The organism is Microbacterium sp. NC79 (assembly GCF_019061125.1).
In the GTDB taxonomy this organism is placed as follows: Bacteria; Actinomycetota; Actinomycetes; order Actinomycetales; family Microbacteriaceae; genus Microbacterium.
This window is the reverse complement of the sequence record NZ_JAHQYI010000002.1, coordinates 339868-454619: the sequence shown is the minus strand read 5'-3', so window position 1 is coordinate 454619 and position 114752 is coordinate 339868. Positions and strand designations below refer to the sequence as shown.

103 protein-coding genes (3 of these 103 cut by a window edge) are annotated in these 114752 nt (G+C 63.2%); 41 read left to right on the top strand and 62 right to left on the bottom strand.

The genetic code is table 11. The features are described 5' to 3' along the window. Window position 1 carries a 1-nt sliver of a radical SAM protein gene (locus KTJ77_RS12380; RefSeq protein WP_254367776.1) on the top strand. Its footprint begins 1898 nt before the window's first position, so just 1 of its 1899 coding nucleotides falls inside the window; its start codon lies off the left edge, out of view; its stop codon straddles the left edge of the window (only 1 of its three bases is visible, at window position 1). After that, window positions 1-308 carry the 3' portion of a hypothetical protein gene (locus tag KTJ77_RS12375; RefSeq protein ID WP_217338839.1) on the top strand. Its footprint begins 7 nt before the window's first position, so only the last 308 of its 315 coding nucleotides appear in the window; the start codon falls outside the window, past its left edge; it ends in the stop codon at window positions 306-308. Before KTJ77_RS12380 ends, KTJ77_RS12375 begins: the two co-directional genes overlap by 8 nt. Window position 309: 1 nt before the next feature. Beyond that, the gene (locus KTJ77_RS12370) at window positions 310-1128 is read left to right on the top strand and encodes a prolipoprotein diacylglyceryl transferase (RefSeq protein ID WP_217338838.1); all 819 of its coding nucleotides are present in this window, start codon (window positions 310-312) and stop codon (window positions 1126-1128) included. Between the two features lie 81 nt (window positions 1129-1209). Continuing rightward, window positions 1210-1827 carry a hypothetical protein gene (locus tag KTJ77_RS12365; RefSeq protein WP_217338837.1) on the top strand — a complete coding sequence of 206 codons (618 nt, stop codon included), beginning with the start codon at window positions 1210-1212 and terminating at the stop codon, window positions 1825-1827. A gap of 168 nt (window positions 1828-1995) precedes the next feature. Continuing rightward, on the top strand, window positions 1996-2205 hold the full coding sequence (locus KTJ77_RS12360; RefSeq protein WP_147826681.1) for a cold-shock protein: 210 nt from the start codon (window positions 1996-1998) through the stop codon (window positions 2203-2205). Between the two features lie 260 nt (window positions 2206-2465). On the opposite strand, the gene KTJ77_RS12355 is transcribed toward KTJ77_RS12360, so the two are convergent. The 4 genes from KTJ77_RS12355 to KTJ77_RS12340 form a co-directional block, all read right to left on the bottom strand. Further along, window positions 2466-3701 carry a hypothetical protein gene (locus KTJ77_RS12355; protein ID WP_217338836.1) on the bottom strand — a complete coding sequence of 412 codons (1236 nt, stop codon included), beginning with the start codon at window positions 3699-3701 and terminating at the stop codon, window positions 2466-2468. A gap of 2 nt (window positions 3702-3703) precedes the next feature. Next, entirely contained in the window at window positions 3704-4375 is a 672-nt protein-coding gene (locus tag KTJ77_RS12350; RefSeq protein WP_217338835.1) for an HAD hydrolase-like protein, read from the bottom strand. A gap of 43 nt (window positions 4376-4418) precedes the next feature. Beyond that, on the bottom strand, window positions 4419-5114 hold the full coding sequence (gene nucS, locus KTJ77_RS12345) for an endonuclease NucS (RefSeq protein ID WP_217338834.1): 696 nt from the start codon (window positions 5112-5114) through the stop codon (window positions 4419-4421). A 110-nt stretch (window positions 5115-5224) separates the two neighbouring features. After that, window positions 5225-6448: an MFS transporter gene (locus KTJ77_RS12340; protein ID WP_217338833.1), complete on the bottom strand. Its 1224-nt coding sequence runs from the start codon at window positions 6446-6448 to the stop codon at window positions 5225-5227. A gap of 58 nt (window positions 6449-6506) precedes the next feature. On the opposite strand from KTJ77_RS12340, the gene KTJ77_RS12335 reads away from it, so the two are divergent. The 8 genes from KTJ77_RS12335 to KTJ77_RS12300 all read left to right on the top strand — a co-directional run bounded on the left by KTJ77_RS12335 (window position 6507) and on the right by KTJ77_RS12300 (window position 14610). Then, a complete protein-coding gene (locus tag KTJ77_RS12335) occupies window positions 6507-7547 on the top strand; it encodes a LacI family DNA-binding transcriptional regulator (RefSeq protein WP_217338832.1) in 1041 nt (346 codons plus the stop codon). Between the two features lie 53 nt (window positions 7548-7600). Continuing rightward, complete coding sequence (locus KTJ77_RS12330) at window positions 7601-10534, top strand: Na+/H+ antiporter subunit A (RefSeq protein WP_217338831.1); 2934 nt, start codon at window positions 7601-7603, stop codon at window positions 10532-10534. After that, window positions 10531-11070: a Na(+)/H(+) antiporter subunit C gene (locus KTJ77_RS12325; RefSeq protein ID WP_217338830.1), complete on the top strand. Its 540-nt coding sequence runs from the start codon at window positions 10531-10533 to the stop codon at window positions 11068-11070. Before KTJ77_RS12330 ends, KTJ77_RS12325 begins: the two co-directional genes overlap by 4 nt. 5 nt (window positions 11071-11075) lie before the next feature. After that, window positions 11076-12626 carry a Na+/H+ antiporter subunit D gene (locus KTJ77_RS12320; protein ID WP_217338882.1) on the top strand — a complete coding sequence of 517 codons (1551 nt, stop codon included), beginning with the start codon at window positions 11076-11078 and terminating at the stop codon, window positions 12624-12626. Further along, a complete protein-coding gene (locus KTJ77_RS12315) occupies window positions 12619-13191 on the top strand; it encodes a Na+/H+ antiporter subunit E (protein ID WP_217338829.1) in 573 nt (190 codons plus the stop codon). Before KTJ77_RS12320 ends, KTJ77_RS12315 begins: the two co-directional genes overlap by 8 nt. Beyond that, window positions 13188-13457: a monovalent cation/H+ antiporter complex subunit F gene (locus KTJ77_RS12310; protein WP_217338828.1), complete on the top strand. Its 270-nt coding sequence runs from the start codon at window positions 13188-13190 to the stop codon at window positions 13455-13457. Before KTJ77_RS12315 ends, KTJ77_RS12310 begins: the two co-directional genes overlap by 4 nt. Further along, window positions 13454-13807, top strand: a complete 354-nt coding sequence (mnhG, locus tag KTJ77_RS12305) for a monovalent cation/H(+) antiporter subunit G (RefSeq protein ID WP_217338827.1) — start codon at window positions 13454-13456, stop codon at window positions 13805-13807. The genes KTJ77_RS12310 and mnhG overlap by 4 nt, the downstream gene beginning before the upstream one ends. 89 nt (window positions 13808-13896) lie before the next feature. Next, window positions 13897-14610: a DUF2510 domain-containing protein gene (locus tag KTJ77_RS12300; protein WP_217338826.1), complete on the top strand. Its 714-nt coding sequence runs from the start codon at window positions 13897-13899 to the stop codon at window positions 14608-14610. 51 nt (window positions 14611-14661) lie between these two features. Here KTJ77_RS12300 and KTJ77_RS12295 read toward each other — a convergent pair whose 3' ends face one another. The 4 genes from KTJ77_RS12295 to argG all read right to left on the bottom strand — a co-directional run bounded on the left by KTJ77_RS12295 (window position 14662) and on the right by argG (window position 20640). After that, on the bottom strand, window positions 14662-17271 hold the full coding sequence (locus KTJ77_RS12295; RefSeq protein WP_217338825.1) for a penicillin acylase family protein: 2610 nt from the start codon (window positions 17269-17271) through the stop codon (window positions 14662-14664). 91 nt (window positions 17272-17362) lie between these two features. After that, on the bottom strand, window positions 17363-18160 hold the full coding sequence (locus tag KTJ77_RS12290; RefSeq protein ID WP_217338824.1) for an ABC transporter permease: 798 nt from the start codon (window positions 18158-18160) through the stop codon (window positions 17363-17365). 1 nt (window position 18161) lies between these two features. After that, window positions 18162-19046 (bottom strand): ABC transporter ATP-binding protein, encoded by an 885-nt coding sequence (locus KTJ77_RS12285; protein ID WP_217338823.1) that lies wholly within the window; start codon window positions 19044-19046, stop codon window positions 18162-18164. Between the two features lie 163 nt (window positions 19047-19209). Then, window positions 19210-20640, bottom strand: a complete 1431-nt coding sequence (argG, locus tag KTJ77_RS12280) for an argininosuccinate synthase (protein ID WP_217338822.1) — start codon at window positions 20638-20640, stop codon at window positions 19210-19212. Between the two features lie 176 nt (window positions 20641-20816). On the opposite strand from argG, the gene KTJ77_RS12275 reads away from it, so the two are divergent. Beyond that, complete coding sequence (locus KTJ77_RS12275) at window positions 20817-21086, top strand: GlsB/YeaQ/YmgE family stress response membrane protein (RefSeq protein ID WP_217338821.1); 270 nt, start codon at window positions 20817-20819, stop codon at window positions 21084-21086. 57 nt (window positions 21087-21143) lie between these two features. Here KTJ77_RS12275 and KTJ77_RS12270 read toward each other — a convergent pair whose 3' ends face one another. The 11 genes from KTJ77_RS12270 to KTJ77_RS12220 form a co-directional block, all read right to left on the bottom strand. Then, on the bottom strand, window positions 21144-21737 hold the full coding sequence (locus KTJ77_RS12270; RefSeq protein WP_217338820.1) for a histidine phosphatase family protein: 594 nt from the start codon (window positions 21735-21737) through the stop codon (window positions 21144-21146). Continuing rightward, window positions 21737-22810 carry an ABC transporter ATP-binding protein gene (locus KTJ77_RS12265; protein ID WP_217338819.1) on the bottom strand — a complete coding sequence of 358 codons (1074 nt, stop codon included), beginning with the start codon at window positions 22808-22810 and terminating at the stop codon, window positions 21737-21739. The genes KTJ77_RS12270 and KTJ77_RS12265 overlap by 1 nt, the downstream gene beginning before the upstream one ends. 16 nt (window positions 22811-22826) lie before the next feature. Further along, window positions 22827-24503, bottom strand: coding sequence for an ABC transporter permease (locus tag KTJ77_RS12260; protein ID WP_367948918.1), 1677 nt, complete (start codon window positions 24501-24503; stop codon window positions 22827-22829). Further along, a complete protein-coding gene (locus KTJ77_RS12255) occupies window positions 24500-25558 on the bottom strand; it encodes an ABC transporter substrate-binding protein (RefSeq protein WP_254367775.1) in 1059 nt (352 codons plus the stop codon). The genes KTJ77_RS12260 and KTJ77_RS12255 overlap by 4 nt, the downstream gene beginning before the upstream one ends. Window positions 25559-25566: 8 nt before the next feature. Continuing rightward, entirely contained in the window at window positions 25567-26364 is a 798-nt protein-coding gene (locus KTJ77_RS12250; protein WP_217338818.1) for a metallophosphoesterase, read from the bottom strand. After that, window positions 26361-27026 carry a tyrosine-protein phosphatase gene (locus tag KTJ77_RS12245; protein ID WP_217338817.1) on the bottom strand — a complete coding sequence of 222 codons (666 nt, stop codon included), beginning with the start codon at window positions 27024-27026 and terminating at the stop codon, window positions 26361-26363. The genes KTJ77_RS12250 and KTJ77_RS12245 overlap by 4 nt, the downstream gene beginning before the upstream one ends. A gap of 166 nt (window positions 27027-27192) precedes the next feature. After that, on the bottom strand, window positions 27193-28008 hold the full coding sequence (locus KTJ77_RS12240) for a MurR/RpiR family transcriptional regulator (protein WP_217338816.1): 816 nt from the start codon (window positions 28006-28008) through the stop codon (window positions 27193-27195). A 90-nt stretch (window positions 28009-28098) separates the two neighbouring features. After that, the gene (locus tag KTJ77_RS12235; RefSeq protein WP_217338815.1) at window positions 28099-28902 is read right to left on the bottom strand and encodes a Pr6Pr family membrane protein; all 804 of its coding nucleotides are present in this window, start codon (window positions 28900-28902) and stop codon (window positions 28099-28101) included. Between the two features lie 78 nt (window positions 28903-28980). After that, the gene (locus tag KTJ77_RS12230; protein ID WP_217338814.1) at window positions 28981-30906 is read right to left on the bottom strand and encodes a M3 family metallopeptidase; all 1926 of its coding nucleotides are present in this window, start codon (window positions 30904-30906) and stop codon (window positions 28981-28983) included. A 47-nt stretch (window positions 30907-30953) separates the two neighbouring features. After that, complete coding sequence (locus KTJ77_RS12225) at window positions 30954-31631, bottom strand: peptidylprolyl isomerase (RefSeq protein WP_217338813.1); 678 nt, start codon at window positions 31629-31631, stop codon at window positions 30954-30956. A 59-nt stretch (window positions 31632-31690) separates the two neighbouring features. Then, a complete protein-coding gene (locus tag KTJ77_RS12220) occupies window positions 31691-32248 on the bottom strand; it encodes a DUF4132 domain-containing protein (protein ID WP_217338812.1) in 558 nt (185 codons plus the stop codon). 125 nt (window positions 32249-32373) lie between these two features. Here KTJ77_RS12220 and KTJ77_RS12215 point away from each other — a divergent pair, with 125 nt between their 5' ends. The 3 genes from KTJ77_RS12215 to KTJ77_RS12205 all read left to right on the top strand — a co-directional run bounded on the left by KTJ77_RS12215 (window position 32374) and on the right by KTJ77_RS12205 (window position 35139). Beyond that, entirely contained in the window at window positions 32374-33660 is a 1287-nt protein-coding gene (locus tag KTJ77_RS12215) for an adenylosuccinate synthase (protein ID WP_217338811.1), read from the top strand. After that, entirely contained in the window at window positions 33660-34853 is a 1194-nt protein-coding gene (locus tag KTJ77_RS12210) for a beta-propeller fold lactonase family protein (RefSeq protein WP_217338810.1), read from the top strand. Before KTJ77_RS12215 ends, KTJ77_RS12210 begins: the two co-directional genes overlap by 1 nt. 130 nt (window positions 34854-34983) lie before the next feature. Next, entirely contained in the window at window positions 34984-35139 is a 156-nt protein-coding gene (locus KTJ77_RS12205) for a hypothetical protein (protein ID WP_217338809.1), read from the top strand. Window positions 35140-35170: 31 nt separating this feature from the next. Here the strand turns inward: KTJ77_RS12205 and KTJ77_RS12200 are convergent, their stop codons facing one another. After that, window positions 35171-35476: a hypothetical protein gene (locus KTJ77_RS12200; protein WP_217338808.1), complete on the bottom strand. Its 306-nt coding sequence runs from the start codon at window positions 35474-35476 to the stop codon at window positions 35171-35173. Between the two features lie 161 nt (window positions 35477-35637). Here KTJ77_RS12200 and KTJ77_RS12195 point away from each other — a divergent pair, with 161 nt between their 5' ends. After that, on the top strand, window positions 35638-35937 hold the full coding sequence (locus KTJ77_RS12195) for a chorismate mutase (RefSeq protein ID WP_217338807.1): 300 nt from the start codon (window positions 35638-35640) through the stop codon (window positions 35935-35937). 156 nt (window positions 35938-36093) lie between these two features. Here KTJ77_RS12195 and KTJ77_RS12190 read toward each other — a convergent pair whose 3' ends face one another. The 6 genes from KTJ77_RS12190 to KTJ77_RS12165 are packed head-to-tail and all read right to left on the bottom strand — an operon-like array spanning window position 36094 to window position 41796. Then, the gene (locus KTJ77_RS12190; protein WP_217338806.1) at window positions 36094-36822 is read right to left on the bottom strand and encodes a tyrosine-protein phosphatase; all 729 of its coding nucleotides are present in this window, start codon (window positions 36820-36822) and stop codon (window positions 36094-36096) included. After that, the gene (locus tag KTJ77_RS12185; RefSeq protein ID WP_254367773.1) at window positions 36809-37597 is read right to left on the bottom strand and encodes an ABC transporter ATP-binding protein; all 789 of its coding nucleotides are present in this window, start codon (window positions 37595-37597) and stop codon (window positions 36809-36811) included. The genes KTJ77_RS12190 and KTJ77_RS12185 overlap by 14 nt, the downstream gene beginning before the upstream one ends. Further along, on the bottom strand, window positions 37594-38400 hold the full coding sequence (locus tag KTJ77_RS12180) for an ABC transporter ATP-binding protein (RefSeq protein WP_217338805.1): 807 nt from the start codon (window positions 38398-38400) through the stop codon (window positions 37594-37596). Before KTJ77_RS12180 ends, KTJ77_RS12185 begins: the two co-directional genes overlap by 4 nt. Beyond that, window positions 38397-39269 carry an ABC transporter permease gene (locus tag KTJ77_RS12175; RefSeq protein ID WP_217338804.1) on the bottom strand — a complete coding sequence of 291 codons (873 nt, stop codon included), beginning with the start codon at window positions 39267-39269 and terminating at the stop codon, window positions 38397-38399. Before KTJ77_RS12175 ends, KTJ77_RS12180 begins: the two co-directional genes overlap by 4 nt. Then, window positions 39266-40276 carry an ABC transporter permease gene (locus KTJ77_RS12170; RefSeq protein WP_254367829.1) on the bottom strand — a complete coding sequence of 337 codons (1011 nt, stop codon included), beginning with the start codon at window positions 40274-40276 and terminating at the stop codon, window positions 39266-39268. Before KTJ77_RS12170 ends, KTJ77_RS12175 begins: the two co-directional genes overlap by 4 nt. Then, window positions 40276-41796 carry an ABC transporter substrate-binding protein gene (locus KTJ77_RS12165; protein WP_217338802.1) on the bottom strand — a complete coding sequence of 507 codons (1521 nt, stop codon included), beginning with the start codon at window positions 41794-41796 and terminating at the stop codon, window positions 40276-40278. Before KTJ77_RS12165 ends, KTJ77_RS12170 begins: the two co-directional genes overlap by 1 nt. A gap of 101 nt (window positions 41797-41897) precedes the next feature. Between KTJ77_RS12165 and KTJ77_RS12160 the strand changes: the two genes are divergently transcribed. Then, window positions 41898-42716: a GntR family transcriptional regulator gene (locus tag KTJ77_RS12160; protein ID WP_217338801.1), complete on the top strand. Its 819-nt coding sequence runs from the start codon at window positions 41898-41900 to the stop codon at window positions 42714-42716. 47 nt (window positions 42717-42763) lie between these two features. Here the strand turns inward: KTJ77_RS12160 and KTJ77_RS12155 are convergent, their stop codons facing one another. The 8 genes from KTJ77_RS12155 to KTJ77_RS12120 form a co-directional block, all read right to left on the bottom strand. Continuing rightward, window positions 42764-43648 carry a metallophosphoesterase gene (locus KTJ77_RS12155; protein WP_217338800.1) on the bottom strand — a complete coding sequence of 295 codons (885 nt, stop codon included), beginning with the start codon at window positions 43646-43648 and terminating at the stop codon, window positions 42764-42766. 112 nt (window positions 43649-43760) lie between these two features. Continuing rightward, entirely contained in the window at window positions 43761-45077 is a 1317-nt protein-coding gene (locus KTJ77_RS12150; RefSeq protein ID WP_217338799.1) for an acyltransferase, read from the bottom strand. Between the two features lie 227 nt (window positions 45078-45304). Further along, a complete protein-coding gene (locus tag KTJ77_RS12145) occupies window positions 45305-45976 on the bottom strand; it encodes a response regulator transcription factor (RefSeq protein WP_217338798.1) in 672 nt (223 codons plus the stop codon). After that, window positions 45973-47229 carry a sensor histidine kinase gene (locus KTJ77_RS12140; protein ID WP_217338797.1) on the bottom strand — a complete coding sequence of 419 codons (1257 nt, stop codon included), beginning with the start codon at window positions 47227-47229 and terminating at the stop codon, window positions 45973-45975. The genes KTJ77_RS12145 and KTJ77_RS12140 overlap by 4 nt, the downstream gene beginning before the upstream one ends. A 124-nt stretch (window positions 47230-47353) precedes the next feature. Next, window positions 47354-48040 carry a hypothetical protein gene (locus tag KTJ77_RS12135; protein WP_217338796.1) on the bottom strand — a complete coding sequence of 229 codons (687 nt, stop codon included), beginning with the start codon at window positions 48038-48040 and terminating at the stop codon, window positions 47354-47356. Beyond that, window positions 48037-48930 carry an ABC transporter ATP-binding protein gene (locus KTJ77_RS12130; RefSeq protein ID WP_217338795.1) on the bottom strand — a complete coding sequence of 298 codons (894 nt, stop codon included), beginning with the start codon at window positions 48928-48930 and terminating at the stop codon, window positions 48037-48039. Before KTJ77_RS12130 ends, KTJ77_RS12135 begins: the two co-directional genes overlap by 4 nt. Continuing rightward, window positions 48930-49304: a GntR family transcriptional regulator gene (locus KTJ77_RS12125; protein WP_217338794.1), complete on the bottom strand. Its 375-nt coding sequence runs from the start codon at window positions 49302-49304 to the stop codon at window positions 48930-48932. The genes KTJ77_RS12130 and KTJ77_RS12125 overlap by 1 nt, the downstream gene beginning before the upstream one ends. Before the next feature lie 121 nt (window positions 49305-49425). Continuing rightward, window positions 49426-50655, bottom strand: coding sequence for an MFS transporter (locus KTJ77_RS12120; protein ID WP_217338793.1), 1230 nt, complete (start codon window positions 50653-50655; stop codon window positions 49426-49428). A 194-nt stretch (window positions 50656-50849) separates the two neighbouring features. Between KTJ77_RS12120 and KTJ77_RS12115 the strand changes: the two genes are divergently transcribed. The 5 genes from KTJ77_RS12115 to KTJ77_RS12095 all read left to right on the top strand — a co-directional run bounded on the left by KTJ77_RS12115 (window position 50850) and on the right by KTJ77_RS12095 (window position 56834). Then, window positions 50850-52676 carry a GAF domain-containing protein gene (locus tag KTJ77_RS12115; RefSeq protein WP_217338792.1) on the top strand — a complete coding sequence of 609 codons (1827 nt, stop codon included), beginning with the start codon at window positions 50850-50852 and terminating at the stop codon, window positions 52674-52676. Between the two features lie 100 nt (window positions 52677-52776). Next, the gene (locus KTJ77_RS12110; RefSeq protein WP_217338791.1) at window positions 52777-54045 is read left to right on the top strand and encodes a hydroxymethylglutaryl-CoA reductase, degradative; all 1269 of its coding nucleotides are present in this window, start codon (window positions 52777-52779) and stop codon (window positions 54043-54045) included. Next, a complete protein-coding gene (locus KTJ77_RS12105) occupies window positions 54042-55004 on the top strand; it encodes a hydroxymethylglutaryl-CoA lyase (protein WP_217338790.1) in 963 nt (320 codons plus the stop codon). Before KTJ77_RS12110 ends, KTJ77_RS12105 begins: the two co-directional genes overlap by 4 nt. A gap of 13 nt (window positions 55005-55017) precedes the next feature. Further along, window positions 55018-55449 carry a hypothetical protein gene (locus tag KTJ77_RS12100; RefSeq protein WP_217338789.1) on the top strand — a complete coding sequence of 144 codons (432 nt, stop codon included), beginning with the start codon at window positions 55018-55020 and terminating at the stop codon, window positions 55447-55449. Beyond that, window positions 55446-56834: a tripartite tricarboxylate transporter permease gene (locus KTJ77_RS12095; RefSeq protein WP_254367772.1), complete on the top strand. Its 1389-nt coding sequence runs from the start codon at window positions 55446-55448 to the stop codon at window positions 56832-56834. The genes KTJ77_RS12100 and KTJ77_RS12095 overlap by 4 nt, the downstream gene beginning before the upstream one ends. Window positions 56835-57063: 229 nt before the next feature. Here the strand turns inward: KTJ77_RS12095 and xylB are convergent, their stop codons facing one another. Genes xylB through KTJ77_RS12075 form a run of 4 tightly spaced genes read right to left on the bottom strand, consistent with a single transcriptional unit; the run spans window position 57064 to window position 62256 of the window. Beyond that, the gene (gene xylB, locus KTJ77_RS12090) at window positions 57064-58500 is read right to left on the bottom strand and encodes a xylulokinase (protein ID WP_217338788.1); all 1437 of its coding nucleotides are present in this window, start codon (window positions 58498-58500) and stop codon (window positions 57064-57066) included. After that, complete coding sequence (gene xylA, locus KTJ77_RS12085; RefSeq protein WP_217338787.1) at window positions 58497-59687, bottom strand: xylose isomerase; 1191 nt, start codon at window positions 59685-59687, stop codon at window positions 58497-58499. The genes xylB and xylA overlap by 4 nt, the downstream gene beginning before the upstream one ends. Before the next feature lie 35 nt (window positions 59688-59722). After that, a complete protein-coding gene (locus tag KTJ77_RS12080; protein WP_217338786.1) occupies window positions 59723-60742 on the bottom strand; it encodes an ABC transporter permease in 1020 nt (339 codons plus the stop codon). Beyond that, complete coding sequence (locus KTJ77_RS12075) at window positions 60739-62256, bottom strand: sugar ABC transporter ATP-binding protein (RefSeq protein WP_217338785.1); 1518 nt, start codon at window positions 62254-62256, stop codon at window positions 60739-60741. The genes KTJ77_RS12080 and KTJ77_RS12075 overlap by 4 nt, the downstream gene beginning before the upstream one ends. Window positions 62257-62459: 203 nt before the next feature. On the opposite strand from KTJ77_RS12075, the gene KTJ77_RS12070 reads away from it, so the two are divergent. The 4 genes from KTJ77_RS12070 to KTJ77_RS12055 all read left to right on the top strand — a co-directional run bounded on the left by KTJ77_RS12070 (window position 62460) and on the right by KTJ77_RS12055 (window position 67150). After that, complete coding sequence (locus KTJ77_RS12070; RefSeq protein ID WP_217338784.1) at window positions 62460-63509, top strand: substrate-binding domain-containing protein; 1050 nt, start codon at window positions 62460-62462, stop codon at window positions 63507-63509. 147 nt (window positions 63510-63656) lie between these two features. Next, window positions 63657-64808, top strand: coding sequence for a Gfo/Idh/MocA family protein (locus KTJ77_RS12065; RefSeq protein WP_217338877.1), 1152 nt, complete (start codon window positions 63657-63659; stop codon window positions 64806-64808). A 40-nt stretch (window positions 64809-64848) separates the two neighbouring features. Further along, entirely contained in the window at window positions 64849-65853 is a 1005-nt protein-coding gene (locus KTJ77_RS12060) for a sugar phosphate isomerase/epimerase (protein WP_217338783.1), read from the top strand. A 73-nt stretch (window positions 65854-65926) separates the two neighbouring features. Then, window positions 65927-67150 (top strand): ROK family transcriptional regulator, encoded by a 1224-nt coding sequence (locus KTJ77_RS12055; RefSeq protein ID WP_217338782.1) that lies wholly within the window; start codon window positions 65927-65929, stop codon window positions 67148-67150. Between the two features lie 181 nt (window positions 67151-67331). Here the strand turns inward: KTJ77_RS12055 and KTJ77_RS12050 are convergent, their stop codons facing one another. The 5 genes from KTJ77_RS12050 to KTJ77_RS12030 form a co-directional block, all read right to left on the bottom strand. After that, a complete protein-coding gene (locus KTJ77_RS12050) occupies window positions 67332-68114 on the bottom strand; it encodes a hypothetical protein (protein WP_217338781.1) in 783 nt (260 codons plus the stop codon). 185 nt (window positions 68115-68299) lie between these two features. After that, the gene (locus KTJ77_RS12045; protein WP_217338780.1) at window positions 68300-68437 is read right to left on the bottom strand and encodes a hypothetical protein; all 138 of its coding nucleotides are present in this window, start codon (window positions 68435-68437) and stop codon (window positions 68300-68302) included. Beyond that, on the bottom strand, window positions 68437-70770 hold the full coding sequence (gene purL, locus KTJ77_RS12040) for a phosphoribosylformylglycinamidine synthase subunit PurL (protein ID WP_217338779.1): 2334 nt from the start codon (window positions 70768-70770) through the stop codon (window positions 68437-68439). The genes KTJ77_RS12045 and purL overlap by 1 nt, the downstream gene beginning before the upstream one ends. A 200-nt stretch (window positions 70771-70970) precedes the next feature. Next, window positions 70971-71444 (bottom strand): hypothetical protein, encoded by a 474-nt coding sequence (locus KTJ77_RS12035; RefSeq protein ID WP_147826643.1) that lies wholly within the window; start codon window positions 71442-71444, stop codon window positions 70971-70973. 58 nt (window positions 71445-71502) lie between these two features. Continuing rightward, window positions 71503-72465: a hypothetical protein gene (locus KTJ77_RS12030; protein WP_217338778.1), complete on the bottom strand. Its 963-nt coding sequence runs from the start codon at window positions 72463-72465 to the stop codon at window positions 71503-71505. 524 nt (window positions 72466-72989) lie between these two features. Between KTJ77_RS12030 and KTJ77_RS12025 the strand changes: the two genes are divergently transcribed. Further along, a complete protein-coding gene (locus KTJ77_RS12025; RefSeq protein ID WP_217338777.1) occupies window positions 72990-73379 on the top strand; it encodes a hypothetical protein in 390 nt (129 codons plus the stop codon). Window positions 73380-73489: 110 nt separating this feature from the next. Here the strand turns inward: KTJ77_RS12025 and KTJ77_RS12020 are convergent, their stop codons facing one another. The 4 genes from KTJ77_RS12020 to KTJ77_RS12005 form a co-directional block, all read right to left on the bottom strand. Continuing rightward, entirely contained in the window at window positions 73490-74278 is a 789-nt protein-coding gene (locus KTJ77_RS12020; protein ID WP_217338776.1) for an alpha/beta fold hydrolase, read from the bottom strand. A gap of 81 nt (window positions 74279-74359) precedes the next feature. Next, a complete protein-coding gene (locus KTJ77_RS12015) occupies window positions 74360-75034 on the bottom strand; it encodes a DUF6766 family protein (RefSeq protein WP_217338775.1) in 675 nt (224 codons plus the stop codon). Between the two features lie 2 nt (window positions 75035-75036). Next, window positions 75037-75183 carry a hypothetical protein gene (locus KTJ77_RS12010; RefSeq protein WP_217338774.1) on the bottom strand — a complete coding sequence of 49 codons (147 nt, stop codon included), beginning with the start codon at window positions 75181-75183 and terminating at the stop codon, window positions 75037-75039. Window positions 75184-75259: 76 nt separating this feature from the next. Further along, the gene (locus KTJ77_RS12005; protein WP_217338773.1) at window positions 75260-75739 is read right to left on the bottom strand and encodes a ferritin-like domain-containing protein; all 480 of its coding nucleotides are present in this window, start codon (window positions 75737-75739) and stop codon (window positions 75260-75262) included. 160 nt (window positions 75740-75899) lie between these two features. On the opposite strand from KTJ77_RS12005, the gene KTJ77_RS12000 reads away from it, so the two are divergent. Further along, a complete protein-coding gene (locus tag KTJ77_RS12000; RefSeq protein ID WP_217338772.1) occupies window positions 75900-76364 on the top strand; it encodes a CinA family protein in 465 nt (154 codons plus the stop codon). A gap of 60 nt (window positions 76365-76424) precedes the next feature. Here KTJ77_RS12000 and KTJ77_RS11995 read toward each other — a convergent pair whose 3' ends face one another. Genes KTJ77_RS11995 through KTJ77_RS11985 form a run of 3 tightly spaced genes read right to left on the bottom strand, consistent with a single transcriptional unit; the run spans window position 76425 to window position 80741 of the window. Further along, entirely contained in the window at window positions 76425-77039 is a 615-nt protein-coding gene (locus KTJ77_RS11995) for a response regulator transcription factor (protein WP_217338771.1), read from the bottom strand. Continuing rightward, a complete protein-coding gene (locus KTJ77_RS11990; RefSeq protein WP_217338770.1) occupies window positions 77036-78421 on the bottom strand; it encodes a sensor histidine kinase in 1386 nt (461 codons plus the stop codon). The genes KTJ77_RS11995 and KTJ77_RS11990 overlap by 4 nt, the downstream gene beginning before the upstream one ends. A gap of 4 nt (window positions 78422-78425) precedes the next feature. Next, window positions 78426-80741 carry an MMPL family transporter gene (locus KTJ77_RS11985; RefSeq protein WP_217338769.1) on the bottom strand — a complete coding sequence of 772 codons (2316 nt, stop codon included), beginning with the start codon at window positions 80739-80741 and terminating at the stop codon, window positions 78426-78428. Window positions 80742-81126: 385 nt separating this feature from the next. Between KTJ77_RS11985 and KTJ77_RS11980 the strand changes: the two genes are divergently transcribed. Both KTJ77_RS11980 and KTJ77_RS11975 read left to right on the top strand, forming a co-directional pair. After that, window positions 81127-81342, top strand: coding sequence for a DUF2945 domain-containing protein (locus tag KTJ77_RS11980; protein WP_217338768.1), 216 nt, complete (start codon window positions 81127-81129; stop codon window positions 81340-81342). Continuing rightward, window positions 81335-81865: a DUF488 family protein gene (locus KTJ77_RS11975; protein ID WP_217338767.1), complete on the top strand. Its 531-nt coding sequence runs from the start codon at window positions 81335-81337 to the stop codon at window positions 81863-81865. Before KTJ77_RS11980 ends, KTJ77_RS11975 begins: the two co-directional genes overlap by 8 nt. A 64-nt stretch (window positions 81866-81929) precedes the next feature. Here KTJ77_RS11975 and KTJ77_RS11970 read toward each other — a convergent pair whose 3' ends face one another. The 4 genes from KTJ77_RS11970 to KTJ77_RS11955 form a co-directional block, all read right to left on the bottom strand. After that, complete coding sequence (locus tag KTJ77_RS11970) at window positions 81930-84794, bottom strand: hypothetical protein (protein ID WP_217338766.1); 2865 nt, start codon at window positions 84792-84794, stop codon at window positions 81930-81932. A gap of 210 nt (window positions 84795-85004) precedes the next feature. Then, complete coding sequence (locus KTJ77_RS11965; RefSeq protein WP_217338765.1) at window positions 85005-85559, bottom strand: NAD(P)H-dependent oxidoreductase; 555 nt, start codon at window positions 85557-85559, stop codon at window positions 85005-85007. A gap of 133 nt (window positions 85560-85692) precedes the next feature. After that, the gene (locus KTJ77_RS11960) at window positions 85693-87336 is read right to left on the bottom strand and encodes a SulP family inorganic anion transporter (protein ID WP_217338764.1); all 1644 of its coding nucleotides are present in this window, start codon (window positions 87334-87336) and stop codon (window positions 85693-85695) included. Continuing rightward, window positions 87333-87671: a metalloregulator ArsR/SmtB family transcription factor gene (locus KTJ77_RS11955; RefSeq protein ID WP_217338763.1), complete on the bottom strand. Its 339-nt coding sequence runs from the start codon at window positions 87669-87671 to the stop codon at window positions 87333-87335. Before KTJ77_RS11955 ends, KTJ77_RS11960 begins: the two co-directional genes overlap by 4 nt. A 76-nt stretch (window positions 87672-87747) precedes the next feature. Here KTJ77_RS11955 and KTJ77_RS11950 point away from each other — a divergent pair, with 76 nt between their 5' ends. Continuing rightward, on the top strand, window positions 87748-88104 hold the full coding sequence (locus KTJ77_RS11950) for a zinc ribbon domain-containing protein YjdM (RefSeq protein ID WP_217338762.1): 357 nt from the start codon (window positions 87748-87750) through the stop codon (window positions 88102-88104). Window positions 88105-88190: 86 nt separating this feature from the next. On the opposite strand, the gene KTJ77_RS11945 is transcribed toward KTJ77_RS11950, so the two are convergent. Further along, window positions 88191-90311 carry a DUF262 domain-containing protein gene (locus tag KTJ77_RS11945; RefSeq protein WP_217338761.1) on the bottom strand — a complete coding sequence of 707 codons (2121 nt, stop codon included), beginning with the start codon at window positions 90309-90311 and terminating at the stop codon, window positions 88191-88193. A gap of 211 nt (window positions 90312-90522) precedes the next feature. Next, window positions 90523-91566 (bottom strand): NAD(P)-dependent alcohol dehydrogenase, encoded by a 1044-nt coding sequence (locus KTJ77_RS11940; RefSeq protein WP_217338760.1) that lies wholly within the window; start codon window positions 91564-91566, stop codon window positions 90523-90525. 263 nt (window positions 91567-91829) lie between these two features. On the opposite strand from KTJ77_RS11940, the gene hrpB reads away from it, so the two are divergent. Further along, a complete protein-coding gene (gene hrpB, locus KTJ77_RS11935) occupies window positions 91830-94364 on the top strand; it encodes an ATP-dependent helicase HrpB (protein WP_217338759.1) in 2535 nt (844 codons plus the stop codon). A 93-nt stretch (window positions 94365-94457) separates the two neighbouring features. On the opposite strand, the gene KTJ77_RS11930 is transcribed toward hrpB, so the two are convergent. Together KTJ77_RS11930 and KTJ77_RS11925 are read right to left on the bottom strand one after the other, a co-directional pair. Next, the gene (locus KTJ77_RS11930; RefSeq protein WP_217338758.1) at window positions 94458-94763 is read right to left on the bottom strand and encodes a helix-turn-helix domain-containing protein; all 306 of its coding nucleotides are present in this window, start codon (window positions 94761-94763) and stop codon (window positions 94458-94460) included. A 215-nt stretch (window positions 94764-94978) separates the two neighbouring features. After that, window positions 94979-97189, bottom strand: coding sequence for an NADP-dependent isocitrate dehydrogenase (locus KTJ77_RS11925; protein ID WP_217338757.1), 2211 nt, complete (start codon window positions 97187-97189; stop codon window positions 94979-94981). 363 nt (window positions 97190-97552) lie between these two features. Between KTJ77_RS11925 and KTJ77_RS11920 the strand changes: the two genes are divergently transcribed. The 6 genes from KTJ77_RS11920 to KTJ77_RS11895 all read left to right on the top strand — a co-directional run bounded on the left by KTJ77_RS11920 (window position 97553) and on the right by KTJ77_RS11895 (window position 106062). Next, window positions 97553-98611, top strand: coding sequence for a DNA cytosine methyltransferase (locus tag KTJ77_RS11920; RefSeq protein WP_217338756.1), 1059 nt, complete (start codon window positions 97553-97555; stop codon window positions 98609-98611). A 60-nt stretch (window positions 98612-98671) separates the two neighbouring features. Beyond that, window positions 98672-101494: a Z1 domain-containing protein gene (locus KTJ77_RS13735; protein WP_217338755.1), complete on the top strand. Its 2823-nt coding sequence runs from the start codon at window positions 98672-98674 to the stop codon at window positions 101492-101494. After that, complete coding sequence (locus KTJ77_RS11910) at window positions 101491-102468, top strand: PD-(D/E)XK motif protein (protein ID WP_217338754.1); 978 nt, start codon at window positions 101491-101493, stop codon at window positions 102466-102468. The genes KTJ77_RS13735 and KTJ77_RS11910 overlap by 4 nt, the downstream gene beginning before the upstream one ends. Then, the gene (locus tag KTJ77_RS11905) at window positions 102465-104381 is read left to right on the top strand and encodes a hypothetical protein (RefSeq protein ID WP_217338753.1); all 1917 of its coding nucleotides are present in this window, start codon (window positions 102465-102467) and stop codon (window positions 104379-104381) included. Before KTJ77_RS11910 ends, KTJ77_RS11905 begins: the two co-directional genes overlap by 4 nt. After that, window positions 104369-105268, top strand: coding sequence for a hypothetical protein (locus KTJ77_RS11900; RefSeq protein WP_217338752.1), 900 nt, complete (start codon window positions 104369-104371; stop codon window positions 105266-105268). The genes KTJ77_RS11905 and KTJ77_RS11900 overlap by 13 nt, the downstream gene beginning before the upstream one ends. Before the next feature lie 92 nt (window positions 105269-105360). Next, window positions 105361-106062, top strand: coding sequence for a hypothetical protein (locus KTJ77_RS11895; RefSeq protein WP_217338751.1), 702 nt, complete (start codon window positions 105361-105363; stop codon window positions 106060-106062). A 5-nt stretch (window positions 106063-106067) separates the two neighbouring features. Here KTJ77_RS11895 and KTJ77_RS11890 read toward each other — a convergent pair whose 3' ends face one another. Then, on the bottom strand, window positions 106068-109943 hold the full coding sequence (locus tag KTJ77_RS11890) for an AAA domain-containing protein (RefSeq protein ID WP_217338750.1): 3876 nt from the start codon (window positions 109941-109943) through the stop codon (window positions 106068-106070). A gap of 5 nt (window positions 109944-109948) precedes the next feature. Next, on the bottom strand, window positions 109949-112258 hold the full coding sequence (locus tag KTJ77_RS11885; RefSeq protein ID WP_217338749.1) for a DUF4011 domain-containing protein: 2310 nt from the start codon (window positions 112256-112258) through the stop codon (window positions 109949-109951). A gap of 403 nt (window positions 112259-112661) precedes the next feature. On the opposite strand from KTJ77_RS11885, the gene KTJ77_RS11880 reads away from it, so the two are divergent. After that, on the top strand, window positions 112662-112922 hold the full coding sequence (locus KTJ77_RS11880; RefSeq protein ID WP_217338748.1) for a hypothetical protein: 261 nt from the start codon (window positions 112662-112664) through the stop codon (window positions 112920-112922). 694 nt (window positions 112923-113616) lie between these two features. On the opposite strand, the gene KTJ77_RS11870 is transcribed toward KTJ77_RS11880, so the two are convergent. Next, a complete protein-coding gene (locus KTJ77_RS11870) occupies window positions 113617-114630 on the bottom strand; it encodes a sugar phosphate isomerase/epimerase (RefSeq protein ID WP_217338747.1) in 1014 nt (337 codons plus the stop codon). An 11-nt stretch (window positions 114631-114641) separates the two neighbouring features. Beyond that, a protein-coding gene (locus KTJ77_RS11865) for a Gfo/Idh/MocA family protein (RefSeq protein ID WP_217338746.1) crosses the window boundary here: on the bottom strand, window positions 114642-114752 show its end. The gene runs 984 nt beyond the window's last position; only the last 111 of its 1095 coding nucleotides appear in the window; its start codon lies beyond the right edge, outside the window; it ends in the stop codon at window positions 114642-114644.

Sequence of the window (114752 nt, the reverse complement as noted above, 5' to 3'; positions counted from 1 at the left end):
AGATGCCACACGTTCGGCAGTATGACGAGTCGGTTGGGCTGCCGTTCGACCCGCTCCGGCTGTGCGTCTTCGCGACGATTGCCGCGATTGCGGCGCTCACCGGGCCGATTGCGGTGCTGGTGTTCGCCCTCGTCGCTATTGGCGGTTACCGGCGGGCGCGGGCGGCTGGCCTCTTGCGCTCGCGCTGCAAACTCGGCGACACCCGCCTGGTGCTGACGTATCTGGTGGCGCTCGCGGTGGTGGCGGCGGCGGCGATCCCGTTTTGGGTGTGGGGCGTTGTCAATCTTGTGAGCGGCTGGTTCAGCTGACATGTATCCCACGATTGACACCCTCCTCGGCTTCGGCCCGGCGATCGACACGCACTCCGCGTTCGTGCTGCTCGGGCTGATCGCCGCGGGTGTCATCTATTGGTGGGAGTTGCGCCGTCGCGGCGTGAGCGACCCGCGCATGCCGTGGCTCGTGATCGGCGCTCTCGCTGGCGGCAGCATTATGGCGCGCCTGGGCACCTGGGTGCAGCACCTCGACTTTTCTCAAAACCTGCCGTTTACCGAACACATGATTCGAGGCAACGCCTCCATCCTGAGCGGCCTCGTCGGCGCCTGGCTCGGGGTGCACATCGCGAAAAAGATCGTGGGGTACCGCGAACGCACGGGTGACTATTTCGCTCCTGCCGTGTGCGCCGCCCTCATCCTTGGCCGCATCGGCTGCCTCCTCACCGAGAACCCGGGCGCTCCCACCCGGGGTGGCTGGGGCATTGTGCTCACACCAGAACAGGCCGAGTACACCGGGTCGGCGGCCGGCGTGGGACTGCACCCCTCGTTTGTTTACGAGATCGCTTTTCACGCCATCATGTTCGTCGTGCTCTGGTTCTGGCTGCGGCACTCACGCCTCGCACCAGGGGAGATGCTGACTGTCTACATCGGCGCCTACGCAGTTTTTCGGTTCTTCGTAGAGTTCGTGCGGGCAAACGAGGTGGCTTTTCTCGGTCTCACGCGCCCACAGATGTTCTTGATCGTGACGATCCCGCTCTTTGCGGCGCGCATCATGTGGCTTGCGCGCCGCGGGCGCCTCCTGGTTCCGCGTGCTGCAGTATCCAGCGGACCCAATGCGCTGGAGGTGACCGCGTGATGGTGTCGGCTGAGCGGGATGAACACGGTGTCGAGGATTGGCGCGCCAGGTGGAAGCCGCGCACACAGTTGAGGAGAAGTGATGTCAACGAACGGTAATGGCCCCCGGCCGGAAGACGAACAGCCGATCCCCATCGTGCCGCCGCTTCCGCCCGAAGGCGCACCAGGCGCCAATGACCCGGGCACCCACGCCCCAGGCGCCCACGACCCGGGCGCCAATGACCCGGGCACCAATGACCCGGGCGCCCACGCCCCAGGCGCGTATACGCCACCGGGCGCAGGGGGCTCTGTGCCGCCGACGCCCGGTGCTTATGGGCCGCCAACACCCGGTGCTTATGGCCCGCCGACGCCCGGTGCTTATGGGCCGCCCGGCGCCGGCGGCTACCCGTATGGTTCCGGTGGGTATCAGCCAGGCATGATGCCGCCACCGGTGGAGGATCGTCGCCCAGGCATCTGGTGGGGCATCCTCGGCGGCGTTCTCGTTGTCGTGCTCTGCATTCTCTTCTTCGTTGTGACTGAGGGTGCTGGCGGCTTCGCAGGATTTGCCGGAATGACGCTGTCGTTTGCCGTGCTTCCGATCGTGGCCACGGCGCTCGTGATTCCATATCAAACCCGCAAGATCGGGCAGGGCATGTTCATCGTTCTCGGGGCGACGCCGCTCATCTGGTTCGGGGTCTGTGTGTCCGTGCTCACCGTCTAAGTGCGGCGCTTTCGGTGTCTGACCGCGTGTTTCCGAGACGTTGCTACAAGGCAACAATTACGTCACCTTCGTCATAATCCATTTTCAGGAGGCCAAGGAACCACTAGGTTGGTCACACAATCCCTACCCCAGGCTTGCTGTGTGGCGAGCCCGAAAGAACGGCAAAGAATGAGCAGCACCACCGGAACCGTCAAGTGGTTCAACTCCGAGAAGGGCTTCGGCTTCATCTCCCCGGACGAAGGCGGCGCTGACGTCTTCGCACACTACTCGGCGATTCAGACCTCGGGTTACCGCACGCTGGAAGACAACCAGCGCGTCGCATTCGACGTCGCCCAGGGCCCGAAGGGCCTGCAGGCAGAGAACATCACCGTTCTCTGATTCGATGACGAATCGGGCCCTCACGCGTGTGTGTGAGGGCTTTCGTCATACTTACGCCGGTGTTCACCACGCGGGCCGGCGAGCGCTATTCGCTCGCGAGTGGGCTGAGTGCTGGCCGTTGAGAGAGCGGCGCGAGTCGACACGGTGTGACATATTGCTGCGGCGTGCGGCATGCGGCGTGCGGAGTTTCGTCTCGGCGCTGCGCGTCTTCGTTTAACGTCCGCGGCGGGCCGGGACGTCCTGGCTAGGCAGCAGGCAGGTCAGCGACCGATCGTGCGTGCGTAGTTCGCGAGAGCCTCGGCGTCTTCGGCGTGCCGGATGGCGCGGCGCACCGCATCAAGAGCGGAAACGGCGTCTTCTGCACTGCGTGATGAGGCCATCGCATCGTGGGCCTCGGTCAACCGCACACGAGCATCAGCGCTCGATCCCTGCACGACAATCGCCTCCGCGTGCGCGATTGCACGGCGGGCTGTTGCCGTCGTTGCGGGGAGGGCGTTACGCGCACCCTCGATACGATCCCGGGCCGTGCGAGCATTGCCGAGCGCAACATCGAGACGATCTCGGATGCGGGAGATCTCGGCGATCACTGCGGTCGGTTCGCGGTCAGCACGCGGTTCAATCTGTTCGACATCGGCGAGAGCGCGCTCCAGCTCGGCACCAAAACGCTGTGCCGCCTCGACGGGCACTGTCTTCTGGAGGGCAACGCCCTTCGTAATGTCTGCGCGCACGCTCGCGAGTTCGCTCGCGACCGCGATGCTCGCATCGAGAACAGCCCGGTGTGCCTGATCGGCCACGAGAGACGCCGCCTCCGCTGCACGCAACTGCTTTTCGCCTGCCGCCAGGTCGGCCATGACTGACCTGCCCGGTTCGCTGACGTTCTCCTCCGCACGGGCGATGGCACGCTCGGCCTCGGCAAGGGCTCGCTCCAACGCATCGTTCGCGTCTTTTACTGGCGCCCACTCCGTAGCCGCGAATTGTGTAGCAAGGTCGCGCTCAAGCGCTGTCGGATCCCCCATCTCCGCGACAATTTCGGACAGTCGCCCGCGAGCTGCGGCCACCTGAGCGGGAGCATCGGCATTCGCGGTGAGCCACTTCTGGTGCTCCAGCTGCGCGTTTTCCAGCTTCAGCAGCGCGCGGTTGGCAAGATCACCCACGTGCCTGGCATCGCGTACCGCTCCGGGGTGTGAGTCTTTGTTCTCCAACGCCCGCTGGTAGCGCGCGAACGCATCATCGCGGGCATTCGCGGCGTGCGCTCGCGCGGCCGCGAGCGTGCGTGGTGCGGTGCCGCCATACATCGCGCCGGCGAGGCCCAGCTCAATGTCGCTCTCCTCGATCGCGGTGTCGAGTCGAAGCAACGCCTGCCCTGTGCGGGTCCACGTCACTTCACGACGTGCGCGCGCTCGCGGCGTGCGACGGTATCCGCGGATCGCAAGCCCTGCCACAAGACAAAGCACACCCGTGGTTCCGAAGACCACAATCCAGGGCAGCAACTCCATGGCTATGCCGTTAGGAGGAGGTCTCGAAGTTCGGCGGCGGTGGTGGCGGAGGCGATGGAACCATCCCCCTCGTGCGGGTGGCTGAAGCCCCACGTCACGTGGATGACGGGCACGCCACATGCGGCGCCACCCTCGACATCGTGGCGGCGGTCACCGATCAGAACCGGGCGCGACGTGTCAGCGCCCGCCGCTTCCAGGCGCTTGAGCGCTTCGCGCACGACGTCAGCCTTGGTCGCGCGCCGCACACCGTCGTCCGTCGCGCCGACCATAGCGACAAAGTCGCCGCTGATGTCGAAAGCATGGGCGAGTGGAACCACTTGGCTCTCCGGCTTGGAGCTGGCGATGGCCTGCGGTACGCCAGCAGCCGCGACCTCGCTGAGCAGATCGACGACACCGTCGTAGACGCGAGTACCTGCACCCATGTCGGTCAGGTCGTGTAGCGAGCGGTAAAACTCGACAGCGGAATGAGCCTCGTCGACGGAGAGCTCTGCATTGCGCTGGAACGACTCCAGCATTGGTGGTCCGATCCAATCGATAAGGTCGTCACGCGTCGGGGCGGGCTTACCGAGCCGATCGAACGTCACCTGCAAGCGCTGCAAAATGCCCTCGGACGCGTCGATGATGGTTCCGTCCATGTCCCATAAAACGCAGGACCACTGCGATGCTCCAGTCACCCTGCCACCCTATCGGGCATGGTGCGCTGAGCGGCGAAATGGCCTAGAACAGGGTCGGGGCTCCGGAATCGATGCCCTTCATAGCGTCATAGTCGAGCACGAGGCACTCGATGCCGCGGTCCGTCGCGAGGGTCCGGGCCTGAGGGGCAAACGCCTGCGCAGCCAACACGCCGCGCACTGGCGCGAGCACCGGGTCGCGGTTGAGGAGCTCAAGGTATCTGGTGATCTGCTCAACCGCATCAATGCCAGCGCGACGCTTGACCTCAACGGCGATGTGGGTTCCGTCTGCGGCACGAACCATGTGGTCAACGGGGCCGATCGCGGTCATGTATTCGCGTCGCACGAGGCTTGCGCCGTCTTCAACGAGTTCGATCTGCTCGGCAAGCAGGCGCTGCAGGTCGGCCTCGACGCCGTCCTTTTGCAGACCAGGGTCGATGCCGAGATCGTGGTTGGAGTCGTGAATCATCTCGTAGATGCGCACGGTGAGGGCATCGCCGGACTTCTTGTGCACGACTCGCCAACGCTCGACGACGCCCTGCGCCTGGTCATCGTCATCGAGGTCTTCGACGGCAAGCGAACAAGGCGGGCTCATCCAGTTCAGCGGCTTGTATGAGCCGCCGTCAGAATGCACCAGAAGGGAACCATCGCCCTTGTGCACGAGGAGGCGGGTGGCCTCCGGAAGGTGCGCATTTAGACGGCCGGTGTAATCAACGCTGCAGCGGGCAATAACAAGACGCACCCCGAAAGCCTACGTCACGGAATCGCGCGACACGCGCGCGTCATCTGCCCGTGTGCCAGAGGAAGCCGTGCGGCTGTGCATGCAACGCGCACTCGCCCCCGAAATCGCGGCTAGCTGTCTGCCCGTTGTGGCTTTGACTCCCGCGCGGATGCTGAGGCGAGTCCGGAAATGATGGCCAGGCCGACCAGGATGTACAGAGTGTTCAGCAGGCCAATGTTTTCGCTGATGAGGCCGAGGAGGGGCGGCCCGCAAAGAAAAGCGACATAGCCAATCGTTGCGACGGCGCTCACGCGAGCAGCGGCACGTGCCGGATCGTCGGCGGCGGCAGACATGCCGAGCGGGAATCCGAGCGAGACCCCTGCCCCCCACAGCACCGCAGCCACAAACACGAGTTCGACGGAGGGGGCGAGAATGAACAGCACCATGCCGGTCGTCGCGCTGAGGGCTAGCGCACGCAGGATGGCGACGCGGCCGAAACGGTCAACGAGCGGGCCGCCGAACAGGCGCACCACCGTCATGCTCACCGAGAACGTTGCGAGCCCCAGCGCGCCCAGCGCCTCCGTGGTTCCGTGGTCTTCCACCATCGCCAGCGCAAGCCAGTCGTTCGCACCGCCTTCGGCGAACGACATGCCGAGCATCACAAGGCCGATGCCATACGTGCGTGGGTCTTTCCACGCTTCGATCATTGGTGCCAGGCGCTCGCGCCACGATGGCCGGGCGCTTGGGGTCTGGGAGACGGCAGCTTCGACGGCCGAGCGCGGCACATTGGTGAAAGCCAGAATCGCGGCCAACGAGATGAGTGCAGCCATGACCGCCGAGTGCGCGGCAACCGAGAAGTCGAGGCGAATCGCGAGCGCCCCGAGGGATGCCCCGGCAACGGTGCCGAGGCTGAAGAGACCGTGGAACATCGGCAGGAGCGTCTTGCCTGTGTGGTTTTCGATCGCCGCACCCTCGACGTTCATCATGATGTCGGTGGCACCATTTCCGAAGCCGAAGAGAAACAGCCCTGCCATCACGAGGGGATAGGAGTGCGCGACGTCGGTACCGAGGCCGATAATCACGAGGCCGACGGCGAAGATCACGATCGTAATGGGCATGGCGCGACGCGTACCGAGCCTGGCAATCAAGAACGACGCGATGCTGAGACCGAGGAGCGAGCCGATGCCAGCCCCCAGCAACAACAGCCCCACCTGCAGGTTGTCGATGCCGAGCGCGACCTTGATCGCGGGCACACGGGCTCCCCACGTTGCGATGCTGAGGCCACTGGCAAAGAAGATCGCGAAGATCGCGAGCTTCCACCGTAGAAGTTGGCCTCGAGTCGTTACCTTATCCACCCGCCTAACTGTACCGAATCGATTCGATACGCGATACTGTCGAGAGGGGAGGAGACCGATGGCAGGCAAAGTGACAATCGCTGACGTGGCACGTGCTGCGGGTGTGAGCGCATCGACAGCATCGGTCGTCTTCAGCGGCAAGATCAAGGTGTCAGACGAGACCGCCGCCCGCGTGCGCGCAGCCGCCGCCGAGCTCGGTTACCGCGGCCCCAACCCGCGCGCGGCATCCCTCCGTACCGGACGCTCAGGCGTCGTCGGGGTGGTCTTGACGTCATCGCTACGCACCGCGTTTCTTGACCCCATTGCCATCGCCACGATGGATGGCATCGCGACCTCGGTTGCGCACCTCGGTGCGGGTATCCTGCTCCTTCGCGACGATGGCCAAACGCCTGCCGCCACCGAGGTTCCGCTCGATGCCGCCGTCATCTTCGGATCCCACAGCAATACCTGTGACCTTGTGCAGACCCTGCGCGAGCGTGGCATCCCTGTGGTCACCGTCGAAGGAGACCCCGCGTGGGGGGTGCCGGTGATTTCTCTCGACAACACCGATGCGCAGGCGCAGCTTGCGCATCATTTGTCCGGTCTCGGCCACCGTGACGTCGCGGTCGTATCGCTGCGCTGGGGGCCTAACTCTGAACCGGGGTTCGAGTCGGCGACGGGGAGGCCAGGCATCGATGTCACACGCGAGCGACTGGCGGGTGTGCGAGAAGTTTTCGATAATCCCATTGTTTTTTCTGCCCGCGGATCGTCAGTCGACTTCGGTATTGAAGCGGCACGCGCGATTCTCGATCGGCACCAGCCAACGGCGATTTTGGCGCAGAGCGATTTGCTCGCGGCTGGCGTGATCCGAGCGGCGACAGAACGGGGTTTGCGGGTACCAGAAGACCTGTCTGTGACTGGTTTTGACGGAGTCGCCGTTGACGGTCTCGCCCCCTATCAACTGACTACGTTGCACCAACCGGCATATGACAAAGGCCGGGCGGTCGGAGACGCGATCTCTCGGTTGCTGCACGGGGAAAACGCGCCCTCTGTTCGCTTTACGTGCACGTTCCGTCCTGGCAATACGACGGCACCACCACCGCAATCGCCGGTAAACTAATACAGCCCTGCCCGCCAGTCCGTTAAATCGGCACGACGAGCGAAGACGAACACATGCTCACAATCCTCGCGATTTTCGCGATTGCTCCTCTAGTAATCGTGTGGCTCGCGCGCGTCTGGGGTGCTCGCGCCTTCATCGCAGCGGCTCTGCTTCCGGCCGCCGCATTCGGGCATGCCCTGAGCCTCACGCCGCGCATTCTCTCCGGCGAGACCGTCACCGAAACCTACGCGTGGATTCCGCAGCTCGGCATCAACCTGTCGATGCGCATGGACTTCCTCAGCCTCCTGATGACGTTCATCGTCACCGGCGTCGGCGCGCTCGTGCTGATGTATTGCGCGTGGTATTTCGCGGGCAAGCCCACCAACCTTCCCCAGTTTTCCGCGGTGTTGCTCGCCTTCAGCGGCGCGATGTATGGGCTCGTGCTGACAGACGACATCATCATGCTCGTGATGTTCTGGGAGCTCACGAGCATTCTCAGCTACCTGCTCATCGGCCACTATCACGCCCGTGCGATGAGCCGCCGTGCTGCGCTGCAGGCGCTCCTCGTGACGACCCTCGGCGGCCTGTTGATGTTTGTTGGTTCCGTGCTGTTGGTGGTGCACACCGGAACCTCGTCACTGAGCACGATTCTGGCCAAGGCGCCGACGGGGCCGGTAGTGAGTGCCGCGCTTGTCCTCATCATCATCGGCGGCCTGTCTAAGTCGGCCATCTTCCCTTTCCACTTTTGGCTCCCGGGCGCGATGGCCGCGCCCACGCCGGTCAGCGCGTATTTGCACGCCGCCGCCATGGTGAAGGCCGGTATTTACCTGTTCGCGCGCTTTGCGCCGACGTTTGCCGATGACCCGGTGTGGCGACCGATCATCATTTCACTTGGCGTCTTCACGATGCTGCTTGGCGGCTTCCAAGCGATCCGTGAGACCGACCTGAAACGCATCCTTGCGTTCGGAACGGTGAGTCAGCTCGGCCTGCTCACCACGGTGCTGTCGATGGGCACCCAGGCAACCGCACTCGCCGGGCTTGGGCTCTTGCTCGGCCACGCCCTCTTCAAATCCGCGCTCTTCCTCATCGTCGGTGTCATTGACCGTCAGCTCTCCACCCGTAACATCACCGAACTCAGCGGCGTGGGCAGGCAGGCGCCAGTAATGATGGTGTTCTCGACGATTGCGGTGGCCAGCATGGTGGGCTTTCCGCCGACGATCGGCTTCGTCGCGAAAGAGGGCGCGCTCACCGGGTTCTTGACCGAAGCACAGGGTGGCTCGCCCTGGGGCTGGGTCGGCCTCATCGGTATTGGTCTCGGCTCGGTGCTGACGATGGCGTATGGTTGCCGGTTCTTGTGGGGCGCTTACGCAACGAAGAAGACGGCAGACGGAACCGCGCGGCAACGTACCGAGTGGCCGGATCCGCCGATGGGATTTCTGTCGGCACCCGTCATCCTGTCATCGCTCTCATTGCTTGCGGGCTTGGCCGCCGGCTGGCTCGATCCGGCTTTTCAGCTGTACGCCACTACCGCGCCCCTCGCGACGCCGGGCTCTAGCGCGCAGCCGCATGCGGCGCATCTCGCACTCTGGCATGGACTCGAACCCGCCCTATTTGTTTCGCTTGCCGCGCTGATTCTCGGCTTTGCGATCTTCTGGGTGACCCGCGCCGCGACCAGCGCAGACCGCTTTCTTCGTTTCACCGCGGCTGACGCCTACAACGGTGTCATGCGCGGCATCGACAAGCTCTCCGTGGTGACGACGTCGCTTACCCAGCGCGGCTCGCTCCCGATCTATGTCGCGATCGTGTTCATCGTGTTCGTGGGCGCCGAGGCGACGGCGCTGCTGTCATCGCCAGACTGGCGGATTGATTTGGCCGCGTGGCATAGCCCCGTGCAAATCGTCGTTGCTCCGCTCATGATTCTCGCCGGCATCCTCGCCGTTCGGGTCACCAAGCGCTACACCGGTGTCGTGCTGGTCTCTGTGACCGGTTCTGGCATGGTCGTCCTCTTCGCTACGAGCGGGGCTCCTGACCTCGCGCTCACTCAGATTCTTGTCGAGACCGTGACTCTGGTCGCTTTCGCTCTCGTGCTCCGCCGTATTCCTGCCCGCATGGGCCAACACAATCGTTCCGTTGCTCCGATTGCCCGTGCCGTGCTGGCTGCTGCTGTCGGTCTCACGATGGCAGCGGTTGCCGTGGTGGCGACAGGGGCACGTGTGGCGGAACCAATTTCCAACCAGTTTCCGCCGCTCGCGTATGAGTACGGTCACGGCAAGAACGTCGTCAACGTCGCTCTTGTCGACCTGCGTGGGTGGGACACCATGGGTGAGCTCAGTGTCCTGATTCTGGCCGCCACCGGTGTCGCTTCGTTGGTGTTTGTCACCGACCGCGCCGACCTGTTGTCACAGACCCGCGCGGTTCCGAAAGCGGTCACGCGGAGGGGGCGTCGCCGCCCGCTTGTCGAGACGGGCAATGGCGTCGCCGCTCAAACGCTCGATAACCGCAGCAATCCGCGTGCCTGGCTCGTGGGCGGTCAGATGATGAACGAGGAAAGCCGTTCGATCATGCTCGAAGTGATCGTGCGTATTCTCTTCCACACCATCATCGTCGTCTCGATCTACCTCCTCTTCGCCGGCCATAATTTGCCTGGCGGCGGCTTCGCCGGTGGGCTCGTCGCCGGGATGGCGCTCGTGATGCGGTACATCGCCGGTGGGCGACACGAACTGGGAGCCGCCGCACCCACCGATGCTGGCATGCTATTGGGTGCCGGTATGACGATTGCGGTGCTGACGGCGGTCGTGCCGATGTTCTTCGGCATGGCGCCCCTGGAAAGCACCTTCTGGGAGGCAGAAATTCCGGTGATCGGGCACGTCGAGTTCGTGACGTCGACGCTTTTCGACATCGGTGTCTACCTTGTTGTAGTCGGCCTGGTGCTTGATGTGCTGCGTAGCCTCGGCGCAGAAGTTGACCGTCAAACCCAGGAACGACGCCGGCGATTGGAGCGAGTATGAACGCTTCATCAACGCTCATTGTGATCATGGCCGTGCTCTTCGCTGCCGGTGTCTACGCCATGATGGAACGCTCGCTCACACGCGTGCTCATCGGTTTTCTTTTGCTGGGTAATGCAACGAACCTGCTGCTGCTGATTGTGATGGGCGCTCCCGGTATTGCGCCGTTCTTCGGTTCTGGCGACGTGTCAGAGATGAGCGACCCGCTCCCGCAGGCGCTCACCCTGACAGCCATCGTCATCACGTTCGCCGTCAGCGCCTTCCTGCTTGCGTTGATTTACCGATCATGGCAACTCGGCGAGGCCGACATCGTTGAAGACGACGAGACCGACATCGCCGTTCGTGAGCGTGGTGCTGAAGAAGATGACGTCATGGACGACGAAGAGTTCGGCGACGACGATCCAGACATCGCCACCGACTTCGTGGGCACCGAAACGTCGCCGATTACCGTGCTCCACACGCGTGACTTCGCTGGCATCGACGACAACGCACCCGTCGACACCCCCGACCAACCGACCCCGAACGGAGGTGAGCGTTGATGGATATGAGCATCCTGGTTCCGCTGATCGTGACGCTCCCCCTGCTCGGAGCGGCCATCACGCTAATCTTCGGGCGCATGCGTCGCGTGCAGATCATCACGTCGATCGTCACGCTCACCGTCGTCTTCGTTATCGCAGGAGCCCTGCTGTTCGCGGTCGATGGCGGCAGCCCGATCGCGGTGTCGGTGGGCGGCTGGCCGATCCCCTTCGGCATCGTGCTCTATGTCGACCGCTTGGCGGCCCTGCTTGTTGCCGTTTCCAGTCTCGTTCTCCTCGCGGTGTTGTTGTTCTCCGTTGGGCAGGGTGCAGCGGACGGTGATAGTGAGACCCCGGTCTCCATCTTCTTCCCGTCGTACCTGATTCTGGGCGCCGGTATCTTCAACGCGTTTATCGCTGGTGACCTTTTCAACCTCTATGTCGGGTTCGAGATTCTGCTCGTCGCCTCCTACGTCCTGATCACGCTGGGTTCGACCGAGTCGCGCATCCGCAGCGGCGTGGTCTACATCGTCGTTTCGCTCGTCTCGTCGATTCTGTTCCTCGCAGCGATCGCCATGATCTACGGCGCACTCGGCACCGTCAACATGGCGCAAATTGCCGAGCGGATGGGGGAGCTGCCCGAAAGCACGCAGCTCGTTCTGCACCTGATGCTTGTCATCGCGTTCGGCATCAAGGCCGCCGTCTTCCCCGTGAGCTTCTGGCTGCCAGACTCCTACCCGACGGCGCCTGCCCCGGTCACCGCAGTGTTCGCGGGGTTGCTAACGAAGGTTGGCGTTTATGCGCTGATTCGCACCGAAACGCAGCTGTTCAACTCGTCCGATATCAACACGCTGCTGTTGATCGTTGCGCTCGCGACAATGGTGGTGGGCATTCTGGGTGCGGTCGCGCAGGCCGAGCTGAAACGTATCCTGTCATTCACTCTGGTCAGCCACGTCGGCTACATGATCTTCGGCCTTGCCATTGCAACTCCGGCGGCGATTGGCGCCACTGTCTACTACACGGTGCACCATATCGTCGTGCAAACCACCCTCTTTCTTGCCGTCGGTCTTATCGAGCGAAAAGCTGGTTCCACGTCGATCCTCCGCGTGCGCGGGCTGATGAAGGCGGCTCCGCTCATCGCCGTGCTGTACTTCATCCCAGCGATTAACCTGGGTGGCTTGCCACCGTTCTCCGGCTTCATCGGCAAGTTCGCGCTGTTTAGCGCGGCCGCCGATGAAGGCACGCCCCTCATGATGGTGCTGATTATCGGCGGCATTGTGACAAGCCTGCTGACGCTGTACGCACTCATGCGCGCGTGGAACCTTGCGTTCTGGCGCGAAGAAGAGGACTCGGTCGAAACCGATTTGCGCATCAGCTACCTTGGCAACGCGCCTGCCGCTGACGACACCAGGGAGCAGCGCGTGATCCCGCGCATTATGACGGCGGCCACCACCGGGATGGTCGCAGTCACGGTCGCGCTGACGGTGTTCGCTGGCCCGCTTTACGACGTCTGCATGCGCGTCGGAGATGCGCTGCTCACGCCGATCTCACTGGAGAACCTGGAGGTCGCTGATGATTGACAATCGTCGCACCGCCGCTCGAGCGTTATGGACCCAGCTCCCATTCTTTGTCTGGCTCATTCTGTTGTGGATGCTGCTGTGGGGGCAGTTCACTGTGCTGTCGTTGCTGACCGGAACCATTGTCGCGATCTTCACGACGCGCGTGTTCCGCCTGCCTCCCGCTGAACTCTCCGGCCGTATTAACCTCTGGTACGGGCTCATCTTCGCGGTGACATTTACGATCGCCGTGGTGATGGGCTCACTGCAGGTGGCTTGGCATGTCTGGAACGGCAAGCGCCCAGGCACCGCCATCATTGCGGTTCCGCTTGACACCGATGACGACCTGATCATGACGCACGTCGGCGTCACCGCGTCGCTGATACCCGGTTCTCTCGTCGTACAAACCGACAGGAAGAACCGCATTCTGTACCTCCACATCATCGGGGTGAAGAGCCTCGATGACGTGGAGCGTCAGCGTGCTGGCGTATTGCGCTGGGAAGATCGCATCGTACGCGCCGTTGGCTCTCGAGAGCAGATGCAAGCGCTGAAAAAGCGTGAGGCCGCACACCACGGGAGCACAGCATGAGCCCACTCCTGCTCGTCATCATTATTGTTTTCGGCATTGCCGCGGTACTGACGATTTACCGCATCGTGCGCGGGCCCTCCATTCTTGACCGCGCCGTCGCCAGTGACGTTTTACTCACCGAAGTGATGTGCGTGCTGGGTGCCGAAATGGCGATCAACCACCACACTCGATCGCTGCCTGTGCTGCTCATCATTGCCGCGGTGGGGGTGTTCGGGTCGATCTCGGTCGCCCGCTACGTCGCACGGAGGGATAACCAGACCTCATGACCGGTGACCAGATTCTTGACCTCGCGGTACTGATCCTGATTCTGATCGGTGCGCTGCTGTGCCTATCGGCGGCTGTTGGCCTGCTGCGTTTTCGTGATGTACCTACGCGCCTGCACGCAGCCACCAAGCCGCAGGTGCTCGGTTTCCTCTTGATCTGCCTCGCGATCGCGCTGTCTGCCCGCTCGCTCCCCGCGACCGCAATGCTTGTCGCCATCGTCGTCGTGCAGTTCGCTACGGCGCCGCTATCGGCACACATGGTCGGCCGTCAGGCGTACCGTAACGGAACCATCGACGAAGAGTCATTGTTCGTTGACGAGCTCAAAGACGCGAAAGACATCGCTTCGGAGTAGCGCCCACATGTGACTGCGTTCCCACCGCTGTTGAGGGTCGAGCCCCACAGCGTAGGGTGAGAGAGCGGTTTACGTAAGGGGACAAAACAATGAATATCGCACCCGGTTGGTATGGGGTTGCCGGAACCAGCGATGTGCGCTGGTGGGACGGCGCGAAGTTTCGCACGATTCTGTTGCGCGACGGTGCCGTTGTGTACGAGAAGACCCGTTCGCAAACGCCCACCATGTCGTATCTGCTGGGCGGCATCCTGGTGCTCCTGGGCCTTACTCGACTTGCTGCACTGAGTCGCGACAACGTCGACGTCGCTTTCGCGGTTTTCCTCTTCATCGTCGGCATTCTTAGCGTTATCAGCGCTGCGCTGGGTAGAAAGATTGAGAAGCTTCCCGCACCTTCGCTGGCGCCATACGCTGATCCCCGCACGATGCCGTGGCCGGGCCACACGGAGCCTGGGGCGATTGCTCCCGGCTGGTACGCAGCTCCGTCGGCCAAGCTGCCGCGGTGGTGGACGGGTGCTCGCTGGAGTGAATACCTGTCCGTGCGTCAGTTGCCGTTACCTGTCGCTGGTCAACGCGGCCGGATGGTGGCGTCAACGTGGATTGGCGTGGCGACGTTCGGGATCCTGTCGCTGCTCTGCCTTGGGCTCGCCCTCGTGGGTGCCAGCAACGGGATCGGTGAGATGGTCGCGATCGGAGTGATCTTGGCGGTTCTCTTCGTAGTGCTGGCCTTCGTGTTCGCATTTTATGGCGCGTACATGGTGCGTGTTTATACGCTGCCGACGACTCCTCCCGGGTACAACGCATGACAATTGTGCCCGGCTGGTATGCGGTTCCCGGAACGGCGGGTGTGCTCGCTACTACTTCTTCGGCGTGAGCGTGAGCGTGTCGGTGGTTCCGGCGGCAACTGCCCTCTTCGTAAAGGCCCACGGCAGTTGCTTGCCGTCCGCCCACATCGGCGTCTGGTCGACGTAGTTGGGGTGGAACGCGTGACCGCTTGTTCCGGTGAGGTGGATCCAGGTCGAGGCATCCCAATCACTGACGTCGATCACCATGCGCATCGAAGGCACCGTCGTTGTTTCGAAGCTCTTGCCAATCGTCCAGCCGGTCGCGTCGACCACGCTGGCACCACCGCCCACGTCGTAGGGGCCGCGGTTGAAGAGCCACTCGATCGGCGCGATGCCACTGGAGCCGAAGGTGTCTGAGCGCAGTGTGATGGCGTGCAGCGCGCCCCAGTTCCACTTCGTCGGGTCATCACCCTGGAGTTCCACCATGCGGTCGTAGGCCTTCTCGACCGCATAGACGAGCATGTCGTCTTTCGACGTGATGCCCAGCTCGTCATTAACCCACCACTCTGATTCAGGGTTATTGAGCAATCCATCGACGACGAGGAAGAGGCGTGATTGACCGGTGACAGGCGCCGGAACATCACGCTCAGCGAACATCGCCATGACGAGTGTGTCCCACAGCACGTTGGCGTAGGCGGCGGCCGCACTGCTCTTCGCGTTCTGCGCGTCCCAACCGGCGAGGAGGTCAAGGGCTGTCTGTACACCTTCCCGGTCACTCGCGACGTTCGCCACCGCAGTGGTGAGACGCTTGCCGATAAACATTTCTTGGTCGATCTGAATCGCGCGCATCTGATCGGCGGTGACCGGCCCCTCGGCGATCGCCGCCTCGATGAGATTCACGATGCGGTCGGCGCGGTATCCCTCATCCCAGTCGCGGGAGAGGAAATAGGGGTAGGAGTCATCAACGATCGCAGCGTTTGCGGTGACGATGTAGCCCGCCTTGGGGTTGACCGCCCGCGGAAGCGCGGCAAAGGGAATGTAGCCCTGCCAGTCGTAGGCGCTGTCCCACCCCGGCTGCGGAATCCAGCCATCGCCTGCACCACGGATCGGCAGGTTTCCGGGAGCCTGATAGGCGATATTTCCGTCGACATCTGCGTAGATCAGGTTCTGCGCTGGCACGGAGAACAGGGCGGCAGCGGCTTGGAAGTCTTCGACGCTGTGCGCGGTGTTGAGCGCAAAAATCGCGGCAGGGGTCGTGGTGACTTCGAGGGCCGTCCACTTCAAGCTGACCGCATAGCTGTCGCCCTCGGGTGCGTTCGCGTAAGTGGCGTCGTCGGCGATCTGTGTGAAGTCGCCGGTGAGGCCCGAGACGATCGGCCCGTGCACGGTGGACTTGACGGTGAGTTTGATGTCATCGCCACCGGCCACCTTGACGATTTCGGTGCGCTCTTCGAAGTCAACGAGGGCACCGTCGCGCCAATACTGATCGCCCTGCACACGCTCGACGTAGAGGTCGGCGACGTCGGTGGTGAGGTTGGTGAATCCCCACGCGATGGTCTCGTTGTGGCCGATCACAATGCCAGGCAGCCCGGAGAAGCTGAAGCCACCCACGTCGAACGGGCACGCAGGTGACGGCTGCGCGCACTTGAGTTGCATTTGCGTCCACACGCTCGGCAACGCCGCACCGAGGTGGGGGTCGTTCGCGAGCAGGGGCAGGCCGGTGTCGGTGTGCTCGCCCGAGACGACCCACGAGTTTGAGCCGATGCCTTCTCCAGCATCGCCCACGAGCTTCTCGACGGCCTCCAGGACGCCGCCCGCCGTCGCCCACTCGATGCCGGAGGCGCCAACGGTCGGAACTTCCACCGTTCCGCTTGATGCTCCCGAACCGGACGCCATGGTTCCGGAACCATCACCAGCGCCCTGAGAGACGGTCGGTAGCGTCGCAGCGTCAACGATGGTGGGGTGCTCGTCGAACGGGTAAGCGGGGTAGAGCTCAGCAATCTGCTCGGGGGTGAAGTCTTGCAGAAGCAGGGCGCGCGTGGTCTCATCTTCGATGTTGGTGCGCAGATCCCAGGCCATCGCCTTCAGCCACGCCACGGAATCGGTGGGTGTCCACGGCTCGGGTTCATAGCCTGGCGTGGTTAAACCAAGCACCGAATACTCCAGGGCAAGGTCGCCGCCCTGACGCTCATCGAGGTACGCGTTGACACCTTCGGCGTAAGACTCGTAGTAGCTCAGCGTCGTCTCGTCGAGCGCCTTCACCTCTTGTTCGGCGATTTCGTGCCAGCCGAGGGTGCGCAAGAACTTGTCGGTGCCGACCTGGGACTTGCCGAAAAGCTCGGCGACGCGGCCGGCAGTGACGTGGCGACGGAAGTCCATCTCCCAGAAACGATCCTGCGCGTGCGCGTAGCCCTGGGCGAAGAACAGGTCGTCGGTGTTCTGCGCGGTGATCGTGGGCACGCCCTGCTCGTTGCGTTGAATGGTGACCTCGGCGGTCAGCCCATCGACCGTGGCGGCGCCGTTGTAGGTCGGGAAGGGGCGCTGAATCGTCCAGTTCAGGAGCGCTGATGCCGCAATCACGATGACAACGATGATTGCGATGAGCGTGAGCGCAGATCGTTTGACAATGGTTCCGGCGGTCAGCGGCTGCTTTGCCACGGTGGTCGTCGATTCGGTCGTCATTTAACTATCCCCCAGGTTGGTGGAGTGCCGTCGCTCGGTTTCGAACCGGGTCCAGCCCCCTTGGGCATCGTACCCAATCCCGGTGGTGTCGTCAGACGCGCTGGGTATCGCGTCGGAAAAACAGCACGGCAAGTGCGGTAAACGCGGCGAACCAGAACAGCAGACTCGGAACCGCCCAGACGCTGGGGGCGACACCGATAATGGCGCTTTGCGCAAGATTCGCGATGCCCCAGAGCGGTGTGAACTGCGCGGTCAGCTGCACAAGCTCGGGGAGTGCGGCGAGCGGAACAAACAGGCCACCCATGAAGGCAAGCACAGGAAGCAGCGGGCCCATGTATCGCATGGCGTTTTGCGAAGGGAACGCATAACCCACGGCCAGGCCGAGGCTCGTCATCGACAACGAGGTCAGCCACGCCAACACACCCGCAGCGATGACATTCGGCAACGGTGCGGTGATCCCGAGGAGAGCGCCCGCGATGACCGTGATGATGACGGCGATTGCGGAGAGCACCATGCCTGTGCCTACCTTAATCAGGATGTAAATGAGGGGGTTCAGTGGCGTGAGGCGCAGTTGGCGCGACCACCCCATGCCGCGCTCGTAAGCCACGGTCACACCCGTCATCGTGGAGCCGACGAGCGCCGCATACACCGCCATCGAAATCATGATCGGGAGTGCGGCTGACGTGCCGTCTTTGGCAACCGGAACCTCGGTGAGAGACGTGTTCTTGAGGGGGAGGGCGACCAGCAACAGCATGGCCACCGGGAACACGACCGTGAAGATGATGACCGAGTAGTTGCGAAAGAGGCGCTTCAGCTCGAGGCCGAAGAACGTCCAGGTGAAGCCGCCGTAGCGGGGCACGTTGCGGTTGGTGACGTCGATGCGTTCCATGTCAGTTCTCCGCACTGGTCAGGCGCAGGAACGCCTGCTCGAGGTTCTGGCTGGTGACGGCCACGTCTCGTGCCGCGGTCTGCGTGAGCAGATAGCGCGCGACGGTGTCGGAGTCGCCGGTGTGGATGACAATACGGTTGCCGCGAATCGTGACGTCATCGGCTGCCGGAATGGCGGCGAGTTGCTGCTGCGTTGCTCCAGGCAACTCTGCCTCCACGCGGCGGCCAGATGCCATCGCCTTAATCTCAGCCGTGGTTCCGTCTGCCACAATCTGACCCTGGCGGATCAGCACGATGCGATCGGCGTATTGGTCGGCCTCTTCGAGGTAGTGGGTGGCGAACACGACGGTACGGCCGCGCTTAGCGTCGGCGTGGATCGCCTGCCAAAACGATTGACGGCCTTCGACGTCCATTCCCGTGGTGGGTTCGTCAAGCACGATCAGCGCAGGATCGCTCACCAGGGCCATGGCAAAACGGAGGCGTTGCTTCTGACCTCCCGAGCACTGCTGCACGCGCCTTGTGGCGATGTCGGTGATGCCCGCGCGCGCCATCGCTTCGTCGATACTGATCGTGCCGACGAAGAGTGACGCGGTCATACGCATGGTGTCACGAACGGTGACATCGCCGAGCAGGCCGCCGGTCTGCATGACCGCGGAGACAAGGCCCCTGGCGATGGCGGCGCGAGGAGTCATGCCGAACAGCTCGACGGAACCGCTGGTGGGCTGGCTGAGGCCGAGCAGCATGTCGATCGTGGTGGTCTTACCCGCACCGTTTGGGCCGAGGAATGCGACGACTTCGCCGGGGTTGACGGTGAGGCTCACGCCGTCAACGGCGGTGTGTGAGCCGAACGTCTTCGTCAGCGACGTGGCGCGCACTGCGGGTGTCATGGTTCCAGCCCACTCCAGTTCTCGATGATTCGCAAATCCACGTGGCATATCCGCCCGGTCGTTGAGCGTGCGAGACGAAACGCACCGATACCGCCTGCCCATCGCCCGAACAACGAAGCCGGGCTCCCGCATGCCACTGGAACCCGGCTTTCGTTAACGCGACTTAGTCGGTGCCTGCGTCGAACGCAGCCGATTCGCCAGCAGCATCGAACTCGGCGGCGGCTGCCCGCTGCTCGTCCGTGCCCTCAGCGATCTCGGCAGCGTCACCCTGCTTGTAGCCGCCGACGAGCTCGCCGGTGGGGCCACCGATGAGGCCGAGTGCCGCGTACTGCTCGAGGCGCGAGCGCGAGTCAGCGATGTCGAGGTTGCGCATGGTGAGCTGACCGATGCGGTCCTTCGGGCCGAACGCAGCGTCGCCGACCCGCTCCATCGAGAGCTTCTCAGCGGCGTACGACAGGTTGGACGACTCGGTGTTGAGGATCGTGTAGTCCTCACCACGGCGCAAGCGCAGCGTGACGGTACCTGAGATGGTGGAACCAACCCACTTCTGGATCGACTCGCGCAGCATCAGTGACTGGGGCTCGAGCCAGCGGCCTTCGTACATCAGGCGACCGAGGCGACGACCCTGCTCGTGGTAGGTCGCGAGGGTGTCTTCGTTGAGGATGCCGTTGACGAGGCGCTCGTAGGCGGTGAACAGCAGGGCCATGCCCGGTGCTTCGTATATGCCGCGCGACTTCGCTTCGATGATGCGGTTTTCGATCTGGTCGCTCATGCCGAGGCCGTGGCGGCCACCGATGCGGTTGGCTTCGAAGACCAGGTCGACGGGGTTTGCGAACTCCTTGCCGTTGAGGGCAACGGGGCGGCCAGCGTCGAACGTGACGGTGACGTCTTCGGTTTCGATCTCCACCGACGGGTCCCAGAACTTGACCCCCATGATCGGCTCAACGATCTCCAGCGACACATCGAGGAACTCGAGGGTCTTGGCTTCGTGCGTTGCACCCCAGATGTTGGCGTCGGTCGAGTACGCCTTCTCCGCGGAGTCGCGGTACGGGTAGCCGTTCGCGACGAGCCACTCGCTCATCTCCTGGCGACCGCCGAGCTGCGACACAAAGTCAGCGTCAAGCCATGGCTTGTAGATGCGCAGTGCGGGGTTTGCGAGCAGACCGTAGCGGTAGAAGCGCTCGATGTCGTTGCCCTTGTAGGTGGAACCATCGCCCCAGATGTCGACGCCGTCTTCCTTCATGGCGCGCACGAGCAGCGTGCCCGTGACGGCGCGGCCGATCGGGGTCGTGTTGAAGTAGGTGCGTCCGCCCGAGCGGATGTGGAAGGCCCCGGTCTGCAGGGCGACGAAACCCTCCTCAACGAGGGCGGTCTTGCAGTCAACGAGGCGCGAAACCTCGGCACCGTACTCGAGCGCGCGGCCGGGGATCGACTCAATGTCGTCTTCATCCGGCTGGCCGAGGTCGCCCGTGTACGTGCACGGAACCGCTCCGTTGTGTCGCATCCAGGCGACGGCTACGGAGGTGTCGAGCCCTCCCGAGAATGCGATGCCGACGCGCTCGCCGACGGGAAGGGATTCGAGAACCTTAGACATGGTTCCAGTCTACCGGCGGATTTCGAGCATTTTTCCCTGCTTACGCGCGCTTATACACGCGAATCTTCGCCGCGCGCAACCCCCTTGGTCGCACTATGGCCGCTCCGTATTGTCGAGTTCACACCAAAAGTGGTGCGCTCTCATACCAAGGAGAGCCTCCAGATAGGAGTTCTGACATGACGTTCCTCGGTTTTCTTCTGCTCGGATTGATTGCCGGCGTAATTGCCAAGGCGCTACTGCCCGGAAGGCAGGGTGGCGGATGGCTGGCGACGCTTGCTCTCGGTGTTGTGGGTGCGTTGCTCGGTGGATGGCTGGGTAGCTTGCTCTTCAACCGCCCGCTCACGGAGTTCTTCGATATCCAGACGTGGTTGCTGGCAATTGCGGGCGCGATCATCGTGCTCCTGCTGTACGGACTCCTGACCCGCGGTTCCGCCAAGGCGCGCTAGAGGCGCAACAGTGTTTGAGAAGGCCCAGCCGATAGCGGCTGGGCCTTCTCCGTCTTCTTAGTGTGGTGGAGCCTCTCGATCCAAGTCACCCACACGAGCCGTAGTTTCGGCGCGCAGGGACTGCGCGGTGATCGTGCCAGCCTCTGTGCGTTGCATGCGCACGGCCTCACCATTGAGAAGCCGGGGCCAGTCGCAATCGGTGAGCGCACTGATTCCGGCCCGAAGGAAGACGCCGTGGGCGACGACAATGGTCGGTGTGCCTTCCGACTCGGCGAGAATCCGCTCAAGCGCGGTCGCCGCACGGTCGCGCAACGTGGCCCATGGTTCCGCCCGAGGAAAATTGCCATCTGGCCAACGTGCGATGGCGTCATCGACGGGTTGCCCCTCGGCCTGACCGAAATCACGCTCGATGAGGTCGGCGCTCAGGGTGGGGTTGCCGAGACCGAAAGCGTCGCCCAGAATCGCTGCGCTCTGACGCGCGCGGGTGAGGGGCGATGACACCACGCGCTGCCATTCGGCCATGTCGCGGAGCACGGGGGCGAGCGTCGCGATCTGTTCACGGCCGGCATCGTCGAGCTCGATATCGGAGCGACCCTGAAACAGGCGCCGATCGTTCCAGGCGGTGCGGCCGTGGCGCACGACGATAAGCATTACGCGGTCACCAGCGGCGCGGCTGCCGTTGCGGCACCCTGGCGAAAGGCGTGCACGCCGGCAACCTCAACGCGTACCCGGTCGCCATGCGCGGGACGGAAGCCGACCGTCTTCACCCGGAAGCTCATGCCTGCCCAATCGACGACGAGGTCTCCACCGTCAGCCGTAAAGAGGGAGGAACGCACGATCCCATCCCCATCGGGATCGGCAACAACACGCACGTCTTGGCGGGCGATGGTGGCCTCGGCTTGGCCGTCACCGACGAGGTCTCCACCGAGGAGGGGAGCGGTCAGGGGGTGATCGCACGCCCGGAAGATACCGTCAGTCACTGTGCCCGCAACGATCGTTGCGTCATTCAAGAACGTGGCAACGAATGTCGATGCCGGCGCGCTGAGAACCTCGGCAGGCGTGCCGATCTGCTGTACCCGACCGGCATCCATAATCATCACGCGGTCGGCGATCGCCAACGCTTCTGCACGGTCGTGCGTGACGTGCACCACCGTGGTTCCGAAGTCTCGCGTCAGCGCGTGCAGCTCGAGTCGTAGACGATCACGCAGCGGCTCATCGAGCGCAGACAGGGCTTCGTCGAGGAGGAGAACGCGGGGTCGAGTGACGAGGGCGCGTGCCAGGGCGACGCGCTGACGCTGCCCACCGGAGAGTGTGGCCGGGTCGCGCCTGGCATAACCGTCCAACCCCACGAGCGTGAGCATTTCATCAACGCGCTGGTGTCGTTCCGTGCGGACAACCCCGGCACGGCGCAGGGGATAGTCGACGTTGCGAGCGACGTTCCAGTGCGGCCAGACGGCGTGCTGTTGAAACACCATGCCGAGCCCGCGCGCCTCGGGCGGAACCGGTCGGCCTTGGCCGGCGACGACCTCGCCGCCGATCGAGATATGCCCGGCGGTCGGCGTCAGGAATCCCGCAATCGTGCGCAACAGCGTGGTCTTGCCCGAACCGGAAGGGCCAACGAGCGCGATTGACTCCCCGTCGGCAATCGTGAGGTCGATATCGGCGAGGCCGAGCGTGCCGTTCGGGTAGCGCAGTGAAACCGCGTCAACAGAGACAGAAGCCATGATGTCCTTTCGATGCCTACGAGCGTGCTGTCGATCGCGTGGCGAAGCCAATAACCGCGATCCCCAACAACGCAACGAGAAGCGAGAGCGCAGCTGCGGTTCCAAATGCCCCCGCCTGCTGCAGATTAAAGATGACGACGCCGAGCGTTTGCGAGCCGGGTGAGAGCAGCAAAACGGACAGGGTCAGTTCGCGCACCGCGGTCACCGCGACGATGACGCCGCCGGAGAGCGCAGCGGGCAGCGCCATGCGTGCAGAAATGTCCCACAGCGCTCGCACCGGGCCAGCGCCGGCGATTCTCGCCGACTCCTCGGCGCTCGCGGCAGTGCTCTGCAGCGGCGCGACGACCGCCTGCACCACCAGCGCAATGAACGAGGTGACATACGCGCAGAGAATCAGCCACGGAGTGTTGAACAGGCCGATACGCGGCGCAATGATGAGCCATGCGACGGCGATCACGAGGCCCGGGATGGCTTGCGGAACCAGGGTGAGGGCCTGGAGTCCGCGTGCACTTTTCAGCGTGGTGCGGGTCGTGACGACACCGACAGCAAGGCCGAGCACCATGCACACCAGGGCTGCGCCGAGAGCCAGCATGATCGAGTTCGTTGCACCGGTCATGGTGTTCGAGCTACTGATCGCTGTCACAAAGTGGTCGAGTGTGATGTTCTCCATCGTGAACGGCAGACCGGGTGCGCGAATAAGGGCCTGCATGGCGAGCGCACACAGTGGCAACACGGTGAGGCCCAGCACGACGATGGCAACAATCATCCCCAGCGATCGCCGCCAGCGTCCCAGCGGCGTGCGCTGAATGGTTCCGGTCACGTCAAACTGCACACCGCGACGGCCGCGCGCAGAAATGACGGCGTCGAGCACGAGCGACAAGACCGCAACGGTGAGCAAAACGCTGCCGATCGTGGCAACGACGGTGAGGGGACTGTCTACTGTGGCGGACTGCAGGTAGCGGTAGACGAGTGTCGATAGCGTCGTGAAGCGCTCAGGCAAGCCAATGATGGAGGGAATGCCGAAGTCGGCGAGGTTGCCGACGGTGATGAGGACGAAGCTGGACAGCAGGGCGGGGCGCAGCAGGGGAAGTGTCACCGTGGTGAGGGCGCGTGCGGGGCCCGCGCCAGAAATCCGGGCCGCCTGCTCGAGGTCGGAGGGAATGCGACGCAGAGCCGCCGACATGATGAGCATCGCGAGCGGGTAGCTGTGCACGGTCAACAGGAAGATCACGCCATCGCCGCCGTACAGCGACCATAGTGGCGCACCGGTGAACGATGCCCACCAACGGTTCAGGGGGCTGGCCGGGCCGAGCACACCGAGCCACGCAATGGCGCCGACGAACGGCGGAACCAGCATGGGAGACAGCGCGAACAGGCGCAGCATGTTGCGCCCTGGCAGGTCGGTGCGGTCAAACAGAATTGCGAGTGCCGTGCCGAATGCCACAGCGAAGAGGCCGCTGATGGTCGCGGAGACGACCGAGTTGACGGCCGCTTCACGCATGTCTTCTTCAAGCAGGACGGAGAAATCGCCGCCACTGAGCGCCAGCATGACGACGGCGGTGAGTGGAACCACAATGACGGCACCGCACGCGATCCAGAGCGCAAAGACGAGCGTGGAAAGGGAACGTGGGCGGGCCGAGCCCGAGGCCCGGCCAGTGGCCGAGCCTCGGGGGGTAGCGGTGAGGGTGCTCACTTGAGGAAGAGCGTCCGGAAGGTCTCAACAGCAGCGTCCTGCGACGAGCGGATCGTCTCAAGGTCGGGGCTGAAGATCGTGATGTCGCTCATAGCCGGAGCGCCTTCTGGCGAGCCCACGTCGGAGCGAACCGGCAGGTACGCCTGCTCGACGGCGAGCTTCTGGCCCTCGGCGCTGACCAAGAAGTCAATGAATGCCTGCGCGGCTTCCGGGCTGTCCGAGTCAGCAAAGATGCCGGCCGGCTGTGACACGTACGGCACACCCTCGGTCGGGTAGGAGACCGCGATCGGTGAACCCTGGGCGGCGAGCTCGCGCACCAGGTAGTCAACGACGATGCCGACCGGCTGGGTGCCGGTAGCAACGGCCTGCGAGACCGGACCATTGCTGTCGGCAATGACCGGCTTGTTCTTGGCGAGGTTTTCCAGCCACGTTTCGCCGAGGGCGTCTTCGTTCATCCAGACCGCGGCGTTGTATGCGGCTGCCCCCGAGACATCCGGGTTCGGCATGACGATCTTGTCGGCGTATGCAGCGTCGGTGAGCTCCTGCCACGACGTCGGGGGCGTGGTGATCAGTGTCGTGTTGTACGCGATGACCGTCGGGATAATGCGCGTGCCGACGTAATAGTTTTCGTCGTCGACGACGTCGGGGTTGAGGGACTCCACGTCCTTCGGGGTGTACTGGGCGAGCAAACCATCCGCCGCATAGTTCTCGAAGGTTGCCGAGTCGGCAGCCAGGAGAACGTCAGCCTGGATTTCGCCAGAGGTCTGCTCGGCAGCGATACGCGCGGTGAGGTCACCGGTACCTGCGCGGAAGATCTCGACGGTGACCTCGGGGTGCGTTTCGTTGAAGGCGGCAACCAGAGCGTCAGCCTTCGCCTGCGGCTCCGACGTGTACAGCGTGATGGTCGTGGGCTCGAGCGTTTCGGGGGCGGATTCGCTGGATTCGGGCTTGGTCTCGGGTGCGGCTTCCGTCGCAGGGGCGGAGCAGCCGGCGAGCAGCATGCCGCCGGCGGCGAGGGCGGTGAGAGCAAACAAACGGTGACGCTTGATGGTCATGGTTTTCCTTAACGAGTAGGGATGGTGAGGGGAGAAGTGAAAAGTGGGCGGGGGGTCTGGAGCGCAACCGCCGTGGTGGCCGCGGCGCCGGGAAGCAGGTGCACCAGCGAGAACATCGGCATGTCATGACCGCTGACGTATTGCGGGCCAGCGTCCATGACCTGGTGGTAGGAAAGCGACGGGCCGACGGAGATCGGAACCCCGCGAACCGTGGCTGACAGCGCGTGATGGAAATGCCCGGAGAGGACTAAGCGCACGTCGCGACCGGCAGAAATGTCGAGAAAGGCGCTGGCGTCCGCAAGACCCGCACGTGCCAGCGACGGCATGGGGGAGCCAAGCGGTGCGTGGTGCACGGCGATCACGGTGCCGAGCGGAGCGGGCGTTTCCAGCTCGGTGCGCAACCAATCGCGCTGCACGGCGCCGAGCTCGCCGGTGTGAGAATCGAGCAGAATAACCCGCAGGCCATCGAGCATGACGGTGCGGTAGTGCGTTGTCTCGTGACCGCGGAGCACCCTCGAAGCGTCGGGGTCATCATGATTACCGAGCACCGTGAGGACGGGGGCGCCAGCCTGCTGCTCGAGTTTGGCGAAGGCGTCACGCAGCGCGGGGTAGATGCCGGGGTTGCGTCGCTCCGCGAGGTCACCAGAGACGATGATGGCCTCGGGGGTGACGCCGACGTCGGCGAGATAACTGCCGAGTCGAGTGAGGCGCTCGATGCCGTCAATCGATCCGTAGAGCGCGCGGTCTTCTGTGGCGTGCACGTCGCTGACGTGAACGATCGTGAGGCGGCCCGATTCAATGCTCATGCTGCGCGGTTTCCACGCGCCTTGCTCTGCAGGGCAAACAGCTGGCGTTCGGTGAGGCCGTGGGTGCGGAGATAGTCACGAGCTCCGCCCCACTCCGCGATGATGCTGAGCGCATAGTGCATGGCAGCTGGCGGGCTGTCCAGGTGTAGGCGCATGATGCCCGCACTGTCTTCGTGGCCTACGGCTGCCTGCTGTGCATGGGTGAGGCGAACCTTCCGCACCTCGGGGCCAGATGCCGCGTAGTCCGCAACAACCTCGTTCTCATCGTCGCCAGCGGCAAGTCGAGCGAGGGCGACGACGAGTCCGGTGCGGTCCTTGCCTGCGGTGCAGTGCACGAGGGCGGAACCGTCTGCGTCAGCGACAACGCCGACGGCAGCAGTCAATGCTGTGCCGCGCTCGCGGAGGAGCGTCTCGTACACCGATTCCAGAGTGCCGATAACCGGCGGCGTGGTTCCGTACAGGGGCACATTCACGACCGGGAGATCGGCGCGGCGTGCTGGCACTTCGTCGGGTTCGCGGAGATCAACGACCACGCTGACGCGCGCTGCTTCCAGCACCGCTTTGCCCGAGTCGGTGATCTGCTCCACAGCGCCGGTGCGAACCAGCCACGGGGTGGGTGCGCCGATCGTGCGGAGGTTGAAAATTCCGGTGTCGTTCGCCATGATCACTCCGTGTTACCTGCGTTCCGCTGGATCTGGAACGTCGTTACATGAGTAGCGTCACGGCCGTGGGTGAACGCCGGGTTACGGCGGGGCGACGTGGGCGGGAACGCGGAGTGTGCGGTGTATTGATCGCGCCGCTGTGGCGCACGTAACGTGGCGTGGGGAGTCAGTCGTCGGCGATCGCATCGGCGACGACATGACGCATTTGCGTGACATCGGCGTGTGACGCGTGCCTGGCAAGCTCCGCGTGAAGTGCATGCAGAACAACGGTGTGACCAAGACGCGCGTACGCCGGATCGACGGCGTGTGGCGTGCTGGCTGGGCCCGTTGAGATGGTCACGTGAGCGAGGCGCCCGAGAAAAGAGCGGGCATAGCTCGTGATGACAATGACGTGAGCGCCGCGTTCGTGGGCCGCGGTGACGGCGCGCATCGTTTGCGCGTTTGCCCCCGAATAGCTCAGCGCCAGGGCAACGTCACGGTCGGTGAGCGCATTGGCAGCAAACTGTTGGGCCAGTGCGTCAACCGGCGCCTCAATGGAATAGCCAATCGTCTGCATGCGCAGGGCGAAGTCTTGCAGCGGCGGGCCCGAGAATCCGCTGCCGATCAACACGATGCGACGGGCGTTCGTGAGCAGGTCGACTGCCCTGATGATGCGGTCTTCGTTGACGCATTCCCTTGCGGTGCTGAGCGCCGAGATGGCTTCGTCGAAGGCCGTCGCGCGCTGGTCGTCAGGAAGTGACGGTGAGGGTGTCGCCCTGGCGACTTCAAGGCGGAGGTGTTGAAATCCTCGAAACCCGAGGCTCTGGCACGCGCGGATCACGGTCGCGGTTGACGTGCCTGCGGCCTGCGCGAGCTCAGCGGTGGAGAGCCCGGTGATGTGGTCGGGGCGCTGAACAATGAGGTCGGCAACGCGTCGCTCGCTGGGCACGAGTGAGGCCAGCGATGCGCGGATTCGTGCGAGAGTGCCGGGGTCTGTCGTCATGGCCCGCCCTGTCGTGAAAAGTCGATGGCGTGAATCTACACGGCGGGGTTAACAAGAAGGGAACGCGAGTGAACGGGGAAGGGGGCGCGCTCAGGGTGCGGCGGTGGGGGCCGCGACTTCGGGTGCCGCCGTGGTCTCGGCGACCTCAGCCGATGGTTCCGGAACCACGGGTGCTGGCGAATCAGCACCGCGCCGCATGCGCGTGCGCCAGACGGCAAGCGCCGCGACCGCGAGAATGGCGGCGGCGATGCCGATGACGTAGAGGCCGACGCCGAAGTATCCGTTGGGTTGCAGGTACGGGTTGAGGAACGGGTAGGGGTACCAGTACGGGTCACCGGTGACCGGGCTCGTGACGTTCTCTCCGCGGAGGAGCGTGTACATCACCCAGGCGATGGGGAAGATCACGGCGACGCCCATGGCGGTCCAGCCCACGCGGCGCCGCGCAATGCAAAAGATGAGGTCGAGGAGGAAGATCGCGGGGCCGATGAGATGCAGTACTTCATTGGCCCAGACCACGGTGGCGCCCTGCTCCAGCACGTATCCGCGCAGCAGGATGTTGTAGACAATGCCGGTGACCACCATGTAGGTTCCGACGCTGATCCACGCGTACGACATCCAGCGTGGTTCCCACTGTTTGCGGGCGCCCCGTGTGAGTAGCCAGAGCCCGCCGATCAACATCACGATCGCGCCGAGACAGTTGGACAGGATCGTGAAGAAGCTGAAGAAGTTCACCAATGTCGTCGTAACGTCACGGCCCTTTTCTGCCGCGAGGGTGAACGTCGTGGTGAATTGTGCGATGACAGCGGCAGCGATGAGCGCCGCTGTTGCCAGGCGTACGATCGCCCAGATCACGCGGACATTCTTCGCCGGAGTCACTGCTGCGCCTTCGCTCATGCGGTTAGCGTAGCGGGTGGTCAGCGATTGACCGGGAACCCCGCGCGATATGTTGCGTGCGTCTGCCGCACCGCGCGCCTATCTGCCGCTGAGCCAGTCGCGGTACGCGTCAAAGGTGTACTCGCGCCCGAGGAAGTCGCGCACGAGGTCGGCCGCATCCTTCGTGCCGCCGGGCTCGAGCACCGATTCGCGGTAGCGGGTGGCGACGGTCTCGTTCATGAGGTCGTCGCCGAAAGCGGTGAGCAGATCGCGCGCGATGACCAGACTCCATTGGTAGGTGTAGTAGCTCGCGCCATAGCCGGTGAGGTGTCCGAACGAGCACGCGAAGTGGCTACCCTCAAGATTCTTGACGGGTGAAGTCGTGTCAACCCAGTGCGCGGCGGCCGCGGTGATGTCTGCCGGAACATCGTGGTGCAGTTGGTAGGAGACGCGGGCAAAGCCGAGCTGGCGCCGCACGAGAAGCGCGCGCCCAAACGCATCGGCTTCGCGCATGCGCTCAACGAGCGCCGCCGGAATCGCTTCGCCCTGGGTATTGCGGGCGAAGCGGGCGAGCACGTCGGCGTCCCACGCCCACTCTTCGAGCATTTGGCTCGGCGCCTCAACAAAGTCCCACTCCGTTGCGATGCCGCTCTGTGCGGTAAACCGCTGGTGTCCAGCGAGAATCGCGTGCACGAGGTGACCAAACTCGTGAAGGAACGTGGTCACCTCATCATGCTCCATGGTTCCGCGCGCAAAGTTGCACATCAGTACACCTTCGGGCAGCTCGACGCCGTCGCGACCTACGACGAGGTCGAAGCATGCCGCGTGGTTGAACTTGCCGTCGCGCGGGTGCATGTCGAGGTAAATGCGGCCGATGGTGGCGCCCGCTTTCGCAACATCGAATACGTGCACGTCGTCGTGCCACGTCGGCACACTGACCGGGTGGTACTCAAGGCCAAGGAGCGCGCCGGTGAGGTCAAGCACGCCCTGCATGACGGCGGTGAACGTGAAGTATGACCGCACGACCTGGGCGTCGACGTCATACTGCTCGCGCCTGATCGTGTTGAGCAGGTAGGCGAGATCGGCCGTTGTGACGTCGGTGGCGTGCGGAACCTCCTGCTGCAGTCGTGCGAGCACAGTGCCGTACTCGGTCGCAGCGGCATCGCGGGACGCATCGTCAACTCTGGTGAGGAAGGCATCGACGTTGGCCGACGAGCCAGCCATGCGCGTGGCGGTCTCAACGTCTGACCAGTCGCCGAAACCGAGGAGTTGCGCGCGCTCGCGGCGGACGTCGAGGAGCTCAGCGAGAATCGGGTCGTTTGCGGGCCAAGCGAGGTCGTTGTACAGCTTGGAGATGGCGACGCGGGTGTCACGGTTGGTGGCGTACTCGCGCACCGGAACGTAGTCGGGGTAGTCGGTGGTGAGCGTGATCAGGCCATCGTCGTCGACAGGGTGGTTGTCGATGAAGTCTTGCGGGAGCCCGGCGAGGGCGTCAGGGGCGATGCGCATGCTGCGCTTACCATCACGAATGTTCTTGTTGAACTCGACGCTGAGCTGTGAGTCGCGGTCGGCCAGTTCTTGTGCGCGAGCACGCCCGGCGTCGTCGAGTCCGACGCCGGCGAGCCTCAAGTCACGCAGCGTGTGTTCGAGAAGTCGCGACTCTTCTGCCGTGAGGTCACTGGCCTCATCGGTAGCGAGCGTGTTGGTGAACAGCTCGAAAAGGTCGCGATCAAGCATGAGCTCGGTTTCGAAGGCGACCGCGGCAAGATAGCGCTCTGACCCTGCGTCCCGGACAGCGGGGTCAGGGTGGCATTCACTGAGCACGTAGCTCGGGCTGCCGGCAGACTTCAGCGACCAGGTGACCTCATTCCAGAGGTTGAGCGTCTCCACCGCGGTGCGTGGCGTGCCGTCTTTCAGGGCTGCGACGTGTTCACGGGCCTTCGCGAGGAACGCATCGGGCCGGGTCGTGACGAACTCCATCCACTCGTCTGCGGACGTCGGAAGGGCGAGCAGTTCACTGGTCATGTGTCGAGGCTAGCCGGTGGTCGCGGCCCGCGGTGGTGGAACCGTGGCTATGGCGCGACCGACACCGATGAAATGTCGACGGGAGTCTTGGGGCCGACCTGGTCGTCGGCGAGACCGCCCTTCGCGATTTCCTGCACGATGTTCACGGAAGCCTCGTCGAACGTTCCGAACGGTGTGTAGGCGGGAGCCAGCGCACCAGCCGCATCCTGGTAGACGAGGAAGAACTGGGAACCGTTCGTGTTCGGTCCCGCGTTTGCCATCGCGACCGTGCCTGCAGGGTAGCTCTCATTGGGGTCGAGTTCGTCGGCGAATGAGTAGCCCGGACCGCCCGCACCGGTGCCAGACGGGTCTCCACACTGCAAAACGTAGATGCCACTCGTGGTCAGTCGGTGGCACAATGTGCCGTCGAAATAGCCCTGCTCGGCGAGCGACACGAAGTTGTTGACCGCGCACGGCGCCTTGTCGGCATCAAGCGTCAGGTTGAGGTCACCAGCCGAAGTAGCGATCGTGACGGAAACTTCGCCGGTGACTGCAGGCGTGGTGGGAGGAGCCGTCACCTTCTTGGCAGCCGGACTCGTGCTCGCCTGGTAGGCGCAAGTGGTGGCGGCCGAGGGCGTCGTCTCGCTCCCCGACGTCGACGAAGCGCTCGGGGTCGTGGCGCACCCGCCGAGGGTCAAAGCCAGCACAAACGTCGCGGCAACCGCCGCCAACCGAGAAGAACGCATGGTTAGAGCGTAAGGGGTCGGTGGCCGCCATGCCCGCCGCGAACACCGAGACTCGATCATCAGGGCTGTGTCTTGATCGCGCTCGTCCATTCCGGGTCGAACGCACCCTTCGCCGCAAACGCGAGGTAGTCGCGATAGGTCTCGCGCAGTAATACCGGCGGAACCTCAGCAATGGTCATCGGTACGCGTGAGACATCATCGACGCGAACGAACGTGAGCTCGAAAATCGAGACAGCATCGTCATTCTGCTCGGGGATCAACGCTCCGGAGATGGTGATGTGCACTTCGATACCCAGTTCAGTGAACAGCTTCGTGAATCGGAAGAACCAGGGCCCTTCGTCCGGCGTCTCACGCTGATAGCCACGCTTGCGCGCAACGGCACGCACGGCGCCAACGGTCGTGACGTAGCCGTCACGGTCGCGCACCGAGGTTCCGTCAGACGAAGGCGTGATCGCGGCGGCATCGAACTGTTCGAACAGCGCCGGGCGGTCCTGCTGTGCGGCCATGATGCCGCGCCACAGCACCGCGTCTTGTTGCGCAACCAACGACACGTGGGCGATGCGTACGACGGCATTATCGGCAACCGACACGACGTCACCTGCCGCGTTGTGCACCACGGCATCGACCCTAACGCGCCCTCGGTTAGGCGTCACAAATCGGCACCCGCACAGGCCTCCCAGGCCAAATGGGTAAGATTGGGTGGACCCACGCCCGGGTCCCTTTTCAGGGGGTGTATCCCAAAATGCCAGGAATCGTGATCGTCGGCGTCCAATGGGGCGACGAGGGCAAAGGTAAAGCGACAGACCTTCTCGGTGAACGCACCGACTGGGTCGTCAAGTTCAACGGCGGCAACAACGCCGGCCACACCGTTGTTGTGGGCAACGAGAAGTACGCACTTCACTTGCTCCCCAGCGGCATCCTTTCGCCCGGAGTCACGCCCGTCATCGGTAACGGTGTCGTCATCGACCTCGAAGTTCTCTTCGCTGAGCTCACCGCACTCAGCGCTCGCGGCATCGACGTCTCGCGCCTGAAGGTGAGCGCCAACGCGCACATCATCACGCAGTATCACCGCACACTCGACAAGGTCACCGAGCGCTTCCTCGGAAAGCGCCAGATCGGAACCACGGGTCGCGGAATCGGGCCGGCATACGCCGACAAGATCAACCGCGTGGGCATCCGCGTGCAAGACCTGTTCGACGAAAACATTCTGCGCCAGAAGGTCGAAGGTGCGCTCGACCAGAAGAACCACCTGCTGGTCAAGCTCTTCAACCGTCGCGCGATCACGGCCGACGAAATCGTCGACGACCTGCTCGCCTACGCAGAACGCCTGAAGCCGATGGCGGCTGACACCGCGCTGCTGCTGGCTGACGCTCTTGACCGGGGCGAAGTTGTCGTGTTTGAGGGTGGCCAGGCCACGATGCTCGACGTTGACCACGGAACCTACCCGTTCGTGACGTCGTCGTCGGCAACCGCTGGAGGCGCTGCAACGGGTTCAGGTGTCGGCCCGAACCGCCTCGACCGCATCGTCGGAATCGTCAAGGCGTACACGACGCGCGTTGGCTCTGGCCCGTTCACGACCGAACTGTTTGACGCTGATGGCGACATGTTGCGCTCGCGCGGTTTTGAGTTTGGAACCACGACCGGCCGTCCGCGCCGCGTCGGCTGGTACGACGCCCCGATCACGCGTTACGCCACTCGCATCAACGGTCTCACCGACCTGGTGCTGACGAAGCTCGACATTCTCACCGGCATCGAGCAGATCCCGGTGTGTGTCGCGTACGACGTTGACGGCGTTCGCTTTGACGAGGTTCCGGTCAACATGACCGACTTCCACCACGCCAAGCCGATCTACGAGTTCTTCCCCGGCTGGACGGAAGACATCTCCACCGCTCGCACGTTCGAAGACCTGCCGCAGAACGCGCAGGACTATGTTCTGGCACTCGAAAAGATGAGCAACACACGCATCTCGGTCATCGGCGTGGGCCCCGCCCGCGACGAGGTCGTCGTACGCACGCCGCTTCTCGACTAATGCGGTTCTGGCTCGGCGGGTACACCGCTGACATGAGCGGTCACGCCGCCGGTATTGGCGTATTGCTGGCAGGAGAGCCTGCCGCGCAATCGCCCCGCGGTGCGCTCACGTTTGCTGGCACAGCCGTGCACGCTGAGTCTCCCTCCTGGCTGGTCGCGCACCCCACACTCGATGTTGTCTACGCAACGCTCGAAGAGCGCGGTGCCGTCCAGGCCTTCCGTCGCACAGGTGAAGACACCCTCACCCCGTTCGGCGGCCCGGTATCAACCGGATACGCCACGTGCCACGCCGCCGTCGCGCCGGGTGCTGGCACGTTGGTGACTGCCGCCTATGGCGACGGAACCATTACGCGCGTGTCGCTCGCGGCGGACGGTTCGCTGCAGGGTGCGACGGCGCTGTCATCGACCACCGACCCGTACAGCTTTGAGGCGGCGAATCCGCCGGCGAGCCTCGCGGCGAGTGCGGCGAACGGAGCGATTGATCTGAGTGCTGCCGCCGCGGCACTTCGAGAGGCCGCTGGCCCCGAATTCGCGCACCTGGTTCCGGACTATGACAACCCGGAACCCGTCGAGACGCTCCCTGTCGTCGAAGATCCGAACGCGCGCGTTTCTCGCGGTCACCACACCACGTTCGTGGCTGGTGGGCTGTTTGCGACGACCGACCTCGGCTTTGACCTGGTGCGAATCTGGCGAGGCGACATCGAAATTCAGCAGGTTGCGCTGCCAAAGGGGTCGGGCCCGCGGCACGCGGTGTGGCACCCGAGCGGTCACCTCTACGTCGTCACGGAGTATTCAGGTGAGGTCTATGGCCTGGCTCCTGACCGGGAAGGCATGTGGCGCATCGTCACCGCGGTTCCGGTTTCACGGGAAATATCGTTCGGTGTTGACTTTCCTGCGGAGATTTCGATGACCGCAGATGGCCTGTTCTTGCACGTCACTGTGCGCGGTTCCAACACGATCGCGACGATCGCGGTGCGTGATGGTGGCGCACGACTCGACAGCCTTGCGCTCGTCGAGTCGGGTGTGGACTGGCCCCGTCACCACGTACTCGTTGGTGACACGATTCTTGTCGCGGGGCAGCGCTCTGACGAGGTCGTTTCGTTCAGCATCGACCCCCGCTCGGGCGTTGTTGGTCAGCTTTTGCACCGCGCCCCTGCCCCGACGCCGACGGCTCTGGTTCCGATCTTCGACTAGCCCTCCGCTCGCTCGCTATCGTGCCTCGCGGGAGCCAGCGTGCGGTGATCGATCCGGCCCCTTCTTTCAAGCGCGAGACTCGTTCGACATTGAATCGACGTCGCTGGGGCTCGACGGCACGCTGCTACTGATGGGACTTCTGACGTACGTTGCTCACCCTGGCGTGCGTGCTGAGCTCGCCGCGGGCGCGCTACCGTCGCGACTGGTTGATCCGCCGATCGGACGCTCGGCCACGCCCATGGCGGTGGCCGAGCCGATCCTTCGCGTTTACGAACCGCGCGGGTGATCCCACTCGGCGAGCGGGGGCACGGTTCGAACTACTTGATCTCGGCCTGGCAGGCGGAGATGATCTCGGTGAGGACTTCCTGAGTCTTCTCGTCGTTGATGTTCTTTTCCATGTCCTTGAACTCGTCGAGGGTGAAGTTCTCCTGCAACGTTTCAAGTGAGCATTCGCAGTACGCCGTCTGGCCACCACTGCTCTCTTCGCAGCTGGTCAGGAAGTTTTCGGTCACGTTGGCGGGCCAGCCGCCATCGCCATCGCCACCAGCGGAGCCGGAGCATCCGGTCAGAGCGGCAATGGTCAGCGGAACAGCAAGGATCAGGGATGCGAGTCGTCGATTCATGTTCGGATGCTATCAGCCAGCTGTGAACCCCGGACAGAGTCCTGGCGGTGAGCGACGCACGTTCCTGCCCGCAGCGAGTACAGCTCATTCGCTGACCGGCAGGGCTGGCATCGTTACGCCTTGTGAACATCGCGTTCACAGAAGCGTTCTAGGCTGGAGCCATGACCGCGGAAGACCCCACCACCACGCTGCTCCGCCTGCGCGCGACGATCGACAACATCGACGCCGCCCTCATCTTTATGCTGGCCGAGAGGTTCCGTGCCACGCAGCAGGTGGGTGTACTCAAGGCCGAACACGCGATGCCCGCGTCAGACCCGAACCGCGAAGAGCAACAGGTGACGCGCCTCAAGCAGCTCGCTGAGGCCGCGCACCTTGACCCCGAATTCGCCGAAAAGTGGTTCAACTTCGTCGTCGCCGAGGTCATCCGCCACCACACCAAGACCGCCGAAGAGCGCGCCTAACCCTTCGCGCCTCCTTTCCGCGCCATCCGTCCGCGAAGCACAGTTCGGTCGGCGAGATACATGCGGCGCGGACGGGTTTCGCCGACCAAACTGATTCTCGGCGGTGAGGCCGGGGTGGAACGGGCTGCAGGGGGCAGGGGGTGCCGGGCTGTCGAGCTACGGGGCGATGAGGGCGGATGCGAGGGCGGTTAGGGAGGCGTCGGTGACGCCGTTGGCGCGCAGGAAAGCCTCCGACGAGCCGTGCTGGTGCTCCACGCGGGCGAACATCGTGATGAGGAGCTCGGGCGGCGAGGCCGTCGCCTTGTGCGCGGCCATGCCGGGAAGCGATGCCGGGTCGTGTCCGGCGAAGAGGTCGGCGAGATAGTCCGCGCCCAGGAGGCGCTGGGACGCCGAGAAGTCGTCCAGAATCGTGTTGCGATCGACGTCAAGAACGTCGAGCATGAGCGCGCTGATCACTCCGGTGCGGTCTTTTCCTGCCGTGCAGTGCAGCAGCACGCCGTCATTCGCGCCCGCTGCAATGGTGCTCACCGCGGCGCCGAGCTGGCCACCAAATGAGTTCACCATGTGCCCGTACAGCTCATCGAGCGTGTCGAACGGAAGATCGCGCAGCTGATCGTCAAACACCGGAATGTGGTGCACGGTCAGCTCATCGTGCTGCCACGCACCGGGCGTGCGGGCACGTTCGCCCGAGTCACGCAGGTCAACGATCGTACGCACACCGGAACCAACAACATCGGTCGTCGCCGTGGCGGGCTCCCGCATCGGAGCAGCAGAACGGAACACCCGATCGGCGCGAACATGACGGCCATCGCGCGTAGTAAAGCCGCCGACCGGGCGGAAGTTGTGCAACGCAGGGGGAGTGGCAAGCGTTTCAGTGGGAGTCATGGGTGCGGTCCTCTCGACGGGGAAGTAGGGGAACACTGGCGAGAAGTTCGCGGGTGTAGTCGGCTTGCGGATTTTCGAGCACGTCGCCGACCGGCCCGTGTTCGACAATACGTCCGGAGCGCATCACGAGCGCATCCTTACAGAGACCATCGACAATGCCGAGGTCGTGGGATATCACAATCAGTGTGAGTTCCTCATGCGCGGCGAGGCGGCGCAACAGTTGCAGCACGTGCGCCCGCACCGAAACATCGAGGGCGCTGACCGGCTCGTCAGCAATCACGGTCTCCGGGCGTGGGGCGAGCGCACGGGCGATCGCGACACGTTGACGCTGCCCACCGGAGAGCTCACGCGGCAGGCGCTGGGCAAACTCTTCGCCAAGCCCCACGGCGGCCAGCAGCTCGAGCGTGCGAGAGCGCGCATCCCACGTGGGGCGCAACGCGCGCACCGGCTCCGCAATAATGCGGCCCACCGGCATGCGCGGGTTCAAGGACGCAAACGGATCCTGCAGCACCACCTGAACACGTCGGCGAAAGTCTCGCGACGCTTTATGGCGACCAACGGGAACCTCCTGGCCGCGATAGTTGATGGTTCCGGTCGTCGGGCGGTTAAGCCCCAGCAGCATGCGCGCCAGCGTTGTCTTGCCGGACCCGGATTCGCCGATGATGCCGAGGTGGCGCCCCGGCTCCACCGTGAGCGAGACGCCGTTGACGGCCGGCTTCGACGAGCCGGGATATTGCATCGAGACGCGCGACGCGTCGAACAACAGCGACGTCATGCCGCCACCGCGACGCGCTGGGTCGCGGGCTGCCAGCTCGTCGCGTACGCGGCGTCGACGAGACGTGCGGTGTAGTCCTCGCGCGGGTTCGTCAGCAACTGCTCCGGGGTTCCGGTTTCGACGATGCGACCCGACTGCATCACCACGATGCGGTCGCAGCGCGATGCCGCCACCGCCATATCGTGCGTCACCAGAAGAACGCCGGCACCGCTGCGCTCGGTGAGATCGCCCATGAGCTCGAGCACGCGCGCCTGCACGGTGACATCAAGCGCCGTGGTTGGCTCATCAGCCAGCAGCAGCGAAGGGCGGGTCGACATCGCCATCGCGATCATGACGCGCTGACGCTGACCGCCGGAAAGCTCGTGCGGGTACCGGCGAATGATGTTCTCCGGGTCGGGCAGACCCACCATGTCAGCCAGCGCGATCGCCGTGCGGCGAGCGGAACCGGGGCGCAGCTGCCCGTGGGCGCGCAACGGCGAAACGAGGTGGCGGCCGATCGTGGTGAGCGGGTCAAGCGCTGTCTGCGGCTCTTGGAAAACGCATCCGACGGTGCGGCCGCGGAGCTTGTGCAGGGTGCGGGCGGAAGCGCCGATGACGTCGGAACCATCAACGATGATGCGGCCTGTGGCGGTCGCGGGCGGCGGGAGGAGTCCGAGCGTGGCGAGGCACGTGAGCGACTTGCCCGAACCGGATTCACCGATCAGGCCGACGCGCTCGCCGTGCTCGACGCACAGAGACACGTCGGTGACGACGGGCCGTCCAGCGATCGTGATGGACAGATTTTCGATGGCGAGGAGAGTCATGCAGTCACCTTCTGGGCAGACGGGGCGGATGTGGGAGCGGGGCGCGGCGTTGCGCGCGCGGTGTTTTCGAGGGCGTCGCGGAGGGCATCACCGATGAGCGCGAAACCGATCACGAGGGTGGTGATCGCGATGCTCGGAGCGATGAGCACCTCGGGGCGCACCAGCACCTGTGACTGCAGATCAGACAGCGTGCGACCCCACGACGCGGTCGGCGGCGGCGTGCCGAAGCCGAGGTATGACAGGCCCGCTTCGGCGAGAGCGGCCACCGACAGAATCTGGGTGGCGCGTACGAGAAGTGTCGGTGCCACATTCGGGAGCAAATGCGAAAACACGATGCCCATGGTTCCGACACCCCCGGCACGGGCGAGCGTGACGTAGTCCGAAGCGAGAATGCCGCGCAGCTCCGAGACCATGGTGCGGGCGACGACAACGCTGCTACCGAGGCCGATCGCGATCGATGACGTCCAGATGCTGGCGCCGTACGACGTCACCAGGATGATCGCGAGCACGAGCGTGGGGAAGGCAATGGCAATGTCGATGCCTCGTTCCATCACGCCCGACGTGCGGCGCGGGGCAATCGCCGTGCTGAGGGCGAGCGGAACCCCGACAGCGATGGCAATGACGGTGGCGAGAACGGTGGCAAGCATGGTGGCTTGAGCGCCAGCGAGCAGGATGCTAAACAGATCGCGTCCGCCGGCATCGGTGCCGAGCCAGTGTTCTGGCGACGGCGGCAGCCAGCGATCAAGCGGTACGAAGGCGGTCGGGTCATACGGCGTCCAAAACAGCGACACCATCGCGGCGAACGTGGGGATGGCGACCAGGGCAAGGCCGACGATGCCGAGCGGGTGGCGGAGAAAGCGGCGAATCATGAGGCACTCCGAACGCGGGGGTCAAGCACGCGAGAGAGCGTGGTGAGAACGACGGTGGTGATCATCACGAGCGCGGTAAGCACGAACAGGGTGCTCTGAATTGACGTGATGTCACGGTTGCCGACGTCGCTGAGCAGCATGCCGCCGACTCCCGGCAGCGCGAAGATTTGCTCGACGATGACGGAGCCCATCAGAATGCCGGCAATTTCGAGACCGATGATGCCGAGCAGGGGGAGAGCGGCGTTGCGTGCGCCGTGGCGAACAAGCACGGTGCGGAGCGGCCATCCCTGCGCGAGCCCGGTGCGCACCCAGTCCTTCAGCAGGATGTCAATCGTGACGCTGCGGACGAATCGCACCAGCACGGCGGACTGTCCGATTGCGATGGCGGTGGCCGGAAGGATGAGTGAGCGCAGCGCCTCCATCGGGTCAGCCCAGCGGTCGGCAGGGAAGCCCTGCACAGGGAACAAACGCGTCGGCAGGGCGACGAGGAGCACGAGGGCAAGGCCGAGCACGAACGTGGGGATCGCGGCAGACAGTTGGCTGAGCGCCGTGATCACGCGGCCAAATGCGCTGTCGCGGTAGATCGCGGCGAGCACGCCTACCGGAACGGCGATGACGATGCTGAGCAGGAGCGCCAAAAGACCGAGCGGAACCGTCACCTGCAGTTTTTCGCCAAGCTCGGCGGCAACTGAGCGGCCATCGAGGGCACTCGTGCTCAGGTCGCCGGTGAGTACGCCACCGAACCAGTCGAGGTACTGCTCCCAGAGAGGGCGGTTGAGGCCCATCTGCTGGCGCAGGGCTTCAATCTGCTCGGGGGTCGCTTCCACGCCGCCGAGGATCGCCGCCTGGTCGCCGGGAAGAACAGCCAGAAAACCGAAGATGGCCATGCTCGCCACCACGAGAGAGGTGATCAAAACGATCACCTCTCCCGCAATGTAGCGAGCCGTGCGCTGGGCGCGGATCATGGTTCCGCGCCCAGCGTGTAACGGTGCCGCTGTGAGGGTCATCACTCGGCGATCGTGATGCCCGAGACCGGGAAGTTGGTCGAGTTGCGGTCGACCGCGAATCCGGCAACGTCGGAGCCAGCGACGATGATGTTCTTCGGCGAGTACAGCCAGTCACTTGCTGAGTCTTCGGCAACGAGTGTGACAGCGTCACGCATGGCTTCGTCGCGCTCGTCTTCGGTGAGCGCGGTGCGGGCGTCGGCGATCAGGCCCTGCACCTCGGCGTTGTCGTAGCTCCAGTAGTAGTTCGGGTTGGCGTAGTACGTTGCCGTGGCCGGGTCAACGTGCAGCACCATCGTCATCTCGAACTTCTTGTTCGTGAAGACGTCTTCCAGCCAGGTGGCAAACTCGACGGTTTCGATCGTGACGTCAATGCCGACCTCGGCAAGCTCAGCCGCGATGAACTCGGTGATGATCGTGTCGTACGTGTTCGAGACCGTCAGCGTCAGCTCGAGGTCTTCGTAGCCCGCTTCCTTCAGAAGCTTCTTGGCCTCTGCGGTGTCGAATGCCGCGGTGTCGGTGGCGTCAACGTGCCACGTGTCGCTCGGCACCGTGATGGTTCCGACTTCCAGCGCCTGCCCACCGAGCACCTCAATGAGCTCGGTCTTGTCGATCGAGCGACGAATCGCCTCGCGCACACGCTGATCCTGCAACGACTCAACGGTGTGGTTGAACCCGAGCGTCATCCAGCTCGTTGACTCACCCTCGGCCACCTGGAATGCGTCGTCGGCCGCGAACAGTTCGGTCGTTTCTGGCGAAGCGCCAACCAGCACATCGAGCTCGCCGCCGCGCAGGGCCGTTGCTGCCGTGGCCTCATCGGCGATGTAGTGGAACACCACGCCGCCGTTGCTGGGAGCGTCGCCCCAGTAGTCGGCGAACGGTTCCAGCGACAGCGTCGCCCCGCGGTTCCACTGACCGAGCGTGTACGGGCCGGTACCGTTCGTCGCCGACGCGAGGTCAACCGTCGAGGTCTGCGACACGATGTAGCCGGCGCCCGTGGTGAGGGTTTCCAGGAAGTTAATGTCGCGCTCGGCGAGCACAATCTGCACCGTGCTGTCGTCGGTAGCGGTAACCGAGACGACGCCGGTCATGCGCTTGGCGTCGGGGTTTTTCGAGTCGTCGGCGCTCGCGGCGGTGAGGGAGGCCACCACGTCATCCATCGTCATCGGGGTGCCATCGTGGAAGACAACGCCATCGCGCACGGTGAACGTGTAGGTGAGGCCGTCTTCCGAGATGTCCCATTCGGTGGCAAGCGCAGGAACAATGGTGCGGTCTTCTGTCAGGCCAACGAGGCCCTGGTAGACGTTGCCGCGCATGACCTGCACGAGGCCAGCACCCGACGTTGTGGTGACGTCGAGGCTCGTGGGCTCCAGGCCCACGCGGATGTCGACGATGGCAGTGGGGTCGGCGGCTGTGGTGGGCGCCGAGGTTTCGGGAGCCGCGTCATTTGCGGGCGAGGTGGAGCAGCCGGCGAGCAAAACACCGCTCAGGGCTAGGGCGGTGAACGCAACAGATCTGCGCATGGAATACCTTTCTGTTGTGGGGATTGCATCGCAACCCCGCACATGCTGTGCAGGACATCTATATGTCTAGATGTCCTGAGTGACGCGAAAGGGAGTGGCAGGTGAACGAGCGGCAAAGTGCCCGTGACTCAGCGCTGTCTGGCCTGCCGGTTTATCGTCGAATCGCTGCTGAACTGTGGCAGGAGATTCAAGATGGCACGCTGCCGGCCGGCACTCGGCTACCCAATGAGAACGAATTGGCGGCACGGTTTGGGGTGACGCGCCTCACGCTTCGGCAGGGTGTTGTTGAGCTGCAGCGCCTCGGTGCCGTAGAGATCCGCCGCGGCGTTGGCACGTTTGTGACCTCGCCGCCCGACCTCGTTGAGATCGTGGCGAGCGTGCCGGTGGCGCGCCAGTCATCGGACTCGCTGGCCGACGCACTCGACCTCAATCTGCCGCCGGTCTCGGCCCGCCCCGTTCGCCAGGTTGACGAGGTCGTGTTGCATGCGGGCCCCGCGACCGAGCCGCTCCCCGACGATGTGATCTCGGGTCTTGGCGTTCCCCTCGCTGACCTCCGACGCCTCGACACCGTGATGCTCCACAGCGGTCGTCGTTGGATCTCCAACAGCTACTGGTATCCGGCATCGCTCGGTGACGTCGAGGCGTTGGTTTCCCAGCACGGACTCGTGGTGCGCGGACTCGTCGAGGGCCTTGGCCTCGAACTGCGCTACCTCTGGCGCGCATTCAGCGCGGTCGGTGCCGACTTCGCCGATGCCGACGCGCTGGGGGTGCCCACCGGAACCGCGCTGCTGGTTCGTGATGGCGTGACCGCTGATACCACTGGTCGCCCGGTGTTCTACGTGCGCCGCCGCCTCCGCGGCGACGAGGCCAAGTTCGTACTGCGCTACGACACCGAGCCGGTCGCGCACGACGACCTGTAAAACTGCGCTTCTGGTTCCGAGGTTCTGGGTGGTTCCGGAACGAAGGCTTAGGGGGTGGGACGGCCGGCGGCGGCGATGATGCGGGCGACCGTCTCGCGGTCGAAACGGAACACTTCGAGGGCAGCTTCGTGACGCTCGATGAACGGAACCACCCGTGTGCGGGTGCCGCGGATTTCGATTACCGCGCCGCCGAAGGCAAGCTCGGCCGACTCTTCAGCCGGGTCATCGAGTGAGCGAGCAATGTTGGCGACACCCGGAGCGACCACCACCGGAATACCGTTGACCGTCTCGACGATCGGGTGGTGATAGTGGCCGCTTAATACGACGCGCACGTCAGAACCCGCGATGATTTCGATGAACTCATCGGCGTCGTGGGGGTCAAGCGCGAGGGCCTGCAGCAGGTCGGTCTGGGCGTCGACCGGGGCGTGGTGCATCACGATGACGGTGCCGTTTTCTGCGGGGGTCGCGAGGATGTCGCGGAGGAACGTGAGCTGTTCTGCTTCAATGTCGCCGTATCCGCGGGCGGGCACTGAGGTGTCGAGCACGATCACGCGCCAGCCGTTGCTTTCGGTGACGGACGCGATGGGGCGGGCGGGGTCGGTGCCTGCGAGAACACGTTCGTGTGCGTCGGGTTGTCCGCCGCCCAACACCTCCCGGAACGCTTCGCGACGATCATGGTTGCCCATCGTGAATACGGCGCGGGCGTCGCGCTCGCGTGCCCATTCGCCAACGATCGTGCGGGCGCGCTGGTACGACTCGACGGTTCCGTCTTCGCTCACGTCGCCCGCGACAACCACGAGATCACAGGGCTGCTCAGCGACGTGTGCGAGCGCGGCCGTGAGCTGGGCGGCGGTGTCGACGGTGTCGTAGTGGCGGGCGTTGTCGCCGAAAAGGTGCGTGTCGGTGAGGTGCAGAATGCGCAGCGAGGTCATGTGGCTACCGTCTCTCACTTGGGTTAATGAATGGCGACATTAACGCAAAGATTATCCGGTGCGCCGCGGCGTCGTTGGGTAATGCCTGGCCCGTGAGCCGGCATGCGCCTGGTTAGCGTGTGCGACCGGGGCGGCGCATCACGAGGGCGAGCGCCGCGGTGATGGCGGCCGTTGCAATGACCCAGGCTCCGCCGACGGAACCCAGACCGAGCGTGAGCACGACACCGGCGATGGCGAGCAGGGTTGCGGCGGTGACGCCACCGCGGCCGGCGGGTGATGCGGTGATGCGGCGACGTTCCAGGCGTCCGGCGAAAGACGCCACGGTAAAGACGGCGATCCCGACGACCAGGAACCAGAGTGGGCGCGTGAGCCACCAGTCGGTGCTGACCGGAACCGGGAGGGCGAAGGGCGCATTGATGAGAGCGCCGGCGATGGCGATGGTGACGAGCATGTGCCAGCTGTAGATCGTCATCGAGCGTTCGCCGATCCAGCCGACGAACTGCGCGATGGCCGGCAGCTCGCCGATGCGACGGATGGCGGTGCGCAACTGGAGGAAGATCATGGTCTGCACAATGCCAACCAGCACCAGCACGCCCATGGGCGGGTTGAGCGCGGCGTATAGGTCGGTCGGGTAGAAGCCGGTGAGCATCGTGACGACGATGGTGGCGACGGCACCAATGCCCATGATGCGCTTGGCGCGCGTGCCGAGTCGATCGAGTGTTCCGTCGGCGAGCGCGAAGCCAAACTGCTGTGCGAAGAGCCAGACAAACGCGAAGTTCAGGGCACCGATCGCGGCAATGTCGGTGGTGACGCGCACAATGTCCACCACAAGCGCACCGAGCGCGAGAGCGAGGAGGGTGACGAGCTTGTTACGTTCATGCAGCCACACCATGGCAGGAACCAGGGCGGTGACACCGATGTAGACCGCCAAGAACCAGAACGGCTGGCTAATGCGGAAGCCAGCGGTCGCGATGATGTCGGGGGAGACGCCGGCGACGGTCAGCGCAGCCAGAAAAACGGTTACAGCCGCAATCGCGGCGCCCGCGGGAATCAGCAGACGCATGAGGCGAGCCGCGATGTACGCCGACGCGGTGGTTCCGCGTGCACGAAGCCGGCTGTACTGCGTGTAGGAGGCGAAGCCGCCGAGCACGAAGAACAATGGCATCACCTGAGCAAACCAGGTGAGCACCGGCCAGCCTGCCCAGTGCTCCATCGCGTTCTCGAGAACCGGGGTGCCGTTGGCGTCGAGACTCACGCCCACCATGAAGGCGTGCAGGGCGACGACGATAACGAGGAGCACGGAACGCGTGGTGTCGACAGCGATATCACGCGCACCGCCGATGACAGGGAGCTCGCGTGGGGCCCGCTGCGTGCGGAGCGCGCCGGTGAAACGCGAGACGGCGGTGGGGCGCGGAGCAATGTCGACCATACCCCTACGGTGGGCGACAAGTGTGTGCCAGGGCATCACCCTGCGGGGTTGACCTCACTAGTACCGCAGTAGGGGGTGACGGAACCACCGGGTGGGCCCGTCGGTCGTTCAGCGAGGACGCGCAGTGATCGAGTCGACACGTGGTGACGTGATGCAATTCATCGGCAGAGGCGCGTTTCGACGCACTGCGCTCGCTCGATAACCGGCGGGCGCATGAGGCGACGGTGTTAGCTGGAGCGCTCGACGAGGCCAGCGTCATACGCGAGGATGACGGCGTTGACCCGATCGCGCAGATCCAACTTGGTGAAGATGCGGCTGACGTGGCTCTTCACGGTCTGCTCGGCAAGAAAGAGCGACTCCGCGATCTCCCGGTTCGACAGGCCGCGGCCGATGAGCACGAGAATTTCGTGCTCGCGTTCGGTGAGATCGTTGAGCCGGAGCGCATGCCGGTTGGTCGCCGGGCGGGTGGACGCGAACTTCTCGAGCAGGCGCTTCGTGATCCGCGGGGCGAGGAGAGCGTCACCGGCGGCGACCACGCGGACGGCATTGACCAGCTCTTCCGGGAGCGCATCTTTCAGGAGAAAGCCGCTCGCTCCCGCGTTCAGGGCATCGTGCACATACTCATCGGCATCGAAGGTCGTGAGGATGAGGACTGCGGGGGCGGGGCGATTATCGCGTTCGGCTGCTGCCAGAATCTGTGCGGTCGCATCGATGCCGTTGAGATTGGGCATGCGCACATCCATCAGCACGACATCGGGACGCAGCTCGCGCGCGCGTGCAACGCCTTCGGCGCCATCGCCCGCTTCACCGACGATCGTGATGCCGTCGTGTGAGCCCAAAATCGCGGCGAAACCTGCGCGCACCATTGCCTGGTCATCAACGATTAACACGGTGGTCATAGCGATACTCCCCTGGTGGTGTCGCGCGGAATCGTTACCCGCACCGCGAAGCCGCCGTCCGTCAGCGTGTCGGTCTGAACGGTTCCGTTCAGCACCTGCAGGCGCTCGCGCATGCCGCGCAGACCCTGTCCGCCACGGAGTGTCGACTGATTGTGCTCTGGGGCGCGGGAACCATCGATGACCCGCGTTGAGGCGGCATTGGCGACGGTGAAGGCGCGGTTCGTGCTGGACTCATCCCACGTGATGGTGATGGGTGCGCCTGGCGCGTGCCGAGCAGCGTTGCTGAGGGCCTCCTGCACTGCGCGATACACGGTGAGGCCCAGGAGCGGGTCCGTGCGCTCTGCGGTCGCGAGGTTCCATTCGCCTGTAACCGTGATGGTTGCGAGGTCGCGGGCGCGATCAACGAGGGAAGACAGATCGGCAAGCGTGGGCTGTGGGTTCGAGGCCGCCCCGGAACTTTCATCACGCAGCACGCCCAGGATGGAGCGCATGTCTGCCATTGAGGCGCGCGCGGTGGCGGCGATGTCGTCGAACTCGGCGATCGCGTCTGGTGGCAGGTTGGAGAGGCGGTAGCGCGCACTTGCGGCGCGAACCTGGATTGCCGACATGCCGTGTGCGACGACATCGTGCAGTTCGCGAGCGATGCGGGCTTTTTCTTCTGCGGCCTCGCGCTGGGCGATTTCAGCTGCCGAAAGTGCGCGCTCGGCGACGAGTTGGGCGCCCACAATCTCCCAATTGCGCAGGATGATGCCTGCCAGCGCCATCACGAGCGATGAGGCAGCGAATACGACAAGGTCTGCGATGATCGCGCCGCTTGGCGCATTCGCGCTGAGCGCCTCCGCCGTCGAGACGATGACCAGCAAGACAGCACCAAACCAGCCAATCGTGACGACAAACCAGCGCGTCCGCCATCCGACCAGGAGCCAGATCAGGGAGACGGCGATGGTTGTGGTGACCGATACCGGCCATGGCGCCTCGATGGTGAATGCCGCTCCGCTTGTCAGTGCGGTGGCACTCACAAGAGCGGCGGCAACGCCGCCCCACGGTAACAGCAGGGCAAGCGGAACCGCGCCGGCGAGAACCAGCGAGAACAGCAGTGCCGTGACGACAGGCACGTCATAAACGGTGACGCCAAGAGGGGCAGAAACCGCGAGAAGCGCGACGGAGAATGCACCGACCGCTACCCACAGCACGATGTTCGCGCGCCCCGGAAGCACCCGCCACCGCGACGTTCGTTCTGCCGTATTGCTCATGATCTCCGCTCTGCTTCCAGGCTAGTCGCCCCGCCCCGCATCCTCGCCCCGCGAGATGAAAGGTTCCGCATTCACGCGAGAAGCCCTCGGAACCTGGAGATGGTTCCGAGGGCTTCTGCAGGTGCTACGGAGTTGCGCGTCGTAGCGGCAGGTAGGCCGCCGTTGCAAACACGACGGTGAGACCCAGCAGCATGAAGGTGAGGCCGGTGACTCCCGCGCTCATGAAGAACCCGGCGACGCTTCCCCAGAGTTCAAACTTCGTGATCAAGAACACCACGCCCACAAGCACGAGACCAAGACCGACGAGCCCGACCGTCAATGCGGGTGCTCCCCAGCGGCGGTACACCGTTGCGAAGAAGAGGCCCATCGAAAACAACAACATCGTGAGGGCGAAGTAGAAGATCCCGGCAATCACGGGGCCGGCGTGCCACAGCCAATCCAGACGGAAGAAGTAGCTATTGAAGCTCCACCCGTTGGTGGCGTCTTCAAGCAGCCCGCCGATGACGAACACGACAGCCATGATGCCGGAGGTGATTGCGCCAGCCGTCATGGTTCCGATGTAAAACTCGCGACGCGTGATGCTCATGGCCTGCGAGAACGGAAACGTTGCGGCCATGGCCATGACGCCCGCGCTCAGCATGTACCACATCGGAGCCTGGGCGCCACCGCCGAACTTAGGCTCGTCGGTCGGAATCATCCAATGGATGAGCAGCGTGATGATGAACGTGCCACCGAGGATGATCAGCGGAATCCAGATGAATGTCCAGCGGTTCACAAACTGCATGCGGGTGACGGTGCCGATGCGACTCATCGTGCGACCTCCTTCGACTCGGCTGCGGCCTGGGTCAGGCGCACAATGAGTTGTTGCAGAGAAACGGGGGCGAGCTCAATGCCGGTGGCTGCGAGCTGGGCGCGCTCATGCGGCGCGATGTGACCGAGCACGGTGAGGCTGGTGACGTTACCGAGTGATTCCCGATGCAGCACTTCGCGGCCAGCGGCGAACGCTTCGACGGCGGTGCGATCGCCGACGATGGCGGTGGCGCGGTCGCGGACGTCATCGGTGGACTCATCCATGATGATCGTGCCTGCATCGATCACCAGCACACGTTCGATGAGGTTGGCGACCTCGTCGATCAGGTGGCTAGAGAGGATGATGGTGCGCGGGTGTTCTGTGTAATCCTCCAGCAGTCGGTCGTAGAAGATCTGGCGCGCGACGGCGTCCAGCCCCAGGTACGGCTCGTCGAAGAACGTGATCTCGGCGCGTGATGCGATGCCGATGATGACGCCGATCGCCGACAGCTGACCACGCGAAACCTTCTTGATGTCCCGGTCAAGGGGGAGTTGGAAGTCGGCGATCAGACGCTGCGCAAGCTCCTCATTCCAATTCGGGAATATGAGCGATGCGGCCTGAAGGGCGTTGCGTGCACGCCATCCGTCGGGGTAGCGCTGGCTCTCGCGCACGAAGCACATGCGACTCAGGACCTTCGCGTTTTCGTACGGTTCTTCACCGAAAATGCGCACCTCGCCAGAGGTGGCGAAGTTCTGCGCGGTGAGGATGGACATCACCGTGGTCTTACCTGCGCCGTTGCGTCCGAGCAGGCCGTAAATGGTGTCCTTTTCCAGCGTGAAACTCACCTTCTCTACCGCGGTGGTGGTGCGGTATCGCTTGGTGAGGTTCTTGACTTCGACAACGGTTGTCATCAGTTTTCCCCTTCTGTCTGTGCGGCACGGTCTCGAATGAGAGCGGCCAAGTCTTCTGCGGTGAGCCCGAGCTTGCGGGCTTCAACCAGGAGTGGATCGACGAAGCGGTCTGCGAAGATGCCTCGGCGTTCGGTGAGGAGTTGCTCTCGCGCTCCGGAGGCGACGAACATGCCGATGCCTCGGCGCTTGTACAGGACTCCCTTGTCAACGAGCATGTTCACTCCCTTCGCTGCGGTCGCCGGGTTGATGCGATAGAACGCGGCGAGTTCGTTCGTGGAGGGGGCTTGTGCTTCTTCAGCGAGTGAGCCATCGACGATCGAGTCTTCGACCTGCTCCGCGATCTGAAGAAACAGTGGCTTACCTTCTTCGATCACGATCACCTCCACTTGGTTGGTTAGTTACTCGACTAACTAACCATATAACCGGACGAATCCGCAAGGGGTTTCGGCAACTTGTTTTCGCAGTCGCGAACCGGGCACCTTTCCTGATCGCGCGTCAGAGAGCGGTGCGGGCGGCGCGGCCGGTGGCATCGCGGCCGAGTCCGAAGGCGGCGATGAGCATCGCGAGCAGAATGAGTGCGCCGACGGTGGCGGCGACGCCGAGCCAGCCCCACGGCTGGAATGCCAGGCCGACAGCCCAGCCGAACAAGCTCGAGCCGCCGTAGTACGCGAGGTTGTAGAGGCTGGAGGCCTGCGCCCGGCCGGTGTGGGCAATCGCCGGAATCCATCCCGAGGCGATGGCATGGGCCGCGAAAAATCCTGCGGTGAAGATGAGGAGGCCAGCGATCACCGCGATGATCGAGTCGGCGATCGTGATGGCCAGGCCCACTATCATGAGCCCCGATGCGCCGATCAGCACGCGGTAACGCCCGACGCGTGCAGCCAAGCGGCCGGACTGCGCCGATGACCACGTGCCCGAGAGGTACGCAAGAAACAGGAAAGACGAAATCGTCGCCGGGATGAGAAACGGTGGCGCCTGCAGTCGAAACCCGAGGTAGTTGTACACCGCGACGAAGCTACCCATCAAGAGGCCGCCCTGTGCGAAAAGTGCGACCAATCGCGAATCGCGCAGGCATGTCATGATTTTGCGCCCGAGCGGAATGTCGCGGGCGGAACCACGGAGGACGGGCTCGAATCCGCGCGGTGCCGGGGCAAGGAGAAAGAACATGACGCCGGCGACGGCGGCGATGATCGAGACCACGAGTGTGCCCACTCGCCACGTGGCAACCTCACTCAGTGGGCCTGAAATGATGCGGCCAGCGAGGCCGCCCAGGGAGGTGCCGGAGATGTATGTGCCGCTGGCAATGGCTGCAGCGCGGGGTGAGATCTCTTCTGCGAGGTAGGCGAGAGCGATGGCGGGGATACCGCCGAGAGCCGCACCCTCGATGAACCTCAGCGCGAGCAAAGCTTCAAACGTGGGGGAGAACGGAACGATGAGGCCGAGAACCACGGCCGCGGTGATGGCAACCCGCATTGTGTAGCGCCGACCCCGCCGGTCGGCCATGCGTGACCACGGGATGACAGCGACGGCCAGGCCCAACGTCGCCGACGAGACGGCGAGGGCGGCGGTGGCTTCGCTCACCTCCTGATCGGCGGCGAGCTCGGGGAGAACACCCTGCACCGAGTACAGCTGCGAAAACGTCGCGACTCCCGCGGCAAATAGCGCCAAGATGAGCAGACGATAGCCGCGCGAGCCACGGTCATGCCCGTCCCACGCCTCGCTCATAGATTCAGGCTAGCCCCGGTCGTCCGATCAGAGCCGCGACACGAAGCGTGGTGCCTCGGCACCTCGTCTCGAGCCGAGAGGTTTTGTCCGGGCCACTTCGCGATCGCAAAAGGGGCTACCGAGCTTGCAGTCGCGGTGACCGATTTCGCACCGACGGTGACCGCCGCCCGTCGCGGGCGCGAGACAATAGACCCATGACTGATTTGGCCGGTGTTTTGCGTGTGCTGGCGGAGGGCACCCCGCTCGATGACGCCGCCATTCGCGCGGCTCTGCCCGCCGATGCCGAAGCGGCAGACGAACTCATCGAACTCGGTCGCCGCGTCACCGGGCTCCGAGCCCGCAGCGCCGAGCTGCGCGCCCTGACGTCGTCGCTTCGAGACCTGCTCGCCATCGCCGACGCCGAGCTTCTACTCCAGCGCATCGTCGATCGCGCACATGACCTCATCGAGGTCGACGTTGCCTACCTCAGTGTCTATTCGCCCGAGCAGGACGAGCTGTATGTGCGTGCGGCGACCGGAACCACGTCGCCGCGATTCTTGGAGATGGTCGTTCCGGCCGGGGTGGGGCTGGCGAGCCTCGCGGTGCGCACGCAGCATCCACAGTGGGTCGAGGACTATCTCGAGCTGGAGACCGTGCCGCACGATGACGTGATTGACGAGATCGTGCGTGAGGAGCAGCTCCGTTCGTTGCTTGGCGCCCCGCTTGTCGTGAACGGAAGAGTGCTCGGCGTGCTCTTTGCCGCGAGTCGTGAGCCGCATGCGTTCCGGCCTGAAGAGATCTCGCTACTCGCCGCGTTTGCCAGCCAGGCCGCCCTCGTGCTGCATCAGGCGCAGCTTCTCAAAGAGGCCAATGACGCGACCGCGATCGCGGCTGAGCGTCAGCACCAGGTGGAGTGGGCGGCGTCTGTGCACGTGGAACTCACCCGGCTCGTTGCCTACGGGCATGGTGCCGATGAGGTCGTTGGGGTGCTCGCCGACGCGCTCGGCCGCGCCGTCACGTTCGTCGATGAGCAGGGCGCCGTAATTTCCGGCGGCCCCACGGTTCCGTCGCTCGACCCGGAAGTGCGAGCGGCAATCGCGCTCGGTGCCGAATCGGGGCGCAGCGCGATCATCGAATCGGGGGAGTACGAACTCGTCGCACCTGTCATCGCCGCCCCCGCTCGCCCTGGGGCCCTGTTGGTTGCCCGAAGCGACAAACCCGTCACCGAAATGGAACAGCGTACGGTCGAGCGGTCAGCAATCGCCGCGGCCCTCACCCTGTTGCGCCGCAACGCCATGCTGGAGGCCGAAGACCGCGTGCGCGGCGAACTTGCGGTCGAGCTCATCGAGTCACGCACCACCCGCCCCGGCGCGGTACGTCGCGCGGCCGCCCGCGGCTTCGCGGTCGATGCGCCCTGGGTTGTCGCTGCGATTCCATGCCGCGGCGACGAGCGCCGGCGCATCCTCGGGCGCTTGCACCACCGTTCCGATTGGCTTGCTGCTCCCGCGCCAGGCGGCGTGACGGCGCTCGTCAGTGCCGGTGACCGATCCCCAGACGCTGTCGCTGATCTGCTCCGCACCGAGGGCGGATCCGACGTCACTCTCATCGTCGCAACCGACGCCAACAACCTCGAAAGTGCCGCAGCGGGCGCGCGTTCGCTGTGGCGGGCCGCGCAGCTTGCGCGGGGTTTGGGAATTGTGACCGGAACCATGGATGCGGCACTGTTGGCACCATACGCGCTGCTGTTTGATGGTGATGCGACGCGCCTCGCCGCGTTTGTTGAGCAGACCCTCCAGCCGGTGCTGGAGTGGGATGAACGGCGCGACGCGCAACTGTTTGACACCCTCGCCGCCCTCTTCGACGAGCGCTGGTCGCTGAGCGCTGTCGCACGCTCGCAGCACGCGCACCTGAACACGATTAAACAGCGGGTCGCGCGCCTGAAAACCCTCCTCGGCGACGACCTCGACGCGCCCGAGGCACGGTTCCGTCTCGAGCTTGCGGTGCGCATAGAACGTGCACGTCGCGCAGTCAATCAGCCATAGTCAACCCACAAATAGTGGCCACTCTGGACGTATGCCTGAGTGAGGCCTGGTGGTGGGATTGGCAATTGTGGCGATTTTTGCCACAGAAAAGGAAGTTCTCGTGGCTCAGTCATCCCGCCTCAGCGGTCTCCGCAACCTCTCCGTCACCGAGCGTCGTAACGCCGTCATTGAGGCCGTCGGTCTCGACGCCGACGCACTCGCCCCGCTCGCTGGCGAAGGCCTGTCGTTTGAACAGGCCGATCGCATGATCGAAAACGTGATCGGCAAGATCGAGATCCCGGTCGGCATCGCGACGAACATCACGATCAACGGCAAAGACGTTTTGGTTCCGATGGCCACGGAAGAGCCCTCGGTCGTCGCCGCCGCCTCCAACATCGCCCGCATGTCGCGTCGTTTCGGTGGCATCGTCACCACGTCGACGGAACCATTGATGCAGGCACAGGTGCAGCTACTGGATGTCGCAGACCCCGCTGGTGCGTCGGCGCGCATCCTGGAGAACAAGGATGAAATCCTCGCTCTCGCTAACGAGCAAGACCCGCGCCTTGTGCAGGTTGGCGGCGGTGCCCGCGACCTGCTCGTACGTCGCGTGCACGGCCTGCTTGATGACCACCTCATTGTGCACCTCGTCGTCAACGTCGGCGACGCCATGGGCGCAAACGCCGTGAACACCATGGCAGAAGCCATCGCTCCGCGGCTCGCCGATATCGCGGGCGGCCGCTCGTTGCTGCGCATCCTGACGAACCTGGCTGACATGCGCATCACCCGCGCACGCCTCACCATCCACCCCGATGAGGTCGGCGGCCCCGAAATCATCGACAACATGATCGCCGGCGCCAACCTCGCCTACGACGACCCGTACCGTGCTGCAACGCACAACAAGGGCATCATGAACGGCATCACCGCCGCCGTGCTCGCGACGGGCAACGACACTCGTGCCGTTGAAGCCGGTGCGCACTCGTACGCTGCCCGCGATGGTCAGTACCGTGCTCTCTCACGCTTCGAGAAGGACAAGGATGGCAACCTCACCGCGACGCTGGAACTGCCGATGGCTGTTGGTCTCGTCGGTGGCGCCACGAAGTCGCACCCGGCCGCTCGCGCGGGCGTTGCGATCACCGAGGTGACCACGGCGCGTGAGCTGGCTGAGGTCATCACCGCTGTCGGCCTGGCACAGAACGTCGCCGCCGTTCGTGCGCTGGCAGCCGAAGGCATTCAGCGTGGCCACATGGGCCTGCACGCTCGCAACGTGGCTGTTGCCGCCGGTGCTGAGGGTGCTGAAATTGACGCCGTTGCTGCGATTCTCGTTGAGCGTCGTGCCGTCCGTCAGGACGTCGCGGAGACGGTTCTCGCCGACATCCGCTCAGGCAAATGAGTACCGTTCGCGAACTGGGCCTGCCAGCGGTTCACCCGCAGCCGGCCGCCTCGCCCACCACGATCAACGCCGGTGATGCGGTTGAGATTTGGGAGGTCGCCGCGCGCGATGGCCTGCAGGCTGAAAAGACCCTGCTCAACGCCGACACCAAGGTCGAGCTGATCGAGCGCCTGGCCGCAGCCGGCGCCTCGGTGATCGAAGCCGGAAGCTTCGTGCGCGCTGACCGGGTGCCGCAAATGGCGGACTCCGCTGAGGTCTTCCAGCGCACCAAGCACCTTGACGTTCGCCTGCCCGTTCTGGTTCCAAATCTCCGCGGCTACGAAATGGCCCGCGAAGCCGGTGCTGACGATATCGCCGTGTTCCTCAGCGTCACCGAGTCGTTCTCCCAGCAGAACCTTGGTGCGTCCCGCGAGGTCATGGAGAACGCCGTCGCAGGCGTCGTCGAGCGCGCTCTCGCCGATGGCGTGCGCGTGCGCGGATACCTGTCGATGGTTTTCGGCGACCCGTGGGAGGGCGCCGTCGCGGTGAGCGACGTTGTTCGTCTCGCGAGTCTCATGCAGTCGTGGGGCATCACCGCGCTGTCGCTGGGTGACACAAACGGTGTTGCCACCCCCGGCCACGTGCGCACCGTCGTGCGTGCGCTCACGGGTGCCGAGGTTCCGCTATCAAACATTGCCCTGCACATGCATGACACGTATGGGCAGGCGCTGGCCAACGTGTACGCCGGACTGGAAGAGGGCGTGCGCACGTTCGACGCCGCTGCCGGCGGCGTGGGCGGTTGCCCGTTCGCCAAGTCGGCGACCGGCAACCTAGCCACCGATGACCTTGTCTGGATGCTCGAGGGGCTCGGTGTGCGCACCGGCATTGATCTCGACGCTCTGACTGAAACGAGTGCCTGGTTGTCCCGACACCTAGGCAAACCCCCGACATCTCGAGTCGCGACGGCGCTGACCCGCTAAGAGAGGACCTGAATTGGAAAACAAGAACCTGCTGGAGGTGTGGGGAGATACGGTCGACAGCCGTCATCTCTTTGCCTCCATCCTCCTCGGTGCGGGCATTGCCGTGCCGGTGTACCTGCTGGCGGAGTGGGGCTTCGGTGAACTCACCGGTGGCACCGCGGTCGGGCGCTCTTACGCGCTCGTGACCGGACTCGCGGCCTGCGTCGTGGCAGCGGTTGTCGCCGCGAACCTGTTCAAGCCGAAGCGTGTCGTGCTGCTCGACCAGCAGACGCCCGGTTCGCGCGAAGCCGCCATGGACGCCATCGAAGATGAGCTTGGCCCGCTGGGTGACCCCGACGAGCTGCCCGCCGCGACCCTGCAGGAAGTCAAGGAGCTTGGCCTCTACGACGATCTCAAGGCGCAGCACCTCAAGAACGAGGCTAAGGCGAAGGAGGTCAGCGCATGATGGAGATGATTTTCGAGCCCATGCTCTGGGCTCTCGGTATGGCTGCGGTCGGTACCGTGATCTTCGGTCTGCTCGGCCTGGTGTCGGGTACTGATGAAACCGCGACTATTGCGCCACTGACGCTCATGGTGATTCTGCTCGGCGTGCCGCCGGTTGGTGTGTTCGCCTTCTTCATGTCGGCGATTACCGCCAAGCACATCACGCACGCGATTCCCACGACCCTGCTCGGTATTCCGGGCGACACGTTGGCCGCGCCGCTGTTGCGTGACGCACAGATGCTGCGCGAGCTCGGTGTTCCGCACATCGCGCTGCGCAAGGCCATCTCGGGTGGTGTGCTCGCTGCAATCATCGCTGTGCCGATGGCCGTGCTGTTCGCGATGATTCTGACGCCGTTCTCCGACGTCATTAGCGCGATCGCTCCGTGGTTGTTCCTCGCGGCAGCAATTCTCATTGCTGTGCTGTCGAAGGGTCGCTGGGCGGCTCTCATCGCCCTCATCCCGTTCGTGCTGATCGTTGTCGGTCTGCAGGGCTGGGCGACGGGCGTGCTGGGCAAGGGCCTGTCGATCTCGTTCTTCCTCGGTATTGCGATCGGCCCGCTGATCGCAGACCTCGTGCTCGCATCGTCGCCCGGTGGCCGCAAGCTGCTGAAGCGCGACAAGCCGCGTGAGTTCGAGCTCGCCGGTGACGTACGCACGTGGAAGGGCCGCATGCCCAACCCGCTCAAGGTCCTCGACCGCGGACAGATCGGTGGCACCGCTGGTGCAGCCGTGATCTCGAGCGCAACGTTCGTGTTCTCGCCCGTCGCCATGACGGTGCTCATGGGTGAGACCTTCGGTGGTCGCGTTAAGAACGGCTACCGCCGTCTCACGACGATGATGGCCGTGAAGAACGGAACCACGGAGTCGACCTACATTGCTGAGACGCTGATTCCGCTGATTGCGATTGGTCTGCCGCTGTCGCCGATGGCTGCTGGCCCCGCAAACCCGCTGTTCAACGCGCCGCCGGTCTTCACGATCGACGCCGAAACGGGTGCGACCAACAACCTGCACGACATGCTGAACCCGTGGCAGTTCCTGATCTTCGGCCTCATCGCCGTGCTGATCGCCGTACTCATCACGTACCCGTTCGCCATGACCCAGGCGCACCGCGCCGCGAAGTGGATCATGACGAAGGTTTCGCACGAAGCGATCATCGGCGCATTCGCCGGTCTGATCGCGGTCATCTGCCTCTACGAAGGCGGCATCATCGCACTGCTCGTCGCCCTGACGATCGGTCTGGTGGGAGGCCTGCTGAACAAGCTGTTCCAGATGCACACCGGCGTTCAGTTCATGGGTTACTACGTCGCGGCCCTCTCGGTGCCCGCGATCGCAGCCCTGTTCGCATAACGCGTTTGCACAGCGGTGCCGCACTCCTTACGGGGTGCGGCACCGCTTTTTTATGCGTGGTTCCGTTCGGCGTGTCCGGGCCGGTTCGAATTACCAAATGTCGAACAGATGGATCGCGCGGGCGCGTTGGGAGCGATCTCACCGGCGTGTCCGTCGAAAGTGTTCGACATTTGATCACAACGCGGCTGCCCGGCGGGTGAGGGGGAGCCTCAACTGAAGTGCTTTTCGCCTACCCGGCGCCGCCGGTGGTGCGGTAGTCGGCGAGGGCGCGGTTGTAGCGTTCGAGGATTGCGGGATCGTGCGGTTCGGTGTGCACGATCACGTCATCGAGCGGCCACGAAACGTCAGTACCCAATGCGATGCGGGCGGCCTGAAGAGCGGCTCCGCGGGCGACGTACTCAGCCTCGGGGGCCACCGCGATGGCCAGACCCAGCACCCGCGCCATCGCACTGCGGGTGGCGCGCAGCTTGCCGCCGCCGCCGATCAGAATGACCCGGTCAAAGCTCACACCCTGGTCGGCAATCGCGGCAACACCAGCGGCGAGACCACACACCATGCCTTCGATCGCGGCCCGAGCAATGCCCGCACGGGTCGTATTCGCCAACGAGAGCCCGCGTAATGACGCGCGTGCGTCTGGCAGGTTGGGTGTCCGCTCACCGGCCAAGAACGGCAACAGCACGGGTGATTCTGCCGACTCGGCCTGCTCGGCGAGCTCCCCGAATTCGTCAAAGTTAACGCCGAGCAGGGAAGCAAAAGTGCCGACGACCTGCGCCGCGTTCATCGTCGCAACCAGCGGCAGGAACCCGCCGGAGGCATCGGCGAAGCCCGCTATTGTGCCTGTGCTGTCGGCCATGTGATGCGCCACCGACGCGAACGCGGTTCCGCTCGTGCCAATCGACACGATCACATCGCCGTGCTGCGCACCCAGCCCCAGAGCTGCTGCCGCGTTGTCTCCGGCACCGACAGCCACCGCAATTCCGGTAGGAATGGTTCCGGCAACAGCAGCCGTAACCCCCACCGTCTCGCCGGGCTCCGCAACACGCGGCAGCACGGCATCGTGGCCGAGCGCGCGTACCAGCAGATCGCGGTCGTACTCGCCGGTGTGCGGCGACCAGTATCCGGTGCCGCTGGCGTCAGAGCGGTCGGTGGTGAGCGCCGACAGGTCAGCGCCGAGCGCCCCCGACGGGCCGTATCCGCGCAACCGCCACGTCAGCCAATCGTGCGGCAACGCAACCGCGGCAACACGAGAAGCATTCGCTGGTTCCGCGTCGCGCATCCACCGCAACTTCGTCACGGTGAACGAGGCGACGGGCACGGAACCTGTGCGTGCGGCCCACTGCTCGTCACCGATTTCGGCGCGCAAGTCGAGCGCCGCGGCGGCACTGCGGGTGTCGTTCCAGAGCAACGCATCGCGAATCACGGCGCCGTCGGCATCGAGGGCAACGCACCCGTGCTGCTGGCCGCCGATTGAGATCGCGGCAACGTCGTCAAGCCCACCCGCGTCGGCGACCGCAACCAGGAGAGCATCCCACCACGCCTCGGGGTTAACTGCCGTGCCCGCCGGGTGGCTGGCGCGCCCAGACCGCACCTCGCGGCCGGTCTGGGCATCGACAATGACAACCTTGCAACTCTGCGTCGACGAATCGACACCCGCAACGAGTGTCATCGTGCGCCGAGCAGGTGTTCCATTGCCAGCTGCTGCAGGCGAACGAAACCGAAGCCCTTGCCGCCGAAGTACGCGTCGGCGTCGAAGTCTTCGTAAGCCGAACGGTCAGCGAGCAGCTCGGTATAGCCCTCGCCCGGGTTCAGCGTCGGCGTGTTGATCTCTTCGACCTTCGCGGCAGCGAGTGCCTCCTGCACCTCGGGGTCAGCGCGGAACGCAGCGGCGCGCTCCTTCAGCGCAAGGTACATGCGCATGTTGGCCGTGACCGACTCCCACACGCCGTTCTCGTCTTCGGTACGCGAAGGCTTGTAGTCGAAGTGACGCGGGCCTTCGTACGTGGGGCCGCCGTTCGGGCCGCCGAATTCCAGCAGGTCAACGAGTGAGAACGCGTTCTGTACGTCGCCGTGGCCGAATACGAGGTCCTGGTCAAACTTCACGCCGCGCTGGCCGTTGAGGTCAATGTGGAAGAGCTTGCCGGCATCCAGCGCCTGCGCGATGCCGTGGGTGTAGTTGAGGCCCGCCATCTGCTCGTGGCCCGTCTCCGGGTTCAGGCCCACGAGCTCGGGGCGCTCCAGCGTCTCGATGAAGGCGAGGGCGTGGCCAACGGTCGGCAGCAGAATGTCGCCGCGCGGCTCGTTCGGCTTCGGTTCAATCGCGAAACGGATGTCGTAGCCCTGGTCGACAACGTAGTCGCCGAGCAGGTTGACGGCCTCGCGGTAGCGCTCGAGTGCACCACGAACGTCCTTCGCCGCGTCGTACTCGCTGCCCTCGCGGCCGCCCCACATCACGAACGTCTGCGCGCCCAGCTCGGCGGCAAGATCGATGTTGCGCAGCACCTTGCGGAGCGCGAAACGACGCACGTCGCGGTCATTGGAGGTGAAGCCGCCGTCCTTGAATACGGGGTGGCTGAAGAGGTTGGTGGTGATCATCGGAACCACGAGTCCGGTTGCGTCGAGAGCGCCGCGGAGGCGGTCGATTTCGGTGCGACGCTCGGCGTCGGTGCTCTCAAACGGGAAGAGGTCATCGTCGTGGAACGTCATGCCCCAGACGCCGAGGTCAGAAAGGCGGTGAACAGCGTCAACCGTGTCAACCGGCGGGCGCGTGGCGCCACCGAACTGGTCTTGTGCTGGCCAGCCGAAGGTCCACAGGCCGAAGGAGAAGTGGTCTTCGCGGGTGGGGTTGAGAGTCATTGCAATCAGCTTTCGTAGGTAATTCGAGGGTCGAGCTAGCGACCGGACGGCTTGGCGAAGCGCTGCTGAAGCAGCACAGCGACGATGATGATGACGCCCTTGGCGACGGCCTGCACCGAAGAGGTCATGTTGTTCTGCACGAAGACGTTGGTGAGAACCGAGAAGATGAGCACGCCGAAAATGGTGCCGACCATGGTTCCGCGTCCGCCGACCAGCAGCGTGCCACCGACGACAACCGCTGCGATCGCGTCGAGCTCCCACATCATGCCGTGCGTCGAGGTCCCGGCGGTCGTGCGGCCGAGCATCATGACCGCGGCAATGCCGGCGGTGAGGCCACACAGCGCGTACAGCCACATGGTGTGACGCTTGACCTTGATGCCCGACAAGCGAGCTGCTTCGTAGTTGCCACCGATGGCAACCGTGCGGCGGCCAAACGTGGTGCGGTTCAGCAGAATCCAGCCGAGGATGGCGACGATCGCGAAGATCCAGATCAGAATGTCGACGCCCAAAATGTCGGCGTTCAGCACGTTGATGAACTCGCGGTCCTTCACGACGAGGGTCTTGCGCTCGGCCAGGATTTCAGCGAGACCGCGCGCCGCAACGAGCATCGCGAGGGTGGCCATAAACGCCACCACTTTGCCGTACGCGATGATGATGCCGTTGATGAGTCCGGCGCCGAATCCGACGGCGAGGGCGATTAGCACCATCACGATCCAGTGCGTTTCTTTCGCAAACGCCTGCACCGTGGCGAGGGTCGCAGCGACCGACGCGAGGCCGACGAGCGATCCGACCGACAGGTCGATGCCACCTGCGATGATCACGAGGGTCATGCCAATCGCGACGACGCCGATGATCGACGCCTGACGCAGGATCGTCAGCATGTTGTCGACGTTGGTGAAGCGCTCGCCCGCGGTAATCGCGCCGATCGCCATGATCAGCAGCAGCGCGATAACGAGGCCAGAGTTGCGGCCAACGGAACCACTAAAGATGCGGCTCACAGCCTTAGGAGTTGGGGTCGAAGCAGTGGCGGTCACCACAGCGGTTTGCTCGCTCATGCGGCGGTTCCTTTCATGACGAGACTGAGCACGCCGTGCTCATCGATTTCAGATGCGGGCACGGTCGAGAGAACCTCGCCGTCAGCGATAACGAGCACGCGATCGGCGAGGCCAAGCACCTCGTCGATTTCGCTGGAGACGATCACAATCGCGTTGCCGTCAGCGGCCAACTGGCGGATGAGACCGTAAATTTCGGTGCGCGCACCGACGTCAACACCACGCGTCGGCTCATCAAGCAGGAGCACGCGGGTGCCGTGAATGAGCCAGCGCGCGAGCAGAATCTTCTGCTGGTTGCCGCCCGACAGGGTGCCGGCGGCACGGTTCGGGTCTGCGGGGCGCAGATCGAGCGCCTTCAACTGCTCGCCTGTCGCCTTGCGCGCACGGCGGTCATCGAGGAAGCCGCCGCGAGCGAAGTCACCGAGCGATGCGAGGGTCGCGTTGACATAGAGCGGCTCGGTGAGCACGAGGCCCTGGCTCTTGCGCTCTTCGGGTGAGAGGCCGACGCCGGCGGCGACAGCATCGCTGACGGAACCACGCCGCAGCGCGGTACCCGCGACAGCGATGGTTCCGCTCGTCGCACGTCGGGCGCCATAAATCGTTTCGAGAATCTCGGAACGGCCCGAGCCGACGAGGCCCGCAAGGCCCACGATTTCGCCCGCCCGCACGGAGAACGACACGTCGCTGAAGATGTTTCCCAGCGCCAGGTTGTCGACGGTGAGGATCTCTTCGGCGTCTGCGGCAATCGGCGCCGCGGGCGGGAAGACGTTCTCGACCGTGCGACCGGTCATCAGGCGGATGAGTTCGGTCGTGGGGGTGTCGCCGACCGGGATGCCGGAGGCCATCGTCTGGCCGTCCTTGATCACGGTGATGCGGTCACCAATGGCCCGAATTTCTTCGAGGCGGTGGGTGATGTACACCACGGCGATTCCTGCAGACGTGAGCTCCTTCACAACGGCGAAGAGGTTCCGCACCTCTTCTGAGTCGAGCACCGCGGAGGGCTCGTCCATCACGATGAGCTTGATGTCGTGAGAGAGGGCGCGTGCCATCGACACGATCTGCTTGTTGGCGGCGCTGAGCGAGCCGACTTCGGCGTGCGGCGAGAGGTTTTCGTGGCCGAGACGGCGCAGTAGCTCGCGCGTTTGGCGCGTGGTTTCGGAACGCTTCGTGAAGCCACCGCGCGAGATTTCGTGGCCGAGGAAGATGTTTTCGGCCACAGTGAGGCCGTCAACGACGTCGAGCTCTTGGTACATCGTGGCGATGCCCAGCGCGATGGCTGCTTGCGGGTCAGGGATCTCGACGGTCTCACCCTGCCAGCGAATGGTGCCGCCATCGGGGCGGTGCACGCCGGCCAGCGTCTTGATCAACGTGGACTTTCCGGCACCGTTCTGGCCGAGGATGCAGTGCACCTCACCAGCACGCACGTCAATGCTCACATCGGTGAGTGCGTGCACGCCGGCGAAGGACTTTTTGATCCCCTCCACCTCGAGGAGTACATCATGATCGACTTTGGTCATGGCGACAACATATATCGATTGAGCGAATCAAGCAACGGGCAATCTCGGGGATATGCGCTAATTTCGTGCACCACCTAAGAATTCAAAATCGGTGTGGACAGCGCGTTGTGTCGCTGTTATGGTGACGTGAAACGCTATTTGATGCCCCTGTCAACAAACAGCACACACAGCACTCCGAACCATCTCAAGGAAGAGAAAAGTCCATGGCTAAGAAGTTCACGCAGATGCGCCGCCTCATCGCCGGCGCTGGTGCCTCCCTACTCGCCGTTGGCCTCCTGGCCGGCTGCTCCAGCGGTGGTGCCGAAGAGGGCAACGTCGTCGACCAGGGCACGTCCTCTGAAGAAAACGCACAGACCGGCGACACGGTCGTTATCGGCTTCTCGGGCCCCGCAGCCGACCACGGCTGGCTCGGCGCCATTAACTCGGGCGCAACGGCTGCGGCCGCAAGCTTCGCCGACGTCGACCTTCGCGTTGCTGAAGGCACGAACGACGCCAACGCACAGATCGCCGCTGTCGAGACCTTCATTAACGATGGTGTCGACGCCATCGTGCTGCTGCCCACCGACGGCGCAGCCCTCACCGAGGTTGCTATCAAGGCCATGCAGGCTGGCATTCCGGTGATCAACGTTGACCGTGAGTTCTCGAGCCCGTTCGCCGCCCGCACCACGGTGCTCGGTGACAACTACGGTATGGGCGTTTCGGCCGGTACCTACATTTGCGAGCAGCTCGACGGCAACAAGGACGCCATCGTCGCTGAAATCGCCGGCATCGACTCGCTGCCCCTGACGCAGGACCGTTCGGCTGGCTTCAAGGACGCCCTCTCGGACTGCGGTCTTGAGGTTTCGGCTCGCGTTGCCGCTGACTTCACCGTTGCCGGTGGCGAGTCGGCAACGTCGCAGCTGCTGTCGGCAAACCCGAAGATCGACGCGATCTGGAACCACGACGACGACCAGGGCATCGGCGTGCTGGCAGCCATCACCGCTGCTGACCGCGACGAATTCTTCATGGTCGGTGGCGCTGGTAGCAAGGACGCCATGGAGCTCATCAAGTCGGGCGACACCGTTCTGCAGGCAACGATCATCTACCCGTCGACGCAGGCTGCTGACGGCATCGCGCTGGCACGTCTGATCGCGCAGGACAAGACCGTTGGTGACCTCATCACGCCGTCGGTTCCGAACCGCATCGTGCTGGACGCACCGGTGGTCACCAAGGACAACGTCGACCAGTTCATCGATCTGGCCTTCGCCTCCTAATTAACCGCGGGGTGGGGCGCATTTCGGGGGACGTGCGCTCCACCCCTACGTTTCTCTTAGAGACATTTCTCTCGAGACATTTGATTTACCGCAGACATCGTTGTTTGAAAGGTCACCACGGCAATGACACGCACGGCACGCGTCGCCATGATAGGCGCAGGTTTCATGGGCGCAGCCCACTCGCAGGGTTGGCGCGTTGCGCCCCGGTTCTTCGACCTGGACGTCAAGCCCGAAATGGCCGTCTTGGTCGGTCGCGATGCCGAGCGCACGCAGGCTGCCGCTGACAAGTGGGGCTGGGCTGAGACCGCCACCGATTGGCGTGAGGTCATCACCCGCGACGACCTAGACATTGTCGACATTGTCACGCCGGGTGACTCCCACGCCGAGATCGCGATCGCCGCGCTCGCAGCCGGCAAGCACGTGCTGTGCGAAAAGCCGCTGGCCAACACGGTGGACGAAGCGGAACAGATGGCTGCGGCCGCCGAGAAAGCTGCCGCGAATGGCGTGCTCGCGATGGTTGGCTTCACCTACCGCCGTGTACCGGCGACGGCATTCGCTAAGCAGCTTGTCGCCGACGGACGCATTGGCGAGATCCGTCAGGTGCGCGCGGCCTACCGCCAAGACTGGCTGATGGATGCCGACGGGCCGATGACCTGGCGCCTCGACAAGTCGCGCGCTGGTTCCGGCTCTCTCGGCGACATTGGCGCACACGCGATCGACCTCGCCGAATACATCACCGGCATGCAGCTTGATCGCGTGTCTGGCGTGCTCGACACGATCGTGCGCGAGCGCCCGCTGCTGGGCGAGGGCGTGGGGCTCTCCGGAACCGCGGCAGAAGAACGCGGCACCGTGACCGTTGACGACGTGGCTGTGTTTACCGCCCGCTTTGGCGTTGACGGCGGCTACGCACCGATCGCCTCGTTCGAGGCCACGCGCTTCGCAACCGGTCGCAAGAACGCCCTCACGATTGAGGTCTCGGGTTCGAAGGGTGCCCTCGTTTTCAACCTCGAGCGCCTCAATGAGCTGGAGTTTTACGACGCCACCGTGCCGTCGAACGATCAGGGATTCCGCACGATTCTGGTGACGGAACCAGACCACCCGTACCTGGCACCGTGGTGGCCAGCGGGCCACATGCTCGGCTATGAGCACGGTTTCTCACACCAGGTCAAAGACTTCATGGACGGCATCGCCACCGGCGCGCAGCCGACCCCGTCGTTTGCCGACGGCCTCCACGTGCAGCGTGTGCTCGACGCGGTCGAGCGGAGCTCCGCTGCCGACAGCGCGTGGGCCGTCGTCTAACGAAGAATTTCACATCACTAGGACTAAGAAAGGTACGACAATGGCGCGACCAATCACCCTCTTCACCGGACAGTGGGCAGACCTGCCCTTCGAAGAAGTCGCTCGCCTCGCGGGCGGCTGGGGCTACGACGGCCTGGAGATCGCTTGCTGGGGCGACCACCTCGACGTCAGCCGCTGGGACGATGCGGAGTACGTGCAGAGCCGCCTCGACATCCTCGCCGCGAACAACCTGTCGGTCTACACGATCTCGAACCACCTCACCGGGCAGGCCGTGTGCGACGACCCGATCGACGCGCGTCACCAAGACATTCTGTCGGAGCGGGTGTGGGGCGACGGTGACCCGGAGGGCGTGCGTCAGCGTGCCGCCGAAGACCTGAAGAACACCGCACGCATGGCGGCGAAGCTCGGCGTTAAGACCGTCGTGGGCTTCACGGGTTCGTCGATCTGGAAGGCCGTGGCGATGTTCCCGCCGGCCAGTGACGAGTTCATCGCCGCCGGATACACCGACTTTGCCAACCGTTGGAACCCGATTCTCGACGTCTTCGAAGAGGTCGGTGTGCGCTTCGCACTCGAGGTGCACCCGAGCGAAATCGCGTACGACTACTGGACGGCCAAGGCAACGCTCGGGGCCATCGGCCACCGCAAGAGCTTCGGCTTCAACTTCGACCCGTCGCACTTCGTATGGCAGCAGCTCGACAGTGTCGCGTTCGTGAACGACTTCGCCGAGCACATCTTCCACGTGCACTGCAAGGAGTCGGTCAAGCGTCTCGACGGCCGCAATGGCGTCATGGGTTCGCACTTGCCATGGGCGCACCAGCGTCGTGGCTGGGACTTTGTCTCGACGGGCCACGGCGATGTTCCGTGGGAGCCCATCTTCCGCGCGCTCAACGCCATCGGGTACGAAGGCCCGACGAGCGTCGAGTGGGAAGACGCCGGCATGGACCGCCTGATCGGCGCTCCCGAGGCGCTCGCGTTCGTACGCAAGCTTGCCGAGATTACGCCGCCTTCAGCAGCTTTTGATGCTGCGTTCTCGACGAGTAAGTAAGGTTAAGCAGTACGGTGAGCCGATGGAGGACAACGGTTCTCCATCAGCTCACCAATTCTTTCAAGGGGGCTGAATGAGCACCAACGATTCGGCCACGTCAGGGCCCATGCTGGGGACAACCGTCGACGATGTACGTCGACAGAACCTGAGCCAGGTGTTGCGCATCGCACATCAACTCGGACCAGTCAGCCGCGCAGAGCTGACGCGGGCAACCGGGCTCAACCGGTCCACGATCGGTGGGCTGGTGCAGGATCTTCACGAGCGGGGGCTCGTGGGTGAGGGCGACGTTGCCCGCACCAAGAAGGTGGGCCGACCGAGCCCACGAATCTTCGTCACCGACGACACCGTCGCCGTTGCCGTGAACCCTGAGGTTGACGCCATCGACGTCGCTATCGTCGGGCTGAGTGGGCGCGTGCTGCACCGCGTGCGGTACCGCAATGAGCGCATTCCGTCGCCCGCCGAGTTCGTCAACATTGTCTCCGCGTTGATCGCGGGCATGATTCCACACGCGCAGGGGGCGCGGGTGCTGGGAGTCGGCGTCGCTCTGCCCGGTCTGGTGCGCGCAACCGACGGCTTCGTGCTGTTCGCCCCGCACCTCGGGTGGGACAACACCGCCGTCACCAGCCTGCTGAGCGACGCCACCGGATTGAACGTGGTCGCGTTGAACGACGCAAACTGCGGCGCGATTGCCGAGGCCATCTACGGCAGCGCCCGTGGTTCCGGTCTCGTCGTCTACCTCAACAGCGGCGCCAGTGGTATCGGTAGCGGCATCGTGCTTGACGGCCGTCTCGTCACCGGCGAGGGCGGTCATGCGGGTGAGTTTGGTCACACGCTGGTCAACTCGCACGGGCGCGAGTGCCGGTGCGGATCACGCGGTTGCCTCGAGACCGAAGTGCGCCGCGATCTGTTCTTGGAAGCTGCTGGCGTTGCTGACGTCACGTCGGACGACATGCCCGCGCTACTGGCCGCGGCATGGGGTGACGCGTCGCACCCGGCGCATGCGGAGCTGCAGAAGCAGGTCGACTACCTCGGCGTCGCCGTGCGCACGATCGTGAACGCACTCAACCCGCGCCTGATCGTGCTCGGCGGCTACCTCGCGCACGTGCTGGCCGTGGTCGGCGAAGAGACCGTGAAGGCCCGCGTCGGCGGCACCCTTCCCGGTGGCCTCGATGACGTGTCGCTCGTCGCGACCGAACTCGGTGACGAACTGTTGCTGATCGGTGCGGCAGAGCGGGTGTTTAGTCCGCTTCTGGATGACCCCACCCTGGTTCCGGCCCGCGAGCCCGCCGCCGTCTAGCTTCACCCGTTGTCTCGGTCGTCGGGCGAGCGGAGCGGTGCCGTCCTGTGATTGACCAAATGTCGAACAGACGGCTTCGGAGAGCCCGTTAGGAGCGACGCTACCGGCGTGTCCGTCGAAAGTGTTCGACATTTGATCACATCGAGTGTCGGTCTGATGCGCCGTTCGCTCCGCGATCGAGCTAACCGGTTGGCCCGGACGTAATCTCCCCGGCGACCTTCTTCTCGAGCACGGTGATCGCCTCGTCTGAGATCACGATGAGTCCGTCGAGCTCTTCGCGCACGCGGCGGTAGGCGACCTGACGCTCGGCCTGTGTCGCGCCCTGGTCTTCGGCAACCCGCAGCAGCTGCAGCGCACGGTCGAGCCGCTTGCGCTCATCGTCGCTAAACGACCTGTTGGTCTGGCGCTTTGCGTCGCGTTCGGCAACGTCGAACGCCGAACCGAAGTCGATCACGGCCTCGCGATACGCCCGCACGGCGTCGGCATCAACCTTCGCGTCAACCGACTCGGGGCGCAGCGAATCTGCCCGGCGCTTCGCGCGCAAGAACGCGGCGGTGAGCTCGTTGCGGCCGTCACTCATCGCCGGATACGCGATCAGCTTCGCTACATCGAGTTCGTAGTCGAGCCACCGCTTCACGATTGCGTCGTGCTCGGCGGTGAGTCGGGTGAGCTCCTGCTTGCGGTTGGTAGGGGTGGCGACGGCTGCCGCGTCGGGGGAGACAGCGCCGAGCGGAACCGGGTGCTGGTACTCGGGGATAGGCAGGCCCTGCTTCTCCGCACGTTGCGTCGCACGGGCCTGAATCTCGGCTGCCTTGAGGTCGCGCTTCGCGGCCAACACCTCAAGGCGACGCTGGTGGCGGTTCTTCGATGCCTGGCGAATGTTGTTCGCAATGGCACCACCGACACCCATCAGCGGAAAGATCAACCACCAATAGTTGCCGGCAAAGTTCCAAAACTCGTCCACGCGATAACCCTACGACCCCACCCACCCAATGGGCGAGGGCGACGCCACGAAACGACCCCGAACCGTCCTGAGAGCCATACTTTGTCGCGAGGGCCGCACCGCACCACATCGCACCGCACCCCTGGTTCCGCTCTCCAGAAACGCCAGAGGCGCCCGGGTCGAAACCCGAGCGCCTCTGAATGCAATCAGTTGGTGAAGAGTGCGAAGACGGTCGCGCCGCCGCCGCCGATCACCATCGCGATGATGACAACCCACGCGACGAGGCGGGTACGGCCGAGGCGCGATTCGCGCATGGCCTCCAGATCGTCGTCTACCTCAGCCATCAGATGCCCGAGGGGATGACGTCGCCGAACGCTGCGGGCAGCGTTGCGCGCGAGACTTCGCGGAGTTCGTCAACCGAGATCGTGAACACGTCTTGCACTTCGAGCAGAGCGTCTTCCGATGCAATGTCAGTGACACCGATGCGGAGGACGGGGTAGCCGCGTCCGTCGCACAGGCCGCGGAACTTGACGTCTTCTTCACGGGGAACCGAGACGATTACGCGACCGGTCGACTCGGAGAACAGGGCAGCGGCGGCGTCAACACCGTCGCGCTCCATGATCTCGGTCAGCCATACGCGGGCGCCGACGCCGAAGCGCGTCGTGGTGTCAACGAGTGCCTGGGCGAGGCCACCTTCGCTGAGGTCGTGTGCGGCCGAGATGAGACCCTGCTCAGCGCCGGCGCGCAGCAAACCGGCGAGGGTCTTTTCTGCGGTGAGGTCGACGGCCGGCGGGCGTCCGCCGAGGTGGTCGTGGATGACGCCAGCCCACTGCGAACCCGAGAGTTCGGTCGCGGTGACACCCAGCAGGTACAGGTTTTCGCCAGCGTCCTGCCAGCCAGACGGAACGCGGCGGGCAACGTCGTCGATGATGCCGAGCACACCGACGACGGGGGTCGGGTGGATTGGAACATCGCCGGTCTGGTTGTAGAACGACACGTTTCCGCCGGTGACCGGGATGCCGAGCTCGACACAGCCGTCAGCCAGACCATCAACGGCACGGGAGAACTGCCACATCACTTCGGGGTTCTCAGGCGAACCGAAGTTGAGGCAGTCGGTGACTGCGGTCGGAATCGCGCCGGTGACAGCAACGTTGCGGTATGCCTCGGCGAGAGCAAGCTTCGCGCCCTCATACGGGTCGAGGTAGCAGTAGCGGCCGTTGGCGTCGGTGGCGATTGCGAAACCGAGACCCGACTCCTCGTCGACGCGAACCATGCCGGCGTCATCGGGGAAGGCGAGGGCCGTGTTGCCGCCGACGTAGTAGTCGTACTGGTTGGTGATCCAGCTGACATCGGCCAGGTTAGGCGAAGCGGTGAGCTTGAGGAACTGCTCCTTCAGCACGGCCGGGTCGCTTGAGCGCTCAAGCGCGGCAGCCGAATCGGTCTGCACGGCGTCGATCCAGGTCGGGTACGCGACGGGGCGCTCGTACACCGGGCCGTCAACGGCAACCGTCGACGGGTCAACGTTCACGATTTCTTCGCCGTGCCAGAAGATCTGCAGGCGACCGTCTCCGGTGACCTCACCGAGAACGCTGGTCTCAACGTCCCACTTGTTCACGACAGCGAGGAAAGCGTCGAGCTTCTCGGGGGCGACGATGGCCATCATGCGCTCCTGCGACTCCGACATCAGAATTTCTTCCGGCGTCAGGGTCGAGTCGCGAAGCAGCACGTTTTCGAGGTCAACGCGCATGCCGGAACCACCGTTAGCGGCAAGTTCGCTGGTTGCGCAGGAGATACCGGCGGCACCGAGGTCCTGAATAGCCTCAACCAGCTCACCCTTGTACAGCTCGAGGCAGCACTCGATGAGCACCTTCTCGGCGAACGGGTCGCCGACCTGAACGGCGGGGCGCTTGGTGGGGCCGCCCTCATCGAACGAGTCCGAAGCGAGGATCGATGCGCCACCGATGCCGTCGCCACCGGTGCGAGCACCGAACAGCACAACCTTGTTGCCAGCGCCCGTGGCGTTCGCCAGCTTGATGTCTTCGTGGCGCATGACACCAACGGCGAGGGCGTTGACGAGGGGGTTTTGCTGGTAAACCGCGTCGAAGACGGTCTCGCCGCCGATGTTCGGCAGGCCCAGGCAGTTTCCGTAGAACGAAATACCCGAAACAACACCGTGCACAACGCGAGCGGTGTCGGGGTGGTCAATGGCGCCGAAGCGCAGCTGGTCCATGACAGCGACGGGGCGAGCGCCCATCGAGATGATGTCGCGGACGATACCGCCGACACCGGTCGCTGCACCCTGGAACGGCTCAATGTAGGAGGGGTGGTTGTGTGACTCAACCTTGAAGGTCACCGCCCAGCCCTCACCGATGTCGACGACACCGGCGTTCTGGCCCATGCCGACCATGAGACGTTCCTTCATCTCCGGCGTGACCTTCTCACCGAACTTGCGCAGGTACATCTTCGACGACTTGTAGGAGCAGTGCTCCGACCACATCACGGAATACATGGCCAACTCGCCCGACGTGGGGCGGCGACCAAGGATTTCCTTGATCTGGTCGTACTCATCGCTCTTGAGGCCGAGCGCCGCGTACGGCTGCTCCTTCTCAGGAGTTGCGATGGCGTTTTCGACAGTGTCGGCGACGGGGCGAACGGGGTTCTCAGCTGCGGCAGTCACGCGTGCTCCAGAGTCAAGGCGGCGGGAGTCCTCTCAGTCTATCTGTGCATTGGGATTCCCGAGACCCCGTGACTTTTGCTCGAAGAGCGGAACCAACCATCCGCCCGTTGAACGAGCGGAGCGAGACGAAACGCAGCGAGCCGACCTCGGAACTTCGATTCGTTCCGGCTCGGTCGCTGCCCCATGGTTCCGCATCGTGTCTATTCGGCAGGATCGACGAAGGGGCCGAGGCTCTGTTTCAAACGCACCACGATATTGGGATCGAGAGGCGTCAAATGCAGGGCATAGGTCGTGATGACTCGATCCACGTCTTCGGTGCCACCGTCAGGGTGGAACTCGATCGAACGCACCTGGAGGCGCTCGACAAACTCTTCATCGGTACCCTCCCAGCGCTCGTTGATGTCATCGCGGTACCCGTCTTGAACGATCCATGGTTGTGACGTCTCGTCGGTGATCTCAGTGGCGATTGCCTGTCGAGACATCTCATCGATCGAGGCGAAGACCTCGAGCGCACTGTCGATCAGTTCGATGTAGCGGTCGGTGAAGGTATCAGGGTGGTGCAGAAAGATGGTGACGGGCAGCTCGCGCGACTCATAGTCCATGAGGGTTTCGAACACTGCGCCGTTGACGAGTTGCGTGAACGTCACCTCGCCGAGGAATCGGCTCGTGGCCATTGTTGGGACCTTTCTTTCCGGTGGGGCGCCCATTTGCGACGGGGCGCCCCACCGACGACTAGTTGTTTCCGGTGAGCGCTTCGTCGGCGATAAGAGCGTTGACCGTCGTTGTTGCGGCGGCGTCCGATGAGAAGAAGTCTTCAACGACGGCGTCGAACAGGTCTTGTCCGCGCGCGTACTCCTTCGCCGTGGCGTTGAGGTCATTGACGACGGCGTTGTGCACATCGACCGCGGAAACCATGGGCCCGGTCGCGCCCATACCGATGGACTCATGTCGTTGAACGGCATAAGTTGACGGAACCATGCTGAGGGTACTTTTTGCGGTCGCCAGTGCATCGGCAATGGTGCCCATGTTGCGCGACACGTGATTGGTGTCGTTCCGATCCATCGTCATGATTCCGTCTGCGCCGGGAAAAAGCCCCAACGAGAGTTTGTCCAGATTGAAGCTCGTCGGCTCTTGAGCAAACGCGTTCTGCGCCTTAACGAGCATTGTGTACATCTGGTACTCAACGTCGTAGATCGACTGGTTGAGCTTGCCGAGAGCGTCGAAGAACGAACCCCAAATCTCTTGGTAGCTGGAGCCGCTGACGGTTGCGCTTGCCGAAACGGCGGCGACTGCGGTCGTTGCGGCCGCGGCGGTACCCGCCAGCGCTGCCACTGCAGGCGCCGCGGCACCAGCGGTCACAATGCTGGCGAAAACGCCGACAACGGCGCCAACGAATGTGAGGGCGACCGTGCTGACAGCGCTGAGCCACGCCTCTTGCTCCCGTTCTGCCGACAGTGCGAACGCGCTTTGGGCGTTGGCCATGATCTCCGCGACATCTCGACGAACGGGCTTCCACATGGCCGACTGGGCAGTGTAGACGGTCTGGAGAACGCCGCAAGCGGCTCCTGTGCCACCGATCACATTGGCGAAACCTTCATCGTATTTAGCCAGGAACGGGGAGGTGAATGCGCCCGAAATCTTGTTGAGCGTGACTTCTTTGACGGTGTCTTTCGAGTTCAGGATGGGGCTCGGCAAGACCGTTGTTCCCGCTGCTGATGTTCCGAATGCGGCGGCAGCGCCGGCGCTTGCATCCCTCGCGCTGTCGCAGCTCGACCCATCGGGGAGACCTTCCCAAGGCCGGAAGGCGTCGTCGACAGCAGAGCGAACGGTGTCGAAATCACCCGCGATCGACGGGTGATTGGCCTCGACCCAACCCCGGAACGTTCCTCCGCCCTCGCCGGAGGATGGGTCTGGTCGCTGATAAGAGTTTGCGGCGACTACCCCCCAAAGCGCATAAAGGTCGTCGTAGAGAAAATGCACGGGATAGTCAGTTTCAGACATCCAGCAGTCGATGGCTGACAGGTACATCTTCTTTTTGATGTCTGGTAGCTCGTCATATGAAACCATTGTTTTCCCCCTTGATGATTCCCGGCACTGCGATGCCGATTTCACTTTACGAGGCGTGCGCGCGTTGGTGCGAGTTCGTGTGGAAACTCTCATGCACAGCTCACGGGTTGCCCCGTAGGCTCTGTGGGGAGCTTGAACCACGAGGGGACACGATGAAGAAATTGCTTCTCGCGCTTGGCATTTTGGGGGCTGGAGCGCTGGCCGTTCTCTTGTGGATTTTCGTGCTCGCACCGGGGGAGCAAACCCCGCCGAGTCAAACAGTTGTGTTTGAGGCCGTGGCGACGACACAAGATCCGTTCGCGGTTCGCTACATCGTCGGGGCGGACGATGTGACGCAAACGGCAACCTCGCAGTTTGTTGCCGATGTCAGCACGAGTGAAAATCACGCCCAGTTCATTGTGAGCCTCGAGCCATCAACCCAAGGCGACCGCACGGTCACCTGTCGCGTATCGATTGGCAACGACGTCATTGTGGAGCAGACCAGCGAAACCGGGTTTGTTGACTGCACGACCGATCTGCCGCGAGCCAACGACGGTAACTAGCCGCACGCACTCCCACGCTGCGGGTCGGCCGGGCGAACCCACCCATCCGCGCATTGAACGAGCGGGGCGAGACGAAACGCAGTGAGCCGGTCTCGGAAACTCTGCCGCACTCAGCCCCGCAAAAACGCGATGCCCGCCTCGCGGAAGGCCCGCGAACCCGGTGCGTTGATGTGGTGCCGGGCCGGAATCTCGAAGAACTCACTGTTCGGAACCGATGATTGCAGCAACCGTGAGTCTTCGAGAATCGCATCGTCGCTGCCGGTCGCGATGAGCGTCGGCTGGCTCGGCGGGTTGTTGACCGGTGGCACGTCGTCGGCGAGATTCATGCCCTCAGCGAGGGCCAAGAGCGCATCAAGATCGTTGCCCGGCAGACGCGACGCGAGCGAAACGTACCTCGCCGTCGTCTTGTCTTGCACCGTGGTTCCGTCGTCCAAAAACGCGCGTGCTTCGTCAACCTTGAGGCGGCGCAGCGGCTTGCCATCGGGGATTCCGCCGAGCACGCCGCGGCTGATGTGTTCGGGGTGGTCGGCCATGACCTGCCAGCCGACGCGGCCGCCGAGCGAATAGCCGAGATAGACGGCGTCGGTGACGAGGTACGTGTCGAGCACGGCGATGACGTCATCGGTGAGCATGCGCATGCTGTACTGGTGCGCGTCGTGGGGTTTGTCGCTCGCGCCATGGCCGCGCTGGTCCATGCCGATCACGCGGAATCCGGCCTCTAACAGCTCTCGCACCCAGCCCGTATTGACCCAGTTGTCGCGCGTGCTCGACGCGAAGCCGTGCACGGCAATTACCGTCGGGTCAGCGTCGTCTCCCCATGAATACGTCGCAATGCGATGCCCCTCGGCCGACATCACAAACTGCGGCTGCGGCATTTCGGCGAGCTCACGAATGTCCATGCTTACAGTCTGCCCCTCGTTGAGCAGGAGGGGGCGGAACCATGGAGCGGGGGGGGGGGGGGGGCAGGGGCGCCGACATGATCATTCAGACTCTTCACTACTGACGTGGTGCGGAATGCCGACGGGTTTGGATTCGCTCGAGCCGCGTTGTCGAAGATAGATCGAGAACGCGATCATGGCACCGACGGCGAGAAATTCGGACTGCCAGTTTTGTAGCGTTCGGTTCCAGAAATCGGGCGCCGCGATGTACTCGAGCCATGTTTGTGACGCTTCGCCATGCATTGCGTTCTCTTCGTTAGCCACGACGAGCCCGGCGAGCGACTGCGCAAACCATGACAGCACAAAGATCGCGCCCATCACCAATAGAAGTGAATTCGAGTAGAGCCAGAGGCGCCAACCGCGCACGCGTGCCCAACGCGGTGAGTCGGGTCGTGCGTGCTCACCGACAAGTTGTTCTTCGTCTGTTCCGAGGCCCTCGTCGCCCGGTTTCTTAGATTCGGGGGAGCCTCGCTGAATCAACCACACCGTCGCGAGGATGAAGACGAAGAACTGCATGAATTCTGACTGCCAGTTCTCTGCGACGTCGACCATAAAGTCTGACGAGCTGACGAACTGCCACCAGGTCACGGCGGGTTCACCATGGATGCTGTTCTGCTCGTTGGTGTCGGCAAGACCCGCAATGGTTTGCCCCAGCAGGGTGAGCAAGAAGATCGCGAAAAAGCAGATTGACAGCGCGTTGTCGCGTATTGCTCGCATGTCTATTGCCCGCCTAGGGGCACAGCGATCATGATCGCGAGGCCGACGATAATAATGCCCATCCATGACCAAAACACCACGAGCCGGCCAGACGGAAGTTGTTGCGTCGTATCGCGGTGTGGCGAGTTGTGTGCAGAAGAACCCATCATGACTCCATCGAAAATGAAGACGTTATTCAGAAAGAGGCGGTGGCTCGGCGCACACGCGCCGAGCCGCCGTTCGACGTTAGGCCGACATTTCTTTGAGCTTGTTCAACAGCTCTTCACTGGTGTGAACTTCTTGATCGAGGTTGTCTTGCAAAAGCTGAGCAGCCTCGGGGTGCAGGCTCTTCGTCGCCACGATCAACCCCTGATACATCGACATCTCGTAATGCTCATTGCCCAGAGCACACGAGAGGGTGACCTGATCGAGCAGACCTGACGCCGACTTCTCGATCAGCGACGCTGCTTGTTTGGAGATGCCCTTCGTGCTGGGAGACGGAGCCGTTGACTCCGGTAGCTCAAGAAGCTCGAACACCTTGCTGAGATTCGCAATTTGCTCCTTCGTCTCATCGGCATGGTGACGAAACAGCTTCTTCACCTCAGATGATTGGGCTGCTGACGCAAGTTCGCCGAGCGCAGCGAGTGAATCATCTTCCATGGTGCGCGCGGACCGAAGCTGGTAGCGGAGAAGATCTTCAGGCGTTTCCAGTTGCAGCTGGGACATGGCTTTTTAACCTTTCTCTAAGCGGATTGGCCACGCATTCATCGCGCGAACACGCAACCAGGTGCCGCGAGCATAAGACGTCCCATCGCCTCGAGTAACGGGGGTTGACCGGAACCATGCGGCCGACTAATGGTGGAGAAGAGACGCCGAAAGGAGACCGATGAGTGACAGCGAAGCGCTTGCCGCCGAGGCGCAGTCCCGGGGCTTGCGGATCGGGGTGGTTGAGTCGTTAACCTCCGGCAAGCTTGCGCAAACAGTGGGCGCCGGAGAGAACGCTGGAGACTGGTTCGCAGGCGGTATCGTCGCGTACTTGCGAGATGTCAAAGAGCGCTTGCTCGGCGTCGATGAGGGCATTGATCTGTGCTCGGCCCGCTGCGCTGAACAGCTCGCGGCCGGGGCAGCCCACGTTTTGGGGGCCGATGTGTGTATTTCGACGACGGGAGTGGGCGGCCCAGACCCCGAAGATGGGCACGAGCCTGGAACCGTTTTTATCGGGTGGTGCGCGCACGGCGACGTCGGTAGCGCTGAGTTTCACTTCGAGGGTGACCCCACCCAGGTGCTGCAACAAACGGTTGATGAGGCTGTACGAGTGCTGGTTAAACGAACGGCGGCGCTCCCTCGTTAGTTACCGCACAGGGCGCGGTCGCGCGTGCGTGCAAACCGAAGAGTCCGAGCGCGGATCGACCTAGATGATTCCCGTCTCTTGGGCGACGTGGATGGCGCGGGAGCGGGTGTCGACGCCGAGCTTGGTATAGATGTGTGCGAGATGGCTCTTCACCGTCGCCTCGCTCACGAACAGTGTCTTCGCGATCTCGCGATTCGTGGCGCCGGTCGCCAGCCGGCGCAACACTTCAATTTCGCGGTCTGTCAGTTTCGGAGCCGGATGCCGCATACTCTGCAACACCCGTGATGCGAGATTCGGCGCGAGCACCATGTCGCCAGCCCCCGCGCGCACGATGCCATCGGCAATGGCCTCGGGTGCCACATCTTTCAGCAGATACCCCGCGGCACCCGCCTCAATCGCCCCGAGAATTTCGGCGTCGCGATCGTATGTCGTGAGAATCAGCACGGCCGGTGCCGGCGTCAGCGCGCGCAGCGCGGCGGTCGTCTGCACGCCATCGATGCCGTCGCCGAGCCGCAGATCACACAGCACCACGTCGGGTTTCAGAAGGGTCGCCAGCGCGATCGCTTCTTCGCCGGTCGCCGCCTCGCCGATCACCTCGACGGCGTCGCTGCTCAGCACGGCCCGGAGCCCACTACGAACCACCGGATGGTCATCGACAAGCAATACCGTCGTCATGAAGCGCTCCCGTCTGCGGGCTGGGCGCCCTCGCCGTTGGCGCCGGAACCGTCCCGTTCGTCGCGCGCAGATGGTTCCGCTTCATCCGTGGAGGGTTCCGGAACCACACCCGTGGAGAGTTCCGGAACCACGTTGCGGGCGAGGGGCATTGCGATCGGCAGGTGCAGGGAGAGCGCTGCGCCCTCGCCTGGTGCGCTTTCGACGTCGAGGCCGCCGCCGAGTTCGCGCAGGCGCGCTCGCATGAAGCGGATGCCGTAGCTGGAGGAGTGGGTGTCGAGCGAGGATTCCCACGCAACGACATCGAATCCGCGGCCATCATCGGTGATGTCGAGGCGCACGGTGTCACCGGCATCGATCAGGCTCATCACGACGCGCGTCGCCTGCGCGTGCAGTCGCACGTTGGCGAGCGCGGATTGGGCGGTACGCAGTAGCGCGACTTCAACATCGGTGGGCAGCAGCGGTAGCGTGTCGTCGACGTTGAGGGTGACGGCGACGCCGGTTTCGTCGTGCAGGCGTTCGAGCATGCGGTTGAGGGCGGCGGTGAGCGCGCCGTCTTCCAGCTCGTGTGGGGCGAGAGATGCGACGATGCGGCGCACGTCGGCGAGGCTGTCGCTGGCGAGGGATTCGACCTGTCCGAGGGTGCGAATCGCGGTCGGGTCGCCGGTGTGGTCAGCACCCGCGTGCGCCAGGAGTCGGATCGAGGAGAGCGCCTGGGCGATGGTGTCGTGAATATCGCGGGAAATGCGTGTGCGTTCGGCGACGGCGCCGGAGTGGCGCTGGGCGAGGGCGAGCTCACCCTGCAGCGCGGCCATCTCCTCTTGCGCCCGGGTTAGGGAGCTGACGAGCCGTTCGCGTTCGGCGGCGTCGCGGAGGAGTTTGAGGTATCCGCGCGAGATCCCGAAGGCGAAAACGCCTCCGATCAGCGGGCCGAAGACGTTGGCATAGCTCGTGGTTCCGTGGTGCAGAATCGGCGCGACAATCACGACGGCAAGCACAAATACCGAGAAGACGAGGCCGGCGAGGAGAGGCAAGAGGTGCCCGGCGAGAATCCACAGCACGAAGGACACCCACACGAACTCGGGCGATACTGCGACCGCCGCGAGCCAGACCACCGCGAACCCCACGAGCCAGAGCGCGTACACCGTGGTGGTGCGGGCCTTCTTCGGCAGCAGGCTGGCGACAGTGTGCGCCGCAATAATGCCCAGACCGGCGGCGATCGCGGCGGCAGGGGCCGTGCCTTGGCCGATCGCGCGGATGATGCCGATGCCAACCAACAGCACCGTCATGACGTGCTGGCCGACCTCCATCGCACGCACCGTCGCGCCGCGACCGCCGGCCGAAGCCGAGGTCGCGCGCGCGAGGGGCGTGTCGATGAGGCTCATGCGATCATTCTGCCCCGTCGAGGGCGAACGCGGGTGCGGACTGCGTCGCAGATGCCCCCGTTCCGGTTGCTTCCTCGGCGGCTAGCTTCGTGGTTCCGGCCGGCTTCGACGGCCACCACATCTTGTCGCCGATGAGGCTGAACAGGGCCGGAACAATCACGGTGCGCACCATGAGTGTGTCAACGATCACGCCGACGCCGACGATGAGTCCGAGCTGGCCGAGCGTGACGAGCGGCAGCACACCGAGCGCCGCGAACACGCCGGCGAGCACGATTCCGGCGCTCGTGATGACGCTACCGGTGCGGGCGACGGCCTCAATCATGCCGGCGCGGGTGCCGCGGATGCCGGCCTCCGTACGGGCGCGGTGCACGAGGAAGATCGTGTAGTCGATGCCGAGCGCGACCAAGAACAGGAATGAGAGAAGCGGAACCTGCAGGTCGAGGGCGTGCTGGTCAAAGAGCACGCGGCTGAGCCATGCGCCCGCGCCGATCGCGGCAACCGCACTCGCGACGTTCACGATGAGCAGCAGGATCGGAGCGGCAACCGAGCGCAGCAGAAGCAGCAACACGATAAAGCTGACCGCAAGAATCAGCGGGGCAACAAGCCAGAGGTCGGCCGCGTTACCGTTTCGGGCGTCAACGTCGGTGGCGACGGCACCGCCGACCACCGCGTCAGCACCACCGACCGCATGCACGGCGGCGCGCAGGTCATCGATCTGCGTGAGGCTTTCCGGGCTACTTGGGGCGAACTCGCTCGTGACCATGATCTTGCTGAGATCGCCATCGTCGGTCGTGGCAATCGCGTGAGCACGCACGACACCATCGATGTCGGCGACGGCTTCGACCACAGCATCGGCGTGGTCGGCGTTGGCGATCACGTAGATCGGCTGCGCCTCGCCGGGAGCGAAGTGCTGCGACAGGGTTTGCAGGCCGGCCGCCGACTCCGACTGCACGCGGAACTTCTCCACCTGGTCAAGGCCGATCGTGGTGCCGAACAGTCCGGTCGTCATGATGCCGAGTACCGCGACGCCAGCGATCAGGCTCGGCAGCGGCTGGCCGACCACCGTCGTCGCGATGCGGCGCCAGATTCCCGGCTTCTCGGCGGGTAACTGTCGGACGTTTTGCGTCGACACGCCGGTGGGTGCGCTCTCATCGGCCTGCGCCGCACCATTTATCCGACGGTTCATCGCTTCGGCGACGGAACCAACAGGTTCCGTGACGTGCGCGCCCGCGGAACCAGCTGGTTCCGTGACGTGCTCCGAATCGGAACCAGCGGGTTCCGTTGCAACCGCAGGGCGGGGGACGAAGGGCCAGAAGATGCCGCGTCCGCAGACAGCGAGGAACGGCGGCAGCACCAGGAGTACGGCGGCGAGGGCGATCAACAGACCGATCGCGGAGGAGACGCCGAGGCCGTAGGTGCCCGGAATCACGGCGAGTACGAGGGTTAGCAGCGACAGCACGACCGTGACGTTGGACGCGATGATCGCCGGTGCGGTCTTGCGCCATGCGGTGCCGAGGGCGGCGCGGTGGTCGGTGTGGTGCATGAGCTCTTCGCGGTAGCGCGAGATGAGCAGCAGGGCGTAGTTGGTGCCGGCACCGAAGACGAGAACGCTGATGATTCCGGAGTCGAACTGCAGGTCAAACGCGGCGCCAGCGGCGGCCGTCACGCGGCCAGCGAGGCCATCGGTGAGGGCGACAACGGTGAGCGGAATCAGCCAGAGCACGGGGGAGCGGTACGTGATGATGAGCAACAGGGCGACGATCAGAATCGTCACCAGCAGGAGGGTGAAGTTCGCGCCGGCGAACGAAGCGGCGATGTCGGCTCCGAAGGCCGGGCCGCCGGTGACGAGCAGGCTCAGCCCGTCGATCTCGTTCGTGCTCAGGGTATCGCGCAGCTCACCGATGACGTCGGCGGTCTCGCTGTTGCTCTCGCCCGTGGTGATCGGCGTGAGAATGATCGCGGCTTCACCGTCATCGCTGAGCATCGGGCCGGTGGCATCGGCGGGTGCACCCTCGTTAAGCACGGGAAGCAGGTCGGTGAGGCTCGCTTCGTCTGCGGGGGTGAGGGCGGAACCATCGGTGCGGGTGGCGAGCACGATGACCGACTGTCGGTCGGCGTTGGGGAACTTTGTCATGAGCTCGCTCGCCACCGCCGACTCAGAGTCTGCGGGCGCCTGAGCGTTACCGGCCGGGGCCTTGGCTGAGCCAAAAGCGCCGAACAGTAGCGTCATGACGACGAGGCCGAGAATGAGTGAGATCCAGGCACCGCGACGTGAAGTCAGGGTGTCGGAGAACCGGGTACGAGTGTCAGAGCGAGCCATGCTTCCAGCCCACCAAGAAATTTGCCGCTGATCATCCCAAAACCGGGCGAAAGAAAGATCGTCCGAAAGGATGATGCCGGGTTCTCCACAGCCCTCCTGACCCCGCAGTTGTTAACAACCTCGGTACAGCGAGTTCACTTTCGAATCCCGCCTTGACCATGGAATTACACGCGTGTAGTTTCGGCGGTCTCTTCGATTTCCACAGTTATCCACGGGCCTGTGAACAACTTTGGGGCACTTTCGCACAGGTTATCCACCGAGTTATCCACAGGTGGGGACAACTCTCGGCGTTTTGCACGGAGTGGCCTCCCCCGTTGATGCGATCGGACTGACTCCGCCGCGCAAGGGGGTGGCGCGACACGGCAACCGGCGGCACGATGCTGTCATGACCGAGCACTTTCAGGTTGGCGATCACGTCTCGTGGAACTCCGAGGCGGGGCACGTGAGCGGAACCATCACGCACGTGCACACGGCAGATTTTGAATACAAGGGGCACACGCACCGAGCGTCGCCAGATGACCCGCAATACGAAATCAAGAGCGACAAGACCGATCACATTGCGGCACACAAAGGCTCCGCGCTGAAACGCGTCAATGACTGACACGCTGTTCACGATCGGCCACTCCACGCGCACGCTCGATGAATTCGTCGCGCTACTACATGGTTCCGATATTCGCCGTGTCGTCGACGTGCGCAAGCTGCCAGGTTCGACGCGGTATCCGTGGTTCAACGCCGATACCCTGGCCGCGGCGCTCGCCGACACCGGCATCGCGTTCGAGCGCAACGAGCCGCTGACCGGGCGCCGGCCGGTGAGCAAGACCGTGCCGTTCGAGGTCAACGCCTGGTGGCAAAACCGCAGTTTTCACAATTACGCCGACCATGCCCTGTCGCCCGAATTTGCGCGCGGTCTCGACGATGCCATCGCGCAGGCCGCCCACGGCTCGCTCGCGCTGATGTGCTCCGAGGCGGTGTGGTGGCGGTGTCATCGGCGCATCATTGCCGACTATGTGCTGGCGCGCGGCGGTGCGGTGCAGCACATTATGGGTGAGCGGAACCTCGAGGCGGCACGGCTGAGTGAGGGTGCGGTTGTCGGCGACACCGGAGTAATCACCTACCCGGCGTGAGGCAGAAAAACGGCCCGAACGGGATCTGATCCGCTCGGGCCGCTCTTTCAGTATGCCGAATTTTCTACCGCGACGTTGTTCCGATCTCCCTCGCCTCAAGCAGAACTGCCCGAAGCTTCGCGACATCGGTGCCACCGGCAGCGCGGCGGTCGAGCTGCGCAAACGGATCGACGTTGCCGACGAGACCGGGGAAGGGTGAGGCGCCAAGATCGAGCATGCGAGCCAGCACCACGGCATCGCTCGCGCCGAGCGTGGGGTTCTCGAGCAGCACGTTGACCGGCGTCAGGAACGAGAGCTGGTGCGTGATCGACGGCATCGGATCGCGCATCAACCACAGCGCAATCTCGCGGCGGTTCGTGGGGTCGGGGTTGCTGAGCGCGGCCTCCACGAGATGCCGGTCGCCGGGGGTGTCAGCAATCACATCGAGCAGGTGGTTCAGCGTGCCGGTGAGCGCGTTCAGGTGGCAGGTGCCGAGGGCGTCCATGGCAAGCTGTGCCGTCGCGGGCTCGATCGGCCGCGGCAACGCGAAGCTCGCAAACCGCGCGTCGGCGTAGCCCTCGGGGTCGCGATCGTCGTACCCGACACCCAGCGCCCACTGGAGCTGCGGAATACCCGTGGCAGGCGACAGATACGTTTCGAATCCGCTGTCATGCGAAGCCTCCGCGCCGCTTCCCATCTGTGCCGGCTGGGCGCGGCGCAGCATCCCCTCAGACAGTCGCCAGTCGACGTCATCGCGCCAAACGACGGTGTCGACGGCCGGTAGCGAGACAGCGGAACGAAGTACGCCGTCGCCGACGGGCACGCCGCTGACGAGGGGGTACAGCCCGCCGCTATCGCGGTCAACGATGAGCGAAAGCAGGTCATCGGGAACGCCGGCGAACAGATCACGTTGCGTCTCGATGGTCGGGCTAAGAGATGCGGCATCGAGCGGGTAGGACAGGAAGAGTCCGCGCGCGTCGTGTGTGAAAGCGTAGAACCACGAGCGATCATTTGTGCGAAACGCGCCGCGAACGGCGTGCGGAACCACGTCTGATCCGGGCAGCGCAGGGCCCGCCCAGGAGAGGGTTGATGCCGGGGCCAGGGTCGAATCGGTGAGGCGCGACAGCTCACTGAGTGTGCGCGCTCGCTTACGCAGCGACCACCACCGCGTGCCGCGCATCATGTCGAGAACGGCGTCGGCGCGGGCGATCACAACAGCGGCCAGCGGGTCGGGATCCATGGCGGAGTCAGCGTCGGGAATGCCGCCCAGCACGATGACGGCATGACCATTCACCCACCACAGTGGGCCCTGGTGGATTCCGAGTGATCGCATCGTGCGCGAGAGCGGAGTGCGGCGCACTTCGTCGGTGTTCTGGTCTGCCACCGTGAAGTTCACCGCGGTACCCCACCGCTCGGTCAAGAAGTCAATGAAGCTATTGGTCCAGGTCGCAAAGGCGTCAACCGTCCAGGAGTTCGCGAGCCCCAAGACGGTAGAAATGGCACGCTCATCGTGGCGCAGTTCACGCCCGCCGATCGAGAAGGTGTGGTCGTTCCACGCCGCCGTCGATGGTGAGCTCTCCCACCAGGCTGCCGACGCGCGCTCGATCTGCTCAGCCAGCTCTGCAAACGAGCTGCCACGCGGAATGGCGTTGCCCAACACAGCGTCACCCTCGGGCCGCGGCTGCTGTGGGTAGGGGCACATCGCGAATAGTTCTTCGAGGTGCGCATTCTGTTCTGCGTCGTCGCCCGCGAAAAGGTTCGCGGTGAACTCTCCGCCGAGTCGGTAGGGCCGGCGCAGGGCGTCGGCAAGACCGAAGTCATCAAATGCCAAACCGTTCTGACCACCGATTTCGAAAAGGCTTGCCGGCACGTTCCAGTGCTCGCCGTCGTACCAGACGGCAGCAGAAATGAGCGGAACCGGTTGGTCGCCCAGGATGACGAACTCCAGTGGCTGCGTGCCCACCTCGCCCTTTGCCGTCACGGTGGGGGCGGTGATGAGTGCACGGAGCTCCTCTGGCACGGTTGCCAGAATGCGCGCGACGAGAATCGCGTGCGCCTCGGCAACATCGCCCTCGCTGGGTTCGCCGCTTTCGGTGTCGTTTACGGTGTGGTCGGCGATGAACTGGGCGGGGGCGTCAGTGACGAACGCGCATTCGGGGTCGTAGAGAAGCACGAGCGCACGCCCGTCGTCGGTGAAGTTCCATACCGTGGTGACACCAGAACGCGACTGCAAGCTCAACCGTGTTGCGTCTAGGGCAGCGTCGCGCACTCGCTCTTCGCCCGCACCAAACAGACGTGACATGAGCCACGCGCGGCGGTGCAGCTCGACGATGTTCTCACCACTCATCAGATGCGCATCGGCCATGTCTGCCTGACTCATCGCGGCGGCCATGCCGCCGAGAACCAGCTCCCGCGGAACGATCATTGCAATCTGCCGCAGCTCACTGGTTCCGACTTCTCCGGTCCAATCCGTCAGCAACGCGAGAAAACCGGTTCCGCGGTCCCATAGCTCGGCCTCGGCGATGCCGACGGAGAGCATCAGATAGTCGAGGATGCCTTCGGGCTCTTGCTCATCGCCGACAAGGCGAGGCTGACGCGTCTGCGGTTCGCCCCAAGCGGCGTGGAGGCTCGCTCGTGCCGCGCGTGTCCAGTCGGTCACCACTTGCGCGTAGCCACCGACGCCGTGCGTTGGCAGTTCGCGATCGACGTCGGCGGGATCCATCGCGAGGTTTTCTTCGTGGTCGTAAGCGGCGAGTCCGAGCAGCCAAATACCATGCGCGACGTCGACGTCAACGCCTTCGAAAGTGAATTCACCCTCCTCGTCGACGGTGTCGAAGTGGGTGATGAGGCGCTCGCAAAAGGCTGGAACATCGCCGGGATCTAGCGGTGCGAGGTAGATGGGTAGGCCGTCGTCGTCTTCGTCGATGGGCTCGATCGGTTCGGTAGTCATTGTGGTGGCATCCCTTCCGTCCACACGTGCACGGGTGCGGCGGAGGATGCGAAGCCCCCGCTCGCCTTCAGCGTATGGGTGCGCGCGGGTCAGGCACAGGGTTGCGGGCGAATTCGTGGTTTCGGATGTCTTGCTCTCCGTGCTCCGTGGCGTATGACAACGGGGTGCCGGAACCATATGGTTCCGACACCCCGTGAAAGGGTTCGATCGTTAGACGGCGACCGGCTCCGCGTTCACGACGGCGAGTTCGTCGATGATCGCGGCGAGAGCGTCGTTGAGCTCGGCGGGTGCGACGAGCTTGCCGTCGGCGTCGAGCAGAGCCCACGGGTTCTGTACTTGCAGGTCGCTCGTGGTGCGGGTGAGGCCGAGGTTGCCGAGCACGAAGTCGAGCTGCCCGATCATGCGGCTCTCGGGGTAGGCGCCATAGCCGACGATGCCGGCGCGCTTGCCCTGCCACTCGGCGAGGAGGTAGTCGAGGGCGTTCTTCAGCACGCCGGGGTACGAGCCGTTGTACTCGGGGCTGACAAAGAGGAAGGCGTCGGCAGCGGCAACGCGCTCAGCCCAGGCGAGGGTGTGGGGCAGTTCGTACTTGCCCATCATGGGCGGGTGTGCCTCGTCGAAGAACGGCAGGCCGATCTCCTGCAGATCAGCAACGTCGACGGTGAGGTCGGTGCGCTCGTTCGCTGCGGCAATGACCCAATCTGCGACGGTGCTTCCGATGCGGGCTTGGCGGGTGCTGGCGACGATGACCATAAGGTTGGGCACGAATTACTCCTGAAAGTGTGGGGAAAAAGTGATCGCCGCATCCTCGCGGACTACGGCGTCGGGAGAAGTAACGGTGGCCAGCGGTGCAGTATTCCCGGAATGTCAGAGTGTGGCATTTCGGTCTTGCGATACCTCAACGTGCTGATGCTTCGCCGCGCGCGATGTGGCTGCGGGCGTGTGCGGCGGCGAGCTCGAGGTCGTCGAACAGATGGTTTTGGTGGCGCAGTGATGAGATGACGCCGACGCGTTCGGCGAGTGCGCGGTGGTCTTCGCGGATGCCCTTGACGAGTACGGTGATGCCGCGGCGCTCGAGCGCGGTGATGATTTCGGTCACCACCTGTGCGCCGGTCGCGTCGAGCAACTGCAGCTGTGACATGCGCAAAATGACCACCTCGACACCGCGCAACGACGAGACTTCTTCGAGCGTGCGTTCCGCGGCCCCAAAGAAGAGTGCACCTTCGAGGCGGAACACCGCGATGCGGTCATCTCCCGGCTGGGGTTCGCCCGGCAACGCTTCACGGAACACGCCGCTCGTGCGGGCGAGTTGGCGCAGGGCAAAGAAGCCGGCGACAACGAGACCGATCAGCACCGCGTAAATCAGGTCGACGCTCACGGTGATGATGGCGGTCAGGCAGAAGATGACGGCGTCGGCGCGCGATGTGCGCAGGATGACCCGCACCGTGTGGGGTGCCACCATGCGCACCGCTGTCACCATGAGTACGCCGGCGAGGGCGGCGAGCGGAATGTGTGCGACGACGGCGGAACCAATCAGCACGATCACGAGAAGAAGGAGCGCGTGCGTCATGGCGGTGACGCGGGTGCGGGCGCCAGCGCGCACGGCGACGGCGGTGCGGGCGATCGCACCGGTGGCGGGCATGCCCCCGAAGAGTCCGGAGGCGATGGAGGCGAGGCCCTGCCCGACGAGTTCGCGGTCGGCGTCGAACGGGCCGGTGTCTGACATGGTCGCGGCGACGCGGGCCGACAGCAGGGACTCGATCGCGGCGAGGGCGGCGACCGCGGCGGCGGGGCCGAGCAGTGCGGTGATTGACGCGAGGTCGAAGGAGGGGATTGTGGGTGCGGGCAGGCCCGTGGGCAGTTCGCCGATTGTGTCGACCGGCAGGTTGAAGGCGGCGGCGATGATCGCGGCGATCACGATGGCGACGAGGGAGCCGGGAAAGCGCGGGTGGATCTTGAGCGACACCAGCATCACAACGACAACGATCGCAACCAGCAACAACGACCAGCCGAGTTGTGGCCAGGTTGCCGAGAGGGTCGCCTGCACGGCCGCAACGGCGGCATTAGTGCTGTCGCCGTGCCCGCCGGTCGCGGTCGGCACCTGCTGTAAGAAGATGATGACTGCGATGCCGAGGGTGAATCCCTCGATCACCGGCCAGGGAATGTACGACACCGTGCGGCCGAGGCGGAGCGCACCGGCCGCAACCACCATGATTCCCGCCAGCAAACAGATGAGAGCCAGCGACGTGGTTCCGTGCACCGCCAGCGTCGGCGCCAGAATCACCACCATGGCGCCCGTGGGGCCCGAGATCTGGACGTTGGACCCACCGAAGACGGCCGCGACGATGCCAGCGATGATGGCGGTGACGAGCCCACTTTCGGCGCCAGCGCCACTGCTCACGCCAAACGCGAGGGCGAGGGGGAGCGCGACGATGCCGACGGTGACGCCGGCGAGGATGTCGCCCTTCCAAGTGCGCGGGAGTTGGCGGTAGTCGTCAAGCGAGGGGAGGAGCGACCGCACGCCCCGCTGTGCGGCGCTCATCGGGACTGCTCGGAGAGGTGACGGTGCGTGGTTTCGAGCATCTCGCCGAGCAGGTCGCGGGCAACGTGGAGGAGGTCAGCGACCTGCGGGTAGGCGAGGCGGTAGAACACGAGGCTGCCGCGGCGCTCGGAGACGACGAGGTGGTTTGTGCGCAGCACGGAGAGGTGTTGCGAGAGGTGCGAGGCTTCGAGCGCGGTGTCGGCGAGGAGCTCGGAAACCGAGGCCTCGGGCTGTGCGGAGAGCACCTCGAGAATGCGGATGCGAATGGGGTGCGCGAGGCCCTTGAAAAGCCCGGCCTTCACTTCGTAAAGGGGGCGCGTCGGGTCGGTGAGCATGCGGTTCCTCTCCGCCGACGCCATGGCCACGGCTTTACGATGTGATAAATCCATCATATCGCGTTACGATGCGAGCATGACGAACGCACTTCCGCTCTGCCCCGAGTGCTCCAGCGAGCACGCTTACGAAATGGGTGCGCTGCTCGTGTGCCCGATGTGCGGCCACGAGTGGTCGCCAGCTGAGGGCGAAGCGGAACCATCGGGTGAGTCTGCCCGGGTTGTCAAGGATGCGGTTGGCAATGTGCTCGCCGATGGTGACACCGTCGTGATCACGACCTCACTCAAGGTGAAGGGCTCGCCCCAGGGCATCAAGCCCGGCACCAAGGTGCGCGGCATTCGCCTCATCGACCCCGTCAACGGCCACGACATCGACGCCAAGGTCGACGGGTTCGGTCCGATGCTGCTGAAGTCAAGCATCGTGAAGAAGGCCTAGTACCCGCCTCGCAACGAAACGCAAAGGGGTGCCCGCAACCATGTGGTTCCGGGCACCCCTTTGCTGTCGTGTAGAGATTCGAACGGCTACTCGAGCGTCATTTGCGTAGCGAGATAATCCGCGCGAACGTCGCTGAGAGTGCGGGCCGTTCCTTCGAGAACCCACCACCACCATCCGTTCGTGGGGCGACCGGTTGCGAGGCGCGCGGCACCCGACGGAGAATCGGCGACAGCATCTCCGACCTGGAGGGATCCGTTTTCTCGAACGATGGCAATCACGCCCGCGAACTGCGGGTCATCGGTGCGTGGTTGCAGCCGGGACCCGGCGGGAAGTATGCCCGACTCAACAAGGTGATGCACGAACACGCCGCCGATTGTGGTCGGCATGTCGCGCTTCTCTGCCACCGCACCGACGTGCCCGGCAGGCACCGGCCAGATCTCGAGCACCATCTCAATGAGCTGTTCCGTGCGAACCTCGATGTGCTCTTCGTCCCACGCGTCTGGCGCCGTGGCGAGAACATCTCTTGTCAACAAGACCACATCTTTGTCGAGCACGTCTCGTTTTGTTGCCCAGTCGCTGTGACTGAGCGAACTGTTTAGTTTCTGCGTCGTCAGCGTCAAGTTGCCGAGCTGGTGAAGTGTCGCGTCTCGGGTTTGCTGCTGTTCTTCGGTGAGGTCGGCGACCCAGTGTTTTCGCCACTTCTGAGGCATCAGATGTTCGACGGTTCCTATGTTGCGGGTCACTGGTTCCATGGCGAACTGCTTGCCGTCAGGGTATCCACGCTTGGAGTCTTCGAGCGCTTCGAGCACCATGCGCAGGCGGTTGCGGCGGTACTTCAAGTATGCCTTTGCGCCTACGAGAGACTCGCGAACCTCGGTGTCGCCGGGCCAATATCCCGGAACCAGTCGGCTCGATGCAAGGTAGTCAGCGACGGCCGCCGGTTGCTCGGTTGCAGGTAATGAGCGGAGCTTCTTCAGCAGGTCAATGATGAAGCGGTTGGTACCTTGTGATGAAACTTTCACCAGCGAGCGTCGAACGAACCAACTCTCAAGAGTCGACACAATTTGGTTCTTGTCGGCAAGAGTGAGGTTGGCCTGCTCCGGTTCATCAAGCCAGATGATAAGCGGCCTGGAAACCTCAGAGTCAAGGGTGCCGACGCGGTAGCTGAAGAGCTCAACGCGACTCAATACACCGCTGTTCTTCTCCGAAGCTTCGATGATCGCGCGGTAGCGGTCGGCCGAAGCGCGAATGTGAGCGAGAAGTGCCGGGATGTCTTTCGCGACGGTGTTCACGTAGTGCTTGAACTGCGTGAACACCTCGCGAATCGGAAACTCTTCGAGCGTGCGGGCGGTCAACCACTGCCAGAGAAAGAGTGACGCGCGCGGATTGGTGATGCGGCCGGTTGTGACCGGCGCCTCCCACCACTCTGTCTCAAACTCGGCCCAGTATTTGAGGTACGCGTCTTCCGCCGCTTGGGGCGAGCCGGGAAGGTTCTGGAAAACAAAGTTCTTGATGAGATCGGCAGCAGAGAGCGGGGTTCCGCGAGCATTGAGAGTTTCGAAGATGGCTTGGGCATCTTCTTGGGCATCCAGACGGATGGCCGCAATCTCCAGACGATCAGTGATCGCCGGAACAAGCATGCGCGCGCGTTGTTCCGCAGAAGTGCCATCCTCGAGCCAGGTCGCGATGGACTCAGAGAAGAACCGATGTGCGACGCCAAGGCGGGAGTGGATGATCGCGTCATAGTCCACCGGTGCGGGCGCAGCCATGACGGCGGCGTAGCCTTCGCGGTCACGGTTCGTCGGCCAGAGCTTGAATCGGTCCGACTCGTCGAGGCGGAAGTCGCTGGGGTTCTCGATCAGCGGCAGAATCTGCCCGGCGAGTTGCGTCAAGTCGCGTTGCTCAAGCTGCCCGTGGAGGGCATCAAGCAGAATCTGCAGCGTGGTGAGGCGCTGTTGCCCGTCGATGACGTTCCACGTCGGCAGCGCCCCGAGTGCGGTTGGCGTTTGCTGAATGACAATCGCTCCAAGAAAGTGCGTTGCATCCTGGTTGTGCTGCTGAATCACTTCGATAAGTCGAGTGATGTCATTCCACAGCGGCTCCCACTGTAGATCTTTCGACCAAACGTACGGGCGCTGGAAAAGTGGAACCACGAAGCGCGTCGGGTTGAAGAATACGTCTCGAGGTTTGACGACATCCGTTCTCATTGCAGCACCTGTTCTGCGCCGGGTGGCGCTGACGCCATCGTCCGGAGCGAGTGAATCTTCCATGCCAGTCTTCGTGGCACATCCCATCTTGTCTGATTGCACCGACATCGCGTGCGACAGGCGCGCGATTCCGGCACTCACCGCAACGCAAGGGGTGCCCGCAACCACGTGGTTCCGGGCACCCCTTGCTACTTATGCGAAGGCGTCCGCCTTACGCGTTCGGCATGACGACGGCGCGTGCGGCGAGCTTGCCCGCTTCGAGCAACTCGTAGGCTTCGAGCGCCTGGTCCATGGTGAAGCGCTGCACGTCGGGAACGATCTGGCCCGCCTGGTACATCTTGACGACTTCGTGGAGGTCTTCGATCGTGCCCCAGTAGGTGTTGGTGATGACCGACTCGTACGGGTTGGTGAAGAACGACCACTGCACGACGCCGCCGGCGATGCCGACGACCGTGAGGCGTCCGCCCTGAGCCATAGTCTTCTGGCCGAGCTCGATCGTGGGGGTGACGCCGACGAAGTCGAAGATCGCGTCAACGCCACGGCCGCCCGTGATCTCGCGGATCTTTTCGACCTGACCCTCGCCACCCGGAACCGTGATGGCGCCGCGGGAGGCTGCGAGTTCCATGGCTTCGGGCTTCATGTCGGTCGCGATGACCGTGGCGCCGGTGAGGGCCTTGATGATCTGCACGGCAATCTGGCCGAGTCCGCCGAGGCCGATCACGAGAGCAGTTGCGCCACCCTTGTTGAGCTGCGGGAGGGCGAGCTTGATCGCGTGGTAAGGCGTGAGGGCTGCGTCTGCGAGGGGTGCTGCGTCGATGGGGTCAGCGTCGCCGAGCGGAACCAGGTTGCGGGCCGGAACCACGAGGTATTCGGCCATGCCGCCGTCGCGGCCGAGGCCGATGCCCTGGTACGGGTTGGTGGCTGCGTTTTCGCAGTAGGTGTCTTGTCCGCGCGAGCAGGAGGCGCAGTGGCCGCAACCGACCGGACCGAACACGAGGTAAGCGTCGCCCTTGGTGAAGCCGGTGACACCCTCGCCAACCTCTTCAACCCAACCCGAGTTTTCGTGGCCGAGTGTGAATTCGGGCTCCAGGCCGTGCACCTGTCCTGCCTCGAAGTCGGCGTAGATCGCGACGTCAGAGTGGCATGCGCCAGCTCCCGCAACCTTCAGCAACACCTCACCAGGGCCGGGGGTGGGCTTGGGGATTTCCTTCAGCGACGGCTTGGTCTTCCAATCGGTGAAACGTACGGCGCGCATAGCGTTTGCTCCTTGAACTTGAGCCCGCGGCTTTGTGTGTTGCGGGGTCTACTTCAAGGCTATGCCTGGGTTGTTGGTGACGGGCGGGATTCGACAGGGAATATTCGTGTGAATGGAAGGTGGGCAAGGTTACGTGGGTTGGGCTCAGTTGTGTATCGTCTCGCGGTCGATGCTCGCACTGCCCATTTCTGAGACCGATTCACCTTAGTTGGCTGACTGATCCGGGAGTGAGCTTCGCTGGTCCTTCGAGAGAAGATAGAAGAATGACTGCCGCCTTTGACCTCGCCACCATCGGGCGCGGGTTGGCGTTCAACGACGCCCTCGGTGGTGTGACCACGGCGCTCGACGCAACAAACGCAATCGTGATCACAGCCGCGCCCGGAACGGGAAAGACAACCCTGGTTCCACCCCTCGTCGCCAACCGCGTTGAGGGACGCGTCATAGTCACCCAGCCGCGACGGGTTGCAGCCCGCGCGGCAACGCGACGCCTCGCGAGCCTCGACAACTCAAACCTCGGCGACCGCGTGGGCTTCACGGTGCGCGGCGAGCGTTCGATGAGCGACGCAACGCGGATCGAAATGGTGACGCCGGGCGTTCTGTTGCGACGGCTCATGGATGACCCCGGACTCACCGACGTGGGCGCCGTCATTCTCGATGAGGTTCACGAGCGCGCCATCGACACCGACCTGCTCATCGGGCTTCTGGGCGAAGTGCGACAGCTCCGCGATGACATCGTCGTGATTGCCATGTCGGCGACCGTCGATGCCGAGCGGTTCGCCGCGGTTCTCGGCGAGCAGGATCCCGCGCCGATCGTGTCGTACGAGTCGGTCGCGCATCCGCTCGAAGTTCGTTGGGCGCCACCTGCGGTCGACCGCATGGATGTGCGCGGTGTAACCACGGGCTTCTTGCGCCACGTTGCGCAAGTCGCCGCAGATGCGCATCGCCGCGAACCAACCACCGACATCCTGGTTTTCGCGCCGGGTGCGCGTGAAGTGAGCGTGATCGCGCGGCACCTGCGCGACGATGTGCGTGACGCCGACGTGCTCGAGCTGCATGGTCAGGCACCGCCGCGTGAGCAGGATCGCGCGGTTTCAGAGCGCGGCGCCGGGCAGCCGACGCGGATCATCGTGGCGACATCGATCGCTGAGTCGTCGCTCACGGTTCCGGGCGTGAGCATCGTCGTGGACTCGTGTTTGTCGCGGGTGCCGATGTACGATTCAGGCCGCGGAATGTCAGGCCTCGTCACCGTCTCAACGCCGCGAGCATCCGCCGTACAGCGCGCGGGTCGTGCTGCCCGTCTCGGACCGGGAACCGTGTTCCGTTGTGTTGACGAACGCACGTTCGTTGCCGCCCCCGCGTTCGCTGCCCCCGAGATTTTCTCCGCCGACCTCACTGATGCGGCGCTCCTCCTAGCTTGCTGGGGCGCCCCGCGCGGTGAAGGTTTGCGCCTACCCGACGCGCTGCCGACCACCGCGGTGGCGCGGGCCGAGGCCGCGCTCCAGCGCCTGGGCGCCATTGATGCCGAGGGGCGAGCGACGCCGCTCGGTCGCAAGCTCGCCCGCGTACCCACTGACCCGCGGCTGGCGCGCGCGTTGCTCGATGGGGCCGAGCTTGTGGGCTCACGAGTCGCGGCCGAGGTCGTCGCCGCAGTGAGCGACGACATCCGCTCCGATGACGCTGACCTCGACGTCACCCTGCGGGCGCTGCGCGATGGCAGGCACCCGCAGCATCGTGCCTGGAGCCGCGAAGTCGATCGCTTCACCCGCCTTGCCGGCCGGGCCACAGGTTCCGCCCGCCCTGATTCCGTCGGTCTGATTGTTGCCCTCGCTTTTCCCCATCGCATCGCGCATCGCGTGTCTGACGGGGTATTTCAGTTGGCATCCGGAACCAGGGCTGGGGTCGCCGGGGAGCTGGCGGGTGCCGAATGGCTGGCCATCGCAGACATCACGCGGGCAACGAGTCGAGTCGCTGCCGGAACGGGCGCGGTGATCCGTGCCGCCGCCGCACTCGACGAAGAGTCTGTGCTGATTGCCGCGAAGCATATGATGACGGATCGGATCGAAGCGACCTTTGCTGACGGTCGCGTTATTGCGCGGCGCGAGAAGCGGGTGGGCGCGATCGTGCGCTCTTCGGTTCCGGTTGCAGTGAAAGCCGGTGTCGAAGCGGAAAGCGCCGTGCGTCGCGCGCTACAGGCTGATGGGCTCGACCTGTTCGAGTGGTCGGAGAGTGCGGTGGCGCTGCGGTCGCGTCTCGCGTTGTTGCATCGGGTGATCGGAGAACCCTGGCCGTCGATGTCAGACGAAGCATTGCTTGCGCGGCTCGATGACTGGCTGGCACCCGAGATGTCGGCGCTCGCGGCAGGTCGATCGGTGTCGAAGATCGACCTGACTTCGGCCCTGCGACGGTTGTTGCCGTGGCCTGAGGCCGTCGCCTTTGACGAGCTCGCGCCGGAGCGCCTGCGCGTGGCGAGTGGCGCGATGATTCGCGTGACGTACTCGCCCCACGACGATGTCGACGCGTCGGCAGTTGTCGCGGTGAAGCTGCAGGAGTGCTTTGGAATGCTGGAATCTCCGCGGGTCGCTGGCGGGCGGGTTCCGGTCGTCTTCCACTTGCTATCCCCCGGCGGTCATCCGCTGGCTGTGACGTCTGACCTCGCGTCATTCTGGGCGGGGCCGTATGCGCAGGTTCGAGCCGAGACGCGTGGCCGGTACCTGAAGCACCCGTGGCCCGAAGACCCGTACACCGCTGTCGCGACGGCGAAGACTAACCGGAGGCTGGCGGCGGAGAGGGGTGAATGAGCGGGGTCGAGATCCTCTCGGCTCTTGTTTCGTTGCTGCTAAAGCGCCTCAATCGCGGACGTGATGTGATGGTGCGTGACAGCCCGGATCGACTCAGTGCTCGCGTGGCACTCTCACGCGAATGGGAAGCGCCTCGTCGGCCATGAGGCGACCTCGGTCGGTTTCGTACGGGTCCGTAGCGGTAACCATCTCGTTCATGAGTCCGAGGACGCGGAGAACGCTCAGCGTGATCTCTAAAGAAGCACCGTCGCCCCGCTCCAGTTTGCTGATGGTGGGCGGTGTGGTTCCCGCCCGCTCAGCAACCATCTTCGCGGTCAGACCGAGTAGCTTGCGCTGCGTCGCCATGTTTTGGCCGATAGTGCGCAACGCACGCTTTACTGGGAGCGGAGTGGACTTCATCTTCCTATTGTAAGGCAACCAATTCTTTATCTAAAGAGCCTTTCAATAAAGTTTTCAACATCTAAACTCGAGTAGCGCAGAACTGAGCTCACAACCAAATTCCCACTTGTGGGATCTAAGTGGGAATTTGCGGGGGTAAATCCCCACTAATCGATGAAAGTGGCCCGGCCGAATCCGAAGATCCGACCGGGCCACCCCGCAACTAAACGAAACTCTTACAGAGCGTCGATCGCGGCGTTGAGCGTTGCCGAGGGGCGCATGACGGCGTAGGTCTTTGCCTCGTCGGGGCGGTAGTAGCCACCGATTTCGACAGCCGAACCCTGAACCGCGAGCAGTTCATCAACGATGGTCTGCTCGTTCGAACGCAGCGTCTCCGCAAGCGTTGCGAATGCTGCAGCGAGGTCAGCGTCAGCGGTCTGTGCGGCCAGCTCCTCGGCCCAGTACATGGCGAGGTAGAAGTGCGAACCACGGTTGTCGATGGTTCCGAGCTTGCGGCCGGGCGACTTGTTCTCGAGCAGGAACGTACCCGTTGCCTTGTCGAGGGTCTCGCCGAGAACGCGTGCCTTGTCGTTGCCGTTCACGTTCGCGAAGTGCTCGAACGAGGCTGCCAGCGCGAGGAACTCGCCGAGGCTGTCCCAACGCAGGTAGTTCTCTTCAACGAGCTGCTGAACGTGCTTCGGAGCGGAACCACCAGCACCGGTCTCGAAGAGACCACCACCGTTGAGAAGCGGAACAATCGACAACATCTTTGCCGAGGTTCCGAGCTCCAGAATCGGGAACAGGTCGGTGTTGTAGTCGCGCAGAACGTTACCCGTGACCGAGATCGTGTTCAGACCCTGGCGGATGCGCTCAACCGAGAGCTTGGTTGCCTCGTACGGCGCGAGGATCTCGATGTCGAGACCGGTCGTGTCGTGCTCGGGCAGGTAAGCCTTGACCTTAGCGATGAGGTTAGCGTCGTGTGCGCGGTTCTCGTCGAGCCAGAAGACCGTCTTGTCGCCCGTTGCGCGTGCGCGCGAAACAGCAAGCTTGACCCAGTCGCGGATCGGGATGTCCTTCGTCTGGCATGCACGCCAAATGTCGCCAGCCTCAACGTCGTGCTGAATAAGCACGTCGCCAGCCTGGTTGACGACACGAACGGTTCCGGCTTCTGCCAGCTCGAACGTCTTGTCGTGCGAGCCGTACTCTTCGGCCTTCTGAGCCATGAGACCGACGTTCGGAACCGAGCCCATGGTGACCGGGTCGTAGGCGCCGTTTGCGCGGCAGTCGTCGATCACGGCCTGGTAGATGCCGGCGTAGGAGGAGTCGGGGATGACGGCGAGGGTGTCGCCCTCAGCGCCGTCCGGGCCCCACATGTGACCCGAGGTGCGGATCATCGCCGGCATCGACGCGTCGACGATGACGTCAGACGGAACGTGCAGGTTGGTGATGCCCTTGTCGGAGTTGACCATCGCGAGGCGCGGGCCGTTAGCGATGCCCTCGTTGAACGCTGCGCGGATCTCTTCACCGTTGGGCAGCTCACCCAGACCGTCGAGGATTGCGCCGAGGCCGTTGGTGCCGTTGAGGCCAGCTTCGAGCAGTTCGGTGCCGTACTTGGCGAAGACGTCTGCGAAGAATGCGCGCACAACGTGACCGAAGATGATCGGGTCGGAGACCTTCATCATCGTGGCCTTGAGGTGCACCGAGAACAGAACATCTTCGTCCTTCGCGCGCTGAATCTGCGCGGCGAGGAATTCATCCAGCTTTGCTGCCGAGATGAAGGTTCCGTCGATGACTTCACCCGGGAGAACCTTGAGCTTCTCCTTGAGAACCTTTACGTCGCCAGCAGCGTTGACGTGCTCGATGCGAAGAACGTCGTCGGCCTCGATGATGACCGACTTCTCGTTGGAGAAGAAGTCGTTCTCACCCATGGTGGCAACGTTGGTCTTCGAGTCAGTGGTCCACGCGCCCATCGAGTGCGGGTACTTGCGTGCGTACTCCTTGACCGACAGCGGTGCGCGGCGGTCGGAGTTGCCCTCACGGAGAACCGGGTTCACAGCCGAACCCTTGATCTTGTCGTAGCGAGCACGAACGTGCTGGTCTTCGACCGTCTCTGCCTCGTCGGGGTAGTTGGGGATGTCGTAGCCCTTGGCCTGAAGCTCAGCGATGGCTGCCTTCAGCTGCGGAACCGATGCCGAAATGTTCGGCAGCTTGATGATGTTGGCCTCAGGGGTGGTGGCCAGGCCTCCGAGCTCTGCGAGAGCGTCGCCGATGCGCTGCTCATCGGTGAGCTTCTGGGGGAACTCCGCGATGATGCGACCGGCGAGCGAAATGTCGCGAGTCTCGATCTCTACACCAGCGGTGCCAGCAAAGGCGCTGATGATCGGAAGGAACGAGTGCGTTGCCAGAAGCGGCGCCTCGTCTGTGTGGGTGTAGATGATCTTGGCCATCGTGCGGCTAGCTCCTCGCGTGACAGGCTGAAAAGTGTCTTGATATCAAGATACCTGAGTGGGCGTGTTGCCCAGGAATCAGCTTAGTTCAGGGGTATGAGATGCGCGAGGCGGGGGAGGGTGGTGCCCGCCGATCGGCGGGGCCCGGATGTGGGCGTTTCCCCAAAGCTGCAAACTGTCCGATCGGAGGATATGCTGCTTCTAGAGGTAGGCTGCTTTAAGCAGTGTCACAGGGCCAACCTATGCTGGCCCGTGAGGCTGAGTCTCACCGCTTCGAGGTCCATGACCGAAGAGCTTGTGAGGTGACGCGTTTAGAAGTATTCAGCTGGATGAGGAGCTTGGTCAGTGGGCCTTAATTTCACGATGGGTGAGCTCTTTTCAGGGCCTGGGGGTATCGCCGCTGGCGCGCACGCCGCAGCGAAGAACGCGGGCGTTGGGCTGTCTCATTTGTGGGCCAACGACTACGATCGCGACACTGTGCGCACATACGTCCGTAATATTCCTGGGGCGACGAACAGTTCTGTCAGATTCGGCGATGTGCGCGAGTTGGACATCGAATCATTGCCATCGCCGTCTGGGTTCGCATTCGGATTCCCTTGCAACGATTACAGTCTCGTCGGTGAGAGCAAAGGCTTGGACGGCGACTTTGGGCCGCTTTACAAGTACGGCGCTCGCGTGCTTCAACACCATCAGCCGGAGTGGTTTGTCGCCGAGAATGTTAGTGGCCTCCGTAGTGCCAACGATGGAAGAGACTTCGCGATCATTCTGCGTGAGCTGCGCGCTGCTGGCGTGGGCTACACGCTTGTCCCGCACCTCTATAAGTTTGAGGAATACGGCGTACCACAGCGCAGGCATCGCATCATCATCGTTGGTGTGCGGAATGACATTGACGTCAACTTCCGAGTCCCCGCACCAACACACAAGCATCGTGATCAGTGGAAGCCCGTAAGCGCAGTGCTGAGCGACATTCCTCGCCATCTTGCAAACCAGGAGCTCACACGACAGAGCCCATTGGTGGAAGAACGACTGCGCCACATTCCACCGGGGAAGAATGTTTTCAATACCGAGGACCTTCCGGAGCATCTGCGTCTGAATGTCAGAGGTGCGACCCTGAGTCAGATCTATCGTCGCCTTGACCCCGACCAGCCGTCCTACACGATCACCGGCTCAGGCGGGGGTGGTACTCACGGCTACCATTGGCATGAACCTCGTGCGTTGACGAACCGTGAGCGTGCCCGCATCCAGACGTTCGATGATGATTTTGTCTTCCTCGGTTCGAAAGAGAGTGTGCGCAAACAGGTCGGGATGGCAGTGCCGCCAGAAGGCGCGCGTGTCATTTTCGAAGCACTTTTCAAATCGTTCCAGGGCCAGCCCTACGAGTTTGTGCCACGAAATCTTGATGACGATGGGCTTCCCGCATAAACAGTGCTTTCGTGCACGAATTGCATGACGAATTCATGCTACGAATAGGTCAGTAGCTCGGTGTGGGCTGACGGCGATTTCGAGGTGGCAACGTTGAACATGGACTCGGCTAATTTTCAGATTGGGCTCGGAGCCTTCGAAGGGATGCTGTCGGCTCAACAATCAGCCGGACGTCCGATCGCAAAGGCCACGCAGGAGTCGTTGGCCCTTGTCGACGCTATGTTCCCTGGATTTGTGATCGCCTACCAACAGTTCGTGAAGTCGCAACGCGAGCGCGTCGACAACATTTCGGTCGGAAATATGCTCGTTGGTCATCCTGGAGCGGTGTCTTGGTATAGCGGCCCCCTCGTGCACAAGGGAGCCTGGCCGAGCTATAAGACGAGGCTCGAAGCGAAGCTACTCGACACGAAGGCCAAAGACCAAGTGGCTGCGGTTGCCGCGATGCAAGGCGTCGTCAAGGACATCGACGAATCTACGACGCGAATCCTCTCGCGGTGTGCGAACCCTCACCAGCATGGCGAGAAGCGCAAAGGGCTTGTGATCGGATACGTGCAGTCGGGCAAAACCGCGAACTATGCGGGCGTCATCGCGAAAGCAGTAGACGCGGGATACCGACTCATTATTGTTCTCGCGGGTATGCACTCGAATCTTCGAGCTCAGACCCAAGCTCGTCTCGCGAAGGACCTCTCGATGAATGTCTTGAGCGAGAAGGGCGGCCCCGCGTGGCACCTTCTTACCGGAGCACATTCCGACTTTGCCGGGACCGACAATATCGGCTTTCTCAATAACCACGGCAACGTTGGTGTCTTGATCGTCAAGAAGAATTCGACGCGTCTCGCGAATGTGGTCTCCTTCATGAAGAAGCTGTCGCAAGGGCAACCTTTCAACCGCGGTGTGCTCATCATCGACGACGAATCTGACCAGGCAACCCCGAACTCAAAGGGTGAAAAGCTCGAGATCTCAGCGATCAATAAGCTTGTGCGGGATATTTGGAAGAACACCAACACCGGTACTTATCTCGCTTACACAGCGACACCGTTCGCGAATATCTTCATCGATCCACAGGATCAAGAGGACCTCTATCCAGAAGACTTTGTCCTGACCCTGCCTCGTCCCGCCGGATACATGGGAGTCGATACATTCTTCAACTTGTCCCAAGACGCCGATAGTGAGGACGAAGCCGCAAGCACCGGTAACTTTTCACGAGACATTCCACAGTCCGACGCCGACATGGTTACACCAACCCAGAAGACGCTTGCGAGTTTCGTACCCGAACTCGCGCCTTCGCTAGAAGAAGCTGTTCGTTGGTTCCTACTCGCGACGGCGATCCGAGAGCTCAGGACAGGCACCGCTGCTCACTCATCGATGTTGCTCCACACCACTCATCGCGTGCTTGGTCATGAGCGTCTCAAGGAGATGATGTCGGGGTTCGTAAATTACCTTGCGGGTGAACGACAATCTGAAGAGCAGAACTTTCGGGAGGTCTTTCTACGAGAGACGAAAGGGATCGGCGCGGTCGAAGGTCTCGAGCTACCGGAATGGCACGAGGTCTGGGCTCGCGCGTATGACTTGATCGGAAAGATCAAGGTTGTTGTGGATAACGGATACTCCACGGATCGCCTTTCCTATCCCGATGACACGCCGCAGCTCATTATTGCGATCGGTGGTGGAACGCTGTCACGAGGACTGACGCTCGAAGGTCTTGTCGTGTCATACTTCCTTCGCACTTCCAACACCTACGACACGTTGCTTCAGATGGGGCGCTGGTTTGGCTTCCGTCCCTACTACCAGGACCTGGCTAGGGTATGGGCGTCGTCCGGGCTGCTTAACGACTACCGTCACCTCGCGATTGTCGAGGAAGAGCTTAGAGCTGATGTAGTGACGATGGAGAAGGAGGGGCGCGTTCCGCGCGAATACGCGCTTCGCGTGCGGGCTCACCCAGGCCGCCTATCCATTGTCGCGCCGGGGAAGATGTGGGCTACGAAGGCTGTCAACGTGGGCCTTGGGGGGACACGGCACCAACGGACCATCCTTGACAAATCTCGCGTGGGTGCTTTGGCCGGACAAACTGCGGCGCGTGATTTCGTTGCCCGGGCGCGTGAAACTGCCACTCACACCGTCCGGCGTTCGTCGGCACCAGGCGACGCGATGGTCTTTTCCAGTGTTCCTACCTCAGAGGTGGTGACGTTCCTGGACGCCATGAGTAACGAGGCCGATGGAAGTTGGCTGCGGGGGGATGCCGTCAAGTCCTGGGCTGCCACGCATCGTCCTGATGCTCGCTGGAATGTCGTTCTTGCTGCAGGTAAGAGCGGTGCGGGAACCTTTGCCTTCGACGAAGAAACTTCCGTGCGTCTCGTCAATCGCGCACCGCTAAGTGAGACAGCAACCGGCGGATGGCGTGCCACACCGGAACTGACCGACTCCGTGAGTGAAACAGCTGAGTTGGTGAATATTCGTGCGCTTATGTCGGGATCCGACTGGGTGCTCGATCTTGAGATACTGGCCGTCAACAATCTCCTCGACCCAGACTTGGCCGCAGGGCTGAAGAAGTTGGACAAGAACAAGAGCCGCGAAACGCACGTAAAGCCGTTCCGCAAGGAGATGTGCCCGGAGGTAGGGGTTGTGGTCCTGTACGCGATCGATCGGGCATCCCAGCCCGCCGGAACCGCCAGCGCGGCGCGAGTCGCGATGAACGCGGATGAGGATTTGATCGGTGTCGGGATTGTTTACCCGTGGTCACTCAAGAGCAACGACCACAACTACTTCGCAGTAGATCTGAATCCAGCGCCGGATCTCGAACTGGATGAGGAACTTCCCGACCAGGGCGAAGATGGCCTTGTTCGGTTCATTGACGATGAGGATGACTTTAAGGAAGGGCAATGATGAATGACTCAGGCCGAGTCCGCGTAGCAGCAGCGCTAGCCAACCTCGCTCCCAAGCGGCCGTCGGCTGGTCAGTACGCTCAATCGATCATCGGCCCGTTCTATCGGCCACACGAAGTCGCTCTTGCGAAAGATTCGTTCGAGCGGATCCACCTCCTCGTGGAGCTACCCGATGGCGTAAAGAAATTTGATCTGTCGGTCGGTGAGGTGTTGCCCGCCCAATGGACGTCGGTGCAGGGGACGCATGGGCGTGAGATCCTCGATGTGACCTGCGTTGAGGAATGGCTTGTCGATACATTCGCGTCGCTTGTCGGCGAAATGCTAGATCGCGTCGATGCCACGGGTCACCATGCAGTGGATGAGCTCCGTGAAGTAATCGATGCTTGGCGACTGGTGTTGCACCGTCAGGTGAAATCCGTCAGCAAGAGCCACATCGTGGGGTTGTTTGGCGAACTGACTGTTCTCGAGCGGATGGCAGCCGTTGACCCCACCCGAGCGATGAAGGCTTGGCGCGGAAAGGACGGATATCGCCACGATTTTTACCTGACCAATGCGCTCGAAGTGAAGACCTACACCACTCTGAATAGCCCCCAGGTCTCCATCCATGGTGCCTACCAGCTGGACCCGCCGCCAAGTGGCTCTCTACACCTGGCAACCTTTCGCGTGGACGAGGACCCGAATGGGCTAACGATTCAGGACCTCCTCGACCGTATTCACGCCCACGGAGTTTCATCGGTCGATATTCTGTCTCGCTCGAACTCCGACGCGCCAATTATCGTTGACGAGGAACTCCGATTCTCAATTGGAGAGGAACGGCTCTATTTTGTCGGTCCCGACTTTCCTGGTGTGCGCGCCTCGAGGCTACGAGAAGCTGATCTCCAAGGCGTTAGCGGGCTAAAGTTTGGGCTCCACCTGGATGCCTGTCCGGACAAACTATCGTCCTCCGATCTTCCGGTGGTGCTGGCGGCGCTGTGACCATTCTCACCACGTTCCGAGTCCCGCAACTAGATTGGCATCCCAAGCAATTTCGTCCCGGTGATATGGACGGAAAAGGCGGTGACCGACTCCTTGGGCGCACGGAGCTAACTCCCCTCGAGGTCCTCGTTCGAGAAACCGCGCAGAACAGCTGGGATGCGAGGCGCGATGGTCAGACCCCTTCATTCGGCATTCATTTACGCAGGTTGGATTTCCGCCTAAGGGGTGACCTACAGACGCTTCTAGGCGAGGCAAAGGCTCCAGGGCATAGCGTCAAATCCTCGGCTAATAGCATTCATATCCTCGAAATCTATGATCGGGGCACCACCGGACTTGATGGGCCCGTTGATCTGCGAACAACTGGTCCGGATGTTCCCAAGAATTATGAAGACCTCATCCTTAAGGTCGGCGTTCCGCGCGATGACGGCCAGGGCGGAGGAACATACGGGTTTGGGAAGACCGCTGCGTACGCGTATAGCGGTATCGGAGTGGTCGTCTATTGGACCCGTTGCGTCGGTATGGATGGCAAGCTGGAACACCGCTTTATCGTTTCTGCGTTTCAGGACTCCTACAATCAAGGCAAAACGCAGTACACGGGGCGCCATTGGTGGGGTCTAACCGGTGACGAGATTGTGCTCCCCGTTGTCGGAGACGACGCGCAACGCTTGGGGGAGCACTTTTTCTCGCGACATTACGACTCAGGCGAGACCGGCACGTCAATGCTGATCGTTGATCCTCGCATCCCAAATGTCGTAGAAGGAGCTTCGGGCGCGGAAGAAGCCTATGAAATCGACAGGACGGCGGGATCCAAAGAAGCCCTGGAAGACCTTTTCGCGAGAGACGCAAGCCAGGCGATTCGACGGCACCTTTGGCCCAAGCTCATTCCAGTCCCGGATCATGATGAAGATCCTATGGGGCTCAACTTGATAATCGCGGGCGTGCAGGTTCCACTAAAGGCGGACCCGGCCGGAGCGCTTGATCTATGGGGTGCGGCTCTGAACGCAATTCGAGCAACTCGCAGGGGAGAGACTGGGCCCTTTGCGAGCCCGCAATCATTGCCGATCAAGGTTCAGGCGATCACACGACACAACAAAGTGATCGGTCACTTGGCGTTTGTGCGCCGAGTAACAGCGATGGAACCACTCCTCGCGTCAGACGACCTCGATCCGCTGAAGGGAGAGTCACAACTCGGCCGCATCGCACTTATGCGTGACAGTGCAGAGTTGATTGTCTCCACGGAGCATTGGGTTGATCATGGAGTCATCGCTGGGTATGACTGGCTCGCTGTCTATAAATCGACTCCGGAATTCGACCGCATCTACGCGGATGCGGAGCCGCCCGCACACGATGCATGGGTAGAAGAAGGCGGAGGCGAAGCGGGGCGAGTCGCAAGACACACGCGTCTCACCGTTGCACGATGGATCCGAGATGAGCTGGCGCCACCTGTGGTTTCGCCTTCGTCGGAAGGCGAAAAAGCACACGTCGGGGGCCTGTCGCGGCGATTCGCGAGCTTGTTGCCTGCACCCAAGACCCCTGGCGTGGTTGGTGGGGGAACGAAGGCTGGCAGAAACGGCAAGCACGCCGTCACGAGTGCTGGAACTGTGGAGGTACACTCCGTTCGACTCATTGAGACGCTCGCTGACGGGAGACAACGCCAGCGCGTTGATTTTACGCCCCTGGGCGATGCACAGTTCCTGGCAGTGCGCCTTGCCGTGAGCACCATTGGTGAAGGAATTCGCGAATCGGTGAACGCTGCCGAGCTAGAACCAGTGTGGCTACAGAACCAGGAGTCGAACGGGTCGATTGAGTGTGACCTGCCAGTCGGGCAGCCCGCCGCTTTGGAGTTTGTCGGCGCAGCCCGTCGTGCTTTCAGGATCGAACTCACGGCGGGAGAATCCTCGTGGCAACAGTAGAGTCTCTTCCATATCGCACGCCATCGCCAAGCACTGTTACCGCGATGGTCACGCTTATCGAACCCGATGTAGAACTCAGCGATTTGACGTCTGCGTGGGTGCCAGGGTCGGACCTGAGGTTTGGTATTCGACTAGCGATCTCGAATGACTTCTACGAACAGAGCGCTCTGTCCCCGGAAGCTGACGAGATTGCAGCGTACGTCGTCGCGACCTGCCTTGCATCGCGTACGAGCTGGCGTGAAAAGCTTGCAATCCGAAGTTATTCGGGTGGCGGCACGGTTGCTGACGGGTTGGTCATTCTTGACGGCGAATTGCTGGCGGATGAGGTCTCGCTCGACGTGTGGGTTGTCGGGCCAGGTCTGCTGCCCACCCTTGCCGGCAGTGCGAGTGGTCGGCATGAAGCCGCCAAGCTTTGGCGCATGTCACCGCCACTCACTTTGTCCCTCGAAGACACTTCAGCCGGGTTTCCTACCTCGGCGGTCTCATTTCAAGCGACGTATCGCCGAGATACCCCTTGGGCCGTTGAATCACCGCAGGATGCGGGGCCCGAGTGGAGCATTAGCTCAGCGGTGCGTTTATTCATCAACACCGATTCGCCGCTGTGCGAGTCGCTACTATCTGGGGAGGCTGACTCCACGCTCTTTCAATCTATGCAAGTGGATATCCACCTTGTCGTCCTCCATCGGCTGGCAAGTTGGCGGGATACGATCTCGGCCGATCAGATGATTCAGATCGCGACCGCCGACGATGGTTGCCTTGCCGCGCTGGGTGTTGCTATCGCAGGGTCGATGGGGCTGGAATTGGCAGACGGTATGCGCATGGTCACAGAGGACTTGGCCGAGCTCCTCACCAGGTCACGTGAACAAGTTACGTTTGGGCGGTTGTAGCGCAGATGCACATCTATCCACGGCTATCTAAGAACGATGCCATCGCTGCCGTAGAGTCCTTGGAAAGTCAGCTGTCCGCAGGAGCCAAGGTAGTGCCCTTCGTAGATGGAAAGCATCATCCGAAGGCGATCTACCCACAGATGGATGGGATACCGGTGTCGGTACCCCGGCTTTCTGAACTTCGGGAGAGGCTTCAAGCGGCAGTAATTGACGCTGGGAAGTCGCGCAACGCGGACAGGAAATTCGACATTGTTGTTGGACGGGTTTTGAATGACTGGTTCGCGGATGAGGGGCGCGCGATCGCGTCTCATCCTGAGACCTGGCCCTACCTAACGTTGGTTGTTTTGCCGGATCTCGCAGTGCGACGATTTCCTCCGGCTAATGGCAAGCTATCGCGCGCACGATTTCTGGCGGGTAGGCGAAACGTCTTTTACCGCGTCTACCTTCGGTCCTGGATTCTCGGGCCGATGCTCGACGACCCGGAAGTCAGTGTTTACGAAGACGAGCTTGTTGGCCTCGTAGATAGGTCGTTGTCGGCGGATCACAGATTGTCGCAGAGCGTCGCTCGAAACTTGTCGCTTCTTTCGCTGAACAACAGCACCCGTCGTGAGATTGCTCGGCGGAGTTTCATGGATCTGCAGTACGAGCTACGCGTGACAGACGTCGCATCCCTCGATGACTCGCGTATGGACGTGTTGGTCGACGCGATTTTTGAATCGAATCGTAAAGCTGTCACAGCCTTGGCTGCCGACAACGGTGGTGAAGATCGCGTCACCACCACTGTCGGCGGCTAGTTTTCCTACTCTCTGTAGATTGCATAGCTGGAGTTGAGGTTGGAATAGACGGCCTCGAGTCGGGCGCGTACGTTTGCTCCGAGCCGCACGATGCCGAAGAGCGCAGCGGTGGCGCGCATCGTTGCCTCTTGGTCCGCAAAAGGAGAATCGACCAATGTCGCTCTCATCGCGTTCGCGATCTCCTGGGGAGAGATTTCCTCCATCGATCTGATGGCTTCCCCGTTGGCCGCCCGAAAGTCGTTCCAGAGTTTCGGATCAATGCCCTTTGGCCATGCGAACTCGCCTAACTTGTCGCGCTTCAAGTGGCCACGTGGAATCAGTTTCCGTATTTCCGCTACGCGCGCTGCCCTTACGGCGCCCAAGTCGAATCGACGTGCGACAATGCGAATGAGCCGGTTTAGCTCGACGGGCCCTTCAACTTCGATCACGTCCACGAGCTGCGACCTAACCGCCGCTGCGTTTGCAGGCGTATCGAGAGAATCAAGTGTCGCGCGCGGACCAACAGGCGTCATGTCGGCGCTCGTAAACGCCAGAGCTGCTTCAGCACCTTTCATAGCAACGGGGGAAGCGACTAACGCGACGTTTGGTGACCTTACTGGACTAGCCTCGCGTGGCGTGGGAGGCTCTTCCGTGCTCGTGGCACGTTCTTCCGCGACGAACTCTTTGCCGACTTTGAGCCTGATCGGCACCTGTATCGAATCGGGGCCAACTGGCGAAGGCGAATCAGCTGCTGTGTCCGTCGGCGGAGGTAACTGAGCGGAGGCCTCCGCGGCATCCATCTCTTCGAGGATCTTGGTGATCACAAGTTCTTGGTTCTGTTGCCACATCGGCCACCAGATTCGAGCGATCCGCGGCCAGCCCATGATTCCAACGAGGACCTCAACAGGCAGAACATCTCGATCAGAGACTGTGGCACGACTCATCCAGCCTTCACCGTCGAGGAGCACAGGAAGAATCGGCACGTCGGGTGCCGCCTGCCTTGAGAGAACAAGGTCGAGTCTGAAGTTGGACATGCCGACGTCGGTTCGAACGACCAGTCCGCGTTGCTCTAGTGCCGCCGCGATACTGTCACGATGGCGGTCTCGAATTGCGACTCGGCTGTCGGTATCGGCGGGAGTCCGCGATCCATGCGTTGCTTGGGTTAGGAAATCCTTGAAGTGTTTCGGCCCATCGAACGCGGAACCGGAAACATCGAGGTCGACAGGATCAAAGCTGCAGAAGATGATGTTCTTGCGACGGGCACGCGTGACGGCAACATTGAGGCGCCGCTCGCCACCGTTGTTGGAGAGTGGGCCAAAGTTGGTTGGAATCTTGCCATTCGCTTGTTTGGAGAATGCCACGGAGAAAATGATCGTGTCGCGCTCGTCTCCTTGCACCTGCTCGAGAGCTTTCACAAACAGAACGTCGCTGGCACCCATTTTGCTTTCGTTCATCGCGTCTGCGATGCCACGATGATCTGCGCTCAAGAGCAATTCTTCGATGAGTTCACGTTGTGGCTCGTTGAACGTGACGATGCCGATTGACGGCAACTTCGACACCGATTCGCCGACCAAGGACCGAACCGCATCCACAACTGCGTAAGCCTCCGCCGGGTTCGTGTTAGCACCGGCGCGAATGCCCCCGGGTAACTCGACAGGTGTACTGCCCGAGCGGAGGTATTGGCCATCGATGAAACCGATCGGCTTAGTGAGGTATCCCTTGGCCTCCGTGAGCAATTCTGTTTCCGGGAAAGCGACCCGACGTAACTCCAGGCCGGTCTCGGCCGACAGCAGAGTCGGTGTGGGGAAACTACTCAACTCGCCGCGGTAGTACTTTTGGTTGCTGAAATTGATCAGCTGCTCATCCTGGCTACGATAGTGCCAGCTCAGGCTCAGTGTTGGAACACGCGCCAATTCGCACTCGGACAGGATGGACTCCTGGTCTTCGAGAATCTCATCGACCAAGGCGTCATCGATTTCGTCATCTGCAGCACCCGTGCCGACGCGGCGGCTCGGCGGCATCTGCTTGCTGTCACCAACGATGATGGCCGCACGCCCTCTGCCGAGCGAACCAATTGCCTCTGGGACCGTGATCTGAGAGGCCTCATCAAATATGACGACGTCAAAATCCATGGTCTCCGGATCGATGAGGTCCACAACTGAGGAAGGGCTTGCGAGAACTAGCGGAGTGAGCTCCTGTACAGCGCCACCAAATTTGCTGAGGATAGCTCGCGTACCAAGCCGGCGCGTGGTTTTTTCAAGTTCGCGTGCCAGCCCCCCGGTCGACATGCCACGCCCCTGGCCGCCCCGCTTTGACAAGAGCGCGGCAGGTGATTCGACCGCCCACTGTTGTCGCATGTCCTGTTGGGCCGCAACGTAGGTATCTATGTGAGCATCATGGGAGCTCCCGCTGAAACGGTCGAGCTTGGCAGTCTGAATTCGTTCTTCGAGAGAAGCCTCGGCAATGCCTCGCGCCAACGAGATTTCGACCTCTGCGGCAGGGTAGGTCCCATTGAGGATGGCAGTGCGTGCGTCCGCGAGCCCGGCGATACGCATTGGTTCGACCTGCCTGGTGAGGGCGATCCATTGTTGCAAGTCCAAGAACCGAGAGATATCGGCATCGCGATGCCAATCGGGCAGGGAACGTTGCGCGGCATTCAGAAGGGGGTCGCCATTCAGCCAAGTGCGGAGGTCATCATCGGAGACTTCCAGTTCTTTGAACCAACCGGACCACGCTCGCGACATTTGTTCGAGAAGTAGTCGATGCGCGGCAAGATCCTCTTGTTCCAAGAGTTCCCTGACTTGTGCGGACCATGCGTCGTCCCCGCTGAGACCCCGCACAGCGGTTAGTAAATACTGGAGCCGTTGTGATGGATACTCAAAAGCGCCTTCGCTGAATAGATTTCGAGGCACATACCCAGTCACTCCTGGGATGGAGTCCACGAGTGAGCCAATTTGAATTGCTGCCTGACGTACAGCGAGGAGATTTTTGAGAACTTCAACGGCCGCTGCAATAGGGACGGGTTTTCCATCCGGTGTGAATGCGGTAAGTGGCGCTATAGCTTGGGCCTGTCGGCCTTTCTTGCCAATGAATCCCGAGGCCGTTGCTTGCTCGAATTGACTGGAGATTGATTGCAGGTCGAGATCGAGCACACCGGCTGTAAAGCCATGCAGTAGTGGACGCCAGTCGTTGATTGCGCGAACGGCCTGTTGCATTGCCTTTTCAGAAGCGGTTCGCCATCGTGGATCGAATATCGCACGCAGGGCACTGCCTCGTGGCAGGGAAAGCCCGGCTGCGTGTGCCAGGAACGAGAGATCCTGCGGGGACTGCGCGGCCTCGATAACGCCACGTACGGGCGGAGGAACATTCGCGCAGTTCTTGATGCCCTTTTCGATTTCATCAATAAGCGTACGAAGTGTGGCGAAATCTAACTCGTCGGTGGAGGTTCTCCCCACGAAACGCCAAGGGTGGCCTGCGCGTGCGGCTGCACCTGAAATGTACCGCTGTAGGTCGCTGAACATTGCCCGAATTTCGGACAACTCGCCGCCGTGGTTGACGATCGTTTCAAGAGGAACTGAAATGGAGGGGCCACCCGACAGAACGAGCAACTCATCTTGTGCGCTATAAGCAGAGTGCCCTGCTGCGTTCCGGGCATGTAGCGCACGTGGATACTCCGTGAGCTCGAAACGGGCATTGCGAAGGCGTCGACGTGCATTCGCCATGGCCACGGCGTCCGGCCGCACTGACGCCGACAGCGATCGTCGGAGCGCGGCGCGCACCTCCACGGAATTAGATCCTTCGTGATGGAGATTCAGCGTAAACGGGTTCAACCCGATTTCATCGAGGCGGCGCTGGACGACCGCAAGTGCGGTTCCCTTCTCCGCCACGAACAGTACGCGCATTCCCTTCAGAATGCACCCCGCCACCATGTTGGTGATGGTCTGCGATTTTCCGGTACCAGGGGGCCCTGCAAGACGAAGGATCGACCCTGCTGAGCCCAGAGGACGGCCCGCTTTTGAGTGGAGTCGGCGGAAACAGGTGTTTCGAGGTCCTCGATTTGCTCGGCGGTAGGTTCCGTTGACGCGGCTATCGCACCGTCGATGAACTCATCGGCGGGTGTTTCGATGAGGTGTCGAATAAGTGGGTGGCGAATGAACTGGTCCGCATGCAGGTTGAGGTCCTGCCACATTCGGAAAGAAGACAGATCAAGGGTGGCGAGGCGAGCCTCTGCTACCACCTCGGCTCGTAAATCACCTTTGTGGGTTAAGAGCGCTGCGCCAACTTCGTCGATGACTGAGTTGATGTCGATGCCGGCGCCGTCTGAAGTCGGCTCGATCAGTCCTGGAATGTTTAGGTTGTGTTCGCGTCGCAGCCACTCGACGAGTGCGGCATTCGTGGTGGTTTGGCGGGTTGGATCAAGTGCAAGGGCGAAGTCGGAACTCTTCCGAATCGAGCTCATCGTGACAGGGACGAGGATCAGCGGTGCGTCCGCGAACCGCCCTGGTGACGGAGACCATCTGAGGAATCCGAAACACACGTACAGCGGATTCATTCCTCGTTCGTCGCGTGCAGTCTTCGCCGCGTGCGCGATCGAACGAAGCTCACGCGTTGCGACGGGGGCTGTCACCTTGTAGCGTCCGTCACGCGTGGTGCGGATGCGCAGGCTGTACAGCGTGCGCTCCCTCAGCGCATTTCCGACTCGGTCATGGTCTTCGCTCTCACTCGCGGAGAGCAGCTCTCCGGCGTCTTGGAAGCCCCGTGCTCGCCATAACTCGGGTATCAACGACGCATGGCGGAGCGTGAAAGTCCGATCCTGATTGAGTAGGTCCTCAAATCGTCCTAGATCCTGCGGAGCCAGGACGATCGGTTGCGTACGTGCATTGTTGGGGAGGTTGAGTAGCGCATTCGTGGCGTTGAGAGTAAATAGAGACGCCTTCCACGCGCGGTATCGCGCGGGGTGGAGGTCGACGACTCGCTCGGCGGTTTGAGAGACAGTTGGCAGTGTTACATGAGGGGAATCGATAGCCGCAGAACCAGTCGAGGCGGTCGTCATGCGGAACTCAACAACCTCTGTCACGCCGTCTTCGCGGTCATGGACTGAGGGCAACGGAGAAACGCCTTGGCGTCTGGCGGCAGCGATATCAATGAGATGCGCTCGGCCTTCGGCGACTGCCCATGCTAGGCGCACCTTCCTGGCCTCGGTGCGCGCCGCCGCAGCATTTCTATCGACACCGGACGTCAGCGCGGTGGTTTCGATAACTCCAAGGAGACCAGACGTCACGAGTTGGGAAATTCGTTGATGGTCGCTTGATACGGCCTCCCCGGTGTACCAGCTCGGTTCTTTCTCGGTGTCAGCACGCCAATATCCGACAAAGATGTGGTCGGTCAGAAGAACCATCACCGGTTGGAGACCGATGTGTTCTAGCACCGCGGCAAGCAAGACGGTTGTGTCCAGACACGTGCCGAGGCCACCCTCCGCCACGTCGCCGTGGTCACGGACCCGCTGACCGGTGTGTTGCAAGTCCCAATTGGGAGGTGGCTCTGAGTATGCGATTCTCCTATCGCGGATTGCCTCATAGACAGCAGTCACGGATCGCTCGACATCCTCCGCGGCTTCACGAGCATCCGAAATCTGGAATGAGTAGAAGGATTCGTCGCCGAACAGTTCACCCCGTTTTGTTGCGGCCTCACGTGCCACTTTCACCACGATCGTGTGATTCGGTCTTACGAAGGATGCAAGCAAGGCGCGAGACAGTTTGGTGCCAGCGCCCTCGCGTGCAGGCATGGGATCGCCATCCCAGTTCCATAGGTTGCTCGGTTGAATGGTGACGGCTCGTGTGTCTCGTGCGATCACCCGGTCATCCGAAACCACTGTGATGTCCGCGATCGCGTCTCGCTGGTCGACTATTCTCGCCATTAGCGAGGCCGACAGCGGAACGTGTACCTGACCAACCCTGATCCCTGTACCGGGCTCGACAGGTCCGCGGTATGCGATCTGTCGCCCAAAAATTACGTCCGAGTCCCTCAGCGTGACGGTAATCTCAGCGTCCGAAAGGGCGGAAGCCACGCTGAGCTGAAGGTTTTGAACCTGCGGAATTTTCGCGTGCGCAGAGGCCCAGGACCACTTTGACGTTACGGCCCCCACAGCGATAGCTGGCAAAACCGAGCTTGTTGGGTCCGTATTGAACGAGCCGATCCTGTCAATGTTAGCTTCCATGGGTGAGGTTTTTGCCTCTCCGGACAGGCGTGCACTTGACTCGTCGTGTGCGCGGCAGTTGAACGATCGGAGATCGAAGCGAGTCGGCCATCAGCGGCTTCCTCTGCGTGATATTACGGGGCGGGTGTATCTCGAGGCATCGATTTGGTAGAGACGTAGACAAGTTGCTGTCTGAACCTTGGGCAACGAGCACCTGATCCTGGAGTTTCAAAACGCCCCCTCGCGTGAGTTTCTTCTCATCTGAGCCTAGTCCTCTGATGAGTTGTGTTCGCTTTGGACGAAGGTTCTGAGCCATGCTGAGGGCGAAGATCTGCGGTGGTCGACCGGAGTGTCGATTGATCAAGTGCGCGGATTTGTTAAGAGTGCTCTAATGTGATGCTCACGCAGGCGCCGAGGAGGAAGCATGGCATTAGTTCGCCGACTTTATCAAGCGGTCACGGACGGAGGCGTTCATCCGACCCAGGTCGATGCGTCGTGGGCGCGCGTGCGTACGGATGACGGCGATCTACTTCAGATTTCCACGTACGGATCCGATCATCGGGCAAGTAAGCCGAAGGTGAGCCAAACGATTCAGATCGATGAGGATCGTGCGCGCGAACTGATCGCGGCTTTAAAGGAAGTTTTCGGCGCACAGATCCTCGGAGAGTCATCTCAAAGTATGTGAACACCAGCCAGAGCTGCAGTCGCTTGGCCGGGCTCGCCCAGAGGTCTTCAGCTTGGCCGGGCTCGCCCAGAGGTCTTCAGCTTGGAGGTCTCAGCTCCCGCCGAATCCCCGCACGCAACTCATCGTGCTGCGCGCCGAGCGCCGTAGCCGCATCCCACCAGTTCGCCGCGTCGTAAAGCCAAACCGGCTTGCGCACGAGCTCGGGCGGCTCCCACTCGTACCGCGGCCACACGTGGGCGTGAACGAACGCGTCAGTGTTCCCGAGAATGTCGATGTTGATTCGACGAAACGCGGGATCCGCAGCGCGGCACGCCGCTCTACCGCGGTCGCGAGAAGATCAACGTCGGCGAGAAACTGCACCCGTTCCTCACGAGGGAGCTCGGCCAGTGCCTGGGCCTGAGGGTTACGGCTCGGCAGCACTCAATAACCGGGCAAGAACTGCACGTCGCCCATCACCGCGAACCCGCTCGTCAGCTCGGCCAAAACAGTAGGGTTCTCGCCGCGCAAAGCGGAACCAATGCGATCGTCGCGCCAATCCATGCGCCGCAGTCTATTGGTTCCGTCCTCCCGCCCGCTCGCGCCAACAGCAAACGACAGCAAACAAGAGCAAACAAAAAACGCCGCCCCCATAGCCCTCAGCACAGATGAGGGAAACAGGGGCGGCGTCCGGTCAAACGATGACGCGCAACACTAGCTACTGGTTGCTGAATGCGGCATCGAATGAGGCTTCAGGCTTCGGCCACAGCAGCGACCGAACGAATCCAACCGCCTCGGCGGCGCCGTGCAGGCGGTCCATGCCGGCGTCTTCCCACTCGATCGAGATGGGGCCGTCATAGCCGATGGCGTCGAGCGCGCGGAAGGAGTCTTCCCACGGCACATCGCCGTGGCCGGTCGAGACGAAGTCCCAGCCGCGACGCGGGTCGCCCCACGGCAAGTGCGAGCCGAGCACGCCGGCGCGGCCGTTGTTCGGGCGCATGCGGGTGTCTTTGCAATCCACGTGGTAAATCCGGTCTTTGAAGTCCCAGATAAACCCGACCGGGTCAATGTTCTGCCACATCATGTGCGACGGATCCCAATTGAAACCGAACGCCTTGCGGTGATCAATCGCCTCCAGCGCACGCACCGAGCTCCAGTAGTCGTACGCAATCTCACCGGGGTGAACCTCGTGAGCAAAGCGCACACCCTCGCCGTCGAAGACGTCGAGAATGGGGTTCCAGCGCGCCGCGAAGTCTTCGAAACCGCCCTCGATGACAGAAGCCGGGACCGGCGGGAACATCGCAACATACGGCCAGATCGAAGAGCCCGTGAAGCCGACAACCGTATCAACCTCAAGCTTGCGCGCCACGCGGGCCGCACGCTTCATGTCTTCCGCCGCGCGCTGGCGAACACCCTCGGCATCGCCGTCGCCCCACACGTAATCGCGCAGAATCGCCTCGTGACGGAAGTCAATTGGCGCATCGCACACGGCCTGCCCGGCGAGGTGGTTCGAGATTGCGAAGATCTTCAGACCGTGGCGGTCCAAGATCTCCTTGCGTGACGCAACGTAGGCGTCATCTTCATCTGCGCGCTGCAGGTCAAGGTGGTCACCCGACGCGGCAACTTCGAGGCCGTCATAGCCCCACGAAGCCGCAAGGCGCGCGACCTCTTCGAACGGCAGGTCGGCCCACTGGCCGGTAAACAGGGTTACGGGGCGTTCAGCCACAGTCATCTCCTCCGATTTCACAATTCGACAGCGACCCACGCGCCAGCCTGACGGGCTGATGCGATCACCGCTTCGGTCACAATGGCGGCACGCAGGCCATCAACAAACGTCGGCAAACCGTCGCTGTC

Coding starts and splice junctions, on each gene's coding strand:
- KTJ77_RS12370 (WP_217338838.1), top strand. CDS start 310: ATGTATCCCACGATTGACACCCTCCTCGGCTTCGGCCCGGCGATCGAC.
- KTJ77_RS12365 (WP_217338837.1), top strand. CDS start 1,210: ATGTCAACGAACGGTAATGGCCCCCGGCCGGAAGACGAACAGCCGATC.
- KTJ77_RS12360 (WP_147826681.1), top strand. CDS start 1,996: ATGAGCAGCACCACCGGAACCGTCAAGTGGTTCAACTCCGAGAAGGGC.
- KTJ77_RS12355 (WP_217338836.1), bottom strand. CDS start 3,701: ATGGAGTTGCTGCCCTGGATTGTGGTCTTCGGAACCACGGGTGTGCTT.
- KTJ77_RS12335 (WP_217338832.1), top strand. CDS start 6,507: ATGGCAGGCAAAGTGACAATCGCTGACGTGGCACGTGCTGCGGGTGTG.
- KTJ77_RS12330 (WP_217338831.1), top strand. CDS start 7,601: ATGCTCACAATCCTCGCGATTTTCGCGATTGCTCCTCTAGTAATCGTG.
- KTJ77_RS12325 (WP_217338830.1), top strand. CDS start 10,531: ATGAACGCTTCATCAACGCTCATTGTGATCATGGCCGTGCTCTTCGCT.
- KTJ77_RS12320 (WP_217338882.1), top strand. CDS start 11,076: ATGAGCATCCTGGTTCCGCTGATCGTGACGCTCCCCCTGCTCGGAGCG.
- KTJ77_RS12315 (WP_217338829.1), top strand. CDS start 12,619: ATGATTGACAATCGTCGCACCGCCGCTCGAGCGTTATGGACCCAGCTC.
- KTJ77_RS12310 (WP_217338828.1), top strand. CDS start 13,188: ATGAGCCCACTCCTGCTCGTCATCATTATTGTTTTCGGCATTGCCGCG.
- mnhG (WP_217338827.1), top strand. CDS start 13,454: ATGACCGGTGACCAGATTCTTGACCTCGCGGTACTGATCCTGATTCTG.
- KTJ77_RS12300 (WP_217338826.1), top strand. CDS start 13,897: ATGAATATCGCACCCGGTTGGTATGGGGTTGCCGGAACCAGCGATGTG.
- KTJ77_RS12295 (WP_217338825.1), bottom strand. CDS start 17,271: ATGACGACCGAATCGACGACCACCGTGGCAAAGCAGCCGCTGACCGCC.
- KTJ77_RS12290 (WP_217338824.1), bottom strand. CDS start 18,160: ATGGAACGCATCGACGTCACCAACCGCAACGTGCCCCGCTACGGCGGC.
- KTJ77_RS12285 (WP_217338823.1), bottom strand. CDS start 19,046: ATGACACCCGCAGTGCGCGCCACGTCGCTGACGAAGACGTTCGGCTCA.
- argG (WP_217338822.1), bottom strand. CDS start 20,640: ATGTCTAAGGTTCTCGAATCCCTTCCCGTCGGCGAGCGCGTCGGCATC.
- KTJ77_RS12275 (WP_217338821.1), top strand. CDS start 20,817: ATGACGTTCCTCGGTTTTCTTCTGCTCGGATTGATTGCCGGCGTAATT.
- KTJ77_RS12270 (WP_217338820.1), bottom strand. CDS start 21,737: ATGCTTATCGTCGTGCGCCACGGCCGCACCGCCTGGAACGATCGGCGC.
- KTJ77_RS12265 (WP_217338819.1), bottom strand. CDS start 22,810: ATGGCTTCTGTCTCTGTTGACGCGGTTTCACTGCGCTACCCGAACGGC.
- KTJ77_RS12255 (WP_254367775.1), bottom strand. CDS start 25,558: ATGACCATCAAGCGTCACCGTTTGTTTGCTCTCACCGCCCTCGCCGCC.
- KTJ77_RS12250 (WP_217338818.1), bottom strand. CDS start 26,364: ATGAGCATTGAATCGGGCCGCCTCACGATCGTTCACGTCAGCGACGTG.
- KTJ77_RS12245 (WP_217338817.1), bottom strand. CDS start 27,026: ATGGCGAACGACACCGGAATTTTCAACCTCCGCACGATCGGCGCACCC.
- KTJ77_RS12240 (WP_217338816.1), bottom strand. CDS start 28,008: ATGACGACAGACCCCGGCACTCTCGCACGAATCCGCGCATCGCTGGCC.
- KTJ77_RS12235 (WP_217338815.1), bottom strand. CDS start 28,902: ATGAGCGAAGGCGCAGCAGTGACTCCGGCGAAGAATGTCCGCGTGATC.
- KTJ77_RS12230 (WP_217338814.1), bottom strand. CDS start 30,906: ATGACCAGTGAACTGCTCGCCCTTCCGACGTCCGCAGACGAGTGGATG.
- KTJ77_RS12225 (WP_217338813.1), bottom strand. CDS start 31,631: ATGCGTTCTTCTCGGTTGGCGGCGGTTGCCGCGACGTTTGTGCTGGCT.
- KTJ77_RS12215 (WP_217338811.1), top strand. CDS start 32,374: ATGCCAGGAATCGTGATCGTCGGCGTCCAATGGGGCGACGAGGGCAAA.
- KTJ77_RS12210 (WP_217338810.1), top strand. CDS start 33,660: ATGCGGTTCTGGCTCGGCGGGTACACCGCTGACATGAGCGGTCACGCC.
- KTJ77_RS12205 (WP_217338809.1), top strand. CDS start 34,984: ATGGGACTTCTGACGTACGTTGCTCACCCTGGCGTGCGTGCTGAGCTC.
- KTJ77_RS12200 (WP_217338808.1), bottom strand. CDS start 35,476: ATGAATCGACGACTCGCATCCCTGATCCTTGCTGTTCCGCTGACCATT.
- KTJ77_RS12195 (WP_217338807.1), top strand. CDS start 35,638: ATGACCGCGGAAGACCCCACCACCACGCTGCTCCGCCTGCGCGCGACG.
- KTJ77_RS12190 (WP_217338806.1), bottom strand. CDS start 36,822: ATGACTCCCACTGAAACGCTTGCCACTCCCCCTGCGTTGCACAACTTC.
- KTJ77_RS12185 (WP_254367773.1), bottom strand. CDS start 37,597: ATGACGTCGCTGTTGTTCGACGCGTCGCGCGTCTCGATGCAATATCCC.
- KTJ77_RS12180 (WP_217338805.1), bottom strand. CDS start 38,400: ATGACTCTCCTCGCCATCGAAAATCTGTCCATCACGATCGCTGGACGG.
- KTJ77_RS12175 (WP_217338804.1), bottom strand. CDS start 39,269: ATGATTCGCCGCTTTCTCCGCCACCCGCTCGGCATCGTCGGCCTTGCC.
- KTJ77_RS12170 (WP_254367829.1), bottom strand. CDS start 40,276: ATGACCCTCACAGCGGCACCGTTACACGCTGGGCGCGGAACCATGATC.
- KTJ77_RS12165 (WP_217338802.1), bottom strand. CDS start 41,796: ATGCGCAGATCTGTTGCGTTCACCGCCCTAGCCCTGAGCGGTGTTTTG.
- KTJ77_RS12155 (WP_217338800.1), bottom strand. CDS start 43,648: ATGACCTCGCTGCGCATTCTGCACCTCACCGACACGCACCTTTTCGGC.
- KTJ77_RS12150 (WP_217338799.1), bottom strand. CDS start 45,077: ATGGTCGACATTGCTCCGCGCCCCACCGCCGTCTCGCGTTTCACCGGC.
- KTJ77_RS12145 (WP_217338798.1), bottom strand. CDS start 45,976: ATGACCACCGTGTTAATCGTTGATGACCAGGCAATGGTGCGCGCAGGT.
- KTJ77_RS12140 (WP_217338797.1), bottom strand. CDS start 47,229: ATGAGCAATACGGCAGAACGAACGTCGCGGTGGCGGGTGCTTCCGGGG.
- KTJ77_RS12135 (WP_217338796.1), bottom strand. CDS start 48,040: ATGAGTCGCATCGGCACCGTCACCCGCATGCAGTTTGTGAACCGCTGG.
- KTJ77_RS12130 (WP_217338795.1), bottom strand. CDS start 48,930: ATGACAACCGTTGTCGAAGTCAAGAACCTCACCAAGCGATACCGCACC.
- KTJ77_RS12120 (WP_217338793.1), bottom strand. CDS start 50,655: ATGAGCGAGGCGTGGGACGGGCATGACCGTGGCTCGCGCGGCTATCGT.
- KTJ77_RS12115 (WP_217338792.1), top strand. CDS start 50,850: ATGACTGATTTGGCCGGTGTTTTGCGTGTGCTGGCGGAGGGCACCCCG.
- KTJ77_RS12105 (WP_217338790.1), top strand. CDS start 54,042: ATGAGTACCGTTCGCGAACTGGGCCTGCCAGCGGTTCACCCGCAGCCG.
- KTJ77_RS12095 (WP_254367772.1), top strand. CDS start 55,446: ATGATGGAGATGATTTTCGAGCCCATGCTCTGGGCTCTCGGTATGGCT.
- xylB (WP_217338788.1), bottom strand. CDS start 58,500: ATGACACTCGTTGCGGGTGTCGATTCGTCGACGCAGAGTTGCAAGGTT.
- xylA (WP_217338787.1), bottom strand. CDS start 59,687: ATGACTCTCAACCCCACCCGCGAAGACCACTTCTCCTTCGGCCTGTGG.
- KTJ77_RS12080 (WP_217338786.1), bottom strand. CDS start 60,742: ATGAGCGAGCAAACCGCTGTGGTGACCGCCACTGCTTCGACCCCAACT.
- KTJ77_RS12075 (WP_217338785.1), bottom strand. CDS start 62,256: ATGACCAAAGTCGATCATGATGTACTCCTCGAGGTGGAGGGGATCAAA.
- KTJ77_RS12070 (WP_217338784.1), top strand. CDS start 62,460: ATGGCTAAGAAGTTCACGCAGATGCGCCGCCTCATCGCCGGCGCTGGT.
- KTJ77_RS12065 (WP_217338877.1), top strand. CDS start 63,657: ATGATAGGCGCAGGTTTCATGGGCGCAGCCCACTCGCAGGGTTGGCGC.
- KTJ77_RS12060 (WP_217338783.1), top strand. CDS start 64,849: ATGGCGCGACCAATCACCCTCTTCACCGGACAGTGGGCAGACCTGCCC.
- KTJ77_RS12055 (WP_217338782.1), top strand. CDS start 65,927: ATGAGCACCAACGATTCGGCCACGTCAGGGCCCATGCTGGGGACAACC.
- KTJ77_RS12045 (WP_217338780.1), bottom strand. CDS start 68,437: ATGGCTGAGGTAGACGACGATCTGGAGGCCATGCGCGAATCGCGCCTC.
- KTJ77_RS12035 (WP_147826643.1), bottom strand. CDS start 71,444: ATGGCCACGAGCCGATTCCTCGGCGAGGTGACGTTCACGCAACTCGTC.
- KTJ77_RS12025 (WP_217338777.1), top strand. CDS start 72,990: ATGAAGAAATTGCTTCTCGCGCTTGGCATTTTGGGGGCTGGAGCGCTG.
- KTJ77_RS12020 (WP_217338776.1), bottom strand. CDS start 74,278: ATGGACATTCGTGAGCTCGCCGAAATGCCGCAGCCGCAGTTTGTGATG.
- KTJ77_RS12015 (WP_217338775.1), bottom strand. CDS start 75,034: ATGCGAGCAATACGCGACAACGCGCTGTCAATCTGCTTTTTCGCGATC.
- KTJ77_RS12010 (WP_217338774.1), bottom strand. CDS start 75,183: ATGATGGGTTCTTCTGCACACAACTCGCCACACCGCGATACGACGCAA.
- KTJ77_RS12005 (WP_217338773.1), bottom strand. CDS start 75,739: ATGTCCCAGCTGCAACTGGAAACGCCTGAAGATCTTCTCCGCTACCAG.
- KTJ77_RS12000 (WP_217338772.1), top strand. CDS start 75,900: ATGAGTGACAGCGAAGCGCTTGCCGCCGAGGCGCAGTCCCGGGGCTTG.
- KTJ77_RS11995 (WP_217338771.1), bottom strand. CDS start 77,039: ATGACGACGGTATTGCTTGTCGATGACCATCCGGTGGTTCGTAGTGGG.
- KTJ77_RS11990 (WP_217338770.1), bottom strand. CDS start 78,421: ATGAGCCTCATCGACACGCCCCTCGCGCGCGCGACCTCGGCTTCGGCC.
- KTJ77_RS11985 (WP_217338769.1), bottom strand. CDS start 80,741: ATGGCTCGCTCTGACACTCGTACCCGGTTCTCCGACACCCTGACTTCA.
- KTJ77_RS11980 (WP_217338768.1), top strand. CDS start 81,127: ATGACCGAGCACTTTCAGGTTGGCGATCACGTCTCGTGGAACTCCGAG.
- KTJ77_RS11975 (WP_217338767.1), top strand. CDS start 81,335: ATGACTGACACGCTGTTCACGATCGGCCACTCCACGCGCACGCTCGAT.
- KTJ77_RS11970 (WP_217338766.1), bottom strand. CDS start 84,794: ATGACTACCGAACCGATCGAGCCCATCGACGAAGACGACGACGGCCTA.
- KTJ77_RS11960 (WP_217338764.1), bottom strand. CDS start 87,336: ATGAGCGCCGCACAGCGGGGCGTGCGGTCGCTCCTCCCCTCGCTTGAC.
- KTJ77_RS11955 (WP_217338763.1), bottom strand. CDS start 87,671: ATGCTCACCGACCCGACGCGCCCCCTTTACGAAGTGAAGGCCGGGCTT.
- KTJ77_RS11950 (WP_217338762.1), top strand. CDS start 87,748: ATGACGAACGCACTTCCGCTCTGCCCCGAGTGCTCCAGCGAGCACGCT.
- KTJ77_RS11945 (WP_217338761.1), bottom strand. CDS start 90,311: ATGAGAACGGATGTCGTCAAACCTCGAGACGTATTCTTCAACCCGACG.
- KTJ77_RS11940 (WP_217338760.1), bottom strand. CDS start 91,566: ATGCGCGCCGTACGTTTCACCGATTGGAAGACCAAGCCGTCGCTGAAG.
- hrpB (WP_217338759.1), top strand. CDS start 91,830: ATGACTGCCGCCTTTGACCTCGCCACCATCGGGCGCGGGTTGGCGTTC.
- KTJ77_RS11930 (WP_217338758.1), bottom strand. CDS start 94,763: ATGAAGTCCACTCCGCTCCCAGTAAAGCGTGCGTTGCGCACTATCGGC.
- KTJ77_RS11925 (WP_217338757.1), bottom strand. CDS start 97,189: ATGGCCAAGATCATCTACACCCACACAGACGAGGCGCCGCTTCTGGCA.
- KTJ77_RS11920 (WP_217338756.1), top strand. CDS start 97,553: ATGGGTGAGCTCTTTTCAGGGCCTGGGGGTATCGCCGCTGGCGCGCAC.
- KTJ77_RS11910 (WP_217338754.1), top strand. CDS start 101,491: ATGATGAATGACTCAGGCCGAGTCCGCGTAGCAGCAGCGCTAGCCAAC.
- KTJ77_RS11890 (WP_217338750.1), bottom strand. CDS start 109,943: ATGCGCGTACTGTTCGTGGCGGAGAAGGGAACCGCACTTGCGGTCGTC.
- KTJ77_RS11885 (WP_217338749.1), bottom strand. CDS start 112,258: ATGGAAGCTAACATTGACAGGATCGGCTCGTTCAATACGGACCCAACA.
- KTJ77_RS11880 (WP_217338748.1), top strand. CDS start 112,662: ATGGCATTAGTTCGCCGACTTTATCAAGCGGTCACGGACGGAGGCGTT.
- KTJ77_RS11870 (WP_217338747.1), bottom strand. CDS start 114,630: ATGACTGTGGCTGAACGCCCCGTAACCCTGTTTACCGGCCAGTGGGCC.